The following is a 115,343-nucleotide window of genomic DNA, read 5'->3' on the forward strand; positions in this document are numbered from 1 at the left end:
CGGGGGGCGGGTTTGGGGGCCCTCGCTACGGGGCCTGTTATAAACCTTGGGGGGGGGCGGGTTTAGGGGGGGGGGGTAAACAGGTGGGGGGGGGAAACCCGGGGGGGGGGGTTTTTTTGGGGGGCCCCCCCCCCCCCCCCCCCCCCCCTGTGCGCCTTTTTGGTAGTGGGCACTACTGGAAAGGCGCACAGGGGCTTCGCGCCTTTTTAGTACATTCATATACAAACGTGCCTCTTGATCGCGCTAGAGTGACGCCATGGAAGCCGCAGCAGAAGAAACTCAGGGAACGGCCGGAGAGCTCAATTTTTGGTCGTTCATCGAGTTGGCGAACAAAAGACTGTCCGACGAGCACGGCTTTCGCCACCACCTCGCCACCGAGGTTCTCCTGACACTCAACCGCGCATCCAACGTGGTCACGTATGACCTCGAGTCGTCGATACACCGACCACGCGGCTGGTCGTGGTCATCCTTCCGCCTGATGTTCGTGACCTGGCTGGCCGGGCCGATCGAGCCGAAAGCCGCTGCCGAGCTCACTGGAATGAGTCGGGCGGCCGTATCGAACCTGTCCAAATCACTGCTGGCCGACGGCTTGATCGATCGCCGCCCCACCGAGAACGACGGCCGTTCGGTGCAGCTCTACCTGACCGAGATGGGCAGAGACGCGATGGTCGAGGCGTTTCGCGAGCAGAACGAGCGCGAACACGCGTGGGTCAGCGTCCTCAGCGAAGCTGAGCAGCGGATTCTTGTGATGCTCCTGGACAAACTGATCAGCAATCGCAGCCAGTTCGACGTGCGCGGACGGAACTAACAACACAACCCGCACCCCCTGAAGGGTTGCACCTGTCACATCATTTTAGTTAATGTGTTTACTATCTGGTCAACGTGAGTCAGACGGAAACAGCACAGAAGGAGGCCGGACATGGCGTTCTACCGACAACTCGGCAATGTCCCCCCGAAGCGTCACACTCAGCACCGTGACGAAGCAGGAAACCTCTACTACGAGGAGTTGATGGGCGAAGAAGGATTCTCCTCCGACTCGTCGCTCCTGTACCACCGTGAGATTCCGTCGGCGATCGTCGACGCCACGCTCTGGGAACTGCGTGACCAGAGCACCACGCCCAATCACCCACTCAAACCGCGGCATCTGAAGCTGCACGACCTGTTCCCGGAAAGTATCTGGGCCGAAACGGATGTGGTGACCGGACGGCGCCTGATCCTCGGCAATGCCGACGTCCGCCTGTCCTACGTCATTGCCGGCGCGGCATCGCCCCTGTACCGCAACGCAATCGGCGACGAGATGGTCTACATCGAATCCGGTGAAGCCACTGTCGAAACGGTATTCGGCGCACTCGAAGCACGCGAAGGCGACTACGTCCTCATCCCGATGTCCACGACGCATCGCTGGATCCCCAAGGGCGACAAGCCACTACGCGCCTACGCGATCGAAGCGAACAGCCACATCGTTCCACCCAAGCGTTACCTCTCACGATTCGGCCAGTTGCTCGAGAACGCACCGTTCTGCGAGCGCGACCTACACGGACCCACGGCTCCCCTGATCGCCGAAGGTACCGATGTGGAGGTCTTGGTCAAGCACCGGACGTCGGCCGGCATCGTGGGAACCCGCATGGTCTACCCGACGCATCCCTTCGACGTGGTCGGCTGGGACGGTTGCCTGTACCCGTACACGTTCAACATCTCCGACTACGAACCCATCACCGGCCGCGTTCACCAGCCGCCGCCGGCGCATCAGGCGTTCGAGGGCAACAACTTCGTGATCTGTAACTTCGTGCCACGCAAGGTCGACTACCACCCGCTGTCGATTCCCGTGCCGTACTACCACTCCAATGTCGACTCCGACGAGATCATGTTCTATTGCGGCGGCGACTACGAAGCACGCAAGGGTTCCGGCATCGGCCAGGGTTCCATCTCGGTTCATCCCGGCGGACACGCACACGGCCCGCAGCCAGGAGCGTACGAGCGCAGCATCGGTGCAGAGTTCTTCGACGAGCTGGCCGTCATGGTCGACACGTTCCGGCCGCTCGAACTCGGCGAAGGCGCATTGGCCTGCGAAGATGACAACTACGCCTGGAGTTGGGCCGGACGGGGGCCTGCACAATGACCGTCATCTCCCCACTTCTGCGCGGTCTGTGCGACGACGCCGCCCTGTTCCCACCCGGCAATGCGCCTCTCGCCGAAGCAGTTCCGTCGCATCAGTCGTACCTCGAAGCCGGCTACTCCGCATTGGTCGGCCCCTTCGTCTTTCCCGCATCGCGATTGGACGAACTCTCCGCTCACATCTCTGCCGATCATCCTGTGGCACTGAGCCTCACAGTTCCTGCCGGTCCGGACGCCACTGCGGCAGCGGTGGCGAAGGCCTTGGCCATCCCCGGCGTCGATGTCGTAGCGGTGGAGGTTGGAACACCTTCCGGCGTAGCGGCCGATCATGCTTTCGACGAGCTGGCGCGCATTCACGCCGCGTATCCCTACATCGACATCTTTGTCGAGGTTCCCCGCGACGACCGACGCGACAGCTACATTGCCGCGCTGGAAAAAGCCGGTTACAGCGCGAAGTTCCGCACCGGCGGCGTTCAGGCCGAGGCGTATCCCGACGAGAACGAACTCGCTGACGCCATCATTTCCGTTGTCCGCGCTGGTATTCCGTTCAAGGCCACGGCAGGGCTGCATCATGCCGTACGGAACACAGATCCCGATACGGGTTTCGAGCAGCACGGCTTCCTCAACATCCTGTCGGCAGTCGGCGCTGCGGCGACCGGCGCAGATCGGTCCGATGTAGTTGCCGCGCTGGCAGAACGTGACGGAACCGCTCTCGCACACAGCGTGTCCGAACTCGATGACCAGGACGTGCGTCGACGCTTCCTCTCGTTCGGCACCTGCAGCATCTCAGACCCACTGACCGAACTCGAAGACCTGGGACTGATCAACCGGTCCGAGAAGACAGAAGGAACACTCGCATGACCATGACGACCATCAACATTCCCGCCGACTCGCTCTTCGGGCTCGACAATCTGCCATACGGTGTGTTCTCCCCCGCAGGCGGCGCTCCGCGTGTCGGCGTTCGAGTGGGTGACTCTGTCATCGACCTTGCAGTGGCACTGGGCGATTCCGTCTTCTCGGAACCGACATTGAACGCGTTCATGGCACAAGGCCGCGATCGCTGGGTATCCGTGCGCAACCAGATCACCGAACTTGCAACCGGGGAAATCCCCTCCGACGCAGTCTTTTCCATCGACTCCGTCGAGATGCATCTGCCGATCACAGTGGCCGACTACGTCGACTTCTACGCGTCGGAGAATCACGCCACCAACCTCGGCCGTCTCTTCCGCCCGGATTCCGCTCCCCTGATGCCCAACTGGAAGCACCTTCCCGTGGGCTACCACGGGCGTTCGAGCACCGTCGTCGTATCCGGCACAGACATCATTCGTCCCTGTGGCCAGCGCAAGAGCCCTGACCAGGCGAACCCGGATTTCGGACCGTCGCGCCGCCTCGACATCGAGGCCGAGATGGGATTCATCGTCGGAACCCCTTCGAAGATGGGCGATTCCATCACGCCTGACGAATTTGCCGACCACGTCTTCGGAGCCGTTGTCGTGAACGACTGGTCTGCCCGCGACATTCAGGCGTGGGAATACGTCCCGCTTGGCCCCAACCTGGGCAAGAGCTTTGCCACGTCCATCTCCCCGTGGGTCGTCCCGCTTCTCGCTCTCGAAGCTGCCCGCATCGACACTCCCGTCCAGGATCCCGAACCCCTCCCCTACCTGCGCGGCGAGGAAAAGTGGGGACTCGACATCGACCTCGCTGTCGAATGGAACGGTCACGTCGTCTCCCGTCCGCCGTACGCGCAGATGTACTGGTCACCCGCGCAGATGTTGGCCCACACCACCATCAACGGAGCGGTCGCGAGTACCGGCGATCTCTTTGCGTCCGGAACCATCTCGGGCCCCGAGAAGAACCAGCGCGGCGCCTTCATCGAACTGACCTGGGGCGGAAAAGAACCCGTCGCTGTCGGCGACGAGACTCGCACCTTCCTCGAAGACGGAGATGTCATCTCCATCTCGGCCACCGCACCAGCAGCCGGCGGTTCACGCATCGGGTTCGGTGAGGTCAGCGCACGTATCCTCCCGGCCACGCAGGCAGATCGATAAGCACAACCACATAGCTCGACTCGACGCCGCACAGGTCCCCGCTATTTCGGTGGGACTCCTGTGCGGCGTCGTCGTCGTTCCGGTCGCACCGAACTCTTCGTTCGCCCCTGGGAGATTCCAGCGGGACCCCCTGACAGCTGCCGCATCCACCTTAGGTAAGGTTCGCCTAACTCACAGGGAGTACACAGCTGGTTCCCAGGTCTCGGACGACTGCGCCTGCTGTGCCGACTCCGTTGGCCGACACCGAGAACGGATTGACGATGACGCTTCTCCAGCGCAGTAGGACTTCACTTGCCCGCACGGTTCTGGGTGAGGACAACTACCGCCGTGTGCTCCGAGCAATCAATGATCGGCGACAGAAGCCGCGCATCGGCAAGGTGCGTTTCGGCGACCTCCGAAGGATCGAGCCGATCTGCCGTGAATACGGTTTCGAGCGTGGACGTCCGATCGATCGCTTCTACATCGAGAACTTTCTCGACACGAACAGCCACCTGATCACCGGATCCGTGCTGGAGATCGGCGAGCGGACCTACACCGAGGCTTTCGGTGAAGGTGTCACCCGTTCAGACATGCTGCACGTCGCAGACGTGGAAGACGCGACCTACGTCGCCGATCTCACCGACGCACCGAACGTGCCGAGCAACACCTACGACTGCATCATCCTGACGCAGACGCTGCAGATGATCTTCGACACGAACGCCGCAGTGGCGACGCTCCATCGCATTCTCAAGCCCGGCGGAGTGGTGCTGTGCACCGTGCCCGGCATCAGTCAGATCGCCGACCCGGTGTGGAACTCGACCTGGTACTGGTCGTTCACGGAATTGGCCGTGAATCGACTGTTCGGCGGCCCCTTCCCCCGCGAGAGCGTCGACGTGCGGGCGTTCGGCAATGTGCTGTCGGCTACAGCGTTCCTGCACGGCATGGCCGACCGCGAGTTGAAGAGGCAGGAACTGAACGTCTTCGACCCCGAGTACCCCGTCATCGTGACGGTCGCAGCACGCAAGGGCGACGATGTCGAGGCGTGACGCCCTCGCCCGGATGCTCCGACTACGCGCCCGGAAACAACGGCGCCGCGGCGGCATCCTGATGTACCACTGCATCAGCGAGGAGACCTACGACCCCTGGGCAATCTGCATCTCCCCGAACGCATTCGACGACCAGATGGCAGTACTCTCCCAGGCGCGTGCCGCCGTCGACCTCGCGAACTTTGCGGGCAGCGATGCCTATACGCGCACCGGTTCCCAGTTGGCCGTGACATTCGACGACGGTTACGTCGACAATCTTGTCGCCGCATTGCCGGTACTCGAACGTTACGAGATTCCGGCGACCATCTTTGTCATCGGAAACGCCGTCGGTCGCACCCGCGAATTCTGGTGGGACGGTTTGCAACGCGCCGTGCCGAGCGGTGAACCACTACCGGATCGGCTGGATTTTCCGTTCGGAAAAGGCCGGCGGACCTTCACGCTGAACGAGCGCCCCGGCGACAGCGCGACGAATGCGCGCTGGCGTGCCGACAGCGGCGAGATCACAACCTCCCGTCAAGCGTTGTTTCGCGCGCTCTGGGACGCAATCGTCGTGCTGGAGCCGACCGAGCAGGACGACGCGATCGATCATGTGCTGGCCTGGGGAGGTCGAATGGCGACGACGCCAACGTCGCGAGTGGCCCTCGACGCGGAACAGTTCGCGCAACTCGCAGATCACCCGCTGATCACCCTCGGCAGTCACACGCTCGACCACGTCTCATTGACAGACCTTCCGGCCGATCGACAGCGCACGCAGATCAGCGCCGGACACCGCAAGATCGAGGAGCTGTCCGGCCGTCCGATCACTCGATTCTCCTACCCGTACGGGCGTTTCGACGACACTGCCCGGGCTGCGGTCCGCGAACTCGGCATCGACGTCGCGTGCACCAGCGTGCCCATGCCTGCGATAGGCAGTGACGACCCCTGCGCCTTACCGCGGGTACAGGCCACCGAGATGGACGGCGACCAGTTCACCCGATGGCTGCGCGAAGACTACGGACTTATCCGAGGGCAACTGCTCCAGTAACACGATCGGCCGCAGCCGGGCACCGTCTGCACGATGCCCGGCGTCGATCGGAAGTACTTACGGCTCGATCACCACCAGCAAGTCACCACCCTCCACCTGTGCCAACGGGGCAATGGCGAGCCTGGCCACCGTACCGGCGCATGGCACGGTGATCGAGGCCTCCATCTTCATCGCCTCGATCGTGGCAACCGTGTCACCAGCCGAGACCTTCTGCCCCGGTTCGACAGTCAATGTCACCACTCCGGCAAATGGTGCGGGAACGTGCCCAGGAACGCTCCGGTCAGCCTTCTCTGCAGCCGGAACGGTGTCGGCGACGCTCCGGTCTCGCACCGAAACCGGCCTCAGTTGACCGTTGAGGATGCACATCACCGTCCGGAACCCGCGCTCGTCCGGCTCGGAGATCGCTTCGAGTCCGATGATCAATTCCACGCCAGGTTCGAGTTTCACGCGATGTTCCTCGCCGCGGCGCAAACCGTAGAAAAACTGATTTGCGGAAAGCCTCGAGGTGTCGCCGTAATGCTCGAGGTGTTCCAGGTAGTCCCGTGTCGGACCAGGGAACAACAACCGGTTCAACGTCGACCGGACTTCCCCGGATTCTCCGTCAAGCGCTTTCGTATCCTCGACGGACAGCTTCACCTCGGGCTTTGCCGGACCACGGCCTTCCAATGCCCTGGTACGGAACGGCTCCGGCCAACCGGCCGGCGGAGTACCCAATTCGCCACGCAGAAAGCCGATCACCGATTCGGGGATATCGAACTTCGCAGGATCTGCAGCAAACTCATCGGCGCTCACTCCCGCACCCACCAGGTGAAGAGCCAAGTCGCCGACCACCTTCGATGACGGCGTCACCTTGACGAGACGCCCCAGCATCCGGTCTGCCGCCGCATACTTCGACTCGACATCCTCGAAACGTTCACCTAGACCCAATGCCGTTGCCTGGGTGCGTAGATTGGACAGCTGGCCACCGGGAATCTCGTGTGTGTAGACCCGGCCGGTCGGCGCCGGAACACCGGACTCGAACGGTGAGTACACCTTTCGCAATGACTCCCAGTAGGGTTCCAGGTCGCACACGGCCGCAATATCAATTCCAGTGTCGTACTCGGAGTGAGCCGCGGCAGCCACGATCGCCGACAACGCCGGCTGACTGGTGGTTCCGGCCATCGGAGCAGAGGCGCCGTCCACCGCGTCGGCGCCGGCCTGCCACGCCGCCAGGTAAGTCGCGAGCTGTCCGCCCGGAGTGTCGTGGGTGTGGACGTGCACCGGAAGGTCGAAGTTGCTCCGCAGTGCGGAAACGAGAGTCGCGGCGGCAGGTGCCCGAAGCAATCCTGCCATGTCCTTGATCGCGAGAACGTGAGCTCCCGCTTCCACGATCTCCTCCGCGAGGCGGAGGTAGTAGTCGAGCGTGTAGAGCTTCTCCGCGGGATTCGACAGGTCACCGGTGTAACTGAGCGCCACCTCCGCGACTGTCGTGCCGGTCTCGCGGACTGCGTCGATGGCCGGTCGCATCTGATCTATGTTGTTGAGAGCGTCGAAGATTCGGAAGATATCGACGCCGGTACGGGCAGCTTCCTCCACGAACGCGGTGGTCACCTTTTCCGGATACGGCGTGTACCCGACGGTGTTACGGCCACGCAGCAACATCTGTAAGCAGATATTCGGAACTGCTTCACGCAACGCCGCGAGCCTCTCCCATGGATCTTCCTTCAAGAAGCGGAGCGCCACATCATAAGTTGCACCACCCCAAGCCTCGATGGACAACAGTTCCGGAGTCATCCGAGACACATGGCCGGCCACCGCGAGGAGACCGCTGGTACGAACCCTGGTCGCGAGAAGTGACTGATGCGCGTCACGGAATGTGGTATCCGTGACGGCCACGGCATTCTGCTGACGCAAGGCAGCAGCAAAACCCGCCGGACCCAACTCCACAAGTCGCTGCTTGGAACCGTCTTTCGGTGTCGTGGTCAGGTCGATTTTCGGGAGTTTGTCGTGCGGATAGCCCTGCGACGGCCGCTTTCCGTTCGGCTGGTTCACCGTCACGTCGGCGAGATAGGTGAGGATCTTCGTTCCACGGTCTGCCGATACCCGCGACGTCAGAAGCCGGGGACGTTCCTCGATGAACGATGTTGTCACCTCGCCCGCACGGAAGGCCGCGTCGTCTAGAACTGCTTGCAGGAAGGGGATATTGGTGGAAACTCCACGAATGCGGAATTCGGTGACTGCGCGCCTGGCCCGCGAGATGGCTGTGGGGAGATCGCGTCCGCGGCAGGTCAGCTTCACCAGCATGGAATCGAAATGAGCGCCGACTTCCGCACCGAGCGTCGTGCCGCCGTCGAGGCGGACCCCGGCACCACCCGGTGTGCGGTAAGCGGTGATGCGCCCGATGTCCGGCCGAAAGCCGTTTGCCGGGTCCTCGGTAGTGATGCGCAATTGAAGTGCCGCGCCGCGCAGAACGATCGACTCCTGCCGAAGTCCCAGATCGGCGAGGGTCTCACCCGAAGCGATTCGGAGTTGCGCCTGGACCAGATCGACGTCCGTCACTTCTTCGGTGACAGTGTGCTCCACCTGGATTCGCGGGTTCATCTCGATGAACACGTGGTTGCCACGAGTGTCGAGCAGGAACTCGACGGTGCCGGCACACGAGTAGTTGATGGCTTTCGCAAAGGCCACGGCATCGGCACAGATCTTCTCGCGCAGTCCGGCCGGAAGGTTTGGAGCAGGCGCAATTTCTACGACCTTCTGATGGCGTCGTTGCACACTGCAGTCGCGCTCGAACAGGTGGATAACGTTGCCCTCGCTGTCAGCGAGGATCTGCACTTCGATATGGCGTGGGTCGACCACTGCCTGCTCGAGGAACACGGTGGCGTCGCCGAACGCCGACTCAGCTTCTCGGGCAGCAGCTTCGATCGATTCCCGCAACTGTGAGCGTTCGGCAACGCGGCGCATTCCCCGCCCGCCGCCGCCAGCGACTGCTTTCACGAAAATCGGGAACTCCATCGACTCCGCAGCTTTCATCAGCGCGTCGATGTCGGTGGACGGTTCGGAAGACTCGAGAACCGGCAGTCCCGCTGCTCGCGCTGCTGCGATTGCGCGGGCCTTGTTTCCCGTCAACTCCAACACCTCGGCCGACGGCCCCACGAACGTAATACCCGCCTCGGCACATGCTGCCGCGAGTTCAGGGTTCTCCGAAAGAAATCCATAACCCGGATAGACGGCGTCGGCGCCCGCCTTCTTCGCTGCGGCAACCACTTCCGGCACTGAGAGATACGCACGAACAGGATGCCCCTTCTCCCCGATCTGGTAGCTCTCATCGGCTTTGGACCGGTGGATCGAGTTCCGATCCTCGTACGGGAACACAGCCACCGTTCCGGCACCTAGTTCGTAGGCAGCGCGGAACGCGCGAATGGCAATTTCGCCTCGGTTGGCGACAAGCACTTTGGAGAACATGGAGAAGAAAACCTCGCTGTCGAGTGTGGTTCGGTACCGCGAAATGCGCATAGCCCGCACGGAAATGTGCGGGCCATGCGTGGAGAAGCGTCGACGAGGCCAGGAGACGGTGATGCCAGAACCGAACCTCACCGACGCAGTCTGAAGGTGTCAGGCCACGACCGTTCGCTGCGGCACGCCGGAGTACTGGCTCAGCGGCCTGATCAGGGCGTTGGACTGACCCTGCTCGATAATGTGCGCCGTCCACCCGGTGATTCGACTCATCACGAAGATGGGAGTGAACATCTCGACGTCGAAGCCCATGAGGTAATAAGCGGGACCCGTGGGGAAGTCGAGATTCGGCTTGATTCCGGTGGCGCTGACCATCGTCTTCTCGAGGATGTCGTACATCTGCACCCACTTCTCGCCATCGGTGACCGCAGCGACCTCGATGAGGGCGTCCTTCATGGTCGGAACCCGCGAGTCACCGTTCTTGTAGACACGGTGTCCGAAGCCCATCACCTTGTCCTTGGCGGCCAACTTGGCCGACATCCATGCCTCCGCACGATCAGGATCGTCGATCTCGAGCATGTCGTGCATGACGGCTTCGTTAGCCCCGCCGTGCAGCGGGCCTTTGAGCGTACCGATAGCCGCTGTCACGGCGCTGTAGATGTCGGACAGCGTCGAGGTCACCACGCGGGCAGCGAAAGTGGAAGCATTGAATGAGTGCTCCGCGTACAGGATCAGCGAGACTTCGAAGGCCTTCACGATCGCCGGTTCCGGGACACTCCCGAAGCACATGGTGAGGAAGTTTTCGGCGAAACCCAGTTCGGACTGCGGCGCGATGGGGTCCTGGCCACGACGACGACGGAAATCAGCAGCAACAATCGTCGGCAGGATTGCCGTCATGCGCAGGGCCTTGGCAAGATTCTCCTGCGCCGAATTGTCGTCCTCCGCCGGGTCTTCGGCCCCGAGGTAACTGATGGCAGTGCGGACCACGTCCATCGGGTGGCAGTTGTCCGGCATCTTCGCCAGCAGTGACAGCAGTGACCGATCGGCGCGGCGAGCCGCACGCTCACGCAGACAAAGCAATTCGAGTTGCTCCGGAGTTGGCAGTTCGCCATACCAGAGCAGGTACGCAACTTCTTCGAAGCTGCAGTTGGCGGCAAGATCCTGCACCGCATAACCGCGATACGTCAACGAATTCGTCTCGGGCACCACCTTGGAGATCGCCGTCGTGTCAACGACAACTCCCGCCAAACCCTTGTAGATCGTCGGAATCTGTTCGGTCATGTCCTACTCCCCTCCAAGCTGAAATTAAAAATGCCACTGTCGAATTCGTTGTAACGTTCGTACTCGAGAAGCTCGTAGAGACGGCTGCGGTGCTGCATCTCACCGAGCAGGCCTTCCTGAGTGCCTTCTGCATGAATCTCGCGAAGTCCCTTTTCGATGGCGAACATCGCCAGCCGGAGGGTGGTCACGGGGTAGATGACGGCGTTGAAGCCGATCTCTTCCAACGTCTTTGCCGAGATGAGATTCGACTTTCCGAACTCGGTCATGTTGGCGAGCAGCGGAACGTCGACCGCCGCGCGAAACTTCTCGAAGTCGGCCTCGGTGGCGAGAGCCTCCGTGAAGATCAGATCGGCGCCGGCATCGGCGTAGGCCTTGGCACGCTCGATCGCGGCATCGATACCGTCGATTCCCGCGGCGTCGGTTCGGGCGCAGATCACGAAGTTCGGATCACGGCGCGCAGACACGGCCGCCCGAATACGTCGCACCATGTCCTCGGTCGGCACGATTGCCTTGCCATCGAGGTGCCCGCACCGCTTGGGGTTGATCTGGTCTTCGAGATGCAGGCCGGCAATGCCGTCGTCCTCGAAGATCGTGACCGTGCGGGCTGCGCTCATCGGTTCACCGAATCCGGTGTCCGCGTCGACGAGCGTCGGAAGGTCGGTGACGCGAGCGATTTGCTTGCTGTGTCCGGCTACCTCGGTGAGCGTGGTCAATCCGATATCGGGAAGCGCCAGTCCGGCAGAATACGCACCGCCGGACACGTAGACACCTTCGAAGCCGATTTCCTGAATCAACTTGGCTGTCAACGGGTTAATCGCACCAGGCAGACGTTGGATCTTGCCCGACGTCAAGCCTGCCCGGAAAGCGACGCGCTTGTCTGCTGCCGACGTCGACGCCGCGATGAGGCCCGTCATCAGAAGATCCCCTTGGTGACCTTGGGAGCCCGAGCGAGTACGTCGTCGGAGACCGTGAAGGTGAGCTGGTTCAGCTCACCCGCCTTCAGCTCTGCAGTGCGCTGCGCAGCGTCGAGGAAGCGGTCCTGCTCGCCCGGCTCGATGACGCCCTCGGCGAGGGTGCGGAACTTTGCGATGTACTGATCGCGAGCGAACGGACGCGCGCCCAACGGATGTGCGTCGGCCACGGCAAGTTCGTCGATGATGACCTCACCGCTCTCGAGAGTGATCTCGGCGCGGGCACCAAATGCCTTCTCGTCCGGATCGATCGAGTGGTAGCGGCGGGTCCATTCGGGGTCTTCGCGCGTGGAGATCTTGTTCCACAACTCGATCGTGTCCGGGCGCTGTGCACGCTCGGGAGCATAGGAATGCTCGTGATGCCATGTACCGTCCTGCAAGGCCACAGCGAAGATGTACATCACCGAGTGGTCAAGTGTCTCACGCGAAGCAGTGGGATCGAACTTCTGCGGATCACCGGAACCCGTGCCGATCACGACGTGCGTGTGGTGACTGGTGTGCAGGACGATCGATGCGATCTGATCGAGATCGCCTACGCGGGAACGCATCCGACGTGCGAGGTCGATCGGAGCCTGGCTCTGGTACTCCGCGGAATGTTCCTTGGTGTAGGAATCGAGGATCGCACGCTTCGACTCACCGGTACCGGGCAGCGGAACGTGGTATTCCTTCTCGGGTCCGCCGAGCATCCACGCAATGACGCCGTCTTCGCCTTCCCAGATCGGCGAGGGGGCACCTTCCCCGCGCATCGCACGGTCAACAGCTTCGACGGCAACCTTGCCGGCCAACGCCGGGGCGTATGCCTTCCAGCTGGAAATTTCGCCCTTGCGGGACTGACGGGTGGCCGTCGTCAGGTGCAGTGCCTGACCGATCGCCTGGTAGACCGTCTCGGTGTCGAGGCCGAGCAGGGTTCCGATACCGGCGGCGGCCGAGGGGCCGAGGTGAGCGACATGGTCGATCTTGTGCTCGTGCAGGCAGATTGCCTTAACCAGGTCGATCTGGATTTCGTATCCCGTTGCAAGTCCGCGGATCAGGTCCTTGCCGTCGCGCCCCGTGTGCTGGGCCACCGCGAGGATCGGTGGAATGTTGTCACCGGGATGCGAGTACTCAGCGGCGAGGAAGGTGTCGTGGAAGTCGAGTTCACGAACTGCGACGCCATTGGCCCACGCTGCCCATTCCGGTGAGAAGGTGCCACTGACACCGAAGACCGTAGCGCCGGGGGTATAGGGATGAGCCTGTGCCTGCGCACGGGCATTGACGACCGGACGGCGCACCAGGGAGGCCGCGGCGACGGATGCATTGTCGATGATTCTGTTGACGATCATGTCGGCAGTCGCATCGGCAACCTCGACGGAATCTGTCGCAACTTCCGCGATCTTCCACGCCAGATGCTCATCCTTGGGGAACTCTTCGGCCGAGCGGCGAGTGCGTACGAGATGCGTCTTCATGATCCTCTTTCCACGTGTTTCAGTATCTATTTGCACGCTACGCAGCGCGGAGGACCCCACAAAAGGGCTTGCATATGCCGATTTGTGCAACAGCGACCTTGCAAAGTTGCGAACGTTGCGAACTTCGCCTCGGTAGTGTGATCTTTCATCAGTACCGAGGAGATTCGATGAAAAAGATGTACGCGGGCGCCCGTCTACGGCGCCTCCGAGACGAGCGCAACCTGTCACAGTCCGCGCTCGCGAAGGTGCTCGGACTCTCCCCGAGTTACGTCAATCAACTCGAGAACGATCAACGTCCGCTGACCGTCCCGGTTCTGTTGAAACTCAATTCCGAATTCGACCTCGATGTCCAGTTCTTCGCGTCGGACTCCGATGCGCGTCTGGTTGCCGATGTCCACGAAGCTCTCGCCGAGACATCGGAATCCGGTGAGGTATCCCTGGCCGAAGTGGACGAGTTGGTAGCCCGGATGCCGGCCGTCGGACGTACGTTGGTGATGCTGCACAGACGATTGCATGCCGCTACGGAGCAACTCGATCAATTCTCGACACAATTGTCCGGTGATGCAGTACCCGAGACCGCCCTGATGCCCATGCCGTACGAAGAGGTCCGCGACTTCTTCTACGATCGCCGCAATCACATCTCAGCCCTCGACGACACCGCGGAAAGACTGTTTGTCGACAACGCATTGTCGATCGGAGCACTCGATCTTCAGCTGGCCAGGCTGTTGCGCGATCAACACGGCGTTACGGTCCGAATCCGCACCGATGAGCCGGACAAGTTGGGGCCCAAACGGTTCTACGACGCCGACAAGTCGATTCTCACCCTGGCCCGCCGGCTCTCCGCCGGGCAACGCGCCTTCCAGATAGCCATGCAATTGGCCTTCTTCACCCAGGCAGATCTCATTGATTCGATTGTGGCAGAAGATGAATCGTTGACCGCAGAGTCGGCTGCGCTGGCCCGCGTCGGGCTGGCCCACTATTTTGCCGGTGCGCTACTGCTTCCTTACACGCACTTCCTGAACTCTGCCGAGAAACTGCGCTACGACATCGAACTTCTGAGTCTGAAATTCGAGGTCGGGTTCGAGACGATCTGTCACCGACTCTCCACTCTGCAGCGACACGGCCAGCGAGGTATCCCGTTCTTCTTCGTCCGCACCGACCGCGCTGGAAATATCTCGAAGCGTCAGTCCGCCACAGCATTCCACTTCTCACGGGTAGGCGGTAGCTGCCCACTGTGGGTGGTACACGAAGCATTTGCCAGCCCGGGCCGCATCCTGACCCAGATTGCAAAAATGCCGGACGGGCGAACGTATCTGTGGATTGCGCGCACAACTCACAGCGGCGGGTTGGGATATCTTGCCCCCGAGCGTAATTTTGCCATCGGACTTGGTTGCGACATCACCTACGCCGACCGCATGGTCTATTCACGCGGCATCCAGACGGACGACCCGGCCACGATCGTTCCGATCGGAGCAGGATGCAAGGTGTGCGACCGACCGTCGTGCGCTCAACGCGCGTTTCCTCAGCTGGGCCGACCGGTATCGGTGAGCGAAAACAGCAGTAGCCATCTACCTTATCCGCAGGAGTGATCGTGACAACAGTTTGATTCAGGCTGATCCGATGTCCGAAAATCCTTGCCACACAACCCTCCACGGATAACACTGGGACTCAACCATCTTCGAGCGATCGAGAGTCCTGGCTCCCCGACGTCGCAGCAACCCCCTCTTTTCGAGGTGTGGGTGCTTTCTGCCAGGTCCGATGGAGGATTTGTGAACGCCGACCGACCCCGCACGTCAGTGCGGAATGCCGCAGTCATCGTGATCGTGGGCGGCGGTCCTCGAGGCACCGGAGTACTCGAACGCATCCTCGCGCAGGAAGCGGTGAACGCAGACCCGACGCCGCTCGAGATTCATGTGGTCGACCCGTATCCAGCAGGTGCCGGACGCATCTGGCGTGGCAGCCAAGCCCCCCTCTTGTGGATGAACTCCACCACCGCCGATGTCACGATGTTCACCGACAGCACGACAACCGTCGACGGCCCGATCGTGCCAGGTCCGACCCTGGCCGAATGGGTCGCCGAGAACACTGAAGAACTTGGTTCATTTCCCGAAATTGCCGACGAGATTCCGACCGTCACACCCGCGTCGTTTGCGTCGAGATCCTTGCAAAGCCGCTACTTGCATTGGGTATTCCAGTCGGCTGTGGACTCGGCACCGCTGCACGTCGACGTTCGGATTCATCGTCGATCAGTGGTCGACATCGAGGACACGGACGGTGCGCAAATCGTCCATCTGGACAACGGTGACGTGATCGAAGCAACAGGTGTCCTGTTGGCTCAGGGCCATCCGGACGCGTTGGCTGCTCCGCGGGAGATTCAACTGCGGGACTTCTCCTCCGAACACCACTTGACCTACGTCGGTCCCGGATACACCGCAGACCTCGACGCCGACGTCATTGCCGAAGGTGAGCCGGTGCTGATCGCGGGCCTGGGACTGGCGTTCATCGACTGGATGGTGCTCCTCGCGGAGAGTCGCGGTGGTGTCTTCGTACGAGCCGACAACGGCAACCTCGTGTACTCGCCGTCAGGGAGGGAACCACTTCTGTACGCGGGATCACGTCGAGGAGTTCCCTACCACTCCAAGATTTCGTACTCGATTGAAGACGCTCGGCCGCCGCTACCGAGGTTCTTCACCGCAGATCTGGTGCCTGGCGACGGCCCACTGAACTTCCACGAAGATATCTGGCCGTTGGCCTCGAAGGAACTGGCGGGCGCGCACTATTACGAACTGTTTTCTGCACATCCGGAACGGACCGTGGGCACGTGGGAAGAATTCGACTCCGAATTTGCCTCACTGAGTTGGGGATCGCCGCGTCTAGGCGAATTGATCGAGAACGCCGTGCCGAAAGCGGAAGACCGAATCGACCTGGAGCAGCTCAACCGTCCACTCGGCGGCGAGCGTTACGACGGATTGGACGCAGTTCAGAAACGGATCGGTGAGTACATTGCCGCCGATATCTCGCGCAGATCGGACCCGTATTTCAGCGCCGATGCCGCCGTCTTCTCGGCACTGCTGTCGTCGTACATGACCGTCGGAGAGTTGTTGCGCCGTGGCCGAATCCCAGCGGAATCGGTCGCCAAGGATGTCGAGGGCTGGCTGCATTCCTTCTTCAGCTTCATTGCCAGTGGTCCGCCACCGGAGCGACTCGAGCAACTGCTGGCACTCAACGAAGCAGGCGTAGTGCAGTTTCTGGGCCCCGACACCGTCTTCTCCACCGAGATAGATCCGTCGACCGGAGACGGACTGTTTGTCGCGCGCAGCGCATCTCATACCGACATCGTGGCTACGCGCACCCTCATCGAAGCGCGCTTGCCCGTTGCCTCCATCAGTGCAAGCGGCGACGCACTACTACGTTCCCTGCATAGCCGCGGCAAGGCAGTTGAACTACGGGCCACCGTTGACAGTGCAGCAAAGCTGGCTGTGGACGGGACGTCGCGAGTCCGCCACGCCGACAACACAGTCCATCCCCGTCGATTTGCGGTCGGACCGTGGGTCGCCGGCCACAACTGGTCTGCGGCGTTCCCCCGTCCGCGTACCAATGCGGGGTTCTTTCGCCACAACGACACGTTGGCTGCGGAGATCCTGGGCGCGACACGACTGTGCGCCCTCCCGGTAGCGTTCACTACCGGAAAGGCGCACGTGGGCTCTGCCCCTAGCTGAACACCAACTCACCCTCGTCGACGGCGACGGTGATGCTGCCACCCTCTTCGAGGAGATCGTCGAGCAGCATGTCGGCGATCTTGTCGTCGACCACCCGCTGGATCGAGCGGCGCAGCGGCCGGGCCCCGAACTCGGGCTGGTGCCCGTGCTCGGCGATCCAGTCCACGGCGTCCGCTGTGAACTCGATCTCGATGCCCTTGGACTGCAGTCGCTTACGGCTGTCCTCAAGCAACAAGTCCGTGATCCGGTGCAGTTGCTCGGTATCGAGCTTGCGGAAGATCACGATTTCGTCGATACGGTTGAGGAACTCGGGCCGCATCGACTCGCGCAGCCGAGCCATCACACGATCACGCAGCGGCTTCTCAGCCGACTCTGCGTCACCGGTGATGAAGCCGAGTCCACCGGACTTGCTCGAGATGATGTCCGAGCCGAGGTTGCTGGTCATGATCACGACGGTGTTCTTGAAGTCCACCGTGCGACCCTGGCCGTCGGTCAGACGTCCGTCGTCGAGCACTTGGAGCAAGGTGTTGAACACGTCCGGGTGTGCCTTCTCGATCTCGTCGAGCAGGATCACCGAGTACGGGTTACGACGCACCTGTTCCGTGAGCTGTCCGGCCTCGCCGTAGCCGACGTATCCGGGAGGTGCACCGACCAACCTGCTGACCGTGTGCCTCTCGCCGAACTCACTCATGTCGAAGCGAAGCATCTTGTTCTCGTCACCGAAGAGTGTGGCAGCCAGAGCTTTTGCCAGCTCTGTCTTACCGACACCGGTGGGTCCGAGGAACAGGAAGCTGCCGACGGGGCGATTCGGGTCGCTCATACCGGTGCGGCTACGACGTACGGCGCGCGCGATTGCGCGAACAGCATCGTCCTGACCGACCACACGGCTGTGCAGCTCCTCTTCCAGCCGGCGCAGGCGATCCTTCTCGGCCTGAGTCATCTGGCTGGCCGGGATACCCGTTGCGCGAGCGACAACTTCGGCAATCTGCTCCGCAGTCACGTCCGGTGTTTCCTCGGCGACGGGAGCCTGGGTCCCCGCCTTTTCGAGACGCTGTGTGACATTGTTGATCTCGTCACGCAGCTGCGACGCCTTCTCGTACAATTCGTCGGCGACGGCTTTCTCCTTGTCGCTCTCGAGCTGCTCGAGACGTTGCTGCAGAGCGGCGGTGTCCACGGTGGCCGTCTTCAAACGAAGCCGGGCGCCGGCCTGGTCGATCAAGTCGATTGCCTTGTCCGGCAAGAATCTGTCGCCGATGTAGCGAGCCGACAGTTCCACCGCAGCCGTGATCGCCTCGTCGGTGTAGTGCACCTTGTGGTGATCCTCGTAGCGACTACGCAAGCCACTCAAGATCGCGATAGCGTCCTCGATCGACGGCTCCCCCACCTGAACAGGCTGGAAGCGACGCTCGAGAGCCGGATCCTTCTCGATGTGCTTGCGGTATTCGTCGAGCGTGGTGGCACCGACGATGTGCAATTCACCGCGAGCGAGCTTGGGCTTGAGGATGTTTCCGGCATCCATCGCACCTTCGGCGCCGCCGCCGGCACCTGCAATGGTGTGCATCTCGTCGATGAACACGATCAGCTCGTCCTTGTTGGCGGTGATCTCGTCGATGACCTTGGTGAGGCGTTCCTCGAAGTCACCGCGGTACCGAGTGCCCGAGACCATGCTGGACAGTTCGAGCTGGACAATTCTCTTGCCCACCAACGAGTCCGGCACTTCACCGTCGACGATGCGCTGAGCCAGACCCTCCACGATGGCGGTCTTACCGACACCGGCTTCGCCCACCAGAACAGGGTTGTTCTTGGTGCGACGCGAGAGAATCTCGATGGTCTGTTCGATCTCGTCGGCGCGGCCGATCACCGGATCGACGCCGCCGTTTCGGGCGCGATCGGTGAGGTCCACCCCGAACTTGTCGAGCATCGGAGTCGCGGAGTCACTCTCCTCGGCAGGCGCATTGGGATTCCGAACGGCGTTCTGTAGCTTCTCCGGTGTCACACCGGCGGAAGCGAGCAGACGACCGGGAACGTGATCCATGTCGCCGGCCAACGCGATGAAGAGGTGTTCGGGGTCGATGTAGGTCGATCCCAGTGCCCGAGCCAACTGATGTGCCTCGAGTAGTGCTGTTTTTACGGCGCTACTGAGCACGGGCGCAGTGAAGCCACCCTGCTCACGACCTTGTGGGAGCCGCTGGTCGATTGCCTCGACCACGGCTTTCGGGTCGGCCCCGGCGCGCTGCATGAGCGTGCGGACCGGGTCCTGCTCCGCCATGACGCGGAGAACGTGCAGTGCATCGAGATCCGAATCACCGCGAGCAGACGCTGCGCGAGCAGCCTCAGCCATGAGTTGCTGGGTGGCCCTGCTCATGAGCCGGGAAAGGTCGATGCGACCGGGACCCTCGGGCCCGAAGAATGCTGGCATTCCGAAGCCTCCTAATAGTAAGTTGAGCGTTCTTGACTCAAGTAACGTGCTCGGAGGCCGATCAATTCCCGCGGGCTTGGATTTCTTTCAACAGCGGAAGCAAACTCGAGATTCCCGCTGGACCGACGACGCCGCAGGGCGATTGTGCGGACGCGCGCTCGATCATCCGCGCGTGGGCATATTCAGCGCGCGGGACGGCTCGAGCGAGATGGCTAACAAATCAGACTGTCCGGTACCCGCAAATCCTTGTGATCGTAAAGTGCCCGCATGGCGATGGGATCGTCGGAAGCACAGACTCGGGCGATCTCGTCGAGCAGCAGGTCGTACTCCGCACCGGTCTTTCCGTCGTAGGCGTCGGTCATGCGGCCCCACTCGTCCCAAGGCAGGGTTTCGACCTTGTTCACTGCGGCCAGATCCTTCACAGCGTTGCCACGGATCTCGGCCGGCCCCCAGTTCTCGGTTCCGTACACCCCGAATTGGGATGCGTCGATCTCGCCGCGCCGGTACGCAACCCATGCCTCGCCGCCACTGAGGAACTCTCCTGGCTGCAGGTCACGTGCGTGAGGAAGTATGTTCTGCCCCAGGATCTCCGAGTCGATGCGGATCCAACGTCCGCGGTCATCGTCCCGATACTCGGTGATCCAATGGTCGACGCCCTGCCCGGGCTGGAAGTAAGTGGCAAAGCCACAGCGGACACGAGCGGCAATACCGCGGTGACGCAGCAGCGCACAACTCATCACAGCAAAGTGCCGACAGGTTCCGACGACCCGTTTGCCTGGTTCCCGGGCAGTGGTCAACGGAGCTGCATCCAGTGCGAGTAGCCGTTGAAACAGAACGTTTGCCGGTCGGATCTGGTTTTCGTCGAATCTGTCCGCGGACAGATTCAGCGACTGCGCATCGGTGAGTTGGACGACCAGGTAGGGAACTACTCGGCAAATGTCCACGGGATCGACGGCGAGCAGCTCGAGCGACGGCACATCCACCCCGTCGAGTCCGGTTAACGGTCCGGGCATCGTGTAGTCAAGGTCTGGTTCCACGAGGGCGAGCCTAAGCGGGGTTTCTCGTTTGTACTCGACCCCACAGCTTCTCGATCGGCGACGAGAGCAGGAGAAGGAACAGCGGGAAATACGACGTCGCCGGAACGAGCACACTGACGAGCAGTGCCACCACCAGTATCAGGAAAGTGACAATCTCGGCCGTGAAATTCGGTTTGGCACCCTCCTCACTCAACGACGGCTTGCGGACCAGACCCCACGCGACCACTGCCAGGCACGCAGCGCTGGCGGCCATCGTCCCGATGTAGAGAGCCCTGGTTCCCAGATCCTGCGACGGCGCCGCCACCAACGCCGTCGGGAAGGGCAAGAACACGATGGTCAGCACCCACAGCCCCAATCCGCGCACAACCACCTTGTCTGCGTCGATCACAAAACGAAGCAGCCGATGCTGCGACCACCACAGCCGGAAGATCACCAGAAAGCTCAGCGCGAAGGAGTAGAACTGTGCAGCGTTCTCGTGCAGTAATTCGGACGTGGTGCCATGGTGGTCGGTGGTTAGTTCGACCAACGGTAGTACGAGCAGTGTGATCGCGATGGCGACGATCGCGTCGATAAAAGTGACGTAGCGCTCGAAGTAGCGGGTTCGTTCGGCAAGCTCAGCCATTGCGGAAGCATATGCCTCACAACAAGAAACAGACCGGCGACGCCAAGTTCACGCAAAACACACATTTAACGAATCAAATTCGCTAGACTTAGTGGTCGACGCGCCGCTCCCCATACTCGACGAATCGCCTCCATCAACTTCCTTCTGCTGGTCCCGCTCGCCTTGGTATCTCGCCTGTCCGCGCGCACCGACGGTGCGTATCGTCACCACAGCGCCGCTATCACCACCGCCGTCATCGCGTAAGGATCACGAAAAGTCATGAATGAGCGCATCACTCACTACCGCAACGGGAAGATTTTCACTGCCGCCGAAGGCGGCTGGGCCGAATCGCTGGTCGTCAAGGATCAGCAGCTCATTTTCTCGGGAGAGTCCGAGTTCGCGGAAATCCTTGCCCCTGACGCCGAAGTGGTCGATCTCCAAGGCGCCGTTGTACTTCCCGGTTTTGTCGACGCGCATACCCATTTGATCATGATGGGATTCTCACTGCAGAAGCTCGATTTGCTCGACGCCACCAGTATTGCCGATATCCAGACCAGCATCCGCACCTTCTCGGAATCGAACCCCGATGCACCTCGTCTGCTTGGACGCAGTTGGCTGTTCTCGGCACTCGGTGGGCAACACCCAACGCGGGAAATGATCGACGCCGTCGTGCCCGACCGTCCGGTGTACCTCGATGCCAACGATCTACATTCTGTCTGGGTGAACAGCGCGGCGCTACGAGAACTTGGCATCGATGCCGACACGCCCGACCCGATCGGTGGTCGCATCGATCGAGACCCGAGCACCGGAGAAGCAACCGGAATGCTGTACGAGACCGCGGTGATGCTCTACGTGTGGCCGAAGCTGGCTGAACTCGCAACCGACCAAGACCGGGACACGGCCCTGGCGCTTGCGTTCCGCCGTTATCTCGAAGACGGCGTAACCGGCGCAGTGGACATGGCACTCGGCCCGGACGAATTAGCTTGTCTGGAAAGAGCATTGGACGCAGGGAACGGAACGCTGCCGTTGCGGGTCGCTGCACATTGGCTGATGACGCGTGAGGACAACGACGCCGATAATGTCAGGCAAGTTCACGACGTCATCGAGTTGCACGATCGCATCCAAGGTCCGTGGCTCGCCGTCGCGGGCATCAAGATCATCATCGACGGTGTGATCGACAGCTGCACTGCTGCAATGAAAGAGCCGTATTCGGACGGCACCAACGCCGAGCCCATCTGGGACCTGGAGTCATTGATACCTGTCGTGACCGCCGCCGACGCCGCAGGCCTGCAAATCGCCATGCATGCCATCGGCGACGAGGCGTCCGAGATCGGTTTGACGGCACTCGAATACGCGATAGCCACCAACGGGGATATTCCCCGGCGGCATCGGATGGAACATCTGGAGTCGATCACCCGAGACAACGTCGAGCGCCTTGCCCGACTCGGTGTGGTCGCCTCGATGCAACCAGTTCATGCGGATCCTGCTATTCAAGAAAACTGGCGTGCAATGCTCGGCGACTACCGTGTGAATCGTGCCTACCCGTGGCCCGAATTCACCGAGGCCGGTGCGGTTCTCGCCTTGGGATCGGACGCGCCGACTGCGCCTCACCCACCGCTGCCTAACATGTTCATCGCCACAACTCGTATGTCTGCCATCGACCCGTCACTGCCACCCAACCTCCCGCAGTACGCACTTCCTCTCGCGGAAGCTCTCGCACACGCCACTCGGGACGCGGCCTACTCGTGCCGGTGGGAAAACGTGACCGGCCAACTGGTTCGGGGCAAAGCTGCCGATTTTGTCGTATTGAAACAAGATCCGTTCACAGAAGGTGTCGACTCACTCCTCACCACCGAGATCGCGATGACTGTTGTTGCCGGGTCAGTTCGGTACGCCAACTGCGTACAAAACCCGCAGTAGCCCAACTACATTCACGACACCTTCGACAAATTGCCCACCAGATCAGCGGGTTCGTCGACGTACAGGCTGATCCTGTCGACAAATCCGCTCCGGCGGTATCGCGGGATCAACGCCGGAAGTTCGACGTGGAGCGGTTGTCGCAGAACCACATCGACGTTGGTTCCGTCGAGATTCGGCAACGTCAACCGACTGCCTTCTAACTCCGGTGTTGTTGTGTCGAATCGACGCACACATGCCGCCGACGCCATAGACTCTCGGTCGATCGAAGCGACAACTGTTCCGGATTGTCGCACCACGAACCGTGTGTCCGTCACGAAATGTGGATGAACCCGATGCAGAGCCAGGTAGCCGAACAGCACCACCAACGACCACACGGACGCCAGTGCAAGAATCACACTGAGCCACATCCATGGCACAAGAATGTGCAGCACCGCCATTTCGATGACGGTGGCAACGCCGAAAGCGACAGGAAGAACCAATGATCCACCGCTGGATCGAACAACGACGGCGCCTTGCTCCACAACTGCGTCACGGCCGCGAATCCAGAGCCACAACGCCCCAAGTTTTGTGTTCGAGAATGTCATCGCCCCTCACCTTCGTCGGCTATTCGCGCCACGAGCGCGCGCTGAACCCGCAGTACTACCTCACGTTGCGCCGGGTCCGGAACAACATCGTCGAGCGAGACGGGCATGCCTAGCCCGACGTCGGACTGGGCCCTCAGGTCCGCAATTGTCTGCTCGTCGAATTGGGCCAGGATGCTGCAGGCGAGCTGCTCAATCGCGCTCTCGATCGAAACCGGCTCCTTCCCTTCGATACTCGACCATTCCGACAGCGACGCGAGGTAGTGGGAACGCTTCTCGTCATCCGCGATCACCGACGCATAGGAGTGTAAAAACTGCTCGGGAGCACTTCCCGTCATTGCCAGCACCTCGAGAAGATCTCGTTCACGCTCGAGCGCGCGCTGCACTCCCGGCGTCGACGCGGTATCGACGGCCTCGGTCAGAGCTGACGCGACTTCCGTAGGCAAGGCAGACACAGTGCGGCCGCTCTCGGCGTCCGCGAGCATCGAGGTCAGTCCGACATGCCGACGCGCCAGTTTTGCCTGTTCGACTTCCACTGCCCCGATCAACGCTCGGAGATCGGCAACGGTATCGCTCACCCCTTCTCCCGAGGTGTCTGCGGCGAACAACGCCGCTATCGAACCCAACGGAACACCCCGCTCGGCCAACCAGCGAATGCGGACCAGCCGTACGACGTCGTCCATCGTGTACTCGCGGTAACCGTTTGCACGCCTGACTGGTTCCGCGAGCAATCCGAGCCGATGGTAGTGCCGCACAGTCCTCGGTGTGGTCTGAGCGGCCTCCGCTAGCTGTCCTATTCGCATGAACACAGTGTCAACCATGACGTTGCGTCAAGGTCAAGATTCATTGGCAATATCGCTGGAACACAACTGTGCCCCAGCGACAATGTCGCTGGGGCACAGTCATCCCTCGTACCGAGTTAGCCGTTGACACCCAACTCACGCAGGCGCGCCTTGTACAGTTCGACGTTGCCGAGCTTGACGTCCTCGTAACCACGAACCATGTCCGGGAGAGCCGCGATGTCGACGGCGCGGTCGTAACCTTCGGCGCCCAGGGCGCGGGACAGATCCGCGACGATGGTCTCGTACTGTTCGAGCAGTTCACGCTCGACCTTGCGGACGTGCATGTAGCCGAACGGATCGAGCTTGGTGCCGCGGAGTTTCTTGCCCTTCGCCAGAACCTTCAGCGCGACATGCGACTTCGGCCCGAACCCGATCTTCTTCTTACGACCCATCACCTTGAGGATCGGCGGGTGCAGCTTGTATGTCAGGTTCTCACCCGCAGGCACCTGGGACTTGACCTCGTCGATGAAGGCGGGATCGACCAGCATGCGAGCAACTTCGTACTCGTCCTTGTACGCGGTGAACTTGAACAGGCCACGGGCGACCGCTTCACTGAAGTCGGTGCGTTCGGTGGCGGCCCGCTCTGCGGTCCAGACTGCCTGAACCTGATCGATGTACCGCGCAGCGACCTTGACGGACTGGAACTCGATCAACTGCGCAGCACGCAGTTCCACCAGTCGCAGGGTTTCACCAGCCAAGGTTGTCCCGGCGAACATGTGTGCCGGTGCGACGACCGGTGTGCGGACGGACTTGGCAGGCGTCGTGACGGCCTCGAACGCAATCGTGTCGGCAATTGCCGCGCGGCCCCAGCGGAATGCGGCGATATTTGCTTCCACGGCAACACCGTTGATGCCGATCGCCTCTTCGATGGCCTCAGCCGGAAGACGAAGTCCCCCGCTTTGGTAAGCCGCACCGATGAGCAGGAAGTTGGCTGCTGCCGTGTTACCGAACAACTCCTGGGCCGCGGCAAGTGCATCGAACGAACGCAGCGTCCGCGAGACCTTGTCAAGGCGAGCCAAGAGGGAGGACTCCTCCGGGTAGCGAACATCCTTGTCGTAGACCATGTCTCCGGTCGGCGTCTGCGACGTCGAGGCGATGGAGATGGTCGACTCGTGGTTGCCGTAGTCGAGGTTCTTGTTGTCGGTCGCGGTCAGCAGGTCGAAGGCAACGATGCAATCCGCACTACCCGGGGTGAGCCGGTTGGACGGCTCGAGCGCTCCGGAACTGAAACGCAAGTGGGAGACAACGGGTCCGGCTTTCTGACTGAGACCGATCTGGTCAAGGCTCTCGACCTCGAGGCCGGCGCGCAGCGCTGCTGTTGCCAGCACCTGGTTGACGGTGACGATGCCGGTGCCGCCGATACCTGCGAGGAAAACATTCTGGGTTGTGGTGAGCGGGCCCAGATCAGGATCTGCGACCACTGGCGGGACCGGACGAGCGGCCTTGGGAGCCTTCTTTCCGGGAACCAGTTCGACGGTCACGAACGAAGGGCAATCGCCGTCCATGCAGGTGTAATCGGTGTTGCACGACGTCTGGTCGATCTTCGTCTTGCGACCGTACTCGGTGTCCACCGGCTGAACCGATAGGCAATTCGACTTCACTCCGCAGTCGCCGCAGCCTTCGCACACCGCTTCGTTGATGACGACGCGGGTGTTGCGCGTGGGCAACGTGCCACGCTTGCGCTGACGCCGCGCGTCGGCCGCACAGTGCTGGTCGTAGATCAGGACCGTGACGCCCTTGATCTCGCGAAGTTCCTTCTGAGCTTCGTCGAGACGATCGCGGTGCCAGAGTTTGGTGCCCTTGGCCAGGGCACGCTTGCTGTGCCGGCCCGGATCGTCCGCACAGATGATGATCTGCTTGACGCCCTCGGTGGTCAGCTTGTGGCTGAGTTGAGCAACGGAGAGGGCACCTTCTGCGTCCTGCGCACCGGTCATTGCCACTACCTCGTTGTAGAGCAACTTGTAGGTGATGTTCACGCCTGCAGCGATGCACGCCTGAACAGCCAATTGACCGGAATGGAAGAAGGTGCCGTCGCCGATGTTCTGGAACAGGTGAGGCACGTCGGTGAACGGTGCCTGCCCGATCCACTGGCTGCCCTCGCCGCCCATCTGCGTCAAACCGGTGACAGCGCTGTCCTCACGGCCGGACATGGTGACGAGTGTGTGGCAACCGATTCCGCCGCCGCCGATGGAACCCTCGGGGATTGCGGTGGAACGGTTGTGGGGGCACCCACTGCAGAAGTACGCGGTGCGCTTGGCGGAGAGCACGTTCAGTGACAGCGGAGCCGGGAGGGTGCGCTTGAGCTCGACGTGCGGCTTGAGTACGCGGCGCAACGGGGCGAGCAACCGGCCTGCGGTGAGCTCACCACTCGCGGGCATGAGCAGACGGCCCTGGCCGTCGCGCTTACCGATGATGCGAGGCGCATCATCGATTCCGTAGAGGATCTCTCGAATCTGAGCCTCTATGAATGCCGTCTTGTCCTCGACCACGATGATCTGCTCGAGTCCGGTTGCGAACTCTCGCACCGACTCCCCCACCACCGGGTACGGCATACCGATACGGAGCAGCCGAATTCCCGCACGATGCAGGGCTGCGTCGTCGACACCCAGGTCTGTCAGAGCCTGACGTACGGAGTCGAATGTGGTTCCGGTAGCGGCAATTCCGATCTTGGCACCTGACGGATCAACCTCGATCACATCAAGATTGTTCGCGGCGCCGTAGGCCTGAACCAGATCCCACCGGGGTCCGTACAGGTCGGCTTCTGCGATGACGCTGTCCGGCGGCGCCGCCATCTGACGCTGCTTGTAGACAAATGGCTTGCCCTCGAACTGCACCTCGGGCACCACGATGTCGAAGTCGGCGATGCTGCCGTCAACCGTCCACGCGCCGTCCGCTACGTCGGCAACAATCTTCAGGGCCACAACACAACCGGATGCGCGTGAAAGCGCCACCGCGTGCATGCCCATCGTGATGATTTCTTCGGCGTTGCGGGGGAACAGAACCGGCACGCCCATTGCTGCGAGGGAGCGCTCACTCACTGCAGGTACGGTCGACGATTTGGATGCAGGATCGTCGCCCACCAGAAGGACGACGCCGCCCCTGGGGTTGACGCCGTACATGTTCGCGTGGCGGATGGTATCGGTAGCGCGGTCGACGCCGGGCCCCTTGCCGTACCAGATGCCGGTCACGCCGTCGTGGGTCGCGGTTCCTGCAGGAAGGTCTGTTTGGCTACCCCACACCGCGGTGGCCGCAAGTTCCTCGTTGAAGCCCGGTATGAAGGTGATGTCGTGCTCGGCGAGCACCTTGGGCATCCCGTGGAGCATCTTGTCCACTCCGCCGAGGGGACTGCCCTGGTACCCGGAGACAAAGGTGGCGATCCGCTTGCCTGCGCGGATGTCGCGGACATGCTGTTCGACGAATCCGCGAGCGATTGCCTGAACACCGGTCAGCAACACCGGACCCGATCCCGACCGGTACCGATCGTCGAGGTCATAGGGCTTGGTCTGGGCTACGCCCGACACCAGTTCAGTCATCGTGACCACCGTTCCTGTCTTCAGCACATTTCGTTCTGTTCAGGTGATCGTTATCGAGGTATGAGAAAGCGTCAACAGAGGGCGCTTGAACTATTCAATACGATCATCAAGTGAGCTGGATCACCCTGGTTAGTTCATCGAATCGGTCAGCTGGAGACGCGTTCGTGACGACCGCGGAAATCAGGTGCAAAATTCCCCTTGACCTTGACGTTACGTCAACTTACACAATGGATACAGCGCACCGATAGAGGAAGGGAGTGGAAAACAGTGACCGAATGGTCCATCCAAGAGCTTGCCAAAGCTGCGGGAACCACCAGCAGAACGCTGCGCCACTACGGCGACCTGGGACTACTGAAACCCCATCGAACGGGAGCAGGTGGATACCGCTTCTACGACGACACAGCACTGGTTCGGCTTCAGCGAATCCTGCTGCTGCGTGAACTCGGCCTAGGACTGCCGGTCATAGCGGAGATTCTGGGCGGTGAACGAGACACAACAACCGCCCTGCACACTCACCTCGAACTGCTCGAACAAGAACGCGCCCGGATTTGTCGCCAGATCGATTCGGTGACAACAACATTGAAAAAAACCGAGAAAGGACTACCACTCATGCCTGAAGAAGTGTTCGACGGCTTCGACCACGCTCAATACAAAGACGAGGTGATCGAACGGTGGGGTAGCGACGTATACACCAGCAGCGACAAGTGGTGGCGCTCGATGTCCGAGCAGGAGAAGACGTCTCACCTGAACGCGCACAAAGACATCGCCGCGGCGTTCGGCAAAGCCGCAGCAGACGGGATCGGACCCGAATCCGACACCGTCCAGGCCATCACCCACCGCCAGTTCACCTGGGTCAAAACCGGTTGGCAGGGAAAGACTCCCAGCGCCGACGCATTTATCGGACTGGGACAGATGTACGTCGACGATCCACGATTCCGCGCCAACTACGACGTCCACGGTCCGGGTACGGCAGAACTGATCCGCGACGCGATGACCGTGTACGCGGAGACCAACCTACGGTGAGAACCGTTGGCGCACCGGATCTGCGCCGAGCAAGGAGAGCCGGTGTGCCGCGGCAACCGCCTCGTCACGCGAATGGACACCGAGCTTTCGGTACAACCGCCGAATGTGACTTTTCATCGTGTTCTGGGTGACAAAGAGCTTCCGGGCGATATCGGCGATGGGCAGTCCGTCCGACAATCCGCGGAGCACTTCTGCCTCACGCCTGCTGAGGACCAGGCGTTCGATTGTCGGGGGATACATCTCTACCGCTTCGGATTCGAGAAAAGCGACAACAGAGCTGCTACGTGATGGTGCGCGCATTTCGAGATCCTCGATCACTCGTCGCGGAATTGTCGAGAACGCGGAAAGAGCACCGGTGCGCTCGACCAATTCACAAGCCCTGGACCAGGAATCGCCGGCATCCGACCACTCGCCCAAACTGTGATATGCCGCGGTTTCTACCAGTTTCGCCTCGGTATGCACCCTGGGATAGAAATCTGCGCTCCAGTCGATTGCCCGGCATAGTTGCAGGGCTCGCTCAGGGTTCCCCGTCAGAAAGTAGGCACGTGCCGCCGAGACCTGCACTATCGGCAAGTGGTTCCCGAGAACCGCAGCCTCGCCAATTGCCTTGGCGCCTTCACCGGCGGCCAGGAGCAAATCGATGCGCGCGGCGCTCAGCATTGCGGCACCGCTCGAGACGCCACAGTTGACGGGCGGTTCGTTTGCGGCGCCGGCGCGTTGAAGCGTGACCAGCCCCGCGAAGGGATCGCGCCGAGCCAATGCCCACCGCGTCCGGGCATACGCTTCGAAGGCCCACACGTCGCCAGCCGGCGAGATACCGTCGAGAATCTCGATCGCCGCAGCAGCCGCGGAAAGATCCAACGTATCCAACGCAATCAAGAGCCGGGCGATTGCGCCACCGATATGGGACGGCGGTCCCAGCCACCCGGGGACGTCGGGTTCTACCCCTTCCGCGAGAAGCCATTGCGACGCCTCCGAAAGTCTGCCGCGCAGAACCTCATTGAGCGCCGCATTGCCGGCTGAATGTCGCGCAACAAAACGTGGACCGCTGTGAAGCGCATCCTGGTATGCGATCGCCAATTGTGTGGCTGCGTCGTCGACATTGCCGACAAGTTGAAATGCGACACCCCAGATCAGACGCAGAGCTGGTAGCTGACTTCTGAACTCGTCGATCCGGCCGACATCCAGATAGTCCGCGATATCGACGAGAGTGCGTGCGACGTCGGCTGATCGCCCGTGCTCTCCCGATGCGCGCAACACGATAACTTGAACCGTTCCGCTGTTCAGTTGGGCGAGCACGTCGGTCATCGCAGCGACGTCCGCAAGTTCCGAGGACTCCGTGTTGTAGGTGTCGAGATCCATGGAGGGTGTACGCAACCGGAACTCCAGCATGTCGCGCCCGACCTGCATGGAACGACTTGCCGACATGATCTCTTCCGGCATGGACCACATAGCTTTTCGGAGCAACCCGGAATGCGCTACCAGGAGATCCGCCCAGTGCCGGCTGAGAATGGCAGCAACCTCCGACCAGTCCTGCGCGTCGATTGCGTAGTGGACCGCATCGGCGATATCACCGTGGTCGAGGCAATACCGCGACAGTAGGAGCAACCGCTCCCTGGAAGCACCGCCGGTTTCGTCGTCGATCCTCATCAGCGCTTCACGAACGGCAGGAGGAAAATACCAATTCTCCCGATGCCGGTCGCGGAACAACAAGGCGGACGATTCGAGCCGATTCATCAGCGGGACAACGTCGACCCCTGGGACCAACAACTGCGCTGTTGCCACGGTAACAGTCCGCGCCGCAGCGATTCGAAGCGTGAAATTCGACAACTCGGTACGCGCAGCCTTCGGAGGCACCTGGCGCTTTGTGTAGCCGTAGAGCGCCAGATCGATGCGCTGCATAATTATCTCGCGGCTACGGGAGCGCTCCGGAAGCCCGCTCACGACATCCACAGCCACCTTCATCAGCGCGGGTACACCCGCCAACCGCCCGCAGATCGAGTGAACAACATCGGCAGGCACGGCAATACCGGCTCCGGAAAACAGTGCCACTGCTTCGTCCGGTGTGTATCGCAAATCGTCTACGGTCAGGCTCTCCTCGATGCGGACGTTGTCCAGGACCTCCACGGATGCTCGATCTTGCAGTGTGACAATTATTTTCAATCCCGGCACGTCGTCGATCAGGGCAGTGAGCCGCTCACCGAGGCCATGCCCCTCGATCAGATCCACCCGGTTGAACACCACCACGAACGGCACAGTCGATGCCGCAAGATACTCGCGCATCTCGCGTTCGGGGTGCGCGTGATTATCCGCGAGCCTCGGAACTGCCTCGCAGGAATCCTGAATGACGGTCAGTGCCTTGTCCCAGTAGTCGATGTGATTTGTGGGCGCATCAGGCGCAGGCACCCACACCACCGGCCGATTCGGCAATGGAGCCGGGGCCGACAACCACAATCCGGCGAGTGCGGTTTTACCAAACCCGCGGGGAGCGTCGAGAACAGTCAATCCCGACGGCGATTGCATCAGCTTGACGAGTCGAGCACGGGGCGTCGACGACGCGGCCCCCAGCAGCCTGCGGCGCACGGAGACACGACTTCTGGGCTTGCGGTCGATCGGATCCGACTTCGATCCGGGCACTACGCGAGCCCTACTGCGGGCACGCCCCGAAACCGGGAGGCAAACCCCCGGCCCGAGCAGAAATTCCACACAGATCCGCGCATAGTATCGACCATAGGCCCATGTCCACCGCAGTGTGAATGCGAAGCGTCTCCACTTCATGCCCGCTTTGTCTCACTTTGTGGCGCCGATCACTTATCTCTGCTATTTTCCGGAAAGCGCCCCTGACCTGGCCTATTTCACATAACATCCCCCGCGTGCCCATGATTGAGCCCCGGATTGACATATCCACGGGATTTGTGGACGCGGCGGACCGTGACGACTACTGGCGAGCAGCGACTCGGCCCTTCTACGTCACCGAACGCGCCGGCCGAGATGTCCCACTTCACGGGACGATCTCGGGTACTGCCACCGGGACGTCACTGATCGGCGAGACCACCGTCAACAGTCAGAACTACGTACGAAACCGTCGACTGATCACGGAAAGCGAACTGGACGATCACTACGTGGTCCAGGCGTGGACAGCCGGCGCGATGGGCGGCGACGCCGACGGTGTCGACTTCCTCGTCCGGACGAACGAGGTCTCGTTTGTCGATTTAGGCAAACCGCTTCGCGCGAGCGTCCGGACACACTCGCAGCGCACTGCCCGCACGATCAGTCTGGTTGTGCCGCGTGCACTCGTCGAGGCCTCGTCGCACGGTCGCTCCTTGCACGGCACCGTCCTGACGGGCACGCCCGCGGTAGTTTTCTCGCAGTGCCTGCAGTCGATCTCGGACGCACTCCCCCACCTCGACTTCGCTGGCGCGGCGCAGTACGAAAACGTTGTCGAATCGCTGCTGAAAGCCAGTGTGGGGCACGTTGCACCCGAGCAACAACTTCGAGCACCTCCGGAGGGTCTTCGAGCGCGCGCCCTGGTGTACATTCTCGATCATCTCGGCGAGAGTTGGCTCAGCCCTACGACAATCTGCGTTGCACTGGCAGTCTCCCGAGCGCAGCTCTACCGTGCGTTCAACGACGACGGTGGGATTGCGCAGGTGATCCGCCGTAAGCGACTAGAACATGCGTACCGCGAACTGACGACACCGGATTCCGCCGACGCGTCCGTCGAAGATATCTCTCGCCGTTGGGGATTCACGTCAAAACCGCACTTCGTACGAGCCTTCGAGGCTTACTACGGCACTACTCCGAGCAGAGTGCGGCTCGAAGGCCGGCGCACGATCGGGAATCCGTCGATCAACCGCATTCACCGCCACCTGACATCATTGTCTACTGGAACTGCTTGAGAGCCCTGATCTTGTTCATCACGTCGAGTGCAGCAACCTTGTACGCCTCGGACAGCGTCGGGTAGTTGAAGACCGCATCCACAAGGTATTCCACGGTACCGCCGCACCCCATGACCGCCTGTCCGATGTGGACGAGATCTGTTGCTCCCGAACCGAAGATGTGAACCCCGAGTAACTTGAGGTCGTCCGTGGATACCAGAATTTTCAGCATTCCGTATGAGTCGCCGGCGATCTGACCGCGGGCAAGTTCGCGGTAGCGCGACACCCCGACCTCGTACGGCACCGATTCCTCGGTCAAGTCGACCTCGGTTGCGCCGACGTATGACACCTCGGGAATCGAGTAGATGCCGATAGGCTGCAAATCCATCAACTTCGCGCCAGGTTCTTCGAACGCGTGATACGCCGCCAGTCGACCCTGATCCATGGAAGTGGCTGCAAGAGCCGGGAATCCGATGACATCGCCGACGGCGTAAATGTGCTCGACCTTGGTGCGGAAATTCTCGTCCACGTAAATTCGGCCGCGGTCGTCGGCCTCGAGTCCGGCATTCTCCAATGCCAGAGGCGCGGTAAGACCTTGACGCCCAGCCGAATACATGACGGTTTCGGCTGGAATCTGCTTGCCGCTACCCAATGTGGTGAGAGTTCCGTTGGCGCCGACGTCGACGGCAGTCACCTCCTCACCGAATCGAAACGTCACCGCCAGATCCCGCAAGTGATACCGAAGCGATTCGATGATCTCAGGGTCGCAGAAGTCCAGCATCGAGGTTCGTTTCTCCACGACGGTGACCTTGGTGCCGAGCGCTGCGAACATCGACGCGTATTCGATTCCGATAACCCCAGCGCCGACCACGACCATGGTGCCGGGAATGGACGTCAGATTCAGGATTCCGTCGGAATCGAGAACTCGGTGGCTGTCGAACGAGACGCCCGCCGGACGCGCAGGCAGTGTGCCCGTGGCGATCACGACGAACTTCGCGGTAATCGTCATCTTGTCGCCGCGCGAAGCATCCTCGACGAGGATGGTGTGCGCGTCGACAAATGACCCGACCCCGACCAGCAGTTCGACGCGGTTACGCAAGAGTTGTGATCTCACCACCTCGATCTCCTTGGTGATGACATGCTGCGTTCGAGCCAACAGATCCGCCGGTGTGATGTTCCCCTTCACCCGGTAGCTCGCGCCGTACAGTTCGCGCTGATTCATGCCGGTCAGATAGAGAACCGCCTCCCGCAACGTCTTCGACGGAATGGTGCCGGTATTGACACACACTCCCCCGAGCATGTTCCCCTTCTCGACCATGGCCACTCGTTTACCCAGCTTGGCGGCCGCGATTGCCGCCTTCTGCCCGCCCGGGCCGGAGCCGATGACAACCAGGTCATATTCCGTCGAATCGCTCATCGTTCAGAAGTACCGTCCACACGCGTCGGACAGGTGGCAGGCGTGTCAATACTCCGTGAACGACCGCAGGCGTCCAAGATAGATTTTGCACAGCTAGGTTGTGCGCAACTAAAAGGTGCGCTACAGTCTTTCTTGTGACCAACCCGCTCGCCCTCGAACACCAACTCTGCTTCGCCCTCTACTCGGCGTCGCGAGCAACCACGGCCGCCTACCGAACCATGCTGGAGGACCTGGGAATTACGTATCCCCAGTACCTGGTCCTACTGACACTGTGGGAACGCGACGGCCGCGGCGTTCGGGATATCTGCGACGCCCTTGATCTCGACACCGGCACTCTCTCGCCACTCCTCAAGCGACTGGAAAGCCAAGGGCTCATCGAGCGCCGACGCCTGACCAGTGACGAGCGCCGCGTCGAGATTCACCTGACCGAGAGCGGTTTGGCACTGCGCAGCAAGGCAGAAGACATACCCCGCACGCTCGCCGAGGCAACGGGACTTGATCTCGACGAACTGGTGAAACTCCGGGAAGTCCTGGTCCGGCTAGGCAAGCACCTTCAAACATCCAACGCTGTCGACGGAAAGAAGAAGCCATGAACATCGTGTACACCGCAGAAGCACTGGCCACCGGCGAAGGTCGCAACGGCCACGCCCGCACCTCCGACGGACGCCTCGATCTCGGCCTGGCCATCCCGAAGGAAATGGGCGGCAGCGGCGACGGCACCAATCCCGAGCAGCTCTTTGCCGCCGGATATGCGGCGTGCTTCCACTCTGCACTGCAGATGGTCGCCCGAGCGGAGAAAGCCAATGTTGCGGACTCTGCGGTGGGCGCTCGCGTCGGCATCGGCCCGAACGACGCCGGCGGTTTCGGACTTGCTGTGACGCTTGAAGTTTCACTTCCCCATTTGCCCCATGAACAGGCCGTCGAGCTGACGGAGAAGGCGCACCAGGTGTGCCCGTACTCCAACGCAACTCGCGGCAACATCGAGGTCACCCTCGAAGTAAGTAAGGACGATTAATGAGCTCCACCCCCACAATCAGCCGCGAGATCCACCTTGCATCCCGGCCGAACGGTTGGCCGACCCCCGAGAACTTCTCCACAGTCGAGGTCGAGCTTCCCGAACTCGAAGACGGCCAGATCCTGGTGCGCAACATCGCGATCTCGGTCGATCCGTACATGCGTGGACGCATGAACGACGTGAAGTCGTACCTGCCGCCCTTCCAGATCGGCGCAGCTCTCGACGGTGGTGCAGTCGGAGAGGTTATCGCCTCGAAGTCCGCCGATCGCACTGTCGGAGACGTTGTTGTCCACGGCCTCGGGTGGCGCGAGTACGCGATTCTCGACGGGGCAGCCGTCACTCCCGCGGATACGTCCATTGCCCCGGCCACGGCCTACCTCGGTGCGCTCGGCATGACGGGCCTCACCGCGTACGCGGGACTGACAGCTGTTGCCGAGTTCAAAGAAGGTGACACCGTATTCGTCTCCGGCGCAGCAGGAGCCGTCGGATCACTGGTCGGCCAGATCGCAAAGCTCCTGGGTGCCAAGCGTGTGATCGGCAGCGCGGGTTCTCCGGCAAAGGTCGCTCGTCTCCTCGAACTCGGCTTCGATGCCGCGTTCGACTACCACGACGGACCGGTCACCGAACTTCTCGCTGCTGCCGCACCCGACGGAATCGACGTCTACTTCGACAACGTCGGCGGTGAACATCTCGAGGCGGCTATCGACGCCATGAATTCTGGCGGCCGAATCGCGATGTGCGGAGCCATCGCTCAGTACAACACCACCGAAAAGCCCACCGCCCCCAGCAACTTGGCGGCAGCGATCGGCAAGCAGCTCACATTGCGCGGATTCCTGGTTGGCGGATACCGCCATCTCGGCCCCGAGTTCCGCACCCACATGGCGGGGTGGCTCGCCGACAACAAGATTGCGTGGGACGAGACCAAAGTCGAAGGTCTCGACAATGCCCCGCAGGCGTTCATCGATCTGATGCGCGGCGCGAACACCGGCAAGATGGTTGTCACGCTGTAACAGCGGAACTGATGTAACAGTGCAACTGCTGCAATGGCCGCGAATCCCACTGGGGTTCGCGGCCATCGGCGTCACAGTCCGAACGACACTCCGGTCAACTTCTCGGAAAGCGTCCACAGGCCCGCTGCGGTCTCGGTATCGTGCGATTTCTTGTTCGAGCCAACCACTTTCGGGTATCCACGCTGCTCGAACGGACCGTCCGGGCCGATATAGCTGCCGCCGAATACATCAGGAACGGTTGCCGCATACAGCTCCGGCAATGCGCCCATCTCCGCAGACTGCGCGATGATCCGGTTGCCGATGCCCATGAGCTTGTCGAAGACGGACTCGGTGTGGCCCTGCAGATTTGTCGACGCATACCCCGGATGCGACGCCAATGCCTTGAGCGGCGAACCCGACGCAGCCAGTTTGCGTTGAAGTTCGTACGTGAACAGCAGATTGGCGAGTTTGGACTGCCCGTACGCCAGCCACCGGTTGTATTTGCGATGCTCGAAGTTGAGATCATCGAGATCGACGGTTCCCAGTTGGTGCAGTGCGCTCGACATCGTCACGACACGATCCGTCAGCTTGTCCTTCAGCAAGCCGGTGAGCGCAAAATGCCCCAGATGGTTTGTGCCGATCTGCATTTCGAAACCGTCGACAGTCCGGCGAAACGGTATCGCCATGACACCGGCGTTGTTTACCAGAACGTCGACGGCGTCGGTGGCGTCGGCAAATGCCCGCACCGACGCGAGATCCGCAAGATCGAGTTGCCGTACCACCGCGTTGGAACCGATCTCCGCCGCAATGGGTTCAGCCTTCGATGTGTCGCGGCACGCAAGTACTACGGTTGCGCCCGCTTTGCCCAATGCCCGTGCAACTACCTCCCCCAACCCACTGTTGGCCCCGGTCACCACAAACGTGCGGCCGGTCTGATCGACAACGTCTTCTGCAGTCCACTTGGTCATGAAATCCAGCGTACGTGTGTTACCAGCCGGTAGGGAGTGCTGATTTTCGTCACGATTTCCGTTTTGCCTTGGTCGGCTTGGCGCCAGGAAGAGGCGCTGTGGACGCGGAGCCTGGCGGGATCTGAATATCTGCCTCGCGCTGCTCCGCCGCAATCCGGCCGTACACAAAATGCTGTTGCGCGAATGTCCAGCAGTTGTTGCTCACAAAATAGATCAGGATCGCGACCGGCACAAACGCACCGAAGGCAACCACTCCGACCGGAAACACCCACAACGCGAGTTTGTTCATGATCGCCGTTTGCGGGTTGACGGTCCCGGTGTCCACCTGCCTCGCGATAGATGCCCGCGACGTGAAGTGCGTCGCCACCGCGGCAAAGATCATCAGCGGAACTGCGACCAGAACTATGGACAGCCGGGTCACATCGCCAAACGCCTCCAATTGCGCGGCCGGACTCGAAATCATCGCCGACAGCGGCGCCCCGAACAGCTTCGCATCGAGAAACGACTGCACATCCGAGGCACTGAAAAAGTAGTTCGCAGTGTTCGCGTTGTCGGCGATGGACATGGGTTCGGTAGGGCTGAGGAACGGGACGTGGGTAGCCGCTCCCGTCCGATTGAACGACCGCAGAACGTGATACAGGCCGATGAAGACCGGAGCCTGAATAAGCATCGGCAAACATCCGAGCAGCGGGCTGTAGTTGTGTTCTTTCTGGAGCTTTGCCATCTCCGCGGCAAGCTTCTGATTGTCGCCGGCGTACTTCTTCTGCAATGCCTTGATCTGCGGTTGTAATTTTTGCATCACCAACTGCGTGCGGACCTGTTTGACAAACGGTTTGAAAAGAATCGCTCGGAGCGTGAAGACGAGAAACACCACGGACAGTGCCCAGACGACACCGCTGTCGGGTGCTCCCGAAACCAGGGAGAAAACCTTGTGCCAGAACCACAAGATTCCGGATACGGGGTAATAGATGAAATCAAGCATGATGAATGAACCTCACCAAGAGGCACGCTCGAGCAGAATGCGAGCGCGGGGAATGGTCGTGGGCGGAGCTTCGCTGACCGACCTACGACGGGTTTTTTCACCCGCGTGGAGCCAGACTACAGACCGATTCCCGGAGCTCGGGGTTGCGGACGACCAGGGGCGTCTGGGCTGCTCTGCCTGCGGAAAGACCCACGCAGACAACGCTCGTCACGGGCCGGCCCACTCGACGAGCGCGCAAACAGTTGCAGAAGTTCGCTGCGGGGTGACGTCGCCAACGCGGCAACAACAAACACAGCAATCGCGGTTCCCAGAACCGCGGCACTGCCTGATGAACCGAGCGGCGGAGTAGCGAGCATCGCGATGAACGGCAGCAGAAGCAGCAACAACGATCGCGTCGCCGTTCCCTGCCTGTTCATGGATTCGAAGATACACGGTAGTTGGCGGTCAACCGACGAGTTCTGTGGCCGAATCGGAAAGCACGTGCGTCAATAACTGTCCGAACAGTTCGGCGTCGTCGATCAGCCAGTTGTGGTTGCCACGAACTTCGTGAACTTCGGGATCGACGAGGGCGGCACGAATCGCGTCGAAGCTTGCGCGTGGGATCACCTGATCGCCGACGCTCCACAGCATCGACACCGGCATCGCACGTTCTGCCATCGTTTCGAACAGTGCGATGAGATCGGCGTTCCTGGCCAGGTTCGCCGTGCGCCACAACGAACCGGCATTGCGGACCGCATTGGGAACTACCTCGTCCAACAGCAACTGCATAGGTCCACGGGCCGGGAAGGTCGCAATGGCTTCAGCTATCGCCGAGCCGCACCAATTCAACAGCGGTCGCTGACGGATCGGGTACTCGCGCCCGGACGAATGTGACCACGCACCACCACCGACCGAGTTCACCAACACCAGCTGGGAAACCAGGGTCGGGCGATCATGTGCCACCGCTGCCGCCACTCCACCACCGAACGAATGTCCCACGACGGTTACCGGACTGTTCACCCCGATCGCGTCGAGAAATCGACCCACCCACTTCGCGTAGCCGTCAAAAGTGCGATCGCTCGGCTCGAGTTCTGCGCTGCCGCCGAGTCCGGGAAGTGTGGGCGCGATCACGCGAAAACCCCTATTGAGCAGCGATGCAAGCGACGAACGATACGCACGCGGCGACAAGCCCCACCCATGCAGAAAAACAACCAACTCGCCGTCCCCGCCTGCCGCGAAGTCCACGCTTCGCGAGTCGACCACGGCTGTGTCCCATTCGATGGACGCATCGGGGTCGGCGGTGTTGACGGGCATGATCGGATCCAGTTTCTCGGTCGGAAAGTGCGGTTGGCACTCGGTCGACCTCGACACTGCCGTGCATCCGACGTCTGAGCGACGGCCGAACTACCTGGATCGGTACCTGGATTTGTACCTGCATTTCGGGCACTGCGGTGACGACCTGGTGTTTTGCAGTAGAAGCCCTCACGGCCGATCTATGGATCGCGCAGCGCCTTGCGATTCCTCTTCGTGTGCGTGAGAAACTGCCCACGCCGCGATCTGCGCCCGGGAATTGAATCCCAGTTTTGTCAGCACATGCTCCACGTGCCCCTGAGCGGTGCGCACCGAGATGAAGAGGCGCTCTGCAATAGCGCGGTTCGTGAGGCCCTGAGCCACGAGTTCCGCAACTTGCTGCTCGCGGCGTGTGAGTCGAATTGCCTCGCTCGACGATGCAGCCTGGGCACTGCGACGCTCGTCGAGTGCATACGCAACGGCTTCCATTTCGGACATCACAATCCCTCTGTGAAACTCCCTGTCGAAAGCACTCTCACCCAGAGCCTTTCGAACACTCTTCATCGCCTTGTCGCGGTGAGCCGACAACCTCGAGAGTCCGGAGAGCGGCCGCCCGATCTTCTGCCAGTACATCGCCGCGGCGCCAAGCAGAACCGCTGCATGCTTCCAATCACGTTGCGCTGCAGCAGTCCAGGCCAACGATTCAACACGCCAAGCGGCGTTCATCGAAGAATTGTCAGTTCGTAGACTACGTCTCGAATAGTCAGTCGCGTGCGCGAAATCATTCCGAAGCCACGCCACGAGCCCGAGAAACCCAAATGCCTGGCGCCGTACGAACCCTAGCTGCGCAGGACGCCCTCCCTAGGCGGGATGTACAGCCTTCCAGTGCTCAGCAATATCGATCCGACGCGTGATCCACACCTTCTCATGTGACTGCACGTGGTCGAGGAATCGCTCGAGGGCCGCAGCCCGGGCGGGGCGGCCGACTATGCGGCAGTGCAATCCGACCGACAGCATTTTCGGTGCCCCGGCGGTCCCCTCGGAGTACAGCACGTCGAAGGCGTCACGCAGATGCGCAAAAAACTGATCTCCACTGGGAAATCCGGCCGGAGAGGCGAACCGCATGTCATTGGTGTCGAGTGTGTACGGAACCACCAGATGCTTCACCGACTCCTCGCCTCGAGGCACGTTGACCCAATACGGCAGGTCGTCGGCGTACGAATCCGAGTCGTAGACAAATCCGCCATGCTCTACAACCAGCTCACGGGTGTTCGGTGAATCACGTCCGGTGTACCACCCGAGCGGGGCGGACCCCGTCAGATCTCGCAGGATGTCGACGGCTTCGGCCATATCCGCGCGCTCACGCTCGACGTCCGCCGACTGATACGACAACCACCGCAGTCCGTGGCACGCGATCTCATGTCCCAGTTCACCAAAAGCGCTGACCGCCTCAGGGTTACGTTGCATGGCACGCGCCACCGCAAAAATTGTCAGCGGGAGATTGCGTCGCTCGAAGATCCCGAGAACTCGCCACAATCCGGCGCGAGATCCGTACTCGTACAGCGATTCCATGCTCATGTGGCGGTTCGGAAACGCCTCTGCCGGAGTCATTTCCGACAGAAACGTCTCCGAGACGTCATCACCGTCGAGGACGTTACGCTCGCCGCCCTCTTCGTAGTTGAGCACGAACTGGACCGCGATCCGCGCGTCGCCGGGCCAATGTGGGTGGGGAGGATTCTTGCCGTACCCCACCATGTCACGCGGATAGTTGTTCATGGCAACAACTTTACCGTCATTGCCCGTCGAGCACAGCTCGAGCTGCCGGTGTCAGAGTTCCGAAAACACGCAGCCGAGCGAGCCCGCCGTCCGGGAAGACATCCAACCGTACATCGGTTACCGGGACGTCGCTCTCGATCAGGAAGCGATGACGCGTATCCGGCCGAAACGTGGTGCGCGGCAACAATTCGATCCATTCGCCGCTCGGCGTGCGTCCAGTTAGCGCGCCGGCGCCTGGAGCGTTGCCGAGGAAGTACGACGTGTCGATCTCGACAAAACTCAGCGAACCTTCGCCGGCGAGTTGCACTTGCACCCAATCATTTCCGTCGTCGCGGCGGCGCGCAGTCTCCCAGCCGTCACCCATCGATGCTGCGCGACCGGGGAACAGAATGTTCTGCGGTGAGCTGTAGAACATGTTGGAACAGTCGGTTACTCGTCCACCGTTCTCGAGTGCTGCAAGATCGAGCGGCCCGGCATCGAGGAACCGCGGATCCGGGCGCGCTTCACCGTGCACGCGGAAGCGGGCAACGCCGCCGTCCGGGTAGATGGTGAGCTTGACGTGGGTCCAGCGCTGATCCGAGCTCACGTCGAACGGATTCTCCGAGTCACCGGCGACCGCGGAGCGCTCGACAATCGTCTGCCACTGCGCCGAGAGCGCCAACTCTGCCGGATCCGGATACCCGTCGACACTGATCGCTTCCACCGAAATCTCGGGCGGGTAATTGCCCTTGAACCACGCTGTATCAACCACAACGCCGTGGACGACGCCCGGAACACCGAGTCGGACAATCGCTTCGTCGTGGCCGGCGACGCGACGTCGACGGGTTTCCCAACCGTCGTAGACCTGCCCTTTGTGGCCGAATGTCGCGGGTTGGTATCCCGCCTTACCCGGTCGGATCAACGCTTCACGCTCGGCAAATGCCTCGTCATTCGCCCAGATCACAGCGCCGCCAAGCGTCCGCAACGCCAAGTCCGGATAAGCGGTGAAATCAGTGGTTGTCATAGATTCAGTTCACTCCTGTGTTGACATTGGTTCGTCCCACCAAGCTTCGTAGCGAGGCTGTATCGGCAGAGGGCGCAAGAGCAAGAACGCCGGCCTCGGCAAAGGCACCCGCGTCCAGCCCGCGCAGGACAACGGCAGCCAATGCCTGCGCTGTTGCCGGCTCGTCCATCACACTCCCACCCTGACGATCGAGGTAGGCCTGAATTCGCGGCGCTGCGGCGGTCAAGGCTCCGCGGTAGAAGTTTGTCGTCGCGAGCCATCGCGTCACCAGATGCCCGGGATGCATGTCCCAGCCCTGGTAGTAGCCACGCTCGAGCGATCGCATGACAAGCCGATGATGCCGAGTGATGGCGTCGTGAATCATGTCCGGCGTTCCCACCGGGGCAATCTGCGTGGAACCGTCGCACACCCACACCCCGGTCTGAGCGGCGGCGGCGAGCATCACCGCCTTGGCATGATCTGCAACGGGATGCTCGAGCGATTGAAAGCGCGATGCGATTCCGCATGCGGCACTGTAATCGTAAGTACCGTAGTGCAATCCGGTCAGTCGACCCTCACTGCGATGAATAGCCGGCGCAACTGCGACGGTTCCGTCCGCAGCAATCACAGCCTGCGGGCTTTCGATCTGCAGCTCGAATCGCAGGGATCCCGTCGCCAACCCGTGGGCCTTCTCCAACTCCTCGCACAACAGCACCGTCGCGGTAACCTGCTCTACCGCACGAAGTTTGGGAACGGTGAATACAAATCCAGCTGGCACTCCACCGGCGGCGTCCAGAACCAATTCGAGAGTGCGAATGGATCGCCGACGCTCACTCGCCGGCATTCCTTTGAACCTGACGCCGCACCAACTCGGACCGTGTGGGTCCGCACTGATCGCTGCCAGGGTCCGACCTGCGTTCCGCGCGGCGGCATCCTCTTCCTGGTCCTCGCGTCGCCCGTATCCGTCTTCGAAATCGATCCGTAAGTCCTGGACGGGTGTGCGACCCAACAGAACACGGACATCGTCGAGTGCATTCTCGGTGTCGAGATCGGCAAGAACATCAACATGCGCATCAAGCAGTTCGATTGCCTGCTCACCCCACGACCTCGGAGTATCGACACCTGCGTCGGCAGCACTGACGTACACGGTGTGCACCGGTTGAATCTCGTCGCGGTTGCCGGGGTACTGGCTTGCGAGTCTCGAATCGACGGGGTCGAGCAACTGTGCCAATCTGTCGTGAACAGCTGTGGGAAGGCGAGGCTCGGTCATCGACCAATAGTCGCAGACTGTGGGTTAGCTCGCAGTTTCGTTCAGGTTACGTCGGCACGCTTATCCGTAACATCAACGCCGGAATACGCAGGTCAGCACTGTGCGGTGTTCGACGTCACAAGCTTGATTCTCGATTACCCACACCCGATCTGTCGTGGATGGCTCGAATACCCGGCCAGAGCGCTACCGTCGAAGATGTGTCTCGATCTCCGCTCCCCGTCCGCGTCGGCCTCAACCCCAGCCGCATCCGTCAACCCGACACGGGAACGTGGGAAACCACGCTCGACTATCTACTCGAGCGGTTCCCGCAGGACGCTGTGCGACTGCGGGAGAAAGTTGCCGCCCGCGAGGTTGTTGACGAGAAAGGCGTCGGAATTGACGAAAAAACCGCGTTTGCGCCTCGCCGCTTCGTCTATCTGTACCGCGACCCGCCAATCGAAGCACGAGTTCCTTTCGAGATCGACATCCTGTACCGCGACGACAACATCCTCGTTGTCGACAAGCCTCATTTTCTGGCCAGCACACCGCGCGGACGCTACATCGCGGAATCCGCTCTTGTCCGTCTTCGCCGAGACCTCGACCTCCCCGAGCTCAGTCCGGCGCATCGACTCGATCGCGTAACTGCCGGGCTGCTCCTCTTCACCGTGCACCAGCAGGCCAGGCGCGGCTACCAGACGATGTTCGCCGATCGCCTCGTCTCCAAGGAATACGAAGCAATCGCACGCTACGACGCCGACGTCGCGACGCCTACCGTCGTGCGAAGCCGCATCGTGAAGGAACGCGGAGTACTCAAAGCCCGCGAGATCGACGGCGATCCCAACAGCGAATCGCGTATCGAACTGATCGAAACTCACGGCGAGTTTGCGCGCTATCGACTGATTCCCCATACCGGCAAGACGCACCAACTCCGTCTGCACATGACATCGGTGGGACTACCCATCCACGGCGACAACTTCTACCCGGATTTTTACGACGTTGCTGCAGAAGACTATTCGAACCCACTCCGCCTGCTGTCCCGTGTGCTCGAGTTCGACGACCCCGTCAGCGGCGAAACCCGCCGATTCGAAAGCCGCCTGACGCTCGCATGGCCAACCTGAAAGCGCTCGCCCTTCCCTGCGCCATCGTTACCGACAAGGATGGACGCAGATACATCGCACCGCACAAGGAGATCAGATGAGCAAGACCGATGCAGTACCCGGAGCTGTCCAGGAAGTCGAGCGCAAGTACGAAGCACCTGCAGAGCAGGAAGTTCCGGCACTGGACAACCTGCCCGGGGTAGCCGGCGCACCGGTCCACGACTCGATCCAACTCTCCGCAACGTACTTCGACACCGCAGACTATCGGTTGCTCGCCGAGAAGATCACGCTGCGCAAACGTGAGGGTGGCGACGACGCCGGCTGGCATATGAAACTTCCTGGCGCCGGTGATGCCCGAACCGAAATCCAACTGCCGCCCGACGACGGAACTGTCGTACCCGAAGCATTGTCAACGCTGGTCCGAGCGATCATTCGTGGCAACGACCTGGTCCCCGTCGCCCTGATCATCACCGACCGCGAGCGCACCAGGCTCAACGACGCCGACGGCACGCTTCTCGCCGAAGTTGTTTCGGACACCGTAATTGCCTGCAAAGCAGACGGATCCGGAGAGTCCACGTGGCAAGAAGTCGAGGTCGAGCAAGGAGCGGGCGGGCAACCACTGGCCGATGCCATCGAAACCCTGCTGTTCGGCGCCGGCCTCGAGCGCTCGGAAAGCCCGTCCAAGCTGAAACGGGCGCTCGGCACCTCCGTGACACCGCACTCCGCACCCGAAGCCACCACCACGAAGTCACCCACCCCTCGGATACTGCTGCGCAACTACCTGATCGAACAGATCCGCGCACTCACCGACGCAGATCTCGGAACCCGTAGGCGCAGCGAGGAAGCCGTTCACGACTTTCGTGTCGCCGCGCGTCGGATTCGCAGCGCACTGCAGTCGTACGCCGGACAGTCACCGCGGACCGATGCACTTGTCGACGACCTACGGTGGTTGGGCGGCAAGTTCGGTGATGCCCGCGACGTCGAGGTGCAGTGGCAGCGACTGGTCGACCGCCTCGGCGAAATCGACATGCCCGAGCAGGAAGCCGTACGGGCCCGGATCGACGAATACTTCTCTGCCCGAGCAGAAACCGCCCAGGGAATTGCACTCGACACACTGAATTCCGAACGTTATCTGACCTTGCTCGAGAACCTCGACGCGTACGTCGTCGATCTGGAATTCGACGCGATCGGTCGACGCACCGACAAGAAGATCTCCTCCAAGGAACTGGCGAACACCCTGCAGCATCTCTCGCACAAGGTCGGCAAACGAGTCGACAAAGTCGCCGAAGCGACGTCACGCGCGGACCGCGACGAGAAAATCCATCGAGCGCGCAAGGGCGCCAAGCGGATGAAGTACGCGATCGAAGTGATGAAACCGTCGAACAAGCATCGCGCCAAACGAGCGCTCAAGCATTTCAACCACTTCCAGGATGTTCTCGGCGAGCACCAGGATTCCGTTGTCGCCGGTCACCATCTGCTGGAAATGGCGTCGGAGCACGAGCACACCTCACTCACCAGTTTCAGCTTGGGAATGGTGTACCGACGCGAACTCGACATCGCCGACGAGCAAGCCGCACTACTCGAGAAGACATGGAAGGAAGCAGCAAAATCATCAGCAACGCTGTGGCGATGAGACATCATCGGAACAGTTGACGGATCTCGAACCACCTGAGGGAGTAAGCATGGACACACTTGCCGGACACCAGGACATCGTTGTCGGCGTCGACGGTTCCGAGGCATCGATCGGTGCCGCGAAATGGGCCGCGGCCGTTGCTCAGGTGGTCAATGCACGGCTGATCCTGGCGCATGCGCTGCCTCAGGAAGGCCCGATCTACAGCCCCGCCGCCGTGATGTTGCAGTCGCAGTTCCTCAATCAGATCCGCGAGGACGGCGAAGCGATCATCGCGGCGGCGTCCAGCGCTGTGGCAGAGAAATTCCCTTCGCTGGATATCGAGTCCAACATCGCGCCAGGTCCTCCGACAACACATATCCTCGAATCGGCCGGCACAGCTCGGTTGATCGTCATGGGTTCCACCGGAGCCGGCGCGCTGCGCTCACGTCTACTCGGATCGACCGCCCTCAAGGTCGCCAACCATGCAACCTCCCCGGTCACCGTCTGGCGGGGAACCGTCGAAAACCCCGGGCCCGATCAGAGACCCGTCGTGGTCGGTATCGACGGAAGTCCGTTGAGCAAGAAGGCCGTCGAGCATGCCTTCTGGTTTGCCGACGAGTTCGAAGCACCCCTCATTGCGGTGCACACGTGGCAAGGTGCGTCCACCTTCCGTGAAGGTGGCGCCGGAATCCTCATCGACTGGGAAGCCGTCGAACAAGAGGAGTCCGCGTTGTTGGCCGAAAACCTTGCCGGAATGGCCGAGCAGTATCCCGACGTGCCGGTCACTCGTATCAGCGAACCCGGCGCGGCCGCCCCGGTCATGCTGAAATACGCCGACGACGCCCAACTTCTGGTCGTCGGCAGCCACGGCCGAAGCGCAATGGCCGGCGCAGTGATGGGATCGACGAGCCAGAACCTGCTGCACCATGCTCCGTGCCCGGTGATGGTCGCTCGCGCCTGACTGCTGTGCGCCTCTGTCAACCGCCCGCGGTTAACAAAGGCGCACAGCTCAATCGAGCCCGGTACCCACCAACTGGCCGACGCCGTACGTCACAGCCATCGCCAAGGCGCCGCCGAGAACCACCCGCAAGATCGCTCGGGTCTTACGGGCGCCGCCGAGCGTCGCGCTGATCGTGCCGGTCAACGCCAGCGCGACAAGCACCGCGAAAAACGCTATGGGAACCCGGGTTCCCGTTGGCGGCAAGAGAATCGCGATCAACGGAATGGCTGCACCAATGGTGAAGGACACCGCCGACGAGATTGCTGCGTGCCAGGGGTTCGTCAGATCGTTCGGATCAATCTTCAACTCGACTTCGACGTGCGCCGCGAATGCGTCGTGTGCGGTGAGTTCCTCGGCTACCTTGGTGGCGGTCTCGGTGCTCAAACCCTTTGCCTCGTAGTTCGAGACAAGTTCCGCGAACTCCTGCTCGGGCATTTCCAGCAGTTCTCGTTTCTCTTTCTTCAGCAGCGCACGCTCGGTATCGCGTTGCGCGCTGACAGAGACGTATTCACCGAGAGCCATCGACACCGCTCCGGCGACCAAGCCCGCAAAGCCTGCGGTGAAGATCGCGGAACGTTCGGTTGTCGCGGCTGCGACACCGATCACCAATCCCGCAGTGGACACGATGCCGTCGTTCGCTCCGAGAACCCCGGCGCGAAGCCAGTTCAAACGGTTGTTGAGGCTGGGGATCTGCGGTTCGGATCCGTCACTCGGCACTTCTCCGGCCACCTGCACGCTATCGGACATAACACTGAGATTAGGGTTCCGCTCCCGTCTGCGATAGCAATCTGAGCCTGTCCTACCCGCGCCAACCAAGCACTTGCTAGGTTGAATGCGAAGACCATCAACCGCGGAACCCGGGAGACAACCATGAATGCAGTGCGCACCGTTTTGATCAGCGGCGGAACCGGCGGTATCGGCTCTGCAATCGCCCGCACACTCGCCGCCCGCGGACACGACGTCGCCTTCACCTATCGCAGCAATGCGGATGCCGCCGAACAGCTGTGCACAGAAATCCGATCACTCGGAGTCCGCGCACTTTCCTACCCGATGGATCTCGATAGCGAATCGTCCATTGCCGCGGCGGCGCGGTCCGCGATCGACGACCTCGGATCATTGACAACTCTTGTGCACGCAGCGGGACCACACGTTCCGATGACCCACCTGTCGCGAGTCTCCCCCACCACGTTCGCCGAGCAGTTGAATCAAGAAGCCGCAGCATTCTTTACCCTTGTACACACAGTCTTACCGGCGCTGCGCGCATCGTCGGGATCCGTCGTGGCAGTCACCACAGCAGCAACCGACCGCTTCCCGGTCCGCGACGGGCTCTCGGCTGGCACCAAAGGCGCTGTGGAACAACTGGTCCGCGGCTTTGCCGCCGAAGAAGGGCGATACGGCGTTCGCTTCAACGCCGTCGGCCCCGGCATGCTGACCGACGGCATGGCCGAAAGACTCATCGCGTCAGCCGATCTCGATCCAGCCGCTCTCGACATCACCATGAGTCGAATTCCGCTGAAGCGATTCGGGTCCGCGACCGACATCGCCGAAGCCGTACATTTCCTAGCGAGCGATGCCGCCGGTTTCATCAGCGGCCAGAAACTCAACGTCGACGGCGGATACTCCGTCTGACGGGCTACCCGCCCAACTTACGAAACACCAAGCGCACGGCAAGTTCCAAGTGCGCCATCACCTGATCGCTGGTCATCCGGCCGGCGACCCACGACACGAGAGAAGACATCCAGACGTCGTTGATGACCTTCACCGCATCCATCTGCTGCTCGGAAATCTCCTCGACACCGATCGACTTCGCGAACATCTCCGTCACGACGTCACCCAGTGCGTTGAGTTCCGGGGTCGCCGACGCGTCCGCAAACATGTACGCGCGAACCAGCGCCTCGTAACGAGGATGATCGGTCTCGAGGATTTCCGTGTTCTTCCTCAACACGAACAGAATTCGATCCGACGGAGTTTCCCCCGGGATTTCGTAGTCGTGGAACCTGTCGCGCAGACCCTCGAACATCCATACCAACGCCACGACCAGCATGTGATTCTTCGACGGGAAGTACCGATACACCGTCCCGATCGCCACGCCGGCCCGCTCGGCAACCGACCTCATCTGGACCGCGTCGTACCCACCCTCGGACGCGGATTCCATTGCAGCGTCGACAATCCGATGGAAACGTGCTCGCTGTGACGGCGTCGTACGACGCCCGATCACCGAGCTTCGTTCCACCACAGACTGATCCAGCTTATCGCCACCTGCCATGCCCACAACCTTCTCCGACGCCGATTTCAGATTCCAATGTAGTCGCCTACCGGGGATCTCGACGCCCGACGGTAATCAGGAAGCGCGCCGGGGACGGGTGCCGCCGCGATACTGACGGTCGTCGTCGCCGTCACGTCGGACGGAACGTCGTCGATCGGGTTGACTGCTCCGGCGTGGTTCCGGCTGCGCCGGCCGCCTGCGTTCTTGCTGTGGGGATCGGCGCGCTTGCTCTCCGCGACGTTGCTGCTGCGGGCGTTCGCGCACTCGACCCTGCGGCGCCTTCTTCGGCTTCTTGGCTTCACCGAATCGAGGTTTGCCGAACACGAAGGGTACCCAGCCACGGCTTGCGCTTTCGAGCGACGCGACCGCCTCCGGCTCACGGAACGCAGCGTGCGCGATCAGCCCGAACATCAACAGTGTCGTGATCATCGACGTACCGCCGGCCGAAATGAGCGGCAGCTGCAACCCGGTGACGGGAATGAGCCCGACCACGTACGCGATGTTGATGAAGGCCTGCATCACGATCAACGTCGTCGCAGTTGCCGTCATGACCTTGAGGAAGGGATCTGTGGACCGCTTGGCGATCCTCAGCCCGACAACGAGAACAGCAGCAAAGAGCGCCACTACAATGAGCGCACCGATCAGGCCGAGTTCTTCCCCGATAACCGCGAAGATGAAGTCGTTGTGCGCCTGCGGAAGATAACTCCACTTCGCGTCGGACTGCCCGAGTCCACGACCGAAGATACCGCCGTTCGCCAACGCATATTTTGCCTGAGTGCTCTGAAAATTCAGTCCCTGCGGATCCAGATCCGGATTGAGATAGGCCTTGATTCGATCCGAGCGGTAGCCGGCAGTAAGCGCTAGGACAAGGAACGCCACCCCGGACCCCACGGTCAACATGACAAACGTTCGCAACCGGAACAGCCCGAACCACAGCACCGACATGAAGATGATGCCGATAGTGATCGTGGTGCCGAGGTCCTTCTCCAACACGACAAGAATCAGGACGAGAAGCGTCGTGCCACCGATGACCGGCAGAGCCCGGTTGACGTCGATACGTGCGTTGAGGAACGACGCCACCGTCGCTGCCGACCAAATTGCAAGGGCCAGCTTCGCAAGTTCCGACGGCTGGAATGAAATTCCAGCGACAACAAACCAGCTACGCGCACCCATTTGCTCCGAACCGATTCCCGGAATAAGGACCAGCACAAGCAGTATCAGGCAGAAGATCAGAAGCCAGGGCGAATATTTGCGCATCAGCTCGGTCGGAACTCGCACGACGGCCACAAACAGGACCAGACCGATGGCGGCAAACATGCACTGCGGCCAGAACCGCGCGTACGACGTACCGGACAGGACATACGATTCGACGCTCGACGACGAGAGCACCATCAGCAAACCGAAAGCCACGATCAGGACGACCAAGCCGACGATCATGTGGAAGTCGGACAACGGCCGACTGGTCCACGTCGTGGCGCGGGCGCGGAACTTCATGGACTCGCGGCCAGCTTTATCCGAGGAGCTGCGCGAGTTAGCTGATTCGCTGCTCCCACGACGCTTCCCTTTGCCATCGCTCCGATCGGTCACCACACCAGTATCGTCCCACGACTTCTAACTCGTGGGTAACACTGGTCTCACAGGCCACACCGTTATCACAGTGTGCTCTTACTTTTCCGGTTACCTCGTCGAGCTAGCGCATTCGGAATGACGACAAAGAGACACTCGAGCACGATTGCAACGACGGCGCCGACAACGATGCCCTGAGTCGCTAACTGCACTACGAGTTCCGGCCACACCCCGACAAGCGACCCGGTGAGCGCCGGCACTCCGAGTCCTGCCATCAGCGCGAGCGGGGCAATCAGATTGTGCGTCGAGTTACCACGATCACGAAACGCTGCCTGCGCCCCGGTAATGACGACCGTCGCGGCTGCGGGTAGGAAGAGTCCACCGATGACCGGCGCCGGCGTCGTGACCAGAACTGCCGCGACTTTGGGAAACATCGCGAGTGCGATCATCATCAACGCGGCAACACGGACCACAAATCTGCTTCCGATGCCGGTAATCCGAACGACACCAAGATTCTGGGCGTACGCGGTCGTACCGAACCCGCCGAACAGAGCCGACAACATCGAGCCTCCTGCCTCGCCCGCCACACCCGCGTTGATCTGTCGCTCCGTCAGAGGGAGTCGCGTCAGACGCGCTGTTGCTTCGTAGATCCCTATCGCCTCGACTACGGCCACGAAGAACACGATGCACATGGTCACGGTGATGCCGAGATCAAAGGTCAACGATCCGTACGGGAGTAGCGTCGGGAATCGAAGCCACGGTGCCGCCGACACACCGGAGAAGTCGAGACGCCCCAACGCGAACGCGAGGAGGTTTCCCACGACAAGTGCGATCAGAAAGCAGAATGAGCGAAATTTGCCGGTGAACATTCCGCCAAGAACGACAACAGCGGTGGTCACGGTAGCGATGAGAATCGTCGAGGGCGTAGCAAAGTTCTCGGTGCCCGGCATACCGAAGAATTCCTGGATAGTGAACCCGGCCAACGACAGCCCCACCAGCAGAATGATTGTCCCCGTGACAGCAGAACTCAATACTCTGCGAATCTTCCCGAGAACGCCTGTAGCAGCAGCCAACAGAACAATTGCGGCGCCGATCAACAAACCGGTACCCGCGGCAGCGAGGGAACCCGCCTTCGCATATGCGATCGCCAACGGAGAGAAAGCCGACGACGGCCCCTCCACCACAGGTAGTTTGACCAGCTTCGTGGTCTGCAGGAGCGTTGCAACTCCAGCCGCCAGGAGCGTCGCCGTCAGGAGATTGGTGGACAGGGCAGCTCCGAGACCTGCTGCACTACCGATGAACAGCGGATCGAGCCAGACGTTCGAGACGAGCAACTGCTGCGCGCCTAAAGCGACCTTCCTTGGCAAGGGAATCGATTGTTCGGTATCGATCGTGAGATTCTGATCGGCACCCTCGACTGACAGGTTGCCGTCCGTACTTTCATGTGACAAAGACATGGGTGATCTCGATTCGAGTCAGGTTTCGTGTGGAGGACTGAAAAGTGAAGGAAAAGCTGTCGTTTCAGAGAAGCGACTGCATCCGGCGTGCATGAGTGTCGTGCGTTCGTAGAACGCCGGCCACAGCCGAATCGCACAATTGCCCACCGTCGACCAGGACCTTGCCTGCGACGACCGTCGTACCTGCTCGCGCAGGTCCACACCGAAGCCAGGCTTCGACGGGATCTGTCAGCGCACCCGCCAAAGCCAACGGCTCTGCTTCCCACACAACAAGATCCGCGCAGGCGCCGACGCGCAAGTGGCCGATCTCGTCATCCCACCCCAGGCAGGTGGCACTACCGCGCGTTGCCATGTCCAGGACATCGCGCGCAGTCATCGAGGCCGGCCCATTCCTGAACCGACCGAGCAACAACGCAGTTCGCGATTCGAGCCACATCGACCCGTGATCAGTGGATGCCGATCCATCACATCCGAGTCCGACCGGCATACCGATACCGCGCAACAACGACGCATCGGCACTGCCACCACCGATCATCATGTTGGAACTGGGGCACTGGACCGCGCTGACTCCGGCTGCAGCCAGACGAAGCTGCTCGGATGAACTCGGATAGATGAAATGCGCCACCCACGTACGTGATCCGGCCCATCCTGTTCGTTCGAGATATTCGACCGGAGTACACCCGTATGTCTGAAGGCAATACGCATGCTCGTCCATGTCCTCGGCGAGATGACTATGCAGCCGGACGTCGTACGCCTCGGCCAGTTCTGCGCTCTCACGCATCAGTTCTTCTGTCACCGAAAATGGTGAGCAGGGAGCTAGAGCTACGCGAGTCAGCGCACCTGGATTGGGATCGTGATACTTCTCGATCAGTCTCACGCTGTCGGCGAGAATCGTATCTTTGTCCTGAACAACAGATTTCGGAGGAAGTCCGCCGTCCACAGTAGAGCGGGTCATCGAACCTCGCGTTGCAAGGAACCTGAATCCGAGTTGGGTGGCCGCCTGAATTTGTGCGTCGATCAACTCTGGTCTCGGATGGACATACATGTGATCCATCGACGTCGTGCAGCCTCCCAGGAGAAGCTCCGCCATCGCCACATAAGTCGACGCGTGTACTGCTTCCGGTTCGAGTTTCGACCAGATGGGATACAGAGTTGTCAGCCACTCGAACAGAGTGCCGTTCACCGCAGGCGCGAAGGACCTCGTGAGGTTCTGATACATGTGGTGGTGTGCGTTGACCAAGCCTGGTGTGACCAAACGTCCTGCGGCATTTATCTTCCGATCTGCGCTGGGCTCGGCTCCAGTAGTACCGAAGGAATGAACGCGTCCATCCACGACCGCCAACCAGCCGTCTGCCAGTTCGGTATTGCGGTCAATGTACAGATACGCGTGAGTGATCAGAAGATCTACATGAATGTGTGGCGACATCGATTCGCACCGCTCTTCTCTCGGGACGTAGACAGGGCGCAACGAACCGCGCAACAGTTGCGCGGGCCGTCACCCTGTTCCTGCGGCTGCGAACCACAGGATCGTCACCGCGTCAGAACCTGAGCGGGCGGGTCGGCCGCAGATCAGCGTCTGCGACTACACACAGTTTCCAGATCGAATTGGTCGACGGCATTGCTCTCGTGTAAATCCGGCGTTACTCCTTCACCTACGCAGAAAACCCTGATGCGACACTTGGGGTGCGACACCAAAGAGCCCCGCCCGACTCGCGTCGGACGGGGCTCTCGGTGTGCGCTGGAACGCTACTTCGCGCCCATCCATGCCTGATCGAACAGCATGATGCCGGTTGCAGTCGGAACCACACCGTGCACGTTCTTCTGCCAAGCCCAGAAAGAAGCCAATCCACCGACCGGTGCCGACGGAACCGTCTCGTTCCACAGGGTCTGAATCTTGCTGATCACGGCAAGCGCCGACGCGTTGTCCTTCGCCTGCTGCAGATCCGCGATCAACTGATCCATAGCGGGATTGGCGTAACCCGCAGTGTTCGACTTCGAGGTGCTGTTGGTAGTCGAGTAGAGACCGAGATCGGGAATCGACTCGTACAGACCGATACCGGCGTGAGCGAGGTCGAAATCGTTCTTGACGTAGACGTTCTGAACGATGTCGCCGGCATTGTTCGCAAGAATCAGGTTCACCTCGAACCCGACGGCCTGAAGCAGAGACTGCACAGCCAAACCGATCGCATGGTCCTTCGGCTCGCTGAGCACGATGTAGTTGAGCGTGCCGTTGTATCCGTCGGCCTTGGCTTGGCTCAGAAGTTCCTTGGCCTTGGCGGGGTCGTACGCGATACCCGGGGTGTCGACGTGCCACTGTGACGTCGTTCCGAACAGCTCCGAACCCGGAAGCCCTTCACCGTTCTCCGCGCGCTGATCGATCAGCTCTGGATCCAGTGCGTAACCGATAGCCTGGCGGACGCGAACATCCGAACCCGGCCGGCCCTCGCGGTTGTTGATGATCTCAGCACTGCCGGCATTGAGGACATCGATGTAACCGGGGTAGCCAGCGGACTTGGCGGAGTTGATCGCCGACGTCAGACCGCGAATGTAAGCAACGTCCAGCTGACCACTGTTCAGCGATTCGAGATTGGCCTGCGGGCCGTTCAGCGCAACCATGCGAAGCTGCTCGAGCTTGGGAGCACCACCGTAGTAGGCGGGGTTGGCCTTGAAGATTCGTTCGACGCTCGGGCTGAACACGCCTTCGGTGAACGGTCCGGCGCCAACGGCGGTGAACTTGTCACCCTGTTGTGAGCTGGGGGCGACGATCATTCCATGGCCGAGTGCCAGCATCGAGGGAAAACGCATCCACGGCGTGTTCAGGTTGAATACAACGGTAGCCGCGTCCGAGGCTTCCATCGAGGTGACCGATGCGACCCACAGCTCTGCGCCGTTGCCCTTACCTGCGTTGTACCGGTCGATGCTCGCGATGACAGCGTTGGCGTCGAGTGCGGTTCCGTCGCTGAACTTCACGCCGTCGCGCAGCTTCAGGGTCCAGGTCTTGCCGTCGTCGTTGGTTTCGAGTGACTTGGCCAACTTCGGTTCGAATTCACCGGTCGCCGTGTCGTAGCTCACCAGAACGTCGTACACCGCGGCCAGGGCTTCGCCGCCGGAACCGCCGCGTGCTGCAACCTTGGTCGGGTCCAGCGACGACGCGAGGACCTGGACACCGTACGTCAGCGTGCCGCCTGCAACCGGCGTGCCCGCATCGCCTTGTTCATTGATCATTCCGGTGACGATCGACGCCGATCCGGTGTCACCGTCGGTAGTGCCGCCGTCGTCGTTGTTGCTTGCACAGCCGGCGAGCAGAATGCCGGCTCCGAACAATGCAACCGCTGTGCGGCTGAATTTCCCGACGCGTCGGGACCTCGAGTGAGTCACGTCGACCATCACTTCCTTCTTGCGCAGAGAAGGAGGTCCGGACTTCGCGAAGAATGCCGAACCACCCGCGGCCCTGGAATGGGCGCTGCGGCTAATAGTGATGCTCGACAAGTAGTGACGCACGGCACGTTCCCGCTGACCGGTACCAAATTCGACGTAATCCGACCGACCAGTTGAAGAATCGGAACGGGCAATAGAAAAAGCTCCAGCTTCATCGTTTCGAGAAACGAGAATCTGGAGCTCAATGTATCGAGTTGTGGTGGCCAGGGCCGGGATCGAACCGGCGACCTTCCGCTTTTCAGGCGGACGCTCGTACCAACTGAGCTACCTGGCCGGACGGCACCCGAACCGAATGCCTATCGCACTGCATTGTTCTCAACCGATTGACTGAGAACAATGCTTTGCGACCCTGACGGGACTCGAACCCGCGACCTCCGCCGTGACAGGGCGGCGCGCTAACCAACTGCGCCACAGGGCCTTGCTTTTTCCTTGCTGTGAAACCGTACTACATCTTCTCGCTGCTCCCAAACCACTGTCCTAGCTGGGCATTTCTGCAACTCAAAGCGTGTCGTGCGGGTCAAACCATACTGCATCGTTTCGCTTTCGCAAAACGTACCCCCTACGGGATTCGAACCCGCGCTACCGCCTTGAAAGGGCGGCGTCCTAGGCCGCTAGACGAAGGGGGCGCGCCGGATCACTCCGAGCAAGTACCCCCTCCGGCATTCCGTTGGGAGCTTGGATAGCTTAGGACACACCACGGGAAAAACTCAAATCGCCAGGTCAGCGAGTAAAAATGACCCTATTCCCGCAGGTAGGACTCGACCGTGGCCCAACCTTCGCGATGAAAATTCTCGATCCAATCCGAGCTGGCCATCCCTTCGAGGACTACTTCGAGCGCTTCCTCGAACCAGAGCGCAAGGTCACCACTCTGCGACGTCAGATCCGCCATGTAGCGCTGACCGGCAAGGCTTGCGGCCAAGACACGCGTGAACTTCTCAGGCTCGACGCCTTCACGCAACAAACCTTCGGCCTTCGCTCGCGTCGCGAACTCGAATGCCGAGCGTCCCCATACCTGACCGGCACCCGACTTCACGTCGGCATAGAACTCCGGCTCGATAATCAGCCTGAACTCAGCCTGCACGATCACGTTGGTTCGAAACAGCGTGGCAATGTCGAGCACGAGGCCATGAAGAAGCTGAAACGGATCAAGGTCCGTCCGTTTCAACCACTGATCGGTGACGTCCGTGAACATCTCCATCGCAGCGGTCAAGATCGCTCTTGCCAGCTCTTCTTTCGATTGAAAATGGAAGTACATCGCGCCTTTGGTGGCACGGGAGCCTTCAAGGATCGTATTCACCGACGCTGCGGCGTAACCGCGCTTGGCGAACTCGATTGCAGCCGCTTCGACCAGGGCGGCGCGGGTACGCCGCGCACGCTCTTGTTGACGTGCCATATGCGGTGTTATGCCTCTCGCCGAGTCGATATCCCAAAGGTGCCGCCTGCGACACCCACAATCCCCCGGAAGCTCACAATATCCCCTCCGGATTCGCCACGTAAGCCTTACCGCGACACCCACCAAAAGTACTAGTGGTGTCATTCGATCAGATGACACCGAAAAAGCAAGCACACCCCCGGAACACACCGGGTGGTATCGTTCTGGCCGCTCGGGTGCGGCACAGGGGGTGCGCATCCGAGCTTCTCTGTTTCGAGCCCATGTTCGAACCGATGCCGAAGCACCCACAACACCGAGACTTCGCTATCAAGCCTAAGAAGATTAAACAACCACAGTTACTATTTGGTCACAATATGTGGACTAAAATTAGACATTGACCGGTCAACTACACAGTTAGGTTGCCTAATATTCATGGGCGACCGAGGAGCGGCAATGACCCAGCACGAGATCGACGCTCTAGCGGAGGACCTCGGCGTTTTCGCACGACGCCTGTATAGCGAACGGATTGGGCCCCACCTCAGTGCCACCCACGTCCATGCTCTCGGACATCTCGACCGCCACGGACCCATGGCGGCCAAATCCCTCGCGCAACTCGAGCGCGTCACGCCTCAATCGATCGCCAAAACGGTTGCAACGCTCCAAGCTCGGGGCCTGGTAACCCGGCGATCCGATCCATCCGACGGCCGCGCGCACCTCATCGATCTGACCGACGCCGGCGCGTCCGCACTCCACGATGATCGACGTCTGAGGAATCGATGGCTTACCGAAGCGATCCACGCCGAGTGCACCGACGCCGAACGTGATCTCCTTTGGATCGCCGGCAGAATCCTGCGACGCGTCGGAAACTCACCTCTCGCACCGCCTGACACGCTTCCATAGCGCTCAGACAGGCTCGGCCACAGCAGCTCTCCGAGGCAATCGCACGTTTGTGAATCTGTCATCAGGATCCCGGAATCACCCATTTGACGGGGGCGGTGTTTTCACCTGCTTCGCGGTCTGGTTAGACTCTGCGCCGCGCCCCTATAGCTCAGTTGGTAGAGCTACGGACTTTTAATCCGCAGGTCGTAGGTTCGAGTCCTACTGGGGGCACCAAACAACAGTCCGGCACCTCTTCGGAGAATGTCGGGCTGTTTTTTGTTTGCCCGCACGACGGAGTGCGGTACTACATTCGCTCGAGATTTTCGGAAACATCCCGTTTGATACTTTTACCTCGTGAGGTCCAACCCCTCGGATTCGCTCTCGACAAGCACCGCAGCCCTGCCCCTCGCAGCGGAAACTGTTGTGCGCGAATGACTCGACGCAAACACCGCAGGGAGCCGGCGCACAGATGTCTGACACCGATACGAGAAATCGGGTAGATCCACAACCCCCGCACTACGAACCCGACGACCGATGGGTTCCAGTAGACCGGCGATGGTTGGGCCTCGACCGTGCCACTCTGATTCCCGCCGCAGTCGTGATCGCGTTTGCACTCGTCATGGCGTTTGTCCTACCCACAATCAACGATTCGGTGTCCTACGACGACGAAGTCGTGGCCGGAGATGTCATGGAACTCGACGGTGGAATAACCTTCGTTCCCGTCCCCGGCTGGGGCATCACCGCAGGAGTTCGCGACACCGATACCCCGATAACCGGCACCTACCCGGATGTCGCGAGGGTGACCAACGGGGCCGTCTCCTTCACCGTCAAAACAGCACCGTTCACCGGCGACGCGCGCGAACTGCTCGAGCAGATCAAGACGACCACCGATGCGCTTGCGTCTGGGGAGTCGTTCAGAGTCAACGGTGAACCCACCGTGATCATCACCGAAAGCGGCCATCGCGGGGTCATGGCTGGGTACTCGAATTCCACCGCTGACGGCGTCATCGCTGCCTTTGTGATCGACGGAGTGGGGGTCAGCGCGATTGCCGTCGGCCCGAGCAACATCGACCCCTCGACCACCGAAGCTATTGCTCGCATGATCGTCAGCATCAGCCAACGACCCGGAGAGGGCTCATGATGACCATGTCCACTGTGCAGTCGACAGGCGATTCGAACGCCACCCGTGTCTCGGCAATCGAAAACTCCGGATGGGGACGGTCGTTCACCTTCTACCAACCGCGCAATGCCGCGTTCTGGGTGTACCTGCTGTTGGTGACCACCGGAGTCTTCCAGTTCTTCTCGATGCTGGCCTCCAGTGCCGGCGCCTACGGCGAGGCCATCGGACTCTCCGTCGTGCTGTTCAGCGCGTACGGTGCGGCGTTCTGGTGGTTCACGCACCACATCGACCGGTATGCACGCCAACCGGCAAAACTGATCGTCGTGGCCTTTCTGTGGGGAAGCTTTGCTGCTACCTGGGGAATGGCCGCGCATGCAAACGACGCCATTCTCGCGTTGTACGCCAAGATCTTCGGGCAAGCCTGGGCGGCAGACTGGGGAGCAGGCCTGGCGGCGCCGTTTACCGAAGAGACCGCCAAGGGTCTGGGACTCGTGCTGTTGATCGCCCTGGCCTCCCGCTTCGTGCGCACCGCGTTTGACGGGTTCATTCTCGGTGCGTTCATCGGACTCGGTTTCCAGCTCTTCGAAGACGTTGTCTACGCCTTGAATTCGGCAGGTTCACAATTCGGTGCCAATCAGATCGACGCCGCGATGACGACCATTGTGATGCGGATGGTTGTCGGAGTTGCCGCACACACGTTGTACAGCGCAATCTTCTGCGCCGGACTCGTCTACCTTCTCGGCCGACCTGCCGAGCCGCGGCGACTCGGCCGAGGCATCGCACTGATGGCAACGGCGATGCTTCTGCACGGCCTCTGGGATTCTGCCGCCGCTCTTGCACAGGGCAGCGCACTCATGTTCCCACTGCTCTTCGTACTCATCGTCGTCGCACTTGTCTTGGTGTTGCGGGTGTTTCGGTTGACCGTTCCGCGTGAACGTCAGTTCTTGCACGACATTCTGGCACCGGAAGCCGAACACGGCGTGATCACCGGTGACGAGCTCACAGCAGTGTGCGGCAACCACAAGGCTCGCAAGGCTTTCCGCAGATCCGCAGGAACCCGCGCCGATCGCAAACGAAATGGATATGTGCTCGAAGCAACGGCAGATCTCGCCGATGCTCTGGCCTATTCCCGCGGAAACAACACTGACCGAGTCGAATTTGCACGATCCGAAGTAGCCCGGATCAGAAGCGGTCGGCCGTCGATCAAGGCCTGACCTACGCACCGTCAGGAACTGCGAATCAAGCGCCGGACTGCGTCAACGGCAGTCTGCCTTCGCAGGGCCGCCGCTCGCGACGATCCAGGTCTCACGTCACCGCCGCTATGCGGAAGCGCCAGGGTTCTGGCAATTTCGGTGATCACGATCAGCAACTCCGTCGGGTTCCAACTGGGATCGATATGCCCGTCGGCTTGGCCCTGGCGAATCTCCGCAATTTTCGGGCGCAACGTGGTGCGTCGAATGTCGTGGGAACTCACAGTTTCAGGCGCTTCGAGATCCGCCCATTCCTGCAACCGGGCATTCTCGGGGTGCGCGAGGTAGTTGTCGAACAGTCGACCGGTGTACGCAGGTAAGTCGTCTCCACGTAAGGCGGTCTCAGCCGTGGTCTCGACGGTCCACTGCGCCATGACCGCGGAGAAAAGATCTTCCTTGCTCGCGAAGTACGCGTACAGGCGGTCTTTGCTCGCTCGCGCGTCCTTGGCGATGCGGTTGATACGAGCGCCCGCAAACCCGTATCGGGCAAATTCTTCCTTGGCGGATGCAAGAATGCGGTCCCTGGTCGCTTCCCCGGCTGAACGCATGTGCACATCCTAGATCGATTCCACCGTTGCCGAACCACCCGGTTCGGCGTAGCGTCCAGAGTTCACGAACAAATTGGTTCGGGAAAAAACTCTCAACGCCGTTCCACAAGGAGAACCATGAACCTCGACGACGCCCGTAGCGCTTTCGCAAAGCTCCGCGAGCAGGAAAACAACGTCTCCCTCACAGAACTCGATGAAGTGTGGGCTGCTTTGGAGACCGTCGACGCAGCGGACATCCTCGGTGAATGGAAAGGTGACGACTTCGCTACCGGCCACCGTCTCCACGACAAACTCGTGGCAAGCCGCTGGTTCGGAAAAACCTTCAACTCGGTCGAGGACGCAAAACCACTGATCTGCCGAGACGAGAACGGGAACCTCTACTCTGACATCAAGGGCGGCAACGGAGAAGCGAGCCTCTGGAACATCGAGTTCCGCGGCGAAGTCACCGCAACGATGGTCTACGACGGCGCACCGATCTTCGACCATTTCAAGAAGGTCGACGACACAACGCTCATGGGAATCATGAACGGAAAATCGAAGCTGGTCCTCGACAACGGCCAGCACTATTACTTCCTCCTCGAGCGAGTGTGATTCGCCCGGAGAAGAATTCGATGTCCACTCGGAAAATGAGCGCCGCGCTCTCGCACGGCCCCGACTCCCCTTTTGCCCTCGAGACCGTCGAGATCGAGGAACCCCGCGCCGACGAGATCCTCGTGCGGATAGTCGCAACAGGTCTGTGCCACACGGATCTGTTCACCAAGTCAGCACTACCGAAAAAACTCGGCCCCTGCGTGTTCGGCCACGAGGGCGCGGGGATCGTCGAGGCCGTCGGCTCGTCGATCACCCATATCTTCGAAGGCGATCACGTGCTGCTGAGCTATCGAAGCTGCGGAGCGTGCCGCCAATGCCGAAGTGGGTATCGGGCGTATTGCGAACGCTCACATCAACTCAACAGCTCAGGTGCGCGCACCGACGATTCGGCGCCGATCACGCAGAACGGCACTCCGATCAGGTCCGCGTTCTTCGGTCAGTCGAGTTTCGCGCAATACGCCATCACCACAGCCGACAACACCGTCGTCGTTGATCCTGCGGTTGATCTGACCGTCGTAGCTCCGCTCGGCTGCGGGTTTCAAACCGGCGGCGGCGCAGTTCTGAATACTCTTCGCCCCGAACCCGACTCGACGTTTGTGGTCTTCGGAGCTGGCAGCGTCGGATTCGCGGCTCTCCTCGCGGCGCGAGCAGTGGGGGTTTCCACGCTGGTTGCCGTCGACCCGGTACCCGAACGTAGGAAGCTGGCCGAAGAGTTCGGCGCAGTTGTTGTCGATCCCGGCTCCGACGACGTTGTGGCAGCGGTGCGCGACGCCACCGACGGCGGATCGACTCATTCCCTCGACACCACCGGAATCGGTGCGGTTGTCAATCAGGGCGTGACATCACTTCGCGGCCGCGGAACACTGGTCGTGGTTGGGCTCGGAGCCCACGACCTTACCGTGAACATGGCCGACATCATGTTGAACGGGAAGACTATTCGAGGATGCGTCGAGGGTGATTCCGACATAGCTACGTTCATTCCCCGGCTTGTCGATCTCTACACCGCCGGACAATTTCCGATCGACCGACTGGTGACGCCCTATGCGTTCGCAGACATCAACAGAGCCGTCACAGATCAGGCAGCTGGAAAAGTAATAAAGCCTGTTCTCTTCTGGTAGTTCACATTTCGGGAGCCGGAGCTTCGCCCTTGCTCTGCGGTTCGTGCTGCTTCAGGTCGCCGCGCATCTTGTCGATTTCTTTGCCACGCTTCTTGTACCTGTAGCCCAGGAACACGATTCCGACGAACAGCGCGACACCGATGATCGCGCCGAGTACCGAGGCGCCGCGGAATCCAGGACCGTCGACGTCGAGGACGCGTTCGCCGGCGTGCGCAGCATTGCTGTTTCCGAGAACGATGCTCAGCGTCAGCAAGTTGGGCAAAGCAAAAATCACACCGAGCACCAAAGCACCGATCTGTATCGGCCGCGCATGTTTCCGTTTCCGCACCTGCCAGATTGCGCGAAAGAAGAGCAGTGGGACCAACGTACACACGAGCCCGAACATCACGCCCCACGCAATTCCGCCACTGAAACTGCCGTCGGCGAGCGACGCAATCCGCTGAGACCACCAGCGTGGGAGGTATGCGGCGAGAATGAAGTAGGTGATGACCAGAACAACGGCCGCCACGCCGATCATGATGGCCTTTTTCGCCCATGGCGGCATGCCCGATGTGGTGGTAGCCGATGGTGCTTGCTGTGTCGTCATGACCAATCCTCGTCTAATCGGCGTACGTGTCGTCACGAATCTATCGGGTTGCCGCCCGCAGCATCCCCGTCGAGCACTATTCGCGCCAGCTTCTTCGGCGCAACCAGGGTGTACGAGGTGTAGATCCATTCCTCGAGCTGATCCCAGTACTCTCCCTCGATCTTGCCACTGAGATCGAGAGCAACCCAACCGTGCCGACCCAACCCGTACCCTGCCGCGGTTGCTCGTGATTCGGTCGCGACCACCGCCTCGGCTTCCGGTTTGCTCAGCTTGATCGTCAGCGACGTGGCATCGGCGTTGCAGAACACGAAGTTCTTGCCACGCACTCGAAAGGTGGGATGCCCGTCCCACGCTTCGATGTCGACGCGCTGCGCTTCGGGAAGGCTCAGCGAGATCTCTTCGAGTCGACGCATATTGTCCGCCATGGTGACATTGTGCATGGTCAACTCAGGCCGTCCAGGAAAAGCCTGTCGAAAGCACGCGCGTCGTCGCTAGGCTCGTAACTCGACCGCGTTAGACGTTCACCGATCCTTCGGGAGAGTGATATGCGCACGTTTGTACATGTGGTTCTGCTGATCTGCGGTATCGCCGTGACGGTCGGCTCGTTCATGTCGATATTGGCCGGAGTGAAACCCGGAGATGTCCGTCTCGAAGACTTACGAGATGGCTTTCCGGCCGGCTGGGCTATCGAGCAGATCTCCGATCAGTCCGTACCGTTCTACCGATCCATGATGATTCTTCTTCTCGGGTCCGGCGTTGCGATCTTGATTGCGGCAGTGTTCGGTTCACGCCTCGCGGCGTGGATCGGAGTGATTGTCGGACTCGCCAGTCTTGGCACCTTCTATTACCGCGTCAATGAGCAATTCGACAACATCATCAGGGAAAACTACTCCACGATCCTGACGAATCAGACAGGATTCATTCTGACCGTCGGCGGCCTCGCACTTGCGCTTCTCGCATGTCTGGTCCCCCGAGAAAAAACCCAACGATGACACCTCCGCAACATCCGAGCTACCGACGGTCTCGAACATTCACTAGTGTCTGCATCAACCGGGTGCTGACAAGTAGGACCCCAGAAAAGTAGGGCATCGAATGGCTTCGCTTGACGACCTTCTCTCACAGATCCCGATCGACCAGATCGCGCAGCAACTCGGCGTAGATCAGGCAACCGCGGAAACTGCTGTGAAATCGGCACTTCCCACGCTGGTCAGCGGTCTCGGCGCCAATGCCGACAGCGAGGCCGGCGCGGCGTCGCTCGAAAGCGCGTTGCAGTCGCACGCCAACACCACGATCCTCGACGACGGCATCGACATCAGCAAGGTCGACACCGCTGACGGTCAGAAGATCGTGGCAAACATCTTCGGCAACAACACCGATCAGGTGGCCAGCACGCTGGGTAGCGTCGGCGGCGGAAACGATCTGGTGAAGCAGCTACTCCCGATTCTCGCGCCGATCGTACTGGCGTACCTCGCCAAGCAGTTCACAGGCGGCGGATCGGCAGCGCAGACGCAGACTGCCGGCGGTGGCGGCATCGGAGATCTTCTGGGCGGACTCCTCGGCGGCGGAAACTCCGGCGGCGGCATCGGCGGAGCACTCGGCGGTCTCCTCGGCGGCTCCGGTGGCGGCGGCATCGGAGATCTGCTGGGCGGACTCCTCGGCGGCGGCAAGAAGTAGGCGATAACGCCAGTTGCGGCGGCCGAAGTGCCGCCGCAACTGGAATCAGTCAACCCGGGTGGACCGAAACATCTTCAGTGACAATCCCATTGCCACCACAAGCAAACAGGCGACAAAGATGCTGACGCCATTCCAGCCACCTACTGCAAAAGCTGAGCCTGCCAGAACGCCGGCCACGGACGAACCGGCATAGTAGGCAAACAGGTAGAGCGCCGACGCTTCCGCCCGATGGACTCGGGCAAGCCGGCCGACCCACCCACTGGCTACGGAATGCGCGGCAAAGAACCCTCCGGTGAAGAGCAACATCCCCACCAACGTCAGCGCGAGGTTGTCGGGGACGGTCAACGCAAGGCCAAGCGCTGTCACCGATACGGAGCCAAGCAACACCCACCGCTGCCCAACTCTGTCCGCGGCAGCGCCGGCCGCAGTCGATGTCACGGTTCCCGCGAGATAGAACAGAAATACCAGCCCCACCACCGCCTCGGATAGGCCGAAAGGTGCTGCAGCGAGACGAAACCCGAGGAAGTTGTAGACGGAAACAAATGCGCCCATGACAATGAAACCCAGCGCGAAAAGCGTCCGCAGCGCCGAGTTCGCAAGGTGAACGCGCAGATTCGACATTAGCCGTCGCACAGATATCGGCTGTGGCTGGAAGAATTGCGACCCCGGCAGGGTCCTGGTCATGACGATCGCAAAGACCGTCGAGAGCAGCGCGACCGCAAAAAGCGCCCAGTGCCAAGAACTTACGTCGACCACTGCAGCCGGGATCAACCGTCCGATCAATCCGCCGACGGTGGTGCCCGCAACGTAGCGCCCCATCGCTGCGCCTAAATCCTTCGGGTCGATCTCCTCCGCGAGATACGCCATGGCAACCGCCGGAATTCCCGCCAGCGCAGCGCCTTGGAACGCTCGGCCCACCAGCAGAATCTCGATTGTCGGACTCAGCGGCAGCAGGAGACCGATCACGCACGACGTGATTGCCGAGAAGATCATGACGCGGGTCCGGCCGAAGCGTTCGGACAATGCACTCGCCGGAATGATCGCCAATGCCACCATGCCCGTCGTCACCGAAACGGACAGGGCCGAAACCGCGGGCGAGACTCCGAAAGAGTGCGAAAACGCAGGCAGCAGTGCCTGAGCCGAGTACATCGACACAAACGTCGTCAATCCCGCTGCAAACAATGCAAGCGTCACCGCGCGGTATCCGGCGGATCCCCGGCGGTACGACGCGATTCCTGCGCCGACTTCTGTTCCTGCGCTGATTTCTACCGACATGCTCATCGACACGACCTCCGGCAAGAATCTTCCGCGCCCATGGCAACAAAAGAAAATGCATTAATTTGCTGTTCTACATACCTCCGAGACATATAGGCTTCCACCTGTGATGTTGTCGGACGATCTCGAGTGGTTTGTCGTGCTGGCTGAAACCCAACAGGTCACGGCGACGGCGGATATCACTCACCTGTCGCAGCCCACGCTCTCTCGCAAACTCGCACGGCTCGAACGATCCGTTGGTGTGCCGCTCTTCGACCGACACGGCCGTCGGCTCACACTCAATCGGTACGGCCGCATCCTCTACGAACATGCAACCAGCGCCCTGAACACACTCCATTCCGCGTTGCGCCAGATCGACGCCCTGGCCGGGCCAGACACCGGAACGGTGCGACTCGACTTCCTCCATTCGTTCGGAACCTGGTTGATTCCGCGCATGATTCGGGCATATCGAACCGAACATCCGGGTGTTCGCTTCGAACTCCATCAGGATCGAGCGCAGTTCCTGAGTGATCGCGTTATCACCGGCGACGCCGATTTGGCGCTTGTGTCGCCGCAGCCGGACAACCCTCGACTCGCATGGACTCAGATAGCGCAGCAAAAACTTGCCCTCGCCGTTCCGCTCGGACATCGTTTCGCGGACCTGCCCGAGGTCGATCTGGCCGACGCTGCGGGCGAGCAATTCATCGGAATGCAGCTGGACTTCGGCATGCGGCGAATTCTCGACGAGATGTGTGCCGCGGCCGGATTCACCCCGGATTTCGTCTTCGAGAGCAGTGAGCTGGCAACTGTGGGCGGGTTGGTGTCCGCATCCCTGGGCGTGGCCGTCATGCCGATTCAGGATCCGCCCATCTGGGCAGAGGGAATCGTGTTCGTTCCCCTTGCCGGCGCAACACGCAAGATCGGGCTTGTCTGGACCGAGAATCGGGAATTGTCGAGGCCAGCGCGCGATTTCCGTGATTTTGTCCGCGAAAATATGTGGTCCTGAAACTCACACGTACAGCCAAACCGGCAGGTATGATCTCGGCAACAAGCGAATGGAACGCATCGGACAATTCAGACTGCGTCCATCTTCCGTCCACGTACGCTGGCTACGACTCGGTAACATTCGCGCAGGGGGATCAGTTCATGTCGATCAGGCCAAACCTACGGTACCGTAGGCTGGAGCGAAGTCGGGCATTCACTCAACACGGAGGCAAATAAATGACGAGGATTCTGACGCAGCTCGAACTGCTGACAGAACTGCAGCCGGTTGCCGAAGAGAACGTCAACCGGCACATCTCCATGGCAAAGGAATGGCACCCGCACGACTACGTCCCGTGGGACGAGGGTCGCAACTTCGCAGCCATGGGCGGCGAAGACTGGAGTCTCGAACAATCCCGGCTCGGCGAGGTCGCCCGAGCTGCGATGATCACCAATCTCCTCACCGAGGACAACCTGCCGTCGTACCACCGCGAGATCGCCGAGAACTTCTCGCAGGACGGAGCCTGGGGCACCTGGGTCGGCCGCTGGACCGCCGAGGAGAATCGCCACGGAATCGTGATGCGCGACTACCTGGTTGTCACGCGCGCCGTCGATCCCGTCGAGCTCGAGCGCTACCGCATGGAACACATGATCACCGGCTACAACCCGCCCATCCCGGACGACGGAGCCGGAGTTCTCCACTCTGTCGCGTACGTCACCTTCCAGGAACTCGCGACTCGCGTCAGCCACCGCAACACCGGCAAGGCCTGCAACGAGCCGATCGCCGACAAGATGCTTCAGCGCATCGCCGCCGACGAGAACCTGCACATGATCTTCTACCGCAACATCTGTGCCGCCGCTCTCGATCTTGCACCTGATCAGACACTGAAGTCCGTGTCGAACATCGTGCAGAATTTCCAGATGCCCGGTGCTGGGATGCCCAACTTCCGTCGCAACGGCGTTTTGATGGCCAAGCACGGAATCTACGATCTCCGTCAGCACCTCGACGAGGTCATCTGGCCCGTTCTGCGCAAGTGGAACATCTTCGAGCGCAACGACTTCAGCGCCGAAGGCGAGAACACTCGCGAAGAACTGGCTGCCTTCCTCGAGACACTTGCCGCCCAGGCGACAAAGTTCGAGGAGCAGCGCGATCGCATGCTCGCCCGCGAAGCCGCCAAGCGTGAACAGCAGGCCTCTTAGTTTCACCAGCTATTCTGTGCCCGGTACCGGATTCGGTACCGGGCACTTTCACTTGTCAGAAATATTTGTTCAGAGGTAGTCATGTCTTCCCTTCGTATCGGTTCACTCGAGCTGCACAGCCCCGTGGTCCTCGCGCCCATGGCCGGCGTCACCAATGTCGCTTTCCGCACGCTCTGTCGTGAACTCGAACTCGAACGTGCAGGCAGCACCTCCGGGCTCTACGTGTGTGAGATGGTCACTGCCCGCGCGCTCGTAGAGCGCCAGCCGGCCACCATGCACATGACCACCTTCGGCCCCACCGAGACTCCGCGGTCCCTGCAGCTCTACACCGTCGACCCAGACACGACCTACGCTGCGGCCAAAATGATCGTCGACGAGAACATGGCCGACCACATCGACATGAACTTCGGCTGCCCAGTGCCGAAAGTCACTCGAAAAGGTGGCGGCTCCGCGCTCCCCTACAAGCGTCGACTGTTCGGACAGATCGTCGCAGCTGCCGTTCGCGCCACCGAGGGCACCGACATTCCTGTCACGGTGAAGATGCGCGTCGGTATCGACGCGGACCATCACACGCACCTCGACGCCGGACGCATCGCCGCTGCCGAGGGCGCCGCCGCAATTGCCTTGCACGCGCGCACCGCGTCGCAGCGCTACTCCGGAACGGCGGACTGGAACGAGATCGCCCGCCTGAAGGAACACGTTCCCGACGTTCCGATTCTCGGAAACGGCGACATCTTCGACGCGTCCGACGCCGCCCGCATGATGGACGAGACCGGCTGCGACGGCGTTGTCGTCGGACGCGGATGCCTGGGCCGCCCGTGGCTGTTTGCAGAGCTCAGCGCGGCTCTCAACGGTCAGCCCATCGCGACGCCTCCGACGCTCGGCGAGGTCACCACGATCATCGCCCGCCACGCCCAGCTCCTCGCCGCACACCACGGTGAGATGAAGGGCTTACGCGAACTCCGCAAGCACGTGTCCTGGTATCTGCGCGGATTCCCGGTCGGGTCGGATCTGCGCGTGTCGATGGCACTAGTCAGCACCCTGACCGAACTCGACGAACTGCTGGCCCAGCTGGACAGCTCCATTCCATTCCCGAAGGACGCCGAAGGTCCCCGTGGCCGGCAAGGTTCCCCCGGTCAGGTCGCCCTGCCCGAGGGCTGGCTCGACGATCCCGAGGACGATCTGGTGCCGGTCGGAGCGGACATCATGCATTCGGGCGGATAACGCATTGCTGTGAATTCGGGCAATTCGCCAAGTTTCTGAGTGAATAACTCAGGATCCACCAGTAATATGGCTCCAGCTTCGTCAACAGCAGTTGGACGGCGCACGACAAGAGACGCACTGTCCGTATCGGCAGTCAACGACGAGACAGGTTGCATCGGTGGGTGATGATCACGACTCGGGCCCGCCTTCGCCCGAAAGCCGCGCCCCGTGGGAGCGCCCCCTCGCAGATCAGCGATACCGCAATCGTCGTTCGTCTAAACCCGAACCCACTGGCGCGCCACAGTCCGATGCCCCGCCGTCAGAGCGTCGGGGCAGTGAACGCTTCGGCCGATTCGGTCGACGTGACGCACCACCGAGCGACAGCATCTCCGTCGCAGAACTCGTCCAACGAGTAGGCGATACAGCCGGCCAGCGTGTAGTCGAACCGCCGGCCCCGAAAAAGAGCAGCCCGGCAGCGCCACCTGTTGACTCGAGGCCTCCCATCAGGCCCCCCGACAAACCGCTGCCCCCCGAAAAGCCGCTGCCTCCCCCACCGATCGCACCGGCCGCGGCCGAATGGATCAGCAGCGACCCGCCATCCTCCGCTTCTCCGCGTGTCGTCAGCGAAACCGGTGGTAGTCGGCTTGCGCTGAACAAGATTCGACGCCGCCAGCGTATGAAGACGATCAGCCGATCCGCGGTCGCATTTCTTGCCGTGATGTCACTGACCATGACTGGCGTCGTCTGGGGTTACCTGCGCACCACCGAAGGAAAGTTCGAGCAGATCGCTGCGCTCGACACCAACTCCGACGACATCGTCGACGCGGGCGGCCAGCTCGGCGACGAAACCTATCTGATCGTCGGCACCGATACCAGGGCCGGCGCAAGTGGTGAGATCGGCGCCGGCACCGTCGAGGACGCCGAAGGCGCCCGGGCCGACACCGTGATGCTGGTCAACATCCCCGCCGACCGCAGCCGCGTCGTCGCCGTCTCGTTTCCCCGCGACCTCGACGTCGACCGGCCGGTCTGCCAGGGCTGGGACAACAGTTCCGGGACGTACACCAGCGAGTCCTTCCCCGCTGCCTCTGGCGACAAACTCAACGCGACCTACGCCCTGGGTGGCCCGAAGTGTCTGGTCAAGGTCATCCAGAAAATGTCCGGACTCAAGATCGGCCACTTCGTCGGCATGGACTTCGCCGGATTCGAGAGCATGGTCGACACAGTTGGCGGGGTCAACATCTGCACCCCGGTTCCCATCGAAGACGGCATTCTGGGCACTGTCCTCGCAAACAGCGGAAACCAGGTACTCGACGGCCGGACCGCGCTGAACTACGTCCGCGCCAGGCATGTCGAAGCCGAGGGCAACGGCGACTACGGGCGCATCACGCGGCAACAGAAGTTCCTGTCCGCGCTGCTGCGCTCGGCACTGTCCAACAATGTGCTGCTCAATCCCAGCAAGCTCAACGGGTTCATCAACGCATTCACCCAGGACACGTTTGTCGAGAACATCGATACAAAATCCCTGGTCACGCTTGGTCGATCATTGCAGAACGTCGATGCGGGCGCCGTCACCTTCCTGACCGTGCCCACCGACGGCACGAATGACTGGGGCAATGAAATCCCCCGGACCGACGAGATCAAAGCACTGTTCCAGGCAATCATCGACGACGAGCCGCTTCCGGGCGAAGAGCGTGACACAGATACCGACAAGACATCGACCAGCTCAGCGCCCTCCACCGCCACGACGCCGGTGCCCGAGGCAACACTCGTGTCGGCAATGAGTCCGTACAACATCTACATCGACGTTTCGAACGCGTCAGGTGTTTCGGGCCAGGCCGCGACCGCTGCCGACCAACTTGCTGCATACGGATTCCAGATCTCCACAATCGGTAATTTCAGCGCAGCGACGGGACTGGCCAATGTCCAGGCCTCGGCGACTGTGGTGCGGTATGCGGCCGGTTACGAAGCCGAGGCCGCCACCGTCGCATCCGCGATTCCCGGAGCCGTACTCGTCCTCACTCCGAGCATGGGCGACATGGTCGAACTTGTCATCGGCAGCGATTTTTCCGGCACAGTGGTCGCACCGGCAGATCCGGGAACCTCGTTGTCCGCAGAACCGTCATCGGTAGACACCAGCGTGTCGACGTCACTGCCCTCCGACATTGCCTCAGTCAACGCCGGAGACACAGCCTGCATCTGACGCTGCAGTGATCATCTGCATCTGACGCTGCGGTGATCATTTCGCACGACGCTGCGGTGATCATTTCGCACGACGCTGCGGTGATCATTCACCTTGCGTTCACCTGTCGCTTGTGACTTGGTCTTTCACTGCACGTAGGCTCTCACCTCATGCGCGTGGCTTACAACGAACAGATGACCGAGCTTGCAGACTTGCTCGGCGAGATGGCAGGACTGGCAGGCACCGCCATGGAGCGAGCCACCCAGTCACTGCTCCAAGCAGACCTGACCCTGGCCGAGCAGGTGATCGGCGAACACGACCGGATCACCGAACTCAGCACCCTTTGCGAGGAGCGCGCCTTCGCGCTGCTCGCCTTGCAGGCTCCCGTTGCCGGCGATCTCCGCTCCGTCGTCAGCGGAATCCAGATCGTCGCCGACATCGACCGCATGGGCGCCCTTGCCCTGCACGTCGCCAAGATTGCGCGTCGTCGCCATCCCAACCATGTCCTCCCCGAGGTCGTCAACGGCTACTTCGCCGAGATGGGCCGCATCGCCGTCAGTATCGGTGCCGCGGCAAAGGAAGTCCTCGAGACCCGTGATCCCGAGCGTGCAGCCCGTCTGCGCGAAGAGGACGAGGCGATGGACGACCTGCACCGTCACCTGTTCACGGTCCTCATGGATCGCGACTGGAAGTACGGGGTTGCAGCGGCAGTCGACATCACGTTGCTCGGCCGCTTCTACGAGCGCTTTGCAGACCACGCTGTCGAGGTCGGACGCCGAGTGATCTTCCTCGTTACCGGCAAGCTGCCCGAAGAGCCTGAATCCACCGAAAAGGTCGACAAACTGACCGCCTACCCGGATCTGTAACCACTCCCCGTCACGAGCAGAAGGCGGCCGCGCATGTGCGTGGCCGCCTTTCTGTTGTGTCCCTTCAGTTAGAACCCAGCCATTCGTCCAACGTCGGCCCGGCGCTGATCGAGTCCGCTCCTGGCAGGAGAGCACCGCTGCGCATTGCCTTGCCTGCGCCTGGCATGGATACCGGGATCAGCAACTTCCGCGTGCCTCGACGACGCAGTATTTTCCTCGTCATCTCCGGGATCTCGAGGACTTCAGGACCGGCGAGATCAGCAGCGCGACCCGACGGCCCCTTCTCCGCCGCCTGCACCAACGCCTTCGCAACGGTCTTGGCAGCGACGGGCTTCGATCTCATTCGCGGTACGAGGGCCAACGGGCCGAAACCCATGAGCGACACCGTCTTCTCGCCGAACTCGAACCACTGCGTGGATCGCAGAATCGTGAACGGGATGCCCGACGCGCTGACTGCGCGTTCCTGCGCAGCCTTACCCTGGTAGTACCCGAATGCCTTCAATCGCGGATCGTCACTGTTGACGATCGAGAGCACAACATGGTGCTTCACTCCTGCCGCATTCTCTGCTGCGGCAATGTTCTGCGCCGCGGCCTCGAAGAATGCGACGGCCTTCTTTGCACTGTTGGTGACGTGGTCACTGACATCGACAACCGCGTCGACACCCGCGAGAGCTCCGGCCAGCCCGGCACCAGTGCTGATATCGACGCCGGTCGAGCGGGCCGCGATCACCACGTCGTGGCCTGCCGCCTCGGCTTCCGCAACTACGAGCTTGCCCATCAAACCTGTCCCACCGAGCACTGCTATCCGCATGATGTCTCCTCGAGATTCCGACTCTCCTCATCTTGGACGACAACAGCCTCCAGGTGTGAGGGCGTCGCGGGGAGTCTTACGTCACGGCAGGAATCTAGTTCTCCGTGAACCGACTCGCCACGCGTGCACGCCAATCCGAGCTGATGTGGTCCAAGGCCGCAGACACCTCATGCGCCTGGTCTGCAACAGCCCGGGCCAGCATGCCCGGACCGGCCAGGGGGCTCACATGCCCCTCGGCCGCGTCCGAGGTCTTCATCCCCAGCAACATGGTGGTGCCGATAACCCGATGTCCTCCCAGAACACCGGGACGGGAACGATCGGGAACACTACGCAAGTCCAGAGTCTCCACCAGAAGCGGTGTCCCGTCGACAGTGATGCGCTGATCCGAACGCAGTGCACCACCGATCTCACCGGTACGGCCGAACACCACCATCTCGTCGAGCAGGGCAACCGCGTCCGGCTGCAGCGAAATGTCAATTCGCCGAGCGACATCCGCGCCGCCGGCTACCACGAAGGGCGCCGCTCGCCATACCAAAGCGCCGCCGGCACCCACCGTCGCTGTCGCCGTCCACGATGCGTGACCGCCGCGGGCGTTGTACGCCACGGTGCCGGACGGCTCGAGCACCTCGAGGAACGCACCGGGCGCCACGTCGAACTCGATGCGTAGGTCGTCACCGGCCAACAGTGTCGCGCTGTGTCCTACCAGGGCAACGCGCACGTGCAACCCGTGAGCACTCACCAGGCGTGGCGCCAGGAAATCCCCGGAGATCAACTCTTTGGCAACAGCGGTGCCGCCCACTCGCTCGACGACGACCCGCGTAGCTCCCGCAGTCATCAGTGAGCGTGAGAGTGACTGTGCCCGTGACCGTGTCCGTGGTCGTGGTCTTCTTCATCGGCGTGGAAGTGCGGTGCCATCGGTCCCGGGTCCTGGGGCACATGATTGCCCTCGCGGTGAGCCGCGATGACCTTGCGCAGCCACGCGCTGAGCTGATCGATCGTGGCGTGGTCCTTCTGGCTGAGCGCGAGGACGGGCAGTCCGTCGCGTGCTGCTGTTGCATCGGCAACCATTTGAACGGCATCGACGTCGACATACGGGGCCAGGTCGATCTTGTTGACCACCAACAGATCTGCGCGCTCGATTCCGGGTCCACCCTTACGCGCGACATCGCCGCCGCCGGCAACATCGATGCAGAAGATCTGCGCATCGACGAGTGCGGGACTGAACGTCGCAGTGAGGTTGTCGCCGCCGCTCTCCACGATCACCATGTCGAGGGGATGAAATTCGCGCTCGAGGTCTTCCACCGCAATGAGATTGGGTGTCACGTCGTCACGGATCGCCGTGTGCGGGCACGCCCCGGTCTCGACTGCGACGATGCGCTCGATCGGCAGGACGTTTGCGGCGCGCAACAGTCGCGCGTCCTCATCGGTGTAGATGTCGTTGGTGACAACCGCGATCTCGAACTCCGACGCGAGCTCGCGGCAGATGGTGGCGATCAGGGTGCTTTTGCCAGTGCCGACCGGGCCGGCAACACCGAGCCTCAAACCTCTTGCGGCAGTTGCGGTATCGGTGGTTGTGTTCAGATTGTCAAGCACGGAAAATCCTCCTGGATCGAGCGTGGTGTTCGAGTGACCATTGTTCGACCAACGGTCCTGTTGTTGCAGGTATAGCCGAGGCACTCTCGACCGCGACGGCTGCCGCGGCGACGGTCTCGATGGTCGGGGCCGCCCGAAGCAGCCATTCGACCGGTTCTGTCGGATCTACCGGCAGTAGTTTCAGTGCCGCCGACGCGACGGTTTGCGCGTCGTCGTACAGGCATGATCGCGCCGCCGCCAGATCGTCCATGCCGGAGACGGCGGTGAACACTCCCAATGCCAACGGCCGCATCGGATGCCCCGGTAGCGCCATGAGGAGTTTCACCGCGGGGTGCCCCGGCCACAACCGCGACGCCAACCTGGCCAGCCCACGTCCGAGCTGGATGGACGCCTCACGCAGCGGCGCGCTGGGCGTGCGAGCGAGCAATTCGTTCGAGATGGCCTCGAGTTCGCCTGCACTACCCTCACTTACGGCCCAGCGCCGCGTAATCACCGTTGCAGCGGCTTCGACCAGTCCGACCGTCTCGAGTCGACCTCGAATGAAATCCGGAACCTGCCTTTGGTGCAGGCCGGCCGCCAATGCCGGTTCCAGCCCGGACGAGTGCGCGTGCCCACCGGTAGGCAGACGCCCGTCTGCCAGGAGCATCGACGCTATCTCGGCGGACATCATCTCAACTCGCACCGGGCATCAGAACAGCATGTAGCGCTGAGCCATCGGCACTACATCGACGGGATTGGGTTGGATCAGATCACCGTCGACCTTGATGGCAAAGGTCTCCGGATCGACGTCGATGGACGGAAGTGCCGTGTTGTTCGGCATGTCGGCTTTGGTGAGATGACGCGTCGGGCGGATCGCGGTGAGCGTGCGAGTGAGCCCGAGTCGGCCTGCCAACCCGTCCTCGATTGCTATCGGCGAGACGAAGGTCGTGGACAGGTGTGGAGCCGAACCCGGTGCGGACGCCATTGCGGGACGGACGAACACCGGCTGCGGGGTCGGAATCGCGGCATTGGGATCTCCCAGCGGCGCAGCGACTATCGCGCCACCCTTGATGACCGCGGCCGGACGCACCCCGAAGAACGCGGGATCCCACAGGACCAGGTCGGCCATTTTGCCGGCCTCGACCGAGCCGATTTCGTGATCGATACCGTGCGCCACTGCCGGGCAGATCGTGTACTTCGCGACGTATCGACGGGCACGCTCGTTGTCGGCGGGCATCGACGAGCCCAGCTTGCCGTGCTGCGCCTTCATCACGTGCGCTACCTGCCAGGTTCGCAGGGTTACCTCACCGATCCGGCCCATGGCCTGAGCGTCGGACGACGTGATGGAGATTGCGCCGATATCGTGCAGGAAATCCTCTGCCGCAATGGTTGTCGGGCGGATACGAGACTCTGCGAACGCAAGATCCTCCGGCACCCGGGGGTTGAGCGCGTGGCACACGATGAGCATGTCGAGATGCTCGGCAACCGTGTTGACGGTGTGCGGCAACGTCGGATTGGTCGATGCCGGAAGAACATTCGCTTCACCGGCCGTCACGATAATGTCGGGAGCGTGCCCACCGCCTGCGCCTTCAGCGTGGAATACGTGAATGCCTCGACCGGCGATAGCGTCCAAAGTGTGCTGTACGTAGCCGGTTTCGTTGAGGCTGTCGGCATGGAGTGCCACCTGGAGACCGAATTCGTCGGCAGCACGCAAGGCTGCGTCGATCGCGGCGGGGGTGGAACCCCAGTCCTCGTGCACCTTGAATCCACCGGCCCCGGCGAGCGCTTCCTGACGAAGCGCCTCGTGGCTGACGGTGCTGCCCTTGCCCAGGAGCAACACGTTGAGCGGAATGTGGTCGAGCGCGCGGTGCATCATCGTGAGCGACCACGCACCGGGGGTGACCGTGGTGGCCTTGGTGGCCTCGGTCGGTCCGGTGCCACCGCCGGCAATTGTTGTCGTGCCGGTGGCGAGCGCTTCCAGCATCTCGATCTCACTGAGAATATGAACGTGCGTATCGATCGCCCCAGCGGTGAGAATCCTTCCCTCCCCGGCGATCACGTCGGTGCTCGGTCCGATGAGCAGCTTGGGATGCACGCCGTTCATGATGTCGGGGTTACCCGACTTCCCGATCGCCACGATGCGGCCATCACGAATTCCGACGTCTGCCCGGACAATTCCCCAGTGATCGAGAATCACCGCATTGGTGATGACCACGTCGAGTGCGCCCTGATCCCGGGTGGTTGTGCCCTGCCCCATGGATTCACGGATGCTCTTGCCACCGCCGAACACCATTTCGTCGCCGGTTGCGGTGTAGTCATGTTCGATCTCGATCCAGATGTCGGTATCTGCCAACCGGATCTGGTCGCCCGCTGTGGGGCCGAACAGCGACGCGTATCCACGCCGATCCATCGTGCTCACTACGCGGTCACCTCGTCTGTGTCGTCACTCTGCGCTGCTTCGTCTGTCGCCACTGCGCCATCCGTGGCCGCGATGTCACTGATGCGAACATTCACCGACGACGCTCGAAGCGGTTCCTCCACCTCGACGCCCGGTGTCCCGAACGGCAACACCGGTTTGGGTTCGCGCGCATGGGTGGGCAGTTGGTCGCCGGATCCGATCTGCAGGCCGGGAACTCGCTTGAGTCCACCGAGTTCGATCAGCGTCACCGTGCGAGAGACGCCGGGCTCGAAACGCACCGAGGTCCCGGACGGAATATCGAGCCGAAACCCGTCGGCCGCTTTGCGATCGAATGTCAGCGCCGGGTTGGCCGCCGGAAGGTGCAGATGCGATCCGATCTGGATAGGTCGATCGCCGTCGTTGACGACAACAAGCGTGATCCTGTGAGCATCTGCGCCGAACTCGAGCGGTTCGGAAGACACCCGCACTTCGCCGGGAATCATCGGATGGGCTCCGTCACGGTGACCAGCTTGCGACCATCCGGAAAAGTGGCCTCCACCTGGATATTTGCAATCATCTCGGGTACCCCTTCCATGACGTCGTCGCGCGTGAGCACCTGGCGACCGGCGTTCATCAGTTCCGCAACCGTCATACCGTCACGCGCCCGCTCGAGAATCCAACACGAGATCAGCGCCATCGCTTCGGGGTAATTCAGAAGTACCCCGCGCTCGCGTCGATCGCGAGCGACCATGCCCGCAACGCTCAACAGCAGCTTTTCGGTATCTGAAGGGGTGAGGTGCACTGACTAGCCCTTCCGGTTGTGGAACGAAAAATGATCTGGCACTGTGCTGACAACGCAGATTCGACAGCACACTGTTGGGCGAGATTAGCATTGCCCGAAGCGTCGCCAGTATCTACGAGATTCACACTGTCGGCCACTCCGCCGCCCGATGGACGCACTTGCGCTGCTCATCGAATTATTCGCGCGCCCAACGATGCTCAGCGCTGCGGGCCGAAGTGGGAACTATCACCACCACCAAAAAGTTTCACCCCCGTCTCCTGTTGGAAACGGGGGTGAAACATGGTCGTGCAGTGTTTATCCGAAGCGGTTTATCCGAAGCGGCCCGAGATGTAGTCCTCAGTGGCCTTCTGCGTCGGGTTAGAGAAGATCTTCTCGGTGTCGTCGATCTCGACGAGCTGACCCGGCTTGCCGGTTGCCTCTAGGTTGAAGAACGCGGTCTGATCACTCACGCGAGCAGCTTGCTGCATGTTGTGCGTGACGATGACGATGGTGAAGTCCTTCTTGAGTTCGGTGATCAAGTCTTCGATCGCCAAAGTCGAGATGGGGTCGAGAGCCGAGCACGGCTCGTCCATGAGCAGGACGTCGGGCGAGACCGCGATGGCCCGCGCGATGCACAGACGCTGCTGCTGGCCGCCTGAGAGTCCTCCACCGGGCTTGTCGAGGCGATCCTTGACCTCGTTCCACAGGTTGGCTCCGCGCAGGGACCGCTCGGCAACCTCGTCGAGGCGCTTCTTGTTGCGCTCACCCTGCAACTTCAACCCGGCGACGACGTTGTCCTTGATGGACATGGTCGGGAACGGGTTGGGTCGCTGGAACACCATGCCGATGGTCTTGCGAACGCCGACCGGATCGACGTTGGAGCCGTAGATGTCCTCACCGTCGAGCAACACGGAACCTTCGACGCGCGCACCGGGAATGACCTCGTGCATGCGATTGAGGGACCGGAGCACGGTCGACTTACCGCAACCGGACGGACCGATGAACGCGGTGACGCTCCGAGGTGGGACGGAGAGGCCGACATCGGCAACGGCGTGGAACTTGCCGTAGTAGATGTTGACGTCCTTGAGATCCAGACGCTTGGCCATTACCGGCTCCCTACTGAGTTGTTAATGCTGTCGAGTACAAACATGTTCTGTGGCCGCGTCACTTGCTGCGGACCTGTGAGAAGTGACCGATCAGCTTGGCGACGATGTTGAGAATCGCGATCAGCAGGATCAAAGTCAGGGCGGCACCCCAGATGCGGTTGGTGCCGGCGTCGGTCGGGTTGTTCATCTCGGCGACCATAAGCGAAGGCAGCGTGCCCATTTCGCCGTTGAACAGGTCGAAGTTGATGAACGGTGCATAGCCGACGAGGATCAGCAGCGGCGCGGTCTCACCGAGTACGCGGGCCAGGGCCAGCATGACGCCGGTGATGATGCCGGGAAGTGCCGTCGGCAGAACGATTTTCGAGATGGTCTTCCACTTGGGAACACCGAGCGCGTACGACGCCTCACGCAGGTCCATGGGGACGATGCGAAGCATTTCCTCGGTGGATCGGATGACGACCGGGACCATCAGCAGCACCAGCGCGAGCGAGACGGCAAATGCCGACTTGGGGAATCCGAACGTCGCGATCCACAGTGCGTAGATGAACAGCGCGGCCACGATGGACGGAACACCACTGAGGATGTCGACCATGAAGGTCGTGAGCTTGCCGAGCTTGGACTTACGGTCCGCGTACTCCACCAGGTAGATGGCAACAAAGATTCCGAGCGGGATCGAGAAGACCGCGCACACAACGCCTTGCATCAAGGTGCCGACCAGTGCGTGATAGACACCGCCACCGGACGCCGACGCTGTCAGTCCGCTCATCGAGTTCGTGAACCAGGTCGCAGACGTCAACGCGGGCAGGCCCTTTGCGATCACCGTGTAGAGCACCCAGACCAACGGAATGAGGGCAACCAGAACGGCGAGGCTGACCAGGATCGTCGCAGTGACGTCCGTGGCCCGACGCTTTGCTCCGACGCCTTGGAAGGTGGGCGCCTTGACCGGGCGGTCCAGAGTGGTGCTCATGGGTCAGTCCTTCTTTCCGGCGATCACGGCGCGGGCAGCAGCGTTGACCACGAAGGTCAGGACGAACAGCACCAGACCGGCTGCGATGTACGCACCCGCTTGGATGTCGTTGTTGAACTCCGCGTAACCGAGGGCAATCTTGGAGGCGATGGTCGATCCGCCGTCGAACAGAGACCAGCCGAATGCCTGCGAGGTGGTGCGCAGGATCAGGTACAGGGCCATGGTCTCACCGAGTGCGCGACCGAGACCGAGCATCGATCCGCTGATGTAGCCGGACTTACCGAACGGAATGACGGTGGTGCGCACAACTTCCCAGCGCGTCGCACCGAGCGCGAGTGCGGCTTCGATCTGCGAGCGCGGGGTCTGGATGAACACTTCGCGGGTCACCGCGGTGATGACGGGAAGAATCATGACAGCCAGCACGATGCCGGCGGTGAAGATGGTGCCGCCGCCGGTGATGGAACCGCTGCCGTCGGCGAAGAGGGGGAACCAGCCGAGAGTGTCGTTGAGCCACACGGCAACCGGAGTGATCGCCGGAGCGAACACGAGCAGGCCCCAGAGTCCGTAGACGATGGACGGGACTGCCGCGAGCAGGTCGATCGTGTAGGACAGCGGACGCGTGAGCCACTTAGGCGAGTACGACGTCAGGAAGATCGCGATACCGAGCGCGATCGGCATCGCCAGCACCAGAGCGAACAGCGACACCAGGACCGTGACCTGGAAGAGGTCGAGAACACCGAACGCCATCGCGTTGATGTCCTGCGTGACCCATTCACGGCTGGTCAGGAAGTTGACCTGGTTGCGGCTCAACGCAGGGACGGCGCGCCAGATCAGGAAGGCACCGATCGCCGCGATGACAACGGTGATGAAGATGGCCGAACCCGAAGCCAGCGAACTGAAGATGCGGTCACCCGGTCGGGTCACGGTCTTGCTGCTACCGCCGGCCGGACCGTCGTCCTTCGGTGGCTGCTCGACTTCTGAAGCCTTGATGGAAGTAATCGTGTCCTCCGTGATGCCGTTCGGACCGCCCACCCCGGCTCCGCTGGTTGCGGAGCCGGAGGAACGAGATGCTGATGTGATGGGCGCGTCGCTCATGTGCGCTCACATTCCTTCACGTTTGAATGTAGATCCATGGGCTTGTCCGTACGAGTCCGCGGTCGAATCAGCCGATGGCTGAGATCGACGCGTTCAGACGGTCCTGCACGTTTGCCGGCAGCGGGACGTAACCCTGCTCGGCAAGGTTGGCCTGTCCCTCGTTCGCGGCACTCGTCAGGAACGACTTCACAGCGGCAGACGTATCGGCGTCGTAGCCCTTGGAGCAGACGATGGAGTACGTCGCGAGAACCAGCGGGTAGGCGCCGGCTTCGTTGGTCTTGAAGATCGACGCGAGGTCGAGCGTCAGGTCGCCGGTTGCGTCCGACTTGAACTTCGCGCCGGAGATCGACGCGGCAGCAGTGTCATTGGTCAGTGCAACAGCTTCGGTGCCCGTGTTGATCTCGGCCATCGACAGCTTGTTCTGATCGGCAAACGACTTCTCGACGTAGGTGATGGAGCCCGGTGCCGTCGACACTGCCTGAGCGACTCCGGCCGAACCCTTGGCGCCCTCACCGACGCCACCGGTGAAGTCAGAACCGGCACCCGAGGTCCAGGCACCGTTCGATGCTGCCTCGAGGTACTTCTGGAAGTTGTCCGTGGTTCCCGAGGAATCGGAGCGGATCACGGGCGTGACCTTCAGATCGGGAAGCTTCGCGTCCGGATTGAGGGCAGCGATGGCCGGATCGTTCCAGTTGGTGATGCCGCCGTTGAAGATCTTGGCAAGAACCTCGGCATTGAGCACGAGGTTGTCGACGCCGTCGAGGTTGAAGGCCACCGCGATCGGACCGAAAACGAGGGGAAGGTTCCAGGCTTCGCCGCCGACGCAACGCTCCTTGGCCTTGTCCGCCTGCTCGTCCTTGATCGCCGAGTCGGAGCCGGCGAAGTCGATCTGGCCGGCGATGAACTGGGTGCGGCCGTCACCCGAACCACTGGGGTTGTAAGCAACGTTGACTGTCTTGCCCTTTTCCTGGCAGACAGCGATGTACGTGGCGACGAACTGATCCATCGCGTTCTTCTGCGCCGATGAACCAGCCGCAGAGATCTTTTCCTTGCCTTCACATGTTGCAGTCGAAGCGGATGTGTCCACACCACTCGACGATGCGTTGTTGTCGCTGCCACATGCTGCCAAGGTCATAGCACCCACGGCCACTACGCCGAGCAGAGCACCACTGCGCTTGAAATTCACCTTCGGTCCTCCGGAAATAGCTACCGCCGGGCCCACGATCAGGCGGCGACATGAGATGCAGCGCATTACTGCATCAGGCAGCGCGGCGCTGCCCATAGAGAAAAGTAGGGGGGCGCGGTGTCCGGCTGGACCACACAAAGTGAACGGAGCATGAACAGACCGGAGATTTATTCGAGTCGTCCGAGAAAGTCAGGAATTTCGGGCATAGGCCATGTCGGTGTGGAACTTTTCGAAGCCCAGTTTCTCGTACGTGTTGAGGGCTGCCGTGTTGTCTCCCTCGACGTACAGGAGAACCGTATCGAGACCCCGCTCACGCAGGTAGTGCATGCCGGCGAGCGTCAGAACCCGACCGAGCCCGCGTCCCTGCGCCGCCGGATCGATACCGACGACGTACACCTCACCGAGCTCCGGTTCGTCGCCCTCGGGCGGATGAACCTTGGTCCAGTGAAACCCCAGAAGCGTGTTCGGATCGGTGTCCGCAAACGCCAGAAACAACCCGGCGGGATCGAACCACCCCTCGGCGGTTCGCTCGTCGATCTCCGCTTGCGTCCAGCCACCTTGCTCGGGATGCCACGAGAATGCGGCGTTGTTGACCCGCAAGATCTCGGAATCGTCTTCGCGGCCGCGGTACGTCCTCAGCGAAACACCTTCCGGAACAACAATTTCCGGAAGCTGCGGAGCACTGAGTGGTCTGCGCAGCTGGAGGAGTTCACGAACACTGACCAGATCAAGACTCTTGGCGAACTCCACTGCCGCGTCGATGTTTCCATGCGCCCAGACTCGGGTTCCCGGTCGACCTTCGTCGAAAACCGAAGCGGCAAGGCCAGTTCCGATACCTTGCCGCCTGCGAGCAGGATCCACGACGAGTTCCGCCATGTCCGGGTGCTCGTCCGAACCGGCTTGCAGTTGGGCGTATCCGACAACAACACCGTCGTCGAGGATCACGAGGTGCCGGGCCAGACCACGGCCGGCAATCGCGTGCCGACCCTGCTCGGAAACCGGCGCCTTGCCGTCGAACTCCGTTGCACGGTCGACAAGTTCCGACACCTGCCGAGCCTGATCCGGCGTCAGCACATCGCTCCAACTCATGTCACAACACCGATCCGTCTGCAGCCTCGTAATCGACATCGTCGTCCTCGAATCGAATCGGCGCCGCAGCCCCGTTCTTGGAACGCGTCGGGCGAACCGCCTTGTATCCGACATTTCGGACTGTACCGATCAAGGATTCGTATTCGGTGCCGAGCTTGGCCCGCAACCGACGCACGTGAACATCCACGGTCCGAGTGCCACCGAAGAAGTCGTAACCCCACACCTCTTGCAACAACTGCGCACGAGTGAACACCCGTCCCGCATGCTGCGCGAGGTACTTGAGCAGTTCGAATTCCTTGTAAGTCAAATCAAGGGGCCGTCCACGCAGTCGTGCCGTGTACGTCCCCTCGTCGATAACCAATTCGCCCAGCGTGATCTTTCCTGACGCTTCGGGACTGGCAACGCCGCCACTGCGGGCGAGCAACAACCGCAATCGGGCGTCCACCTCAGCGGGTCCCGTACCGGGCAGGAGAATGTCGTCCAACCCCCAGTCCGCGTTGACGGCAACAAGCCCGCCCTCGGTCAGGACAGCCACGACCGGCACGGCAGATCCCGTACTTCCCAGCAATCGACACAACCCTCGTGCGGCAGCCAGATCGGTGCGTGCGTCGACCAACGCGATGTCGGCCGAACTTGCCTCGAGCAGCGACGAAACCTCAGTGGGAGCAGGCCTAACCGAGTGCGCCAGCAGCGCCAACGCCGGAAGAACTGCATCCGGGTTGGGGTCGGAGGTGAGGAGAAGCAGCTCCACACGGCCTCCTATCTAGTAGCCCGCGCACCCCGGACAGGGCGACGCTCTGGTAGTTCGACCCTTTTGGTCGGTCCCTACATTAGCGTGCGCGCCGTTGGGACCGTCGCACCGAACCTACGACGGAGTCCGTCACAATGGTGCTGTGCGCAAACTGATCATCGGCATCGTCTTCCTCCTCGGCCTCGGACTGGTCGCCGATTTCGGTGCCGCCGCGTACGCGGAATACCGAGTTTCCCGCGAGCTACGAGCCGGCGCATCACTCGATGCCGACCCCGAAGTCACGTTCAACGGCTTCCCGTTCCTCACACAAGCGCTGGGCGGCAAGTACGAAGACGTCTACATCCGGGCAACCGGAGTCCAGAGCAACATCGTCGGCGAAGTCACCGTCGAAGCGGATCTGCGGGGCGTCACCGTCCCGTTCTCGGACCTGGTCAACGGCAGGGTGACCGAACTTCCCGTCGACAAGCTCGACGGCAGAATGGGCATCAACGCCACGGACCTCGGCAAGCTCCTCGATATACCTGACCTGCAGGTTTCCTCTCCTCCTGCCGACAAGTCCGACGGTACGGGCGGCAGCGGCGGTACCGGGGCGAGCACCGCGGGCGCGATCGTTCTGAGCGGAACCGTCCCCGTCGGCCCCATCGACACCGCGGTCAGCGTTCAGGCCAACCTCGTGCTCGAGGGAGATCAGGTCAAGATCGTGGCAAGCAATCTCTACTTCGGCCCCGAAGGCGAAGCGAACTTCTCGATCCCGGCGGTTCTCGAGCCGATCGTCCTCGGCATGTTCAGCTACACCATCGATCCACAGTCACTTCCCTTCAATCTGAAGCCGAGCCTCGTCTACGCAGAAGGCGGTCGCATAGTGATCGAAGGCAGCACGGAAAACACAGTCATCAACCTCGCAGATCTGCAGAACCAATGACCGGTATCACAGTTCTACTCATCGCCCTCGTCGCCGTTGTCGCGGTCGGACTGCTCCTCAAATCACGCAGCGGAGCCGTTCGAGCCAGCGGCTCGGGTACCTCCGAAGCCGTCGGCAGCCGCATCGAACTCCTCGCCGCAGCAGGTATAGCGCCCGGCTCCGGACCAGTCGTCCTGCATTTCTCCGCAGACTGGTGTGGTCCGTGCAGCGCCGTCCGCCGCGTCGTCGATCAGGTGGTGACCACAATGGCAAACGCCCCTCATCCACCCGTCGACGTTGAACTCGACATCGACAAGAACCCGGCGCTTGCGCGTGAGATGAGCGTCCTGTCGTTGCCGACCACCTTTATCCTCGACCGCGACCTGGTGGAACGATTCCGAGTGTCCGGGGTGCCGTCCACCGCGGACCTCACAAGCGCGCTCGCGCCCTTCTCAACACCCGGTACCCCAAATTCGCCGTCTGCAGGGTAAACTCCCAACCGTGCAAACCCGCCACGAGCTCATGCTCACCCGACGCCGCGCAGTAGACCTGTGCCGCCTCGGTGGTTGTTGCTGTTCTTGTTGCTGATCACCCAGCGCTCAGCCTTCGCTGAGATTCGAGCCTTTCGCTCACGTGATCACTCTCGCCGATAACGGGCCTTCCAGCCCACATATCTCCGAGCCTGAAGTCTGAGATTCTCGGCCCAGGCAGGCACCATGCAACCAACGCAGGAGCACACCCGATGTCCACCACTACTTCGCAATCCGAGCAGGTCGACGTGCGCGGTCCGCGGTTCGCCGCGTGGATCACCACCGCGATACTTGTTCTGACACTGATCCTTTCAACATTCTCTCTGCCCGCCGCCACCGCACTGTTGGCACTGCAGGCAATAGTCTTCGCGATCGGCGCCGTCACCGGACCCAAGCGCAGCCCGTACGGACTGATCTTCGGCAAACTCGTCGCCCCTCGCATCTCACCCGTGCGCGAACGTGAACCTGTTGCGCCGTTGCGCTTCGCACAGTTCGTCGGCTTTGTCTTCGCGCTCGCCGGGACCGTCGGATTCCTTGCCGGATCCACCGTCGTCGGCACAGTCGCCACAGGATTTGCCCTGTTCGCTGCTCTTCTGAACGCAGCCTTCGGCATCTGCCTCGGCTGCCAGATCTACCCACTCGTAACGCGATTCCGCACAATCGGAAGAGCAACCACCGCGTGAAAGCGCATCACCGGTGACCCCACCGGACACATACCCCCGCAAGACCATATCGAGCACGACCACATCGAAAGGAACACCATGGCTCGCTCCGACGTCCTAGTCTCCGCCGACTGGGCGCAGCAGAACCTCAACGCCCCCAAGACCGTTTTTGTCGAGGTGGACGAGGACACCAGTGCATACGACGGCGGCCACATCGAAGGTGCAGTCCGGCTCGACTGGCGCAAGGACCTCCAGGACAGCGTCCGCCGTGACTTCCTGAACCAGGAGCAGTTCTCAGACCTCCTCTCGGCCAAGGGAATCGCCAACGACGACACCGTCGTCCTCTACGGTGGCAACAACAACTGGTTCGCCGCTTACGCCTACTGGTACTTCAAGCTGTACGGCCACAAGGACATCAAGCTCATCGACGGCGGCCGCAAGAAGTGGGAACTCGACGGGCGCGAGCTGTCCAAGGACGAAGTAACCCGTCCCGCAACGCAGTACAAGGCCGAGGCACCCGACTTCTCGATCCGCGCATTCCGCGACGAGGTCATCTCCTCCATCGGCTCCGTCAACCTCGTCGACGTCCGTAGCCCCGACGAGTTCTCCGGCAAGATCCTCGCACCCGCGCACCTTCCGCAGGAGCAGGCTCAGCAGCGTGGCCACGTCCCCACCGCGATCAACATCCCGTGGAGCACCACCGCCAACGAAGACGGCACCTTCAAGTCCGACGACGACCTTGCAAAGCTCTACGCGGACAAGGGCTTCGACGACACCAAGAACACCATTGCCTACTGCCGCATCGGCGAGCGTTCGAGCCACACCTGGTTCGTCCTGCAGGAAATCCTCGGCAAGAGCAACGTCAAGAACTACGACGGCAGCTGGGTCGAATACGGCTCACTCGTCGGCGCACCGATCGAATTGGGAGCATAGAACATGTGCGGAGCACCTACTCAGGGTCAGACCCTGCCTGCCGGCGTCGACGTCGAGAAGGAAACCGTCATCACCGGCCGTGTCCTCGCGGCTGACGGCCAGCCCATCGGCGGCGCATTCGTGCGCTTGCTCGACGGCTCCGACGAATTCACCGCCGAGGTCGTCGCGTCCGCCACCGGCGACTTCCGTTTCTTCGCCGCTCCCGGATCCTGGACTGTGCGTGCACTCTCCAGCTCCGGCAACGGCACAAGCGCCGTGAACCCCGAAACATCGGGCGTCCACAACGTGGATGTCACGGTCAGCAAGTAAGTTCCGGACTCACCGGCAAAGGTCCCGCATCCCAGGAGGATGCGGGACCTTTTCTTGTCGTTTGATTTGTCACAGCCTCCCGATTTTTCCGGCAGGTCGAGGCCGTCTAAGATAGGCACGTGGTCATCTTCTTCGAGGTACTTCTCGCACTCGCATCCGTCATGATCGCTTGGTTCTCCGTGTACGTCGTTTACCGTTTGGTCACCGACGAATCGTGAGTCAAGCTCCGGGATCAGGGTCTGACGCGACAGCTGACGATTCCACCGCTTCAGGTGCCATCAGGCGCGGAAGCGGGGATGAGGCAGTCGCAATAGCTGTCGAACGTTCCAAGTCGACAGCTTCACTCAACATTCCCACTCTCCCGGATCTCCCGGTCCCCGAGGACACCGCAAATCTGCGACTCGGCCCGGACATCAATCCCGCACTTCTCGCCCTGCTGCCGCTTGTCGGCGTCTGGCGCGGCGAAGGCGAAGGGCACGACCCGGAAACGGGCGACTACCCCTTCGGGCAACAAATCGTCATCTCCCACGACGGTGGCCCCTACCTGTGCTGGGAATCCCGATCCTGGGTTCTCGACGCCGAGGGCAACTACACCAAGCCAGACACGCGCGAAAGCGGCTACTGGCGCATGGGCGGCGACGGCATCCCCGGCAGCGTGAACGAGGAAGTAGTCGAACTACTCCTCACCCACAGCTCAGGCGTCGTCGAAATGTACTACGGAACCGCGCTCACCCAGTCCTCGTGGGAGCTCGCGACCGACGTCGTGATCCGCAGCCAGTCCGGTGCACTGTACGGCGGCGCAAAGCGCCTTTACGGCATCGTCGAAGGTGGGGACCTCGCATACGTCGAGGAGCGAATCCTCGCTGACGGCGCGCTCGAACCGCGCTACTCGGCGCGGCTCACCCGCTACATCGGCTAACTGCTGCCCACCGCACGAAGCGACCCCCGAGCCATACCCACGCTTTCGCGTGGGTCCCGGTCGGACTGATCGGGGGCTCGGGGGTCGGGTGGCTGCCCGGGATTCGCCGGCCGCTCCTGCGGTAAGTGAATTCCGTCAGCGATTGCGGCTAGCTGGCAGCCACCTCACGCGTCCGTCTGTACTTCAATTTCAGACCACCTCCTTCCTTGTGTACAGGAGAAAGTACGCCCACTTCACCGCGACGGCAATCTATTTTCCGCCGAAACTTTTCCGACGCATATCACCTGGTCAGCTCCAGTGTGTTCCGGAAGTTGATGGGTGACGACCACGACGGTCCGATGCGGAGCCAGCAGAGTGCCGTCTCGTCCGAGCAGTTCACGCAGCACCTCCGCGCCGGCTTCGGCATCCATGTGTTCGGTTGGTTCGTCGAGCAGCAGGATTTGCGCGGGTGAGACGACGGCCCGGGCCAGCAGCAAACGCCGACGCTCGCCGCCTGAGACTGCTCGCATGCCGCCGACGAGAACGGTGTCGAGTCCGTCGGGCAGGTGAGCGAGCCACTCCCCCAGGCCGACGTCACCGAGTACTGTCGCCGCGGCGGTAGGCGTGAGATCGCCGCGCGCTACTCGCAGATTTTCGAGCACGGAGGTCTCGAAGAGATGTGCGTCTTCTGCGAAGAACCCGATGTGTCGGCGAAGCTCTGCTGGTTCGATCTCTGAAATCGGAACGCCGCCAGCGGAAATTGTCCCCGATACCGGTGGGAGGAGCCCCGCCATCGTCATCAGGGCCGTTGTCTTTCCTGATCCGCTTTGGCCGATCAACGCGATCCGCGCGCCGGGACGCACGTCGAACGTGAGTGGTGCGGTGACATTGCCTCCAGGCCACCCGGCGCAGAGTCCGTCGACTGTCAGGACATCCGACTCGGGCCACGCGTTGTCGCCCTCTGCGATCTCCTCGTCTGCGCGGTCGAGTACCGCCATGATTCGCGCCGACGCCAACCGGGCTTTGGTCAATGCCACTGCAGCAGTGGGCAGAGCCGCAGTTCCCTCGAACGCCGAGAGCGGGAGCAATACCAGGATGCCCAGTGCCATCGGTGTCATGTCGGTATTCCCGTAGAGCACGATGCCGATGAGCAGCGACGCCAGGACGCTGACTCCCACTGCGAGAGGTGTTGCGGCAGCGGCAAATGCGCTCGGCACCGCAGCGCGGTCGGTAGCATCGACTACGTCGCCTTCGGCCGACACCGCGTCGGACACGGCAGCGTCCAAACGTCCCGCCACTCGAAGCTCGGCAGAATGATCGAGCGCGGTGACCGCTGACGCACTGAATCGCACAGCAGCAGAAGAGCTGTCGGATTCAGCAATTCGAGCAGCGCGGGCCGACAGCCACGGAGCCAGGATTCCGGAGACCGCGAGCGCGATCGCCAAGACCATTGCCGCCGGCACGGAGATGAACATCAAGATGCCCACAGCGGAAACGGCAAGAACAGCCGATACAGCTATGGGGACAAGTGCTTTCACCACCACATCACCAACTGCATCGACGTCGGCTCCGGTACGCGCAAGCAAGTCGCCACGGCGCAGGCCGGCGGCCGCAGCCGGGTTACCCGCTGCAAGACGCGCGTACATCTGGGCCCGCGCGGACGTTGTCCCGCGCAGCGCAACATCGTGCGTCGTGAGACGCTCCAAGTAGCGGAATACACCCCGGGAGATACCCAGAGCACGCACGGCGACAACAGCAACGCTGAGATCCAATACCGGCGGCATTTCCCAGGCCCTGGTGATCAACCAGGCCGACAGCGCCGCCAACGCCAGAGCACTGCCGAGCGTCGCCACTCCGGCCGCGACAGCGATGAGTACGCGTCGTGGTTGCAGTTCGAGGAGACCCAGTGCGCGCAGCAACGGATCGCGGTGGTCAGTTCTCATGTGCGTGCACCTCGATGATCTGATCTGCGACGGCAAGCACGCTGGGGCGATGTCCGATGACTATGACGGTGTCGCCGCCCTTCGCTCGCGCTCGCAATGCGTCCAGGACCGTAGTTTCCGAATCCGCATCCAGGTGGGCGGTGGGTTCGTCCAGCACAAGGACGGGCCGATCGGACGACAGCACACGTGTCAGTGCCAGCCGCTGCCGCTGCCCGAGCGAGAGACCGACACCCCCGGCCCCCACCACGGTATCGAGACCTGACGACAGTTCGGCAAGAACTCCGTCGAACCCTGTGGCCGCAGAAGAATTTGCAAGCGCATCGGAGTCGATGGGTCCGGTGAGATGGAGGTTTTCCCGAACGGTTCCCGGCAACATGACCGGATGTTGCGGCAGCCAAGCGATCTGCGCCCACCACGTATTCTCGTCGAGTTGTCGAACGTCGGTTCCGCCGACGCTCACAAAACCACCGCTGGGTTCGATCAACCCGAGCAGGGCCTGCGCCGCGCTCGACTTGCCGGAACCATTTGCTCCGGTGAGCACCGTGATCGCACCGGGCCGCATCACTCCCGAAAGCTCGTACGGCGCAACACCACCACGCGAATTCACGCTCAGCGTGTCGAAAACGATGTCCGTGCCGCGCGCATCAACCACGACTGCGCCGCCGACGGGTGCAGAGGTGTCCGCTTCGATGACACTGAAAGCTTTGTCCGCAGCCGCCATTCCGTCCTCGGCCGCGTGAAATTGCATTCCCACCATCCGCAACGGCAGATACACCTCCGGGGCAAGAATCAACGCAACGACGCCCGGCTCCAGCGACATGTCCCCGTACACGAGCCGCAAGCCGATACTGACTGCAACCAACGCAACACTCAGCGTTGCAAGGAATTCCAACACCATCGACGACAGGAAGGCGACCCGCAGCGCGGACATCGTGGTGCGGCGATGCGAATCGCCCAGTTCCCGAACCCGCTCGGCCGGACCGTCTTGGCGACCGAGCGCTCGCAACGTGGGTAAACCCGAGAGGAGATCGAGCAATTGCGACGACAAGGTTGTCATCGCAGCCAGGGTCTTCTCGGACTTACCCTTTGTCAGCAATCCGATCAGGATCATGAAGATCGGAATCAAAGGCAACGTGATCAAGATGATCACTGCCGACGTCATATCTTGCAGGGCAATAACTATCAGCGTGATCGGGGTCAGAGTCACCGACAGGATCAACGACGGCAGATAACCCGTCAGATACGGAGCCAGACCGTCGACACCACGGGTGAGTACCGTAGCGATTTCATCTCGACGTGGGTCGAGATCGCGGGGACTCATCGCCGTCGCCGACGTGAGCACACCCTCCTTGATCTCGGCCACCACACGGGTCGACGCGCGGTGAGCAAACCGCGCTTGCAGCCAGGTTCCCAGTATCCGAATCCCGACAGCGCCTGCGAGGACACCGAGTTCGGTTGTCCACGAAGAAATATCGACGGTTCGGGTGGTGATGACTCCGGCCAGCACCCGGCCGATCATGAGCGCCGAGACTATGACCATCACGACGTTGATCATCGACAGGGCGACTGTCAGAATCAGATATCCACGCGCAGAGGCGGAATGCCGCCACAGGCGCGGATCGATCGGTCCGCGGCGACGCTCCCGAGTGGTGGGAACGTCGCCTACCTCGATTGTCACTTGAATTCGACCGTCACTTCTTTCGAGGCACTGATGCCGGATTTACCACGTCTTGGCTTTGAACTTCAGCCCGATCGACGGTGGAATCTGCCTGGTGGAGATGCGTTGACGGAATACCCAGTACGTCCAGCCCTGGTAGATGATCACGATCGGCGTCATGAACGCCGCTGCCCATGTCATCACCTTGAGCGTGTACGGACTCGACGACGCGTTCTCGATGGTCAAGCTGTACGCCGGATCCAGCGTCGACGGCATGACATTCGGGAACAGGGAGCCGAACAGCAGCACGACGGTCGCGATGACGGCCACCGTGGTGAGCACGAACGCCCACCCTTCCATTTCAGCGCGGGTCAGGAAGATAACGCCGATCAATGCTGCTGCCGCAGCGGCAACCAGAATCCACGTCCATCCCTTGCCGTATGCAAGCTGGGTCCACAGTACAAATGCGCCGGCCACCGGAACCGCCGGAATCGCGAGTCGGGCAGCAATTTTCACCGCATCTTCGCGAACCTCGTCGGCGCTCTTGAGTGCCAGGAACACTGCGCCGTGCAGCGCGAACACCAGAGCAGTGGTCAGGCCGCCGAGCAATGCGTACGGGTTGAGCAGATCGAAGAATCCTGAAACGACCTGCTTGTCGGCATTGATCTCCACGCCCCGAACGATGTTCGCGAATGCCACGCCCCACAGAACTGCGGGAACCCAGGAGCCGAAAATGATGCCCCAGTCGCAACGCTGACGCCATTTGTCGTCGTCGATCTTGCTTCGCCACTCGATGGCAACGATGCGAACGATCAAGGCCACCAGGATGATCAGCAGCGGTAGGTAGAAGCCGGAGAACAACGTCGCGTACCACTCGGGGAACGCGGCGAACAGCGCACCACCGGCCGTGATGAGCCACACTTCGTTGCCGTCCCAGACCGGGCCGATGGTGTTGAGCGCAACGCGTCGACGCGTATCTGCCGGTAGGCCACTGCCTCTGCCGACAATCGGCATGAGCATTCCGACACCGAAATCGAAGCCTTCGAGGACGAAGTAGCCGACGAACAGTACTGCGACGAGCACGAACCATACTTCTTGAAGTCCCATGATCGCCTCCTAGTACGCGAACGACAGTTGTTTGGGCTTGTCCGGATCTTCCGGCTCTTCGTGGTCGGTATCTCCCGGCGGATGCATGTCGTGTTCCAACGGGCCTTCCTTCGCGTATCGCACGATCAGCTTGAACCAGACGACACCCAAAGCGCCGTACAGGAGGGTGAAGGTGATCAACGAGACCCAGACCGTTGCCGACGCGTGGTCCGAAACACCTTGGTCGACAGTGAGTCTGATCATGTCCACGCCGGTCGGGTTGGGATGCACCACCCAGGGCTGGCGGCCCATCTCGGTGAAGATCCAGCCCGCACTGTTGGCGAGGAACGGCATGGGAATCGCGACGAGGCTCAGGATTCCGAACCACTTCTGGTCCGGTACCCGACCCCTGCGGGTTACCCACAGACCGGCAAGTGCCAAGGCTGCGGAACCGGCGGCGAGGCCGATCATCGCGCGGAATGACCAGTACGTGACAAAGAGATTCGGACGGTAGTTGCCGGGGCCGAAGTCCTGCTCGGCCTGCTCCTGCAGCTGGTTGACGCCTTGAAGCTCCACACCGGTGAACTTGCCCTCGGCCAGCCACGGAAGAACGAATGGCACCTTGATTACGTGAGTCACGCTGTCGCAGTTGTTGTGAGTTCCGATGGTCAGGAGTGAGAAATCCGGATCCATCTCGGTCTCACACAGCGACTCTGCCGACGCCATCTTCATGGGTTGTTGTTGGAACATGAGCTTGCCTTGGACGTCGCCGGTGTAGATGACGCCGATGCCGGCAATGATGATCACCAGCAACGCGAATCGGGCACCGGGACGGTACATCGTCCTGGCATCGGTTTCGAGCTTTGTCGCCTCCGCTGGGCCGACGGTCTTGGTGCGGCGCATGTTTCGCACCATCCACCAACCGCAGATGCCGGCGACGAAGGTTCCCGCAGTCAAGAAGGCACCTGCTACTGCGTGCGGGAATGCGGCAAGAGCGGTGTTGTTGGTCAACAACTCCCAGATGCTGGTGAGCTCAGCACGACCCGTCTCCGGGTTGTACACCGCTCCGACGGGGTGCTGCATGAACGAGTTGGCTGCGATGATGAAGAACGCCGACGCGTTGACGCCGATCGCCACGAGCCAAATACATGCCAGGTGAACAAGTTTGGGTAGCCTGCCCCAACCGAAAATCCACAGCCCGATGAATACGGACTCCATGAAGAAGGCCACAAGACCTTCGAGAGCCAGCGGTGCACCGAAGACGTCGCCGACAAATCGTGAGTACTCACTCCAGTTCATACCGAACTGGAATTCCTGCACGATGCCGGTAGCTACGCCGATGGCAAAGTTGATGAGGAACAGCTTGCCGAAGAACTTGGTGAGTCGGTACCAATGATCTTTTTTGGTCACGACCCACATGGTTTGCATGATCGCGATCATCGGAGCCAATCCGATGGTCAGCGGAACAAAGATGAAGTGGTAGACGGTAGTTATACCGAACTGCCACCTGGAGACGTCCAAAGTATCCATTGGCTACTCCGAGAGTAGGGCCCTGGGACAGGCTTCGGGGTTCGAGACGCGGGCGTTCGCTCGGCCCCTGCGGACACGGTACTGCTGTCCGGTTTGGACCGCAGGACTTTGCTACTACTCAAGGTAGTAGAGACCGTCGAGGATTCCTATTCGCCCATTTCGGCCCCGCTCTCTAGTCGACGGCCCGTTCGACCAACTTCGTGAATTCGGCAGCGACTTTAGCCTCTGGTAAAGCAAAGCCGTCCAGTGTAGTGACGCGCGCTGCCAGCGTGACGCTCGAAACCATCCACACACCGTCCGCTGCGATCAAGTCCGCAGGTCGCAGGGTTTCGTAACGACTGTCGAAGCCAGCTCCCTTGGCGACGTCGAACAGAGCACGCTGTGTTGTGCCCATCAAAATGCCCTGAGCGGGCGGCGGTGTGATCAAAGTCCTGTCCCGCACGACCACCACCGTCGAACGCGGCCCTTCCAACACATTGCCCTCCGAACTGACGAAGATCACATCATCGGCCCCCAAAGTGCCGGCGTAGCGCAGTGCAGCCATGTTGGTTGCGTAGGACAACGTCTTCGCTCCCAGCAACTGCCACGGCGCGCGTGCCGACAAATCCACCGAGAATCCGCGTTCGAGCGTGATCACCGACAAACCCGCTTCTCGCACCTGCCGCACCCGATCCGCCACCGGTCCGACCATCACGAAAGCCGTCGGCTTGTCCCCACTCTCGCGCCCGCGCGTCAGGACGAGACGCAACGCGCCTTCCTGCTCGCTGCCCCACTCCTCGACGGCCATCTCGATCGCCAGACGCCAGTCGTCCAGTATCGGGGCAGGCAAACCCAATGCCTCGGCGCTGAGAACCAGTCGGCTCAGGTGAGCTTCGACTACCCGCGCTCGGCCACCCCGAACCAACAACGTCTCGAATACCCCGTCGCCCCGCACGACAGCCAAGTCGTCAGCATGGAGAAAGGGTGCGTCAGCATCGAGCACCTCATGGTCGAGAGTTACCAATACGCGATCAGCCATACCCTCAACACTAGCGACGGAAAACACCGCTCACGCCCCGCACTCGACCAACGCGCGGACCACACTCCTAGACTGGTGACGTGGTCGACAACGCTCTTGTGCCCAACAGCCCACTCATGACTGCCCCCGGTGCGGTCGCAGCCCCGGACGGATCGGTCGACATCGGTGTCGCGTGGCATCACGGCGATCCACTCGGTGAGCAACGGACTGCGCAGCGCGACGCGATCGTCGTCGATCGCAGCCACCGATTTGTCATCGCCATTCCCGGCGACGAGCGACTCACCTGGCTGCACACCATTTCGAGCCAGCACGTTGCCGCGCTCCCCGACGGGAAGAGCGCCGAGAATCTCAGCCTCGACATCAACGGCCGCGTCGAGCACCACTTTGTCCAGACGGACCTCGGCGGCGTCACCTGGATCGACACCGAGGCCGATCGAGGCCCCGCACTCCTCGCCTTTCTGAAGAAGATGGTGTTCTGGTCCAAGGCCGAACCCCGCGACGGCAACGAACTTGCCGTTCTCAGCATTCTCGGGCCGAAAGCCGCCTCGGTCCTCGACGCCGTCGGCACGAGTGCGCCCGTCGACGTGTACGACGCGCATGCCCTGCCAGGCGGCGGCTTCGTCCGTCGGATGCCGTGGCCGACCGAAGACTCCTTCGATCTCCTCGTACCCCGCGAGCACTTGGCAGCCTGGTGGTCCAAGCTCACCGACGCCGGCGCCATACCCGCCGGAACCTGGGCCTTCGAGGCCCTTCGTGTGGAAGCCGTCCGCCCCCGAATCGGGCTCGACACCGACGAGAAGACCATCCCGCACGAGGTTCGGTGGATCGGCGGCCCAGACGAACACGGCGCGGTCCACCTCGAGAAGGGCTGCTACCGCGGTCAGGAAACCGTCGCGCGCGTGCACAACCTCGGCAAGCCGCCGCGTCACCTCGTTCTCCTGCACCTCGACGGAAGCGCCGAAGCCCTCCCAGAACCGGGCGACCCCGTCACAGCCGGTGGCCGCGCAGTGGGCCGCGTCGGAACCGTCGTCAATCATCACGAGCTCGGGCCTATCGCGCTTGCACTGGTCAAACGCAACGTCCCCGCTGGGACCGAATTAGTTGCCGGTCCCAGCGCCGCGTCGATCGATCCGGACTCGATAGTCGACGACAACGCACCTCAGGCCGGACGTGAAGCCGTCAACCGATTGCGCGGGAAGTGACCGGCATCGTGGACGCCGTGTGCGTCGTACATGCCGAACGCGACAGCGGCGTCAAACGCGTGACTCGAACCGCAATCGACAAACGATCCGTCGACGGCCGGGTCCCCTTGGGCCGACTCGGCCTCGGCGGCGACTATGTCTGCGACACCGAATTCCACGGCGGCGCGTATCAAGCCGTCTACGCGTACGACCATGCCGAAGCGCAGCGTTGGTCGACGGAGTTGGGCCGACCTCTCCATCCCGGTTGGTTCGGTGAGAACCTTCGCCTCAGCGGTATCGCCGTGACCGACGCGGTCATCGGCGAACGTTGGCACATCACCGGAGCGGACTCGTCCGATGTGGTGGAACTCGAAGTCACCGGGCCCCGCGTGCCGTGTGGCACCTTCGGACTCTGGTCGGGCGAGAAGGGCTGGGTCAAGCGGTTCACCCAGCGAGCCGATGTCGGCGCGTATCTGCGAGTGAACCGAACGGGCACACTCGCAGCCGGCGATACGGTCACGCGAGTGCACGTCCCCGATCACGGCGTCACGGTTCGACAAGTATTCACAGGCGCAGATCCCGAACATCTGCGGCAACTGTTGAACGGTCACCACGATCTTGCGCCGAACGTCCTCGAGCGGATCAGCACATTCGTCGAACGAGCGGAAACACAGGTGCATTCGTGAGCATTGAACTGGTCGAAGTTGTCCGCTCCGGATTCCGCGAGTGTGTACACCGCGGATCGGCCGTCATCCTCGACGCCAACGGCGACCTGGTTGTGGGGGTGGGCGAAATCCACACACCCATCTATCCCCGCTCGGCAAACAAGCCGCTGCAGGCCGTCGCAGCGCTCCGCAACGGCTTCGAACCAAGCAGCCCGGAGGAACTGGCCGTCGCGGCGTCGTCGCATGCCGGTGAGGCCGACCACATCGAACTCGTCGAGGGCCTACTCGAACGTTACGACCTCCGCGTAGATCAATTGCAGTGCCCTGCAGATCTGCCAGGCAACGAACTTGCCCGCGCCGAGCTGATTGCCGCAGGCCAGCTCCCCAGCCCGATCTACATGACCTGCTCGGGCAAGCACTCCGCGATGCTCGCCACGTGCGTTGTGAACGACTGGCCGCTCGAGACGTACATGGAACCGACACATCCCCTGCAACTCGCCATCGCGGAGACGATCTTCGATCTCAGCGGCGAGGAGGAGCAGGAGTTGGGAATCGACGGCTGCGGCCTGCCGATCGTGCCACTCTCGCTCTCGAATCTGGCTCGAGCTTTCGGTCGACTGCCGTCGGCGACGCCTGATTCCCCAGAACGCGCTGTCGCCGACGCCGTGCGAGCCAACCCGTTCCTCGTCTCCGGAACCGGGCGCAACGATCAGCGTCTGATGTCCGCGGTGCGCGGCCTGTTCACCAAGACCGGATACGACGGTATCTACGCGGGAGCCCTCCCCGACGGTTCGGCGTTTGCTCTCAAGATCGACGACGGACACGAGCGGGCGCTGCTTCCATTGGCCGCCGCACTACTCAAGCGGATGAATACCGAATGGACCGAAGAATTGGCCGCTCTGGCGTCGGCTCCGGTGTTCGGCGGGGATGCCCGCGTGGGCACGATTCGAGCGATTCCGGGGAACTTCTGAGCAGTTCCGGGAAAACTTTTGCGCAGTTCTAACAAAGTTCTGAGCAGTTCTGTCAGCATCCTGGCAGCTCGCGGCCATAGTGAGAGCAAACAGACACGGCGACGAGGGCCACGTGGAAGCGGAAGCGACTTTTCCAGGCTAGAGTGTGTGTCAGGAAACTTACACACTCAAACGGGGCCGCCAAATTCCCCAGGCCGCCCCGCGAAAGCGCGAGGGGGTCAGCCATGGGCCGCGGCCGGGCTAAGGCAAAGCAGACCAAGGTTGCACGCGAATTGAAGTACAGCGTACCGACCACGGATTTCGATAGCCTGCAACGAGAGCTCGCAGGTGGATCGACCAACTCGCATCGGAGCAGTGTCCGATCGGACCAGACTTCCGATAGGGAAGGGCATTCGCGAGAGGACGACTACGACGACTGGCGGCGTTGACCGCGCACTGCCATCTGCGCAGACTGTGAAATGAGGAAGAGCTGATCGCTCTTCCTCATTTTTGCGTGCTTCTTCCAGGTGCTCGATCCGCACAAAAAAGCTGCCCCACCGAACTGAATCGGTGGGGCAGCTTTGTGGTCTTACCGGCTTAGAAGCGCGGGTGATCTCCAGCCAGGAACGCACGCTCTGCTGCGGCGTCCGAGGCCTTCTTGATGCTTCCCAGCGTCCAGCAGTCGATGTGGCGTGCGGTGAGCACGGCCAGCGCACGATCGACGTCCTCAGGAGCGACGACGGCAACCATGCCGACACCCATGTTGAAGGTCTGCTCCATCTCGGCGCGCTCGACGCGTCCGCGCTGCGCGATCATCGCGAAGACTGCCGCGGGGCTCCACGTTCCACGATCGAGTTCGGCAACGAGTCCCTTGGGCATGACGCGTCCGAGGTTGTTCGCGAGGCCGCCACCGGTGACGTGGCAGAAGGTGCGGACGTCGGTCTCGGCAGCGAGGGCCAGGCAGTCCTTGGCGTAGATCTTGGTGGGCTCGAGGAGCTCCTCACCGAGGGTGCGGCCGAACTCGTCGACGTGTGCGTTCAGGTTCATGCGGTCGATCTCGAGAAGCACCTTGCGGGCCAGTGAGTAACCGTTGGAGTGCAGACCCGAGGATCCCATGGCGATGACAACGTCGCCGGGACGGACGCGGTCCGGTCCGAGCAGCTTCTCCGCTTCGACGACGCCCACGCCGGTGGCGGAGAGGTCGTAGTCACCATCGGCCATGATGCCGGGGTGCTCGGCGGTCTCGCCGCCAAGCAGCGCGCAGCCGGCCTGGATGCAGCCCTCGGCGATGCCGCCCACGATCTCGGCAACTCGCTCGGGGATCACGCGTCCGACGGCGATGTAGTCCTGAAGGAAGAGCGGCTCGGCGCCACAGACGACGAGGTCGTCGACAACCATCGCGACGAGGTCGAGGCCGACGGTGTCGTGCTTGTCCATCGCCTGAGCGACGGCCAGCTTGGTTCCGACGCCGTCGGTGGAAGCAGCGAGGACAGGCTCCTTGTAGTCACCCTTGAGCGAGAACAATCCGGCGAATCCGCCGAGGCCGCCCATGACCTCGGGGCGGCTGGCCTTCTTGGCCATGGGGGCGAAGAGTTCCACCGCCCGGTCGCCGGCGGCGATATCGACTCCTGCTGCTGCGTAGGAGGCGCCTGCTGTGCGGTGACTGTCCTCGGTCATCGGATTACTACTCCAGCCCTAGTATTTCTCGCGCACGTTTTCTCCGTGCACAGGTATGTGTTGTGTAATCCTCGCGACGTGCCGAGGCGGTCGACTCGAGCGAACAAGACCTCAGCGCACACAAATACCGACGATTACGCCCTTACGCTACCGGACACAGGCAGCTGACGAGACCTCGCGTACCGTTCGCGCTCAGTTCTGGAGCTGCGAACCGATCGAGGTGTGCAGCGCCCGCAGACTGTTCTGCCCGAGTGCAACAGTCTCCGACTGGATGTGCCGCAGGAGGTGTCCGTCGTTGAGAACCTTCTCGCTCGACTGGATCAGCACCGTTCCGGCGCCGGTGAAATCGAACTGTTTCTCTTCACCCGTATTCGCACCGAACATGGTTCCCCGCACCGAACCGAGGAAGCTCTGCATCCAGTCGGCATCGAAGTGGTGGGACGGCGACGGGCAGTCAGCCCAGCCGACGAGAGCCTGTGGATCGATCCGCAACGGAGGTTCGGCAAACATGACCGGACCGTTGGACGACGCCAGAAACTTCCCGGTACCGAGCAACGTCAAAAAGCCTGGCACGATTGACTGTTTGAGTTCGAGCCCGTTCTCGAAGGCAAGCAGGTTGGCAGCGCGGATCGTGAGGTTGCCGTCGTCGAGATCGTAGGAATTGATGTTGAATCCCCGGTCGCCCAGAATCAGCTTGCCTTGGCCCTGGGCGATTACCCAGTCGTCCGCGTACAGCGGCGACGAGAATCTGGCCGCCACCATCGCCGACATGCTCGTGCGTCCGAGCGGCTCGAAATTGACCATGCCGTAGTACGCGATCATTGCACCTTTGGACGTGAACCAGGGCTGCCCGGTCAGCTCGATGCAGAAGGCGTAGTCATTCCCCGGGACGTTGTCGTTCGCAGGCAGAGATGCCGGAGTGTGAATTTCGATACTCATTCGATTTCTCCCTCAGAACTTCTGCTCGGACGCCTGAACCCAGACGGTGCCCATACCGGTCATCTTCAGCTGAATGGACTCCCCCGAGCCCTTGCCGACGGCTTCACGCCAGCCGACGTTGGCGGAGATGTCGACGGTGATCTGCCCGAGGTGGCACACGTACGCCTGTGGGTCCACCACAACTTGGGGATTGTTCGGACCGACCTGCAGAGGAATTGCCCCGCCGTGCGAGAGCACCGCGACGCTTCCCTGCCCGTGCAGTTGTGTCGTGAACAGTCCTTGCCCTGTCATCGCACCGCGGACGGCGCCGCGAACACCACCTTGCGACGTCAAGGCCACGATCGAACTTTGCAGGTAGGCGTCATGCGCTAGAAGACGATCTGCTTCCACGGTGAGCATGGACGAGCCGTCCAGATGGATGACGTCGACGTACAGTCCGGCGTGACCGTAGTGGACCTCACCCTGTCCTTCTGCCGCCATCATGCGTGCATGTTCGCCCGACATCATCCGGCCGGCCATGCCCGCGATGCCGCCCATATTCGGCATCGCACCAGGACCGCCGCCCATGCTGTGCGGGACGAATCTGACGTCGCCGGTGTAGTAGAGCATCGATCCGGTACGGGCCAGCACATTCTGCCCTGGAACGAGAGTCGACTTGACGACCTTGCTGTTCACCTTTTCCAACGGCATGGTTCAGCGCTCCTCGGGCTGGATGTAGACGACACCGGATCCGTCGAAGCGCAGCGAGAACGCCTCACCGCTGCCACCGCCGATCGCGGACCGCCAGGTGACGTCGGTGACGAAGCTCTGATTCAGTTGTCCGCGGTGGGCGACAAAGGCGTCGGGGTCGGCAACAAGCGGGTACTGCGGGCTGACTTCGAGGGCGATGATCGGCCCGCCCTTCGACAGCACGGCCACCAGACCGGTGCCGCTGACAACTGTCGTGAACAATCCCTGGCCGGAGCCGGCGCCGCGGAGGCCGGCAAATTTCACGTCGGTGCGTAGCTGTCCCACGATTGCCAACAGCTGTGACGCTTCTACGTGGAGAGCGTCGTTGTTGAGTTCGATGATCGTGATGTCCTGGGCGTCCACGGCGAAGTAAACGGTGCCTTGACCACTGACTTCCATCAAGGACAGCGACTCTCCGGCTGCCTTCTGTTTGAGCGCAGCGCGGATTCCGCCGCCTCCGCCCATTCCGGCGTTCTTGAAGGTGACCGCACCCTCGTACGCCACCATAGATCCGCTGATCGCTTTGATGGTGTCCCCCATCAAGTCCGCGACCAGGACTCGATGCCCATCCATTCTCAGTTGCGCCACGAGGGCACTATGCCAGATAGCCGCGACACTTGACGTGACCGGAAACATAAAAAAATTTGCCGCCCCGACAATCGGTGCGGCAAATTATCCGTTTCGGCGGATTACGGGCGGCTGAGTGCGCTCGCGTTGTCGTTGTCGCGCGTGGCAGCCGAACCGGCCGCACTCTCGAGCATGCCTTCGAGGACGTTCTTACCCATCGACGTCTCCTTCGGGAGCGCAATCGGGTAGGTGCCGTCGAAGCAGGCAGCACAGAGACGGCTTGCGGGCTGCTCGGTAGCCGCGATCATGCCTTCGGTGGAGATGTAGCCGAGGCTGTCCGCTCCGATGGAACGACGCACACCGTCGAGCATCTCCTCGAACGTGGCATCCTGTCCGCCTGCTCCGTTGGCGATCAATTCGGCCGGTGAGGCGAAGTCGATGCCGTAGAAGCATGGCCACTTGACCGGCGGCGAAGCGATGCGGACGTGAATTTCGAGGGCGCCGGCTTCGCGGAGCATCCGGATGAGCGCACGCTGCGTGTTGCCGCGGACGATCGAATCATCCACCACAACAAGCCGTTTGCCGCGGATAACTTCCTTGAGCGGGTTGAGCTTGAGCCTGATGCCGAGCTGACGAATGGTCTGCGACGGCTGGATGAAGGTACGGCCGACGTAGGCGTTCTTCATCAGTCCCTGGCCGTAGGGAATGCCTGAACCCTGTGCGTACCCGACAGCTGCGGGAGTGCCGGACTCGGGAACCGGAATGACCAAGTCACCCTCGGCAGGATGCTCGCTGGCGAGCAGGCGGCCGATTTCGACGCGGGTCGAGTGGACCGAACGGCCACCGATCACGCTGTCGGGACGGGCGAGGTAGACGTATTCGAAGACGCAACCCTTGGGCGTCGGGTTCGCGAAACGGGAGGAGCGGACGCCGTCGGCGTCGATCGCGAGCAGCTCACCGGGTTCGATGTCGCGGACGAACGACGCGCCCACGATGTCGAGGGCTGCGGTCTCGCTGGCAACCACCCAACCGCGATCCAGGCGACCGAGGCAGAGCGGACGAATTCCGTGCGGATCACGCGCTGCGTAGAGCGTGTGCTCGTCCATGAAGGTGAGGCAGAACGCGCCTTCCAGAGTCGGAAGCAGTTCCATGGCGGCCTGCTCGATGGTGCTGTCGCCGGCAGCGTGTGCCAGCAGACCACCGATGAGGTCGGAGTCGGAAGTCGCAGCGTTTGGGCGCTTGTCGTTGACCAGGCCGGCTGCGCGAGTGCGGCTCGCGAGTTCAGCGGTGTTCACCAGGTTGCCGTTGTGGCCGAGGGCGATGCCCGTGCCCGCCGCCGTGGTGCGGAAGATGGGCTGCGCGTTCTCCCACGTCGTGGACCCGGTCGTGGAGTAGCGGCAATGTCCGACGGCGACGTGACCTGGCATCGCTGCGAGGGTCTGCTCGTCGAACACCTGGCTGACCAGGCCGAGATCCTTGAACACCAGCACCTGGGAGCCGTCGGCCACCGCAATGCCGGCAGCTTCCTGACCACGGTGTTGTAGCGCATACAGTCCGTAATACGTGAGCTTCGCCACATCCTCTCCCGGCGCCCAGACGCCGAATACACCGCATTCTTCGCGGGGCTCGTTCTCGTCCTCGTCGGACGGGTTCGTAGCGAGGAGATTTGGACTGTTGACCGACAGATCGGCACGAGTCACGTGGCGCTCCCTTTGTGGGCAGGGGTTGGGGGGCATACACAGTCTACGGCCAATTTTCCTCGTGCCTTGCCCAGGGCAACCTTGCCTTGAATCGGACCGATCAGTCTCTGTAGTCGCCGCGGCGAATTTCAGCGATGGCTCACGGCGCGCCACTCAGTTCGGAGCCCCGCAACCGACTACTCCGTATTCGCCGAAAAAGATGTCGCCTGGAAGGACCTCCACTGATGAGCCGACCGTTCTCATTCTCGAATTGAGCGTCGTGATCGCCCGGTCGATCCACCTGCACCATGTCAGGGCTGCATCAGTCGCTCGCGAGAGATTCGGACCCCACTACGACGTCAGCCCCCAACTGAGTGTTTCGTCAGCGAACCGTTCGTAGCTTGATGTCACAATCGCAGTAGCGGCAACCAGTGCGCAATTTCGGGAGCCCGACTGCCGGATGCGTCAACCCGGCCGTCAGCGGCAGCTTCACCGAACTCGAGCAGGCCGGTCACCATCAACAACCATGTCCGAGTATCTGTTTCGACGACGTTGGGTGGGGTTCCGCGAGTGTGACGCGGACCTTCGATACATTGCACCGCGACAAAGGGTGGGACCCGCACCTCGACGCTCGATCCAGGAGCAATCTGTTCGAGAGTGCGCGCACTCATCTTCACTGCCGCACCGAGTTCAGCACGAGAAGGCTTCGGAAGCTCCGGATCTCGAAGCCAAGGTCCGACAGCAAGAATCGCGGCACGAAATTCTGCGGGGTCGACCGCGCGGCGCGGTGGCATCAGTTCACTCCCTGTCCATTGGTGGCGATTCGAACGGCAAGTGCTCCACCAGCATTGGTCGCCAGGTGCAGTAACGCCGGCGCGAGGACGCTGCCACCTCGGCGGTGCAGCCACTCGAACAGCAACGCCGACGCGCCCGTAAAGGCCACTGCGGCAGGGACATTGTCGCCGGCGCCGCGCGCCGGCGCGACGTGCCACAACCCGAAGGTGAGAGCATGCACGGCCTGCGCTGTTGGGCGGTTCAGTTCACGATTCCAGACTGCGGACATAGCGCTGCGGAACAACAATTCTTCGGACAACACCGTACCGAACGGGATATGCAGGATGATCCATTCGAGGAAGTCTTCGCGACCGTCCGCGCGCTCGTCGGCAGCGAGGGTCGCGCGCAACGACGGAACGGCCAAGGCAACGCTGTAACCGGTAAGGACTGCCCCGGCCGCAGCTCCCCCGAACTGCGCACCGCCACGAATACCGGTGTGGGCCAAACCCAATTCCTCACGGCTGTAACCGCGCGCCCGAAGGACTCCGATGGCCGAGCACCCCACCACGGTGTTGACCACTGCCCGCGCGCGGGGTGAAAGTCCGAACGCCGGGAGCACCGCATTGCTCCACGTGATCGCAGCTACCGAGAGCGCAATCGACGCTACTCCCCTCATTTCTCCGGGCCTTGAGACTGCAACGCGGCAACCAGTGACGCCCGCACTCGCTCGGTGTCTGCCGCCGTCCAGCCTTCGGGCTGAGCGACGCTGACCCAGCCGTCGAGCACGGTGGTTCCGTAGTTGTGGCCGTGCCCGTCCGGAACACCCGCAGCATTACCGAGATCTGCAGAGACCTGCCAGAACGTGACGATCGGGAACCATTTCATCGACGGTGACCGGTCGAATCCAGGAATCTCCTTCAACCACGGTGGCCGGTTGAACATGAGGTCGGGCGACCACCACACCACCGGATCCGATGGGTGCTGGATGAACAACACATGGGGGTCCGGCCACACCATTGCTGCGGTCGGAATGTCTTCGGCTCGATCCGCAAACCGGACCCCGGCCAGACCGTCGGCGTAGACGGGAGCCACTTCGGTTGTGCCGGGGTCGCGTCGTTGCACAATCGAACGCCACAGCGACGTGGCATTTGGCGGGCCCACCCACAAGATTCCGTCAGCGGTCTCGCGGGCAGCTTGAAGAGTGTCGAAAGCTCCAGCGCCGGCCATGACGCCGAGGCTTTCGCCGTAGACCATGAACTTGGGTCTGGTGGCTTCCGGTTCCTGGAGCCATCTTTCGTGAACCCGCTCGATCAAGAGGCGTCCGGCAGCTTGCGCCTTTTCCTGATCTGCGAGGAAAGAGATCCAGCTCGGCAGATACGAGTACTGGCTGGCGACCAGCGCCGTATCGCCGTTTCCGACCAACTCGATCGCTTGCGCAGCGGTGGGATTCACCCAACCGGTACCGGTCGTCGGAATGACAACGAGCACCTTGCGCTGGAAAGCGCCGGTCCGCTCGAGTTCCTTGATGACCAGATCCATGCGCTCATCCGGATCTTCGGCACTTTCCAAGCCCGCATACACGCGGATGGGGTCCATCGCGGGCTTGCCGTTGGCCGCTTCGAGTTCCTGCGCGTTCAATCCACGTGAGACGAAGTTCCGTCCCTCGAATCCCAATGTGTCCCAGGGAGCCACAGATTCGGGGCTGCCCGACTTCATCGGATCCTGTGGTTCTACGACGCCGTCGCGCGTGGTGGAGTTCTGCAGACTGAAAATCGAGTTGGTCGCGGCGTAGATTCCGCGCACCAGTACGCCGTCGACCAACATGAAGAACAGAACCGTCACAACCACAACGCCGACGCCGTTGGCAACCGACCGCGACCAGCGGAAGCGTCGCATCAGCACACGCGCAATGAGTTTCACCAGATCGTGAAGCAACCGCCACAACGCGATCAGTGAACCACCGATGAGCACGCTCAGGCCGAGAGTGCGAATGTATCCGCTGGTGGTGGTGCCTTCCGCGTCGGTCAGCGCGGCGATTTCGCGCTGCCACCCCGCGGCGTAGACGAGCATGATGATCGAGGCAACGATCGACGCGACCGGAACAAAGATCTTGATCGCGCTCGGCACCGGTTCGGGAAGAGGCCACCAGCGACGGCCACTGAGCAAATACCGCTCCACGGCCCACCCGATTGCCGTTCCGACGCCGTAACCGATGGCCGAGTTGATACCGCCGATCAAACCTTGGAACAGCCAATCACGCGGCAACAGCGAAGGAGTCAGCGACCAGCAGAAGAAGAACGCGGCAAACGCAATGCCGGTGAAGTCGAGTTTGAGGAGCCCCCACGCCCACTCGGTGAAGGGATTGTCGAGCTTCTCGAGAGATGCGGGAACAGCCAGCCGCAGGTGGTGTTCCTGCGGCTGGCTGTCAGAAGAAGTCAGTTCTCCGGAATCGACCATCTATCACCCGAACAGGGCAGGCAGCGTTCCCTCGAAGGCCTCACGGAGCTTGGCCATCGTGACGGAGAAGTGTCCCTGAATCTCCACGGAGTCGCTGCCCTCGTCGACGACGCCGATACGCGTCCACGGCAAGCCGCGAGCGGTGCACATTCCGGTGAAGCGCGTTTCCTCGGTGCGCGGAACCGCCACCAGGACGCGACCCGAGGACTCGGAGAAGAGTGCCACGAACGGGTCGGCATCTTCGGGAAGCAGGATGCGGCAGCCGGTTTCGCCGGCCAGTGCGGCTTCGATTACTGCCTGCGCCAGTCCACCTTCGGACAGGTCGTGGGCTGCGGTAACGAGGCCGTCACGCGACGACGCGAGCAGGATGTCGGCGAGAAGCTGCTCACGGGCGAGGTCGACCTTCGGCGGCACGCCACCGAGATGGCCGTGCTCGACCTGCGACCAGATGGAACCGTCGAATTCGTCGTGGGTGTCGCCGAGCAGGATCAGCGTCTCGCCGGGCTCGAGTCCGAGGCCCGTCGGGATACGGCGGTGAACGTCGTCGATCACACCGAGGACGGCAACCACCGGTGTCGGCAGGATCGGCGTGGTGCCGGTCTGGTTGTAGAAGCTGACGTTGCCGCCGGTGACCGGGATTCCGAGTGTGGCGCAACCATCTGCGAGGCCGCGAACGGCCTGCTGGAACTGCCACATGACGCCCGGGTCTTCGGGGGAACCGAAGTTGAGGCAGTTGGAGACGGCCTTGGGCGTTGCGCCCGTGACTGCCACGTTGCGGAATGCCTCTGCGAGAGCGAGCTGCGCACCGGTGTACGGGTCGAGCGCGGTGTAGCGGCCCGAGGCGTCGGTGGACAGCGCGATTCCGCGGCCGGTCTTCTCGTCGATGCGGATGACGCCGCCGTCGGCGTTCTCGGCCAGAACGGTGTTTCCGCGGACGTAGCGGTCGTACTGCTCGGTGATCCACTTGCGGCTGCATAGCGCAGGCGAAGCAATCATCTTCAGCAGGGTGGCTTCGAGTTCTTCATCCGTCTCGGGACGCTTGAGGCCTGCGGTGGTGTTCGCGATCAACGCGTCCTGGGTGGCCGGACGCTCGACGGGACGGTGGTAGACCGGGCCCTCGTGAGCGACGGTGCGCGGGGGAACGTCGACGACGGTCTCGCCGTGCCAGGAGATGGTGAGGTGCTCACCGTCGGTGACCTCGCCGATGTCGGTGGCCAGGACGTCCCACTTCTTGCAGACCTCCATGAACGCGTCGACGTTCTCGGGCGTGACCACGGCGCACATGCGCTCCTGCGATTCGCTGGAGAGAACCTCGGCCGGGGTCATGCCGGTGGCGCGCATCGGAACCTTCTCGAGGTTGATGTGCATGCCGCCGTCACCGGCTGCAGCCAGCTCGGAGGTGGCGCAGGACAGTCCGGCGCCGCCGAGGTCCTGGATACCGACAACGAGTCCGGCCTTGTAAAGGTCGAGGCAGCACTCGATGAGCACCTTCTCGGTGAAGGGGTCGCCCACCTGAACCGCAGGGAGCTTCTTACGACCGCCACCGTCACCGTCGAACGTTGCCGACGCGAGAACCGAGACGCCGCCGATGCCGTCGAGACCGGTACGAGCGCCGAACAGGATGATCTTGTTGCCTGCACCCGAAGCAAAGGCAAGGTGCAGATCCTCGACGCGCATGACGCCGGCAGCGAGGGCGTTGACCAGTGGGTTACCGGCATAGGACTCGTCGAAGACGGTCTCGCCGCCGATGTTGGGGAGGCCGAGGGAGTTTCCGTAACCACCGACACCGCGCACGACACCGTCGACGACGCGACGGGTATCGGGGGCGTCAGCAGCGCCGAAACGCAGCTGATCCATGACGGCGATCGGCCGGGCACCCATTGCCATGATGTCGCGGACGATGCCGCCGACGCCGGTTGCCGCACCCTGGTATGGCTCGACGTAGGACGGGTGGTTGTGGCTCTCGACCTTGAACGTGACTGCCCAGCCGTCGCCGATGTCGACGACGCCGGCGTTCTCACCGATACCGGCCAGCATGTTGGCGCGCATCTCGTCGGTGGTGGTCTTGCCGAAGTAGCCGAGGTGGACCTTGGAGGACTTGTACGAGCAGTGCTCGCTCCACATCACCGAGTACATCGCCAGTTCGGCGTCCGTGGGACGGCGACCCAGGATCTCCTTGATGCGGGCATATTCGTCGTCCTTGAGACCTAGCTCCTTGAACGGCTGAGCGGCATCGGGATCAGCCGATGCGTGCGTGACGGTATCGACCTGATGAGTAGACACTGGAGAGGGGTCCCTTCCCTACGGGAGTCAAGAGCGAGCCGGCGCGGAGCGGGACACCACAAATGTGCCCAACGAAAGAACGTGCCGGGAGACAGTCTATCGGGGTGGGCCGACGACTTCCGCAGACGGCGGCACCGACGCGAGCAGCGGGTCTTCGAAGTCGTCCCCGTCACACTCCTTTACGGTTTCGGTAACCGGTCGGTTTTTATTTTCGGTCCGGTGTCGCTTGGTACTCGAACGGAAGGTTTCCCCATGCCACAGGATGTGCGTCAGTCGGACGTCACGGCTCAATCCCAGTCGGTGACGACCCCCCTGACTCCCGCGGCGATTTTCCTGGTTGCGACGGTGAACCCTGGTGGGGAGGACACAACGCGCGCATTGCTCGCCGATGTGGCCGGCCTGCAGCGGTCGGTGGGTCTGCGCGTTCCCGGTTCCGGTTTGGACGTGGTGACCAGCATCGGTTCGGACGTCTGGGATCGTTTGTTCGCCGGTCCGCGGCCCGCCTTGCTACGACCGTTCACTGCTCTGCAGGGAGACGTCCATCACGCGCCGTCGACGCCCGGAGATCTGCTCTTCCACATTCGTGCGATGAGCATGGACGCGTGCTTCGAGGTAGCTCGTCAGATCACGAAGCGCCTGCACGGCGCGGCAACTGTTGTCGACGAGATTCACGGTTTCCAGTATTTCGAGAACCGCGACCTCATCGGCTTCGTGGACGGAACCGAGAACCCGTCGGGCCGCGCCGCGATCGCTGCCGTGACCGTCGGCGACGAAGATCCCGATTTCTCGGGCGGCAGTTACGTCCATATCCAGCGATACATCCACAACATGCGTGAGTGGGAAGCGATCACAGTCGACGAACAGGAACGCGTCATCGGCCGTACCAAACTCGAGGACATCGAGATGTCCAAGGACGTCATGCCGGCCAACTCACACGTCGCGCTCAACGCGATCAAGGACGACGACGGCAACTCCCTCGAAATTCTGCGCGCCAACATGCCCTACGGACGCCTCGGTGATGACGAGATCGGCACATTCTTCATCGGGTACTGCGCCACTCCCGCCATCACCGAGCGCATGTTGGAGAACATGTTCCTCGGCTCACCGCGCGGTAACTACGACCGCCTTCTCGACTTCTCGACAGCCGTGACGGGTTCGATGTTCTTCACCCCGACCACGGAATTCTTCGAGAAACTCCCCGCTATGGCCTCTAACTCCTCGGCTTCTAACTCCTTGGTGTAAGAAACGCGCCGAGAGCGTCCGCATACATCGTGATGTCGGCGGCGCCCATCAGCTCGCGAGCCGAGTGCATCGCGAGCTGAGGCGCCCCGACGTCCACGGTGGACAGCCCGGTACGCGATGCGGTGATCGGTCCGATGGTAGAACCGCACGGCAGATCAGCCCGATGCACATAGCGCTGCAACGGAACTCCTGCTTGATCACAGGCAAGCGCGAACTCACCGGCACCGGCAGCGTCCGTCGCGTATCGCAGATTCTGGTTGACCTTGAGTACCGGACCACCGTTGATCTCGATGCGGTGCGCGGGTTCGTGACGTTCGGGGTAGTTGGGATGCGTAGCGTGCGCCATGTCGCCGGACGCGCACACCGAACCTGCCATCGCCTGTAGGAATTCGCCGCGGCCACCGCCGCGGCCCAACACTATTCGTTCGAGGACCGTGTTGAGCAGATCCGAGAACGCACCGCGATCCGACATGCTGCCCACCTCTTCGTGATCGAAGAGCGCAAGCACCGGGACATAGTTCCCCGGGGATTCGGTGGCGGCTAGAAGTGCTTGTGTCCCGGCATAACACGTGCCCTGATTGTCGAGCCGCGGCGCACTGACGAGTTCTTTGCCCAGGCCGACCACAGCGCTCGGCGCCAGATCGTGAGTCATCAACTCCCAACCCAGAACGGATGATTCGGCAACTCCGGCCCGACCGGCGACAAATCCGATGAATGACTTGGGCTTGGTGCCCACACCCCAGATTCCGTTGACATGCCGCTGCGGATCCAGTGTGACGCCCTTGCGGTCCTCGGACAGATGGATCGCCAATTGCGGGACACGAAGAATCGGGTCGTCGATGCGAACCAGCTTCTGCTCCACCGTGTTTCCCACCCGGACACTCACACGGCCGGAAATACCGAGATCGCGGTCAAGCCACGAGTTCAGCAAAGCTCCGCCGTACGGCTCGAGGCCTACCATCTGCCAGCCCGCCGACGTCAGATCCGGATGCTGCTTCACCCGCAAGTTCGGGCTGTCGGTATGACCGCCGACGATGCGGAACGGCGCGGAATCGCTGACTCCGTCGGTACTCCACGCGATCAGTGAACCGCCCCGCACCAGGAAATACCGTCCCGGCTCCGACGGCCACGGCTGGATCTCCTGCAGTTCCCCAAATCCGCTGGCTGTGAGCTGCGACGCCACTGTTGCACACACGTGGAACGGTGACGGCGACGAATCAACGAAACTGCACAGGCCAGTAGCGTCGGCCCCGGTCAGAGAAGGGTGGGAAGTCATGTCCTTCATCATGCCCGACTAGCCACCACTCAGCTGTGGGCGCCGGACACACAGAACTGGTTGCCGTCTGGGTCTGTCAGTGTCACCCAGCGGAATCCGTCCATGTTCTCGCGGTGATGCTCAGAAGCGCCGGCCTCGATCAGCCGCGACACTTCAGCGTCGAGATCCTCGCTGGACAGATCGAGGTGGATTCGGTTCTTTCCGGCCGTGGGATCCGGGACTTTCTGGAAGGCAAAATTGGTGGAGGCGCCGGGGACCTCGACGACGTAGAACCATCCGTCGTTCTCCTGTGTGACGCTGCCGCCCAACTGCTCAGCCCACCATCGCGCGAGTGGACCTGGATCAAGGCTGTCGAATGTGATCATTCCCAGAGTCAGTGTCATGGGCCAACGGTAAAGGAAGGCACCGACAATTGAGGAAAATTCTCTCACTTCGGAGAGACCGCAGCGGGAGTGCTTGCGGCACCGATCGCGGCGGCAACGACGGCGACCGCTCCGAGAATCAGGTAGGCGTGGGCATAACTCCCGGACCACATCGAGAGCACGCTGCCGGCCCACGGCCCGAGCGCCATGGCAATGACGATCGGCGCCGACATGATTCCGCTCAGACGGCCGTAGTGCTCTCTTCCCCATCGATCGGTAATCGCAGTGGCCTGGATGAGGGTGAAGATTCCGCGGACCAATCCCGCGCCGATTGCCAGACCGATCAATACGGTGGCCACGCCAGTGAGACCTAGCCCGGCGGTGCTCAGTCCGGCGACTGCAATAACGGATACGGTGCGCATACGAACGGTCGTTCGTGCCGCAAACGGCAGATAGAAGAGTCGGCCGACAACCTGGCCGGCGCCGCCCAACCCGAGCGTCAGAGCGGCAAGACCGGGACTGAAACCTCGCTCGATCAACAGCAGCACAAGATTGAACACTCCCGCCGACGCGGCAAACGCCCCGGCTGCGAGAGCAATGGCGAGTGCCAGAAAGGCAGGACTGCGGACGGCGTTTCGGAAATCGCCTGGGTGCGCCCCGGCAAGGCGAACCGGTTCGGGCCACGGACCTCGCAAACCCCAGATATGTCCGGGGATAGTAACTGCAGCCAAAATGAGCGCGAGAACCAAGTACGTTGTGCGCCAATCGAATCGATCGTCGAGAACAGCGGAAATCGGCGCGAATACCGTGCTGGCCAAACCGGCGGCAAGTGTGAGAATCATCAGCGCTTTGACGTGGCCGTCACCGTACCAACGCGTCAACGCAGCGAATGCCGGTGGATACAGCACCGCCCCCATAGCGACTCCTGCGAGTACCCACCCGGCAAAAAAGACAGGGATCGTAGGTGCTGTCGCAATGGCGACAACCGCAGGGACCGCAAGCACCGAACCCGTGGTCATGACCCAGCGGGGCCCGTGTCGGTCAAGGACCCGCCCGACCGGAATCCCGACTGCGGCAGCAATCAGCTGACTGACGGAGAACGCAGCCACGATCACCGTGATCGACCATCCGGTGTCGCGTGAGATCGACACCGACAGAACAGGAAACGCGTAGTACAGGATTCCCCAACTGGTAATTTCCGTCAGGCACAACGCCGCCAGGACCCGCCGCAGACCCGAAGGAGCGAGGGCAACGGACGGATCCTCGACGGTGGTCATCGGTTTGGTTCTATCCGCAGGAGTTGGCACTACCGGCGCGGCCGGAGAGTGAAATCAGTTGCGGAGCCGGTGTAGCGCAACAACCACCTTCACTTTCCGCGGTATCGGGTTCGTCGAAAACTCCTGCCCCACCGCAGACTCCGGTTTCCGGGAGAATCAACTCCACCCGGGCAGCAGCTTCGTGATCACCGGCAAGTTCGGCGGCGATGCTGCGAACCTGCTCGTATCCGGTCATGGCCAAGAACGTCGGCGCGCGGCCGTAGCTCTTCATCCCCGCCAGGTACACACCCGGTTCGGGGTGTCGAAGTTCCTTCGCGCCATGGGGATACACCGTGCCGCAGGAGTGGACGTTCGGGTCGATCAGCGGCGCGAGCTGTGTCGGTGCCTGCAGTACGGGGTCGAGACCGAGGCGGATTTCCGAGAGCCAGGACAAATCAGGACGGAAGCCGGTCAATGCGACGACATTGTCGACGTTCTCGACCCGGTGACCGCCATCGGAGATCAGCGACACCTGGCCGTCCCCCGCGGATTCGACACTTGCGGTGCGGAATCCGGCGACCACAGTGAGGAGCCCGTCGTCGACGGCCTTCTTCGCGCGCAGTCCGAGCGCACCGCGAGCGGGCAGCTCGTCAGACTCGCCGCCGCCGAACGCGGAACCGACATTCCCCCGCCGGACCACCCAGGTGATTCGGGTGCCCTCCGCATCAAGTGCTGCCAGGGCGACCATCGCCGTCAGCGCCGAATGACCGCTGCCCGCGATGACGGTGTGCTTTCCCGCGAAACGTGCGCGCACGGCCTCGTCGTCGAGATCGGGGACACGGTACGTGATCACATCCCCGGCCGCATTTTCCCCGAGCGCCGGCAAACCTTCCCCGCCAAGAGGATTGGGTTCTCCCCAGGTCCCTGACGCATCGACAACACCTTGAGCGAAGACTCGATCCTCGGTCCCGTCGGTACGACGAATATGAATCGAGAGGGGTTCCGAGTCCCGGCCGTCGTCAACGACCAGGTCGCGGCCGCGCCGGGCAACGCCGACCACCTCGGTGCCAAACTGGACCACATCGCCGAGGGCTTTGGCGAGCGGCTCGAGGTAGAGCCGTCGCCATTGTTGCCCAGTCGGGTAAGTATCGGCGTCGGGCGAGTTCCATCCCTTCTGCTCGAGCAGGCGCCGAGCCGCCGGGTCGACAAGTTCGGACCAACGCGAAAACAGCCGCACGTGATTCCATTCGGATATCGCTGCGCCCGCCACCTCGCCGCGCTC

At 61.7% G+C, this 115,343-nt stretch carries 104 protein-coding genes and 4 tRNA genes (1 of these 108 running past the window's edge); 43 read left to right on the top strand and 65 right to left on the bottom strand.

Features of this window, described 5'->3' with window-relative positions:
- Positions 1-256: 256 nt before the first annotated feature.
- The 6 genes from R4P64_RS09745 to R4P64_RS09770 all read left to right on the top strand — a co-directional run bounded on the left by R4P64_RS09745 (position 257) and on the right by R4P64_RS09770 (position 6,212).
- Positions 257-808 carry a MarR family winged helix-turn-helix transcriptional regulator gene (locus tag R4P64_RS09745; RefSeq protein ID WP_033234025.1) on the top strand — a complete coding sequence of 184 codons (552 nt, stop codon included), beginning with the start codon at positions 257-259 and terminating at the stop codon, positions 806-808.
- 111 nt (positions 809-919) lie between these two features.
- Positions 920-2,119 carry a homogentisate 1,2-dioxygenase gene (locus tag R4P64_RS09750; RefSeq protein ID WP_033234024.1) on the top strand — a complete coding sequence of 400 codons (1,200 nt, stop codon included), beginning with the start codon at positions 920-922 and terminating at the stop codon, positions 2,117-2,119.
- Positions 2,116-2,976 (top strand): hypothetical protein, encoded by an 861-nt coding sequence (locus R4P64_RS09755; protein WP_317820566.1) that lies wholly within the window; start codon positions 2,116-2,118, stop codon positions 2,974-2,976. The genes R4P64_RS09750 and R4P64_RS09755 overlap by 4 nt, the downstream gene beginning before the upstream one ends.
- A 2-nt stretch (positions 2,977-2,978) precedes the next feature.
- Positions 2,979-4,163 (top strand): fumarylacetoacetase, encoded by a 1,185-nt coding sequence (fahA, locus tag R4P64_RS09760; protein WP_095888696.1) that lies wholly within the window; start codon positions 2,979-2,981, stop codon positions 4,161-4,163.
- Between the two features lie 221 nt (positions 4,164-4,384).
- Positions 4,385-5,188, top strand: coding sequence for a class I SAM-dependent methyltransferase (locus R4P64_RS09765; RefSeq protein WP_317820568.1), 804 nt, complete (start codon positions 4,385-4,387; stop codon positions 5,186-5,188).
- Complete coding sequence (locus R4P64_RS09770) at positions 5,175-6,212, top strand: polysaccharide deacetylase family protein (RefSeq protein ID WP_317820570.1); 1,038 nt, start codon at positions 5,175-5,177, stop codon at positions 6,210-6,212. The genes R4P64_RS09765 and R4P64_RS09770 overlap by 14 nt, the downstream gene beginning before the upstream one ends.
- A gap of 57 nt (positions 6,213-6,269) precedes the next feature.
- Here the strand turns inward: R4P64_RS09770 and R4P64_RS09775 are convergent, their stop codons facing one another.
- From R4P64_RS09775 to prpD, 4 genes are all read right to left on the bottom strand, one after another.
- On the bottom strand, positions 6,270-9,656 hold the full coding sequence (locus tag R4P64_RS09775) for a pyruvate carboxylase (protein WP_317821075.1): 3,387 nt from the start codon (positions 9,654-9,656) through the stop codon (positions 6,270-6,272).
- Between the two features lie 150 nt (positions 9,657-9,806).
- Positions 9,807-10,928, bottom strand: a complete 1,122-nt coding sequence (locus R4P64_RS09780; RefSeq protein WP_317820572.1) for a bifunctional 2-methylcitrate synthase/citrate synthase — start codon at positions 10,926-10,928, stop codon at positions 9,807-9,809.
- Positions 10,925-11,842, bottom strand: coding sequence for a methylisocitrate lyase (prpB, locus tag R4P64_RS09785; protein ID WP_317820574.1), 918 nt, complete (start codon positions 11,840-11,842; stop codon positions 10,925-10,927). Before prpB ends, R4P64_RS09780 begins: the two co-directional genes overlap by 4 nt.
- Positions 11,842-13,344, bottom strand: a complete 1,503-nt coding sequence (gene prpD / locus R4P64_RS09790; protein ID WP_095888331.1) for a 2-methylcitrate dehydratase PrpD — start codon at positions 13,342-13,344, stop codon at positions 11,842-11,844. The genes prpB and prpD overlap by 1 nt, the downstream gene beginning before the upstream one ends.
- Positions 13,345-13,511: 167 nt before the next feature.
- Here prpD and R4P64_RS09795 point away from each other — a divergent pair, with 167 nt between their 5' ends.
- Together R4P64_RS09795 and R4P64_RS09800 are read left to right on the top strand one after the other, a co-directional pair.
- Positions 13,512-14,933, top strand: coding sequence for a short-chain fatty acyl-CoA regulator family protein (locus tag R4P64_RS09795; protein ID WP_317820575.1), 1,422 nt, complete (start codon positions 13,512-13,514; stop codon positions 14,931-14,933).
- A 180-nt stretch (positions 14,934-15,113) separates the two neighbouring features.
- Entirely contained in the window at positions 15,114-17,063 is a 1,950-nt protein-coding gene (locus R4P64_RS09800; protein ID WP_317820576.1) for an FAD/NAD(P)-binding protein, read from the top strand.
- Here the strand turns inward: R4P64_RS09800 and R4P64_RS09805 are convergent.
- From R4P64_RS09805 to R4P64_RS09815, 3 genes are all read right to left on the bottom strand, one after another.
- Positions 17,056-19,482 (bottom strand): ATP-dependent Clp protease ATP-binding subunit, encoded by a 2,427-nt coding sequence (locus R4P64_RS09805; protein WP_317820578.1) that lies wholly within the window; start codon positions 19,480-19,482, stop codon positions 17,056-17,058. The genes R4P64_RS09800 and R4P64_RS09805 overlap by 8 nt on opposite strands.
- A gap of 212 nt (positions 19,483-19,694) precedes the next feature.
- Positions 19,695-20,519: a transglutaminase-like domain-containing protein gene (locus R4P64_RS09810; RefSeq protein ID WP_317820580.1), complete on the bottom strand. Its 825-nt coding sequence runs from the start codon at positions 20,517-20,519 to the stop codon at positions 19,695-19,697.
- A 10-nt stretch (positions 20,520-20,529) separates the two neighbouring features.
- Positions 20,530-21,141, bottom strand: a complete 612-nt coding sequence (locus R4P64_RS09815; protein ID WP_317540695.1) for a TMEM175 family protein — start codon at positions 21,139-21,141, stop codon at positions 20,530-20,532.
- Positions 21,142-21,399: 258 nt separating this feature from the next.
- On the opposite strand from R4P64_RS09815, the gene R4P64_RS09820 reads away from it, so the two are divergent.
- Complete coding sequence (locus tag R4P64_RS09820; RefSeq protein WP_317820583.1) at positions 21,400-23,040, top strand: amidohydrolase; 1,641 nt, start codon at positions 21,400-21,402, stop codon at positions 23,038-23,040.
- Between the two features lie 11 nt (positions 23,041-23,051).
- Here R4P64_RS09820 and R4P64_RS09825 read toward each other — a convergent pair whose 3' ends face one another.
- From R4P64_RS09825 to R4P64_RS09835, 3 genes are all read right to left on the bottom strand, one after another.
- Entirely contained in the window at positions 23,052-23,624 is a 573-nt protein-coding gene (locus R4P64_RS09825; protein WP_317820585.1) for a hypothetical protein, read from the bottom strand.
- Positions 23,621-24,424 carry a MerR family transcriptional regulator gene (locus R4P64_RS09830; protein ID WP_317820586.1) on the bottom strand — a complete coding sequence of 268 codons (804 nt, stop codon included), beginning with the start codon at positions 24,422-24,424 and terminating at the stop codon, positions 23,621-23,623. The genes R4P64_RS09825 and R4P64_RS09830 overlap by 4 nt, the downstream gene beginning before the upstream one ends.
- A gap of 116 nt (positions 24,425-24,540) precedes the next feature.
- The gene (locus R4P64_RS09835; protein WP_287160532.1) at positions 24,541-27,996 is read right to left on the bottom strand and encodes an indolepyruvate ferredoxin oxidoreductase family protein; all 3,456 of its coding nucleotides are present in this window, start codon (positions 27,994-27,996) and stop codon (positions 24,541-24,543) included.
- A gap of 267 nt (positions 27,997-28,263) precedes the next feature.
- On the opposite strand from R4P64_RS09835, the gene R4P64_RS09840 reads away from it, so the two are divergent.
- Positions 28,264-29,019 carry a MerR family transcriptional regulator gene (locus R4P64_RS09840; RefSeq protein WP_317540691.1) on the top strand — a complete coding sequence of 252 codons (756 nt, stop codon included), beginning with the start codon at positions 28,264-28,266 and terminating at the stop codon, positions 29,017-29,019.
- On the opposite strand, the gene R4P64_RS09845 is transcribed toward R4P64_RS09840, so the two are convergent.
- Positions 29,011-31,656 carry a helix-turn-helix transcriptional regulator gene (locus tag R4P64_RS09845; protein WP_317540690.1) on the bottom strand — a complete coding sequence of 882 codons (2,646 nt, stop codon included), beginning with the start codon at positions 31,654-31,656 and terminating at the stop codon, positions 29,011-29,013. The genes R4P64_RS09840 and R4P64_RS09845 overlap by 9 nt on opposite strands.
- A 242-nt stretch (positions 31,657-31,898) precedes the next feature.
- Between R4P64_RS09845 and R4P64_RS09850 the strand changes: the two genes are divergently transcribed.
- A complete protein-coding gene (locus R4P64_RS09850; RefSeq protein WP_219113225.1) occupies positions 31,899-32,918 on the top strand; it encodes a helix-turn-helix domain-containing protein in 1,020 nt (339 codons plus the stop codon).
- On the opposite strand, the gene sthA is transcribed toward R4P64_RS09850, so the two are convergent.
- Entirely contained in the window at positions 32,902-34,314 is a 1,413-nt protein-coding gene (gene sthA / locus R4P64_RS09855) for a Si-specific NAD(P)(+) transhydrogenase (protein WP_045068884.1), read from the bottom strand. The two genes, R4P64_RS09850 and sthA, sit on opposite strands and share 17 nt — an antisense overlap.
- Before the next feature lie 134 nt (positions 34,315-34,448).
- Here sthA and R4P64_RS09860 point away from each other — a divergent pair, with 134 nt between their 5' ends.
- The 3 genes from R4P64_RS09860 to R4P64_RS09870 are packed head-to-tail and all read left to right on the top strand — an operon-like array spanning position 34,449 to position 36,339.
- Positions 34,449-34,907: a MarR family winged helix-turn-helix transcriptional regulator gene (locus tag R4P64_RS09860; RefSeq protein ID WP_033234011.1), complete on the top strand. Its 459-nt coding sequence runs from the start codon at positions 34,449-34,451 to the stop codon at positions 34,905-34,907.
- Positions 34,904-35,329: an organic hydroperoxide resistance protein gene (locus tag R4P64_RS09865; RefSeq protein ID WP_033234010.1), complete on the top strand. Its 426-nt coding sequence runs from the start codon at positions 34,904-34,906 to the stop codon at positions 35,327-35,329. The genes R4P64_RS09860 and R4P64_RS09865 overlap by 4 nt, the downstream gene beginning before the upstream one ends.
- Complete coding sequence (locus R4P64_RS09870; RefSeq protein ID WP_317820588.1) at positions 35,329-36,339, top strand: NADP-dependent oxidoreductase; 1,011 nt, start codon at positions 35,329-35,331, stop codon at positions 36,337-36,339. The genes R4P64_RS09865 and R4P64_RS09870 overlap by 1 nt, the downstream gene beginning before the upstream one ends.
- A gap of 71 nt (positions 36,340-36,410) precedes the next feature.
- Here the strand turns inward: R4P64_RS09870 and R4P64_RS09875 are convergent, their stop codons facing one another.
- The 8 genes from R4P64_RS09875 to R4P64_RS09910 form a co-directional block, all read right to left on the bottom strand.
- On the bottom strand, positions 36,411-37,286 hold the full coding sequence (locus tag R4P64_RS09875; RefSeq protein ID WP_317820590.1) for an oxidoreductase: 876 nt from the start codon (positions 37,284-37,286) through the stop codon (positions 36,411-36,413).
- A gap of 49 nt (positions 37,287-37,335) precedes the next feature.
- Positions 37,336-38,268 carry a membrane protein insertase YidC gene (gene yidC / locus R4P64_RS09880; RefSeq protein ID WP_317820591.1) on the bottom strand — a complete coding sequence of 311 codons (933 nt, stop codon included), beginning with the start codon at positions 38,266-38,268 and terminating at the stop codon, positions 37,336-37,338.
- Between the two features lie 116 nt (positions 38,269-38,384).
- On the bottom strand, positions 38,385-38,684 hold the full coding sequence (locus R4P64_RS09885) for a DUF6412 domain-containing protein (RefSeq protein WP_033234006.1): 300 nt from the start codon (positions 38,682-38,684) through the stop codon (positions 38,385-38,387).
- A 28-nt stretch (positions 38,685-38,712) separates the two neighbouring features.
- Entirely contained in the window at positions 38,713-39,561 is an 849-nt protein-coding gene (locus tag R4P64_RS09890) for an alpha/beta fold hydrolase (protein ID WP_317820593.1), read from the bottom strand.
- 168 nt (positions 39,562-39,729) lie between these two features.
- Complete coding sequence (locus R4P64_RS09895) at positions 39,730-40,263, bottom strand: helix-turn-helix transcriptional regulator (protein ID WP_317820595.1); 534 nt, start codon at positions 40,261-40,263, stop codon at positions 39,730-39,732.
- Positions 40,264-40,398: 135 nt separating this feature from the next.
- Positions 40,399-41,313, bottom strand: coding sequence for an allantoinase PuuE (gene puuE / locus R4P64_RS09900; RefSeq protein ID WP_317820597.1), 915 nt, complete (start codon positions 41,311-41,313; stop codon positions 40,399-40,401).
- A 16-nt stretch (positions 41,314-41,329) separates the two neighbouring features.
- Entirely contained in the window at positions 41,330-42,316 is a 987-nt protein-coding gene (alc, locus tag R4P64_RS09905; protein ID WP_317820599.1) for an allantoicase, read from the bottom strand.
- A gap of 4 nt (positions 42,317-42,320) precedes the next feature.
- A complete protein-coding gene (locus R4P64_RS09910) occupies positions 42,321-43,565 on the bottom strand; it encodes a DUF6986 family protein (RefSeq protein ID WP_317820601.1) in 1,245 nt (414 codons plus the stop codon).
- A 197-nt stretch (positions 43,566-43,762) separates the two neighbouring features.
- Here R4P64_RS09910 and R4P64_RS09915 point away from each other — a divergent pair, with 197 nt between their 5' ends.
- The 3 genes from R4P64_RS09915 (at position 43,763) to R4P64_RS09925 (ending at position 47,214) form a co-directional block, all read left to right on the top strand.
- Positions 43,763-44,662: a pseudouridine synthase gene (locus tag R4P64_RS09915; RefSeq protein WP_317820603.1), complete on the top strand. Its 900-nt coding sequence runs from the start codon at positions 43,763-43,765 to the stop codon at positions 44,660-44,662.
- A 76-nt stretch (positions 44,663-44,738) separates the two neighbouring features.
- A complete protein-coding gene (locus tag R4P64_RS09920; RefSeq protein ID WP_045068866.1) occupies positions 44,739-46,274 on the top strand; it encodes a CYTH and CHAD domain-containing protein in 1,536 nt (511 codons plus the stop codon).
- 49 nt (positions 46,275-46,323) lie between these two features.
- Entirely contained in the window at positions 46,324-47,214 is an 891-nt protein-coding gene (locus R4P64_RS09925; RefSeq protein ID WP_045068863.1) for a universal stress protein, read from the top strand.
- A gap of 48 nt (positions 47,215-47,262) precedes the next feature.
- Here the strand turns inward: R4P64_RS09925 and R4P64_RS09930 are convergent, their stop codons facing one another.
- On the bottom strand, positions 47,263-48,000 hold the full coding sequence (locus tag R4P64_RS09930) for a VIT family protein (RefSeq protein WP_051730461.1): 738 nt from the start codon (positions 47,998-48,000) through the stop codon (positions 47,263-47,265).
- Between the two features lie 123 nt (positions 48,001-48,123).
- Between R4P64_RS09930 and R4P64_RS09935 the strand changes: the two genes are divergently transcribed.
- Positions 48,124-48,882 (top strand): SDR family NAD(P)-dependent oxidoreductase, encoded by a 759-nt coding sequence (locus R4P64_RS09935; protein WP_141486462.1) that lies wholly within the window; start codon positions 48,124-48,126, stop codon positions 48,880-48,882.
- 4 nt (positions 48,883-48,886) lie between these two features.
- Here the strand turns inward: R4P64_RS09935 and R4P64_RS09940 are convergent, their stop codons facing one another.
- The 9 genes from R4P64_RS09940 to R4P64_RS09980 form a co-directional block, all read right to left on the bottom strand.
- Positions 48,887-49,519 carry a TetR family transcriptional regulator gene (locus R4P64_RS09940; protein ID WP_033233996.1) on the bottom strand — a complete coding sequence of 211 codons (633 nt, stop codon included), beginning with the start codon at positions 49,517-49,519 and terminating at the stop codon, positions 48,887-48,889.
- A 75-nt stretch (positions 49,520-49,594) separates the two neighbouring features.
- Entirely contained in the window at positions 49,595-51,013 is a 1,419-nt protein-coding gene (ftsW, locus tag R4P64_RS09945) for a putative lipid II flippase FtsW (protein WP_033233995.1), read from the bottom strand.
- Positions 51,014-51,171: 158 nt separating this feature from the next.
- Positions 51,172-52,542: a uracil-xanthine permease family protein gene (locus R4P64_RS09950; RefSeq protein WP_287160554.1), complete on the bottom strand. Its 1,371-nt coding sequence runs from the start codon at positions 52,540-52,542 to the stop codon at positions 51,172-51,174.
- Positions 52,543-52,606: 64 nt separating this feature from the next.
- Positions 52,607-53,968 (bottom strand): 8-oxoguanine deaminase, encoded by a 1,362-nt coding sequence (locus R4P64_RS09955; RefSeq protein WP_317820608.1) that lies wholly within the window; start codon positions 53,966-53,968, stop codon positions 52,607-52,609.
- 320 nt (positions 53,969-54,288) lie between these two features.
- Entirely contained in the window at positions 54,289-56,043 is a 1,755-nt protein-coding gene (locus tag R4P64_RS09960; RefSeq protein ID WP_317820609.1) for an ABC transporter substrate-binding protein, read from the bottom strand.
- Positions 56,044-56,177: 134 nt separating this feature from the next.
- Positions 56,178-56,254, bottom strand: a tRNA-Phe gene (locus tag R4P64_RS09965).
- 70 nt (positions 56,255-56,324) lie between these two features.
- A tRNA-Asp gene (locus tag R4P64_RS09970) sits at positions 56,325-56,398 on the bottom strand.
- 135 nt (positions 56,399-56,533) lie between these two features.
- A tRNA-Glu gene (locus tag R4P64_RS09975) sits at positions 56,534-56,606 on the bottom strand.
- Positions 56,607-56,719: 113 nt separating this feature from the next.
- A complete protein-coding gene (locus tag R4P64_RS09980; protein ID WP_033233992.1) occupies positions 56,720-57,373 on the bottom strand; it encodes a TetR/AcrR family transcriptional regulator in 654 nt (217 codons plus the stop codon).
- 432 nt (positions 57,374-57,805) lie between these two features.
- On the opposite strand from R4P64_RS09980, the gene R4P64_RS09985 reads away from it, so the two are divergent.
- The 4 genes from R4P64_RS09985 to R4P64_RS10000 all read left to right on the top strand — a co-directional run bounded on the left by R4P64_RS09985 (position 57,806) and on the right by R4P64_RS10000 (position 60,565).
- Positions 57,806-58,252: a MarR family winged helix-turn-helix transcriptional regulator gene (locus tag R4P64_RS09985; RefSeq protein WP_317820610.1), complete on the top strand. Its 447-nt coding sequence runs from the start codon at positions 57,806-57,808 to the stop codon at positions 58,250-58,252.
- A 137-nt stretch (positions 58,253-58,389) separates the two neighbouring features.
- Positions 58,390-58,465, top strand: a tRNA-Lys gene (locus R4P64_RS09990).
- Positions 58,466-58,700: 235 nt separating this feature from the next.
- Positions 58,701-59,372 carry a hypothetical protein gene (locus R4P64_RS09995; RefSeq protein ID WP_033233990.1) on the top strand — a complete coding sequence of 224 codons (672 nt, stop codon included), beginning with the start codon at positions 58,701-58,703 and terminating at the stop codon, positions 59,370-59,372.
- Entirely contained in the window at positions 59,369-60,565 is a 1,197-nt protein-coding gene (locus R4P64_RS10000; protein ID WP_411742663.1) for a PrsW family intramembrane metalloprotease, read from the top strand. The genes R4P64_RS09995 and R4P64_RS10000 overlap by 4 nt, the downstream gene beginning before the upstream one ends.
- A gap of 11 nt (positions 60,566-60,576) precedes the next feature.
- Here R4P64_RS10000 and R4P64_RS10005 read toward each other — a convergent pair whose 3' ends face one another.
- A complete protein-coding gene (locus R4P64_RS10005) occupies positions 60,577-61,149 on the bottom strand; it encodes a TetR/AcrR family transcriptional regulator (protein WP_317820612.1) in 573 nt (190 codons plus the stop codon).
- A gap of 117 nt (positions 61,150-61,266) precedes the next feature.
- On the opposite strand from R4P64_RS10005, the gene R4P64_RS10010 reads away from it, so the two are divergent.
- On the top strand, positions 61,267-61,740 hold the full coding sequence (locus R4P64_RS10010) for a DUF4334 domain-containing protein (protein ID WP_317820613.1): 474 nt from the start codon (positions 61,267-61,269) through the stop codon (positions 61,738-61,740).
- 20 nt (positions 61,741-61,760) lie between these two features.
- The gene (locus tag R4P64_RS10015) at positions 61,761-62,858 is read left to right on the top strand and encodes an NAD(P)-dependent alcohol dehydrogenase (protein WP_317820614.1); all 1,098 of its coding nucleotides are present in this window, start codon (positions 61,761-61,763) and stop codon (positions 62,856-62,858) included.
- Position 62,859: 1 nt separating this feature from the next.
- Here R4P64_RS10015 and R4P64_RS10020 read toward each other — a convergent pair whose 3' ends face one another.
- Positions 62,860-63,444 carry a hypothetical protein gene (locus tag R4P64_RS10020; RefSeq protein ID WP_172935772.1) on the bottom strand — a complete coding sequence of 195 codons (585 nt, stop codon included), beginning with the start codon at positions 63,442-63,444 and terminating at the stop codon, positions 62,860-62,862.
- Between the two features lie 32 nt (positions 63,445-63,476).
- The gene (locus R4P64_RS10025) at positions 63,477-63,869 is read right to left on the bottom strand and encodes an MmcQ/YjbR family DNA-binding protein (protein WP_045069738.1); all 393 of its coding nucleotides are present in this window, start codon (positions 63,867-63,869) and stop codon (positions 63,477-63,479) included.
- Positions 63,870-63,989: 120 nt separating this feature from the next.
- Here R4P64_RS10025 and R4P64_RS10030 point away from each other — a divergent pair, with 120 nt between their 5' ends.
- A complete protein-coding gene (locus R4P64_RS10030) occupies positions 63,990-64,436 on the top strand; it encodes a hypothetical protein (RefSeq protein ID WP_045068840.1) in 447 nt (148 codons plus the stop codon).
- A 100-nt stretch (positions 64,437-64,536) separates the two neighbouring features.
- On the top strand, positions 64,537-65,118 hold the full coding sequence (locus R4P64_RS10035; protein WP_172935774.1) for a DUF937 domain-containing protein: 582 nt from the start codon (positions 64,537-64,539) through the stop codon (positions 65,116-65,118).
- Between the two features lie 45 nt (positions 65,119-65,163).
- Here the strand turns inward: R4P64_RS10035 and R4P64_RS10040 are convergent, their stop codons facing one another.
- Positions 65,164-66,399, bottom strand: coding sequence for an MFS transporter (locus R4P64_RS10040; RefSeq protein ID WP_411742664.1), 1,236 nt, complete (start codon positions 66,397-66,399; stop codon positions 65,164-65,166).
- 103 nt (positions 66,400-66,502) lie between these two features.
- Between R4P64_RS10040 and R4P64_RS10045 the strand changes: the two genes are divergently transcribed.
- From R4P64_RS10045 to phoU, 5 genes are all read left to right on the top strand, one after another.
- Positions 66,503-67,378, top strand: coding sequence for a LysR family transcriptional regulator (locus tag R4P64_RS10045; RefSeq protein WP_172935980.1), 876 nt, complete (start codon positions 66,503-66,505; stop codon positions 67,376-67,378).
- Positions 67,379-67,593: 215 nt separating this feature from the next.
- A complete protein-coding gene (locus R4P64_RS10050; RefSeq protein WP_033233981.1) occupies positions 67,594-68,553 on the top strand; it encodes an acyl-ACP desaturase in 960 nt (319 codons plus the stop codon).
- Positions 68,554-68,634: 81 nt separating this feature from the next.
- Complete coding sequence (dusB, locus tag R4P64_RS10055; protein ID WP_317820617.1) at positions 68,635-69,777, top strand: tRNA dihydrouridine synthase DusB; 1,143 nt, start codon at positions 68,635-68,637, stop codon at positions 69,775-69,777.
- Between the two features lie 157 nt (positions 69,778-69,934).
- Positions 69,935-71,956 (top strand): LCP family protein, encoded by a 2,022-nt coding sequence (locus R4P64_RS10060; protein WP_317540678.1) that lies wholly within the window; start codon positions 69,935-69,937, stop codon positions 71,954-71,956.
- A 149-nt stretch (positions 71,957-72,105) separates the two neighbouring features.
- Positions 72,106-72,801: a phosphate signaling complex protein PhoU gene (phoU, locus tag R4P64_RS10065; RefSeq protein WP_033233978.1), complete on the top strand. Its 696-nt coding sequence runs from the start codon at positions 72,106-72,108 to the stop codon at positions 72,799-72,801.
- A 64-nt stretch (positions 72,802-72,865) separates the two neighbouring features.
- On the opposite strand, the gene R4P64_RS10070 is transcribed toward phoU, so the two are convergent.
- From R4P64_RS10070 to R4P64_RS10130, 13 genes are all read right to left on the bottom strand, one after another.
- The gene (locus tag R4P64_RS10070; protein ID WP_317820619.1) at positions 72,866-73,612 is read right to left on the bottom strand and encodes an SDR family oxidoreductase; all 747 of its coding nucleotides are present in this window, start codon (positions 73,610-73,612) and stop codon (positions 72,866-72,868) included.
- Between the two features lie 94 nt (positions 73,613-73,706).
- Positions 73,707-74,447 carry an urease accessory protein UreD gene (locus tag R4P64_RS10075; protein ID WP_317820621.1) on the bottom strand — a complete coding sequence of 247 codons (741 nt, stop codon included), beginning with the start codon at positions 74,445-74,447 and terminating at the stop codon, positions 73,707-73,709.
- On the bottom strand, positions 74,447-75,205 hold the full coding sequence (gene ureG / locus R4P64_RS10080; protein WP_095888309.1) for an urease accessory protein UreG: 759 nt from the start codon (positions 75,203-75,205) through the stop codon (positions 74,447-74,449). Before ureG ends, R4P64_RS10075 begins: the two co-directional genes overlap by 1 nt.
- A complete protein-coding gene (locus tag R4P64_RS10085) occupies positions 75,198-75,872 on the bottom strand; it encodes an urease accessory protein UreF (RefSeq protein WP_317820623.1) in 675 nt (224 codons plus the stop codon). Before R4P64_RS10085 ends, ureG begins: the two co-directional genes overlap by 8 nt.
- Positions 75,873-75,893: 21 nt before the next feature.
- Positions 75,894-77,603 carry an urease subunit alpha gene (locus R4P64_RS10090; protein WP_317820624.1) on the bottom strand — a complete coding sequence of 570 codons (1,710 nt, stop codon included), beginning with the start codon at positions 77,601-77,603 and terminating at the stop codon, positions 75,894-75,896.
- Positions 77,603-78,085: an urease subunit beta gene (gene ureB, locus R4P64_RS10095; RefSeq protein WP_045068827.1), complete on the bottom strand. Its 483-nt coding sequence runs from the start codon at positions 78,083-78,085 to the stop codon at positions 77,603-77,605. The genes R4P64_RS10090 and ureB overlap by 1 nt, the downstream gene beginning before the upstream one ends.
- Positions 78,082-78,384 carry an urease subunit gamma gene (locus R4P64_RS10100; RefSeq protein ID WP_033233970.1) on the bottom strand — a complete coding sequence of 101 codons (303 nt, stop codon included), beginning with the start codon at positions 78,382-78,384 and terminating at the stop codon, positions 78,082-78,084. Before R4P64_RS10100 ends, ureB begins: the two co-directional genes overlap by 4 nt.
- 308 nt (positions 78,385-78,692) lie before the next feature.
- Positions 78,693-79,469: a phosphate ABC transporter ATP-binding protein PstB gene (gene pstB, locus R4P64_RS10105; protein ID WP_033233969.1), complete on the bottom strand. Its 777-nt coding sequence runs from the start codon at positions 79,467-79,469 to the stop codon at positions 78,693-78,695.
- Between the two features lie 58 nt (positions 79,470-79,527).
- Positions 79,528-80,436: a phosphate ABC transporter permease PstA gene (pstA, locus tag R4P64_RS10110; protein ID WP_033233968.1), complete on the bottom strand. Its 909-nt coding sequence runs from the start codon at positions 80,434-80,436 to the stop codon at positions 79,528-79,530.
- A gap of 3 nt (positions 80,437-80,439) precedes the next feature.
- Complete coding sequence (pstC, locus tag R4P64_RS10115; RefSeq protein ID WP_033233967.1) at positions 80,440-81,531, bottom strand: phosphate ABC transporter permease subunit PstC; 1,092 nt, start codon at positions 81,529-81,531, stop codon at positions 80,440-80,442.
- A gap of 67 nt (positions 81,532-81,598) precedes the next feature.
- Entirely contained in the window at positions 81,599-82,717 is a 1,119-nt protein-coding gene (gene pstS, locus R4P64_RS10120) for a phosphate ABC transporter substrate-binding protein PstS (protein WP_033233966.1), read from the bottom strand.
- 189 nt (positions 82,718-82,906) lie between these two features.
- A complete protein-coding gene (gene mshD / locus R4P64_RS10125) occupies positions 82,907-83,806 on the bottom strand; it encodes a mycothiol synthase (RefSeq protein WP_317820629.1) in 900 nt (299 codons plus the stop codon).
- A 1-nt stretch (position 83,807) separates the two neighbouring features.
- Positions 83,808-84,557, bottom strand: a complete 750-nt coding sequence (locus R4P64_RS10130; protein WP_033233964.1) for a winged-helix domain-containing protein — start codon at positions 84,555-84,557, stop codon at positions 83,808-83,810.
- 142 nt (positions 84,558-84,699) lie between these two features.
- Here R4P64_RS10130 and R4P64_RS10135 point away from each other — a divergent pair, with 142 nt between their 5' ends.
- The 7 genes from R4P64_RS10135 (at position 84,700) to R4P64_RS10160 (ending at position 88,811) form a co-directional block, all read left to right on the top strand.
- The gene (locus R4P64_RS10135) at positions 84,700-85,479 is read left to right on the top strand and encodes an LmeA family phospholipid-binding protein (RefSeq protein ID WP_045068822.1); all 780 of its coding nucleotides are present in this window, start codon (positions 84,700-84,702) and stop codon (positions 85,477-85,479) included.
- Entirely contained in the window at positions 85,476-85,949 is a 474-nt protein-coding gene (locus tag R4P64_RS10140) for a thioredoxin family protein (protein WP_033233962.1), read from the top strand. Before R4P64_RS10135 ends, R4P64_RS10140 begins: the two co-directional genes overlap by 4 nt.
- Positions 85,950-85,959: 10 nt before the next feature.
- A complete protein-coding gene (locus R4P64_RS33995) occupies positions 85,960-86,046 on the top strand; it encodes a putative leader peptide (RefSeq protein ID WP_353805918.1) in 87 nt (28 codons plus the stop codon).
- 154 nt (positions 86,047-86,200) lie between these two features.
- The gene (locus R4P64_RS10145; RefSeq protein WP_045068819.1) at positions 86,201-86,671 is read left to right on the top strand and encodes a DUF4395 domain-containing protein; all 471 of its coding nucleotides are present in this window, start codon (positions 86,201-86,203) and stop codon (positions 86,669-86,671) included.
- 78 nt (positions 86,672-86,749) lie between these two features.
- Positions 86,750-87,583: a sulfurtransferase gene (locus R4P64_RS10150; protein ID WP_045068818.1), complete on the top strand. Its 834-nt coding sequence runs from the start codon at positions 86,750-86,752 to the stop codon at positions 87,581-87,583.
- 3 nt (positions 87,584-87,586) lie between these two features.
- Entirely contained in the window at positions 87,587-87,892 is a 306-nt protein-coding gene (locus R4P64_RS10155; RefSeq protein WP_033233959.1) for a DUF1416 domain-containing protein, read from the top strand.
- 277 nt (positions 87,893-88,169) lie between these two features.
- On the top strand, positions 88,170-88,811 hold the full coding sequence (locus R4P64_RS10160) for an FABP family protein (RefSeq protein ID WP_172935982.1): 642 nt from the start codon (positions 88,170-88,172) through the stop codon (positions 88,809-88,811).
- A 233-nt stretch (positions 88,812-89,044) separates the two neighbouring features.
- Here the strand turns inward: R4P64_RS10160 and cydC are convergent, their stop codons facing one another.
- The 5 genes from cydC to R4P64_RS10185 form a co-directional block, all read right to left on the bottom strand.
- On the bottom strand, positions 89,045-90,733 hold the full coding sequence (gene cydC, locus R4P64_RS10165) for a thiol reductant ABC exporter subunit CydC (RefSeq protein WP_317820635.1): 1,689 nt from the start codon (positions 90,731-90,733) through the stop codon (positions 89,045-89,047).
- A complete protein-coding gene (gene cydD / locus R4P64_RS10170; protein ID WP_045068804.1) occupies positions 90,723-92,411 on the bottom strand; it encodes a thiol reductant ABC exporter subunit CydD in 1,689 nt (562 codons plus the stop codon). The genes cydC and cydD overlap by 11 nt, the downstream gene beginning before the upstream one ends.
- Positions 92,412-92,453: 42 nt before the next feature.
- The gene (cydB, locus tag R4P64_RS10175) at positions 92,454-93,497 is read right to left on the bottom strand and encodes a cytochrome d ubiquinol oxidase subunit II (RefSeq protein WP_317820636.1); all 1,044 of its coding nucleotides are present in this window, start codon (positions 93,495-93,497) and stop codon (positions 92,454-92,456) included.
- A gap of 9 nt (positions 93,498-93,506) precedes the next feature.
- Positions 93,507-95,006, bottom strand: a complete 1,500-nt coding sequence (locus R4P64_RS10180; RefSeq protein ID WP_033233955.1) for a cytochrome ubiquinol oxidase subunit I — start codon at positions 95,004-95,006, stop codon at positions 93,507-93,509.
- Between the two features lie 172 nt (positions 95,007-95,178).
- The gene (locus R4P64_RS10185) at positions 95,179-96,024 is read right to left on the bottom strand and encodes an aminodeoxychorismate lyase (protein WP_317820637.1); all 846 of its coding nucleotides are present in this window, start codon (positions 96,022-96,024) and stop codon (positions 95,179-95,181) included.
- Positions 96,025-96,140: 116 nt separating this feature from the next.
- Here R4P64_RS10185 and R4P64_RS10190 point away from each other — a divergent pair, with 116 nt between their 5' ends.
- The 4 genes from R4P64_RS10190 to R4P64_RS10205 all read left to right on the top strand — a co-directional run bounded on the left by R4P64_RS10190 (position 96,141) and on the right by R4P64_RS10205 (position 99,269).
- On the top strand, positions 96,141-97,226 hold the full coding sequence (locus tag R4P64_RS10190; protein ID WP_317821081.1) for a folate-binding protein YgfZ: 1,086 nt from the start codon (positions 96,141-96,143) through the stop codon (positions 97,224-97,226).
- On the top strand, positions 97,223-97,891 hold the full coding sequence (locus R4P64_RS10195; protein ID WP_045068795.1) for an MOSC domain-containing protein: 669 nt from the start codon (positions 97,223-97,225) through the stop codon (positions 97,889-97,891). The genes R4P64_RS10190 and R4P64_RS10195 overlap by 4 nt, the downstream gene beginning before the upstream one ends.
- Positions 97,888-98,841, top strand: coding sequence for an asparaginase (locus tag R4P64_RS10200; protein WP_033233951.1), 954 nt, complete (start codon positions 97,888-97,890; stop codon positions 98,839-98,841). The genes R4P64_RS10195 and R4P64_RS10200 overlap by 4 nt, the downstream gene beginning before the upstream one ends.
- Before the next feature lie 224 nt (positions 98,842-99,065).
- Entirely contained in the window at positions 99,066-99,269 is a 204-nt protein-coding gene (locus R4P64_RS10205; RefSeq protein WP_033233950.1) for a DUF3073 domain-containing protein, read from the top strand.
- Between the two features lie 148 nt (positions 99,270-99,417).
- On the opposite strand, the gene purM is transcribed toward R4P64_RS10205, so the two are convergent.
- From purM to purL, 9 genes are all read right to left on the bottom strand, one after another.
- A complete protein-coding gene (gene purM / locus R4P64_RS10210; RefSeq protein ID WP_033233949.1) occupies positions 99,418-100,497 on the bottom strand; it encodes a phosphoribosylformylglycinamidine cyclo-ligase in 1,080 nt (359 codons plus the stop codon).
- Positions 100,498-100,689: 192 nt separating this feature from the next.
- On the bottom strand, positions 100,690-101,436 hold the full coding sequence (locus R4P64_RS10215; protein ID WP_033233948.1) for an AIM24 family protein: 747 nt from the start codon (positions 101,434-101,436) through the stop codon (positions 100,690-100,692).
- Positions 101,437-101,448: 12 nt separating this feature from the next.
- Complete coding sequence (locus R4P64_RS10220; RefSeq protein WP_033233947.1) at positions 101,449-102,126, bottom strand: AIM24 family protein; 678 nt, start codon at positions 102,124-102,126, stop codon at positions 101,449-101,451.
- Between the two features lie 3 nt (positions 102,127-102,129).
- Positions 102,130-102,738, bottom strand: a complete 609-nt coding sequence (locus tag R4P64_RS10225; RefSeq protein WP_033234334.1) for an AIM24 family protein — start codon at positions 102,736-102,738, stop codon at positions 102,130-102,132.
- A gap of 116 nt (positions 102,739-102,854) precedes the next feature.
- A complete protein-coding gene (gene purF, locus R4P64_RS10230) occupies positions 102,855-104,432 on the bottom strand; it encodes an amidophosphoribosyltransferase (RefSeq protein WP_116102222.1) in 1,578 nt (525 codons plus the stop codon).
- 386 nt (positions 104,433-104,818) lie between these two features.
- Positions 104,819-105,205 (bottom strand): sterol carrier family protein, encoded by a 387-nt coding sequence (locus tag R4P64_RS10235; RefSeq protein WP_045068792.1) that lies wholly within the window; start codon positions 105,203-105,205, stop codon positions 104,819-104,821.
- On the bottom strand, positions 105,205-105,861 hold the full coding sequence (locus tag R4P64_RS10240) for a CPBP family intramembrane glutamic endopeptidase (protein WP_033233944.1): 657 nt from the start codon (positions 105,859-105,861) through the stop codon (positions 105,205-105,207). The genes R4P64_RS10235 and R4P64_RS10240 overlap by 1 nt, the downstream gene beginning before the upstream one ends.
- Complete coding sequence (locus R4P64_RS10245; protein WP_317820639.1) at positions 105,858-107,642, bottom strand: alpha/beta hydrolase; 1,785 nt, start codon at positions 107,640-107,642, stop codon at positions 105,858-105,860. The genes R4P64_RS10240 and R4P64_RS10245 overlap by 4 nt, the downstream gene beginning before the upstream one ends.
- Positions 107,643-107,645: 3 nt before the next feature.
- Entirely contained in the window at positions 107,646-109,925 is a 2,280-nt protein-coding gene (gene purL, locus R4P64_RS10250; RefSeq protein WP_317820640.1) for a phosphoribosylformylglycinamidine synthase subunit PurL, read from the bottom strand.
- A gap of 252 nt (positions 109,926-110,177) precedes the next feature.
- Here purL and R4P64_RS10255 point away from each other — a divergent pair, with 252 nt between their 5' ends.
- The gene (locus tag R4P64_RS10255; RefSeq protein WP_045069719.1) at positions 110,178-111,167 is read left to right on the top strand and encodes a Dyp-type peroxidase; all 990 of its coding nucleotides are present in this window, start codon (positions 110,178-110,180) and stop codon (positions 111,165-111,167) included.
- Here R4P64_RS10255 and R4P64_RS10260 read toward each other — a convergent pair.
- The 4 genes in view from R4P64_RS10260 to R4P64_RS10275 are tightly spaced (at most 44 nt apart) and all read right to left on the bottom strand, a layout consistent with a single transcriptional unit that may run on beyond the window.
- Positions 111,151-112,443, bottom strand: a complete 1,293-nt coding sequence (locus R4P64_RS10260; RefSeq protein ID WP_317820641.1) for a M18 family aminopeptidase — start codon at positions 112,441-112,443, stop codon at positions 111,151-111,153. The genes R4P64_RS10255 and R4P64_RS10260 overlap by 17 nt on opposite strands.
- Before the next feature lie 29 nt (positions 112,444-112,472).
- The gene (locus R4P64_RS10265; RefSeq protein ID WP_092806403.1) at positions 112,473-112,826 is read right to left on the bottom strand and encodes a VOC family protein; all 354 of its coding nucleotides are present in this window, start codon (positions 112,824-112,826) and stop codon (positions 112,473-112,475) included.
- A 44-nt stretch (positions 112,827-112,870) separates the two neighbouring features.
- Positions 112,871-114,082 carry an MFS transporter gene (locus R4P64_RS10270; RefSeq protein WP_317820644.1) on the bottom strand — a complete coding sequence of 404 codons (1,212 nt, stop codon included), beginning with the start codon at positions 114,080-114,082 and terminating at the stop codon, positions 112,871-112,873.
- Between the two features lie 10 nt (positions 114,083-114,092).
- Positions 114,093-115,343, bottom strand: partial view of an NAD(P)-binding domain-containing protein gene (locus R4P64_RS10275; RefSeq protein ID WP_317821083.1) — the 3' portion only. The gene runs 96 nt beyond the window's last position; 1,251 of the gene's 1,347 nt are visible here — the last part of the coding sequence; its start codon lies off the right edge, out of view; its stop codon occupies positions 114,093-114,095.

The sequence above is a fragment of the Rhodococcus sp. IEGM 1366 genome, from assembly GCF_033142425.1.
GTDB lineage: Bacteria > Actinomycetota > Actinomycetes > Mycobacteriales > Mycobacteriaceae > Rhodococcus_F > Rhodococcus_F globerula.

What these genes read in the sequence shown, in the direction of transcription:
- R4P64_RS09745 (WP_033234025.1), top strand. Translation starts at nt 257, where the DNA reads ATGGAAGCCGCAGCAGAAGAAACTCAGGGAACGGCCGGAGAGCTCAAT.
- R4P64_RS09750 (WP_033234024.1), top strand. Translation starts at nt 920, where the DNA reads ATGGCGTTCTACCGACAACTCGGCAATGTCCCCCCGAAGCGTCACACT.
- R4P64_RS09755 (WP_317820566.1), top strand. Translation starts at nt 2,116, where the DNA reads ATGACCGTCATCTCCCCACTTCTGCGCGGTCTGTGCGACGACGCCGCC.
- fahA (WP_095888696.1), top strand. Translation starts at nt 2,979, where the DNA reads ATGACGACCATCAACATTCCCGCCGACTCGCTCTTCGGGCTCGACAAT.
- R4P64_RS09770 (WP_317820570.1), top strand. Translation starts at nt 5,175, where the DNA reads ATGTCGAGGCGTGACGCCCTCGCCCGGATGCTCCGACTACGCGCCCGG.
- R4P64_RS09775 (WP_317821075.1), bottom strand. Translation starts at nt 9,656, where the DNA reads ATGTTCTCCAAAGTGCTTGTCGCCAACCGAGGCGAAATTGCCATTCGC.
- R4P64_RS09780 (WP_317820572.1), bottom strand. Translation starts at nt 10,928, where the DNA reads ATGACCGAACAGATTCCGACGATCTACAAGGGTTTGGCGGGAGTTGTC.
- prpB (WP_317820574.1), bottom strand. Translation starts at nt 11,842, where the DNA reads ATGACGGGCCTCATCGCGGCGTCGACGTCGGCAGCAGACAAGCGCGTC.
- prpD (WP_095888331.1), bottom strand. Translation starts at nt 13,344, where the DNA reads ATGAAGACGCATCTCGTACGCACTCGCCGCTCGGCCGAAGAGTTCCCC.
- R4P64_RS09795 (WP_317820575.1), top strand. Translation starts at nt 13,512, where the DNA reads ATGAAAAAGATGTACGCGGGCGCCCGTCTACGGCGCCTCCGAGACGAG.
- R4P64_RS09805 (WP_317820578.1), bottom strand. Translation starts at nt 19,482, where the DNA reads ATGCCAGCATTCTTCGGGCCCGAGGGTCCCGGTCGCATCGACCTTTCC.
- R4P64_RS09815 (WP_317540695.1), bottom strand. Translation starts at nt 21,141, where the DNA reads ATGGCTGAGCTTGCCGAACGAACCCGCTACTTCGAGCGCTACGTCACT.
- R4P64_RS09820 (WP_317820583.1), top strand. Translation starts at nt 21,400, where the DNA reads ATGAATGAGCGCATCACTCACTACCGCAACGGGAAGATTTTCACTGCC.
- R4P64_RS09825 (WP_317820585.1), bottom strand. Translation starts at nt 23,624, where the DNA reads ATGACATTCTCGAACACAAAACTTGGGGCGTTGTGGCTCTGGATTCGC.
- R4P64_RS09830 (WP_317820586.1), bottom strand. Translation starts at nt 24,424, where the DNA reads ATGCGAATAGGACAGCTAGCGGAGGCCGCTCAGACCACACCGAGGACT.
- R4P64_RS09835 (WP_287160532.1), bottom strand. Translation starts at nt 27,996, where the DNA reads ATGACTGAACTGGTGTCGGGCGTAGCCCAGACCAAGCCCTATGACCTC.
- R4P64_RS09850 (WP_219113225.1), top strand. Translation starts at nt 31,899, where the DNA reads ATGATTGAGCCCCGGATTGACATATCCACGGGATTTGTGGACGCGGCG.
- sthA (WP_045068884.1), bottom strand. Translation starts at nt 34,314, where the DNA reads ATGAGCGATTCGACGGAATATGACCTGGTTGTCATCGGCTCCGGCCCG.
- R4P64_RS09865 (WP_033234010.1), top strand. Translation starts at nt 34,904, where the DNA reads ATGAACATCGTGTACACCGCAGAAGCACTGGCCACCGGCGAAGGTCGC.
- R4P64_RS09870 (WP_317820588.1), top strand. Translation starts at nt 35,329, where the DNA reads ATGAGCTCCACCCCCACAATCAGCCGCGAGATCCACCTTGCATCCCGG.
- R4P64_RS09875 (WP_317820590.1), bottom strand. Translation starts at nt 37,286, where the DNA reads ATGACCAAGTGGACTGCAGAAGACGTTGTCGATCAGACCGGCCGCACG.
- yidC (WP_317820591.1), bottom strand. Translation starts at nt 38,268, where the DNA reads ATGCTTGATTTCATCTATTACCCCGTATCCGGAATCTTGTGGTTCTGG.
- R4P64_RS09885 (WP_033234006.1), bottom strand. Translation starts at nt 38,684, where the DNA reads ATGAACAGGCAGGGAACGGCGACGCGATCGTTGTTGCTGCTTCTGCTG.
- R4P64_RS09890 (WP_317820593.1), bottom strand. Translation starts at nt 39,561, where the DNA reads ATGCCCGTCAACACCGCCGACCCCGATGCGTCCATCGAATGGGACACA.
- R4P64_RS09895 (WP_317820595.1), bottom strand. Translation starts at nt 40,263, where the DNA reads ATGAACGCCGCTTGGCGTGTTGAATCGTTGGCCTGGACTGCTGCAGCG.
- puuE (WP_317820597.1), bottom strand. Translation starts at nt 41,313, where the DNA reads ATGAACAACTATCCGCGTGACATGGTGGGGTACGGCAAGAATCCTCCC.
- alc (WP_317820599.1), bottom strand. Translation starts at nt 42,316, where the DNA reads ATGACAACCACTGATTTCACCGCTTATCCGGACTTGGCGTTGCGGACG.
- R4P64_RS09910 (WP_317820601.1), bottom strand. Translation starts at nt 43,565, where the DNA reads ATGACCGAGCCTCGCCTTCCCACAGCTGTTCACGACAGATTGGCACAG.
- R4P64_RS09920 (WP_045068866.1), top strand. Translation starts at nt 44,739, where the DNA reads ATGAGCAAGACCGATGCAGTACCCGGAGCTGTCCAGGAAGTCGAGCGC.
- R4P64_RS09925 (WP_045068863.1), top strand. Translation starts at nt 46,324, where the DNA reads ATGGACACACTTGCCGGACACCAGGACATCGTTGTCGGCGTCGACGGT.
- R4P64_RS09930 (WP_051730461.1), bottom strand. Translation starts at nt 48,000, where the DNA reads ATGTCCGATAGCGTGCAGGTGGCCGGAGAAGTGCCGAGTGACGGATCC.
- R4P64_RS09935 (WP_141486462.1), top strand. Translation starts at nt 48,124, where the DNA reads ATGAATGCAGTGCGCACCGTTTTGATCAGCGGCGGAACCGGCGGTATC.
- R4P64_RS09940 (WP_033233996.1), bottom strand. Translation starts at nt 49,519, where the DNA reads ATGGCAGGTGGCGATAAGCTGGATCAGTCTGTGGTGGAACGAAGCTCG.
- ftsW (WP_033233995.1), bottom strand. Translation starts at nt 51,013, where the DNA reads ATGAAGTTCCGCGCCCGCGCCACGACGTGGACCAGTCGGCCGTTGTCC.
- R4P64_RS09950 (WP_287160554.1), bottom strand. Translation starts at nt 52,542, where the DNA reads ATGTCTTTGTCACATGAAAGTACGGACGGCAACCTGTCAGTCGAGGGT.
- R4P64_RS09955 (WP_317820608.1), bottom strand. Translation starts at nt 53,968, where the DNA reads ATGTCGCCACACATTCATGTAGATCTTCTGATCACTCACGCGTATCTG.
- R4P64_RS09980 (WP_033233992.1), bottom strand. Translation starts at nt 57,373, where the DNA reads ATGGCACGTCAACAAGAGCGTGCGCGGCGTACCCGCGCCGCCCTGGTC.
- R4P64_RS09985 (WP_317820610.1), top strand. Translation starts at nt 57,806, where the DNA reads ATGACCCAGCACGAGATCGACGCTCTAGCGGAGGACCTCGGCGTTTTC.
- R4P64_RS09995 (WP_033233990.1), top strand. Translation starts at nt 58,701, where the DNA reads ATGTCTGACACCGATACGAGAAATCGGGTAGATCCACAACCCCCGCAC.
- R4P64_RS10000 (WP_411742663.1), top strand. Translation starts at nt 59,369, where the DNA reads ATGATGACCATGTCCACTGTGCAGTCGACAGGCGATTCGAACGCCACC.
- R4P64_RS10005 (WP_317820612.1), bottom strand. Translation starts at nt 61,149, where the DNA reads ATGCGTTCAGCCGGGGAAGCGACCAGGGACCGCATTCTTGCATCCGCC.
- R4P64_RS10010 (WP_317820613.1), top strand. Translation starts at nt 61,267, where the DNA reads ATGAACCTCGACGACGCCCGTAGCGCTTTCGCAAAGCTCCGCGAGCAG.
- R4P64_RS10015 (WP_317820614.1), top strand. Translation starts at nt 61,761, where the DNA reads ATGTCCACTCGGAAAATGAGCGCCGCGCTCTCGCACGGCCCCGACTCC.
- R4P64_RS10020 (WP_172935772.1), bottom strand. Translation starts at nt 63,444, where the DNA reads ATGACGACACAGCAAGCACCATCGGCTACCACCACATCGGGCATGCCG.
- R4P64_RS10025 (WP_045069738.1), bottom strand. Translation starts at nt 63,869, where the DNA reads ATGGCGGACAATATGCGTCGACTCGAAGAGATCTCGCTGAGCCTTCCC.
- R4P64_RS10030 (WP_045068840.1), top strand. Translation starts at nt 63,990, where the DNA reads ATGCGCACGTTTGTACATGTGGTTCTGCTGATCTGCGGTATCGCCGTG.
- R4P64_RS10035 (WP_172935774.1), top strand. Translation starts at nt 64,537, where the DNA reads ATGGCTTCGCTTGACGACCTTCTCTCACAGATCCCGATCGACCAGATC.
- R4P64_RS10040 (WP_411742664.1), bottom strand. Translation starts at nt 66,399, where the DNA reads ATGAGCATGTCGGTAGAAATCAGCGCAGGAACAGAAGTCGGCGCAGGA.
- R4P64_RS10045 (WP_172935980.1), top strand. Translation starts at nt 66,503, where the DNA reads ATGTTGTCGGACGATCTCGAGTGGTTTGTCGTGCTGGCTGAAACCCAA.
- R4P64_RS10050 (WP_033233981.1), top strand. Translation starts at nt 67,594, where the DNA reads ATGACGAGGATTCTGACGCAGCTCGAACTGCTGACAGAACTGCAGCCG.
- dusB (WP_317820617.1), top strand. Translation starts at nt 68,635, where the DNA reads ATGTCTTCCCTTCGTATCGGTTCACTCGAGCTGCACAGCCCCGTGGTC.
- phoU (WP_033233978.1), top strand. Translation starts at nt 72,106, where the DNA reads ATGCGCGTGGCTTACAACGAACAGATGACCGAGCTTGCAGACTTGCTC.
- R4P64_RS10070 (WP_317820619.1), bottom strand. Translation starts at nt 73,612, where the DNA reads ATGCGGATAGCAGTGCTCGGTGGGACAGGTTTGATGGGCAAGCTCGTA.
- R4P64_RS10075 (WP_317820621.1), bottom strand. Translation starts at nt 74,447, where the DNA reads ATGACTGCGGGAGCTACGCGGGTCGTCGTCGAGCGAGTGGGCGGCACC.
- R4P64_RS10085 (WP_317820623.1), bottom strand. Translation starts at nt 75,872, where the DNA reads ATGTCCGCCGAGATAGCGTCGATGCTCCTGGCAGACGGGCGTCTGCCT.
- ureB (WP_045068827.1), bottom strand. Translation starts at nt 78,085, where the DNA reads ATGATTCCCGGCGAAGTGCGGGTGTCTTCCGAACCGCTCGAGTTCGGC.
- pstB (WP_033233969.1), bottom strand. Translation starts at nt 79,469, where the DNA reads ATGGCCAAGCGTCTGGATCTCAAGGACGTCAACATCTACTACGGCAAG.
- pstA (WP_033233968.1), bottom strand. Translation starts at nt 80,436, where the DNA reads ATGAGCACCACTCTGGACCGCCCGGTCAAGGCGCCCACCTTCCAAGGC.
- pstC (WP_033233967.1), bottom strand. Translation starts at nt 81,531, where the DNA reads ATGAGCGACGCGCCCATCACATCAGCATCTCGTTCCTCCGGCTCCGCA.
- mshD (WP_317820629.1), bottom strand. Translation starts at nt 83,806, where the DNA reads ATGAGTTGGAGCGATGTGCTGACGCCGGATCAGGCTCGGCAGGTGTCG.
- R4P64_RS10140 (WP_033233962.1), top strand. Translation starts at nt 85,476, where the DNA reads ATGACCGGTATCACAGTTCTACTCATCGCCCTCGTCGCCGTTGTCGCG.
- R4P64_RS10145 (WP_045068819.1), top strand. Translation starts at nt 86,201, where the DNA reads ATGTCCACCACTACTTCGCAATCCGAGCAGGTCGACGTGCGCGGTCCG.
- R4P64_RS10150 (WP_045068818.1), top strand. Translation starts at nt 86,750, where the DNA reads ATGGCTCGCTCCGACGTCCTAGTCTCCGCCGACTGGGCGCAGCAGAAC.
- R4P64_RS10155 (WP_033233959.1), top strand. Translation starts at nt 87,587, where the DNA reads ATGTGCGGAGCACCTACTCAGGGTCAGACCCTGCCTGCCGGCGTCGAC.
- cydC (WP_317820635.1), bottom strand. Translation starts at nt 90,733, where the DNA reads ATGAGAACTGACCACCGCGATCCGTTGCTGCGCGCACTGGGTCTCCTC.
- cydB (WP_317820636.1), bottom strand. Translation starts at nt 93,497, where the DNA reads ATGGGACTTCAAGAAGTATGGTTCGTGCTCGTCGCAGTACTGTTCGTC.
- R4P64_RS10180 (WP_033233955.1), bottom strand. Translation starts at nt 95,006, where the DNA reads ATGGATACTTTGGACGTCTCCAGGTGGCAGTTCGGTATAACTACCGTC.
- R4P64_RS10185 (WP_317820637.1), bottom strand. Translation starts at nt 96,024, where the DNA reads ATGGCTGATCGCGTATTGGTAACTCTCGACCATGAGGTGCTCGATGCT.
- R4P64_RS10190 (WP_317821081.1), top strand. Translation starts at nt 96,141, where the DNA reads ATGACTGCCCCCGGTGCGGTCGCAGCCCCGGACGGATCGGTCGACATC.
- R4P64_RS10205 (WP_033233950.1), top strand. Translation starts at nt 99,066, where the DNA reads ATGGGCCGCGGCCGGGCTAAGGCAAAGCAGACCAAGGTTGCACGCGAA.
- purM (WP_033233949.1), bottom strand. Translation starts at nt 100,497, where the DNA reads ATGACCGAGGACAGTCACCGCACAGCAGGCGCCTCCTACGCAGCAGCA.
- R4P64_RS10215 (WP_033233948.1), bottom strand. Translation starts at nt 101,436, where the DNA reads ATGAGTATCGAAATTCACACTCCGGCATCTCTGCCTGCGAACGACAAC.
- R4P64_RS10220 (WP_033233947.1), bottom strand. Translation starts at nt 102,126, where the DNA reads ATGCCGTTGGAAAAGGTGAACAGCAAGGTCGTCAAGTCGACTCTCGTT.
- R4P64_RS10225 (WP_033234334.1), bottom strand. Translation starts at nt 102,738, where the DNA reads ATGGATGGGCATCGAGTCCTGGTCGCGGACTTGATGGGGGACACCATC.
- R4P64_RS10235 (WP_045068792.1), bottom strand. Translation starts at nt 105,205, where the DNA reads ATGCCACCGCGCCGCGCGGTCGACCCCGCAGAATTTCGTGCCGCGATT.
- R4P64_RS10240 (WP_033233944.1), bottom strand. Translation starts at nt 105,861, where the DNA reads ATGAGGGGAGTAGCGTCGATTGCGCTCTCGGTAGCTGCGATCACGTGG.
- R4P64_RS10245 (WP_317820639.1), bottom strand. Translation starts at nt 107,642, where the DNA reads ATGGTCGATTCCGGAGAACTGACTTCTTCTGACAGCCAGCCGCAGGAA.
- R4P64_RS10255 (WP_045069719.1), top strand. Translation starts at nt 110,178, where the DNA reads ATGCCACAGGATGTGCGTCAGTCGGACGTCACGGCTCAATCCCAGTCG.
- R4P64_RS10260 (WP_317820641.1), bottom strand. Translation starts at nt 112,443, where the DNA reads ATGACTTCCCACCCTTCTCTGACCGGGGCCGACGCTACTGGCCTGTGC.
- R4P64_RS10265 (WP_092806403.1), bottom strand. Translation starts at nt 112,826, where the DNA reads ATGACACTGACTCTGGGAATGATCACATTCGACAGCCTTGATCCAGGT.
- R4P64_RS10270 (WP_317820644.1), bottom strand. Translation starts at nt 114,082, where the DNA reads ATGACCACCGTCGAGGATCCGTCCGTTGCCCTCGCTCCTTCGGGTCTG.